The following is a 112,192-nucleotide window of genomic DNA, read 5'->3' as shown; positions in this document are numbered from 1 at the left end:
GCCCCTGCGCCTGCTGGTGGGATCGGCCCCGGGCGGCGGCACCGACGCCATGGCGCGCGCGGTGGCCGACAAGCTGGGTCCTCTGCTCAAGCAGACCGTGGTGGTGGAGAACAAGCCCGGCGCATCCAATACGCTGGCGGCCGACCTGGCGGCCAAGTCCACCGACGGCCACACCATGGTGATGGGCGTCTCGACCGCCCACGCCATCGCGCCGCACCTGCTGAAGCTGGGCTACGACAACGACCGCGACCTGACGCCGGTGGTGTTCGTGGGCGCCGTGCCCAACATCCTGGTGGTCAACAACGACGTGCCGGCCAAGTCGGTGCAGGAACTGGTCGCGCTGCTCAAGAGCAAGCCGGGTACCTACAACTTCGCCAGCAGCGGTTCCGGCAGCACCCAGCACATCGCCGCCGAACTGTTCAAGGACGCCACCGGTGTGCAGATGATCCACATCCCATACCGCGGCAGCGGCCCGGCGCTGGTGGACTTGATGGGCGGCCAGGTGCAGATCGCGTTCGAGACCGCGTCTTCCGTGATTCCCCATATCAAGAGCGGCAAGGTGCGCGCGCTGGCCGTCCTTAGCGCCAAGCGCAACGCCCAGCTGCCCGACGTGCCGACCATGGCCGAAGCCGGCGTGCCCGGCGTGGAAATGAGCGCCTGGTATGGCATCTACATGCCCAGCGCCACGCCCGCCGCCAACCAGAAACGTATCCATGACGCTGTCAACGGCATCCTGGCGCTGCCGGACACGCAGGCCCGCCTGCAGGCGATCGGCGCCGACATCAACCCGATGACCCAGGAGCAGTTCGCGCAGTTCCACAAGAGCGAGAACCAGCGCTACGCCGGCGTCATCAAGAAGAACAACATTTCCGTGGAATGACCCAGACATGAGCACGCAGCAGAAACCCGTCATCGCCCTGACCCTGGGCGATCCCGCCGGCATCGGCGCCGAACTGATCGCGCGCCTGCTGGCCAGGCCAGAAGCCACGCAGCGGGCAAACATCGTGCTGGTGGGCGACGAGTGGCTGTGGCGCGAAGGCCAGCGGGTGGCGGGCGTGCAGGTCGCCACCCAAGCCGTGGACAGCATCGAGGCGGTGCGCGGCCGGCCGGACAGCGGCGTGCCCGCCTGGCTGGCCATGGACACCATCCAACCCGGCCAGGTGCACCTCGGCCAGGCCGAGGCGGCGGGTGGCGCATCCGTACTGCGGGTGCTCAACGCCTGCATGGACGCGGCGCGCGACGGCCATGTCGACGCCATCTGCTTCGCGCCCCTGAACAAATACGCCATGAAGCTGGGTGGCCTGGGGCACGATGACGAACTGCACCACTTCGCGCAGTACCTGGGCGTGACCGGCTACTTCTGCGAATTCAACACCTTGGGAGATCTGTGGACCTCGCGCGTGTCCTCGCACATTCCGTTGAAGGACGCGGCGGCCGCGCTCAGCATCGACGGCATCAAGGCCGCGACTCGTCTGATCTACCGTTCGCTGCAGGCCAACGGCATGGCCGAGCCGCGCGTGGCGGTGGCCGCCTTCAATCCGCATGGCGGCGACGGCGGCACCTGCGGCCGCGAAGAGGTGGACATCATTGCGCCGGCCGTGCGGCAGTTGAACGAGGAGGGCCTGCCGGTGCAGGGGCCGTTCCCGGCCGACACCATCTTCCTGAAGGCGCAGGCCGGCGAGTTCCAGGCCATCGTCACCATGTACCACGACCAGGGCCAGATCGCGATCAAGCTGCTGGGCTTCTCGCGCGGCGTGACGGTGCAGGGCGGCCTGCCCATTCCCATCACCACGCCGGCGCACGGCACGGCGTATGACATCGCCGGCCAAGGCCGCGCCAACCTGGACGCCACCTGGCAGGCCTTTCTGATCGCCTGCCGCATGGGCCTGTCGCACCGCGCCTCGCGGACGCAGGCGGGCTGATCCACCGCATTCATTCCGTACCCCCAATTTCAAGCAGGAACGCTACATGAAGATCAAATCCGTCCGCGCCCGCGTCTACGAATGGACCGGCAAGACCGTGCCGCCGCAGGGCAACTTCTGCTCCAACGCCATGGACCTGCTGTATTCCAAGCAGGAAACCATGAGCACCTTCCGTTTCCACGGCTGGACCGTGGTCGAGGTGGAGACGGACGATGGCATTGTCGGCCTGGGCAATGTGGCGCTGGCGCCGCGCGTGGCCAAGGCCATCATCGACCAGTACCTGGCGCCGCTGGTGATCGGGCAGGATCCCTGGGATTACGAATACCTGTGGCAGCGCATGTACCGGTCCACCCACGCCTGGGGCCGCAAGGGCGTGACCATGGCCGCGATTTCGGCCATCGACCTGGCCATCTGGGACATCCTGGGCAAGTCGGTGAACAAGCCCGTCTTCAAGCTGCTGGGCGGCCGCACCAAGGAGAAGATCCCGGTCTATTACTCCAAGCTCTACCGCACCGACCTGAAAGCCATGCAGGAGGAAGCCCAGACCTATCTGGACCAGGGCTTCACGGCCTTCAAGATGCGTTTCGGCTATGGTCCGGCGCATCTGCAGAAGGGCGTGTCGGAGAACCTGAAGTCGGTGGAGGCGGTGCGCGAGGTGATCGGCTACGACACCGACCTGATGCTGGAGTGCTACATGGGCTGGAACCTGGAATACGCCAAGCGCATCCTGCCCAAGCTGGAGAAATTCGAGCCGCGCTGGCTGGAAGAACCGGTCATCGCCGACGACATCGACGGCTATGCGGAACTGAACCAGCTGACCTCGATTCCGATCTCCGGCGGCGAGCACGAGTTCTCGCTCTACGGCTTCAAGCAGCTGCTGGACCGCAAGGCGGTGTCGGTGGTGCAGTACGACACCAACCGCGTCGGCGGCATCACGGCGGCGCACAAGATCAACGCGCTGTGCGAGGCCTACAGCGTGCCGGTCGTGCCGCATGCCGGCCAGATGCACAACTACCACCTGACGATGAGCACGCTGGCTTCGCCGATGAGCGAGTACTTCCCCATGTTCGACGTGGAAGTCGGCAACGAGCTGTTCTATTACATCTTCGACGGCGAGCCGGTGGCCAAGGAAGGCTTCATCGACCTGGACGACGACAAGCCCGGGCTGGGCCTGACGCTGAAGACCGAATACCTCAAGCACTTCAACATCATCGAATAACCATGGCTACCTACCAGAACCCGCGCTATCGCGGCATATTCCCGGTGGTCCCCACCACCTTTACCGAGTCCGGCGAGCTGGACCTGCCCAGCCAGAAGCGGGCAGTGGATTTCATGATCGACTCGGGCGTCGATGGCCTCTGCATCCTGGCTAATTTCTCGGAGCAGTTCGTGCTGTCGGACGACGAGCGCGAGATACTGACGCGGACCATCCTGGAGCACGTCGCCGGCCGCGTGCCGGTCATCGTGACCACCACGCACTTCAGCACCCAGGTCTGCGCCGCGCGCAGCCGCCGTGCGCAGGAGCAGGGCGCCGCCATGCTGATGATCATGCCGCCCTACCATGGCGCCACGATCCGCGTGTCCGAGGAACAGGTGACGGGGTTCTTCCAGCGCGTGTCCGATGCGGTGGACATCCCCATCATGATCCAGGATGCGCCGGTCGCGGGCACGCCGCTGTCGGCCCAGGCGTTGGCGCGGATGGCGCGCGAGATCGAACACGTGGCCTACTTCAAGATCGAGACGGCGGGCGCGGCCTCCAAGCTGCGCGACCTGATCGCGTTGGGCGGCGCTGCCGTGGAAGGCCCCTGGGATGGCGAGGAAGCCATCACCCTGCTGCCAGACCTGGACGCCGGCGCCACGGGCTCCATGACCGGCGGCGGTTTCGCCGACGGCCTGCGCCCCATCATCGAGGCCCACCGCGCCGGCAGGCGGGACGAGGCCTACCGCCTGTACGAACGCTGGCTGCCCCTGATCAATTACGAGAATCGTCAGGGCGGCATCCTCAGTGCCAAGGCCTTGATGAAGGCCGGCGGGGTGATCGCCTGCGAGGCGCCGCGCCACCCGCTGCCGGCCATGCGCGAGGAGGTCCGCCAGGGCCTGCTGGAGACCGCCCGCCGCCTGGACCCGCTGGTGCTGCGCTGGGGGCGCTGAGCAGGGATTGCGCAGTCCGCCAAACACACTGTTCCGTCACACCGAACAAGCCTGTCACGCATGACGGTTAAAATCCCTGGCTATCCATCCAGTCGGGGGCGCGTGTGCAGCCGGTCATTTCAGTTCAGGATCTATCCAAACGGTACGCATCCGGATTCCAGGCGCTCAAGAGCGTGAACCTGGACATCCGGCGCGGCGAGATCTTCGCCCTGCTCGGGCCCAACGGCGCGGGCAAGACCACGCTGATCAGCATCATCTGCGGCATCGTCAATCCCACCGCCGGCCGCGTGCTGGCCGACGGCCACGACATCGTCTCGGAATTCCGGGCGGCCCGCGCCAAGATCGGCCTGGTGCCGCAAGAGATCTCGACCGACGCGTTCGAAAGCGTCTGGAACACGGTCAACTTCAGCCGCGGCCTGTTCGGCAAGCCGGCGGACCACGCCTACGTCGAGAAAGTGCTGCGCGACCTGTCCCTGTGGGACAAGAAGGACAGCCGCATCATGGCGCTGTCCGGCGGCATGAAACGCCGCGTCATGATCGCCAAGGCGCTGTCGCACGAACCCGCCATCCTGTTCCTGGATGAACCCACCGCGGGGGTGGACGTCGAACTGCGGCGCGGCATGTGGGAAATGGTGCGGCAGCTGCGCGAAAGCGGCGTCACCATCATCCTGACCACGCACTACATCGAGGAAGCCCAGGAAATGGCCGACCGCATCGGCGTGATCCGCAAGGGCGAGATCATCCTGGTCGAGGAAAAGCACGCGCTGATGGCCAAGCTGGGCAAGCGCCAGCTGGCGCTGACCCTGAAGGCGCCGCTGCCCGGCATCCCCACGGCGCTGGACGCCTTCCAGCTGGACCTGTCCGATAACGGCCACAAGCTGGTCTACACCTACGATAACCAGGGCGGCGGGGAAATCTCCCGGCTGCTGCACGAACTCGCCCGGCTGGAGATCGAATTCACCGACCTGAATTCGTCGGAAAGCTCGCTCGAGGATATCTTTGTCAGCCTGGTGCACGGTCAATCATGAACTTCTACGCCATCCGCGCTATCTACCTGTTTGAAATGGCCCGCGCCTGGCGCACGCTGATGCAAAGCGTGCTGTCGCCCGTGATCTCCACCTCGCTGTACTTCGTGGTGTTCGGCTCCGCCATCGGCTCGCACATGGTCGAGATCGACGGCGTGAGCTACGGGGCCTTCATCGTGCCCGGCATGATCATGCTGTCGCTGCTGACGCAAAGCATCGCCAACGCGTCCTTCGGCATCTACATGCCCAGGTTCTCGGGCACCATCTACGAAATCCACTCGGCGCCCATCTCCTACGTGGAGATCGTCATGGGCTATGTCGGGGCGGCCGCCAGCAAGTCCATCATCCTGGGGCTGATCATGCTGGCCACGGCGCGCCTGTTCGTGTCGTTCGAGGTCGCGCATCCGTTCTGGATGCTGGGCTTCCTGGTGCTGACGGCCGTCACCTTCAGCCTGTTCGGCTTCATCATCGGCATCTGGGCCGACGGCTTCGAGAAGCTGCAGATCATCCCGCTGATGATCATCACGCCGCTGACCTTCCTGGGCGGCACCTTCTATTCGATCAAGATGCTGCCGCCGTTCTGGCAGACCGCCACTCTGTTCAACCCGGTGGTCTACCTGGTCAGCGGCTTCCGCTGGGCCTTTTATGGCGTGTCGGACGTCAGCGTCGGCGTCAGCGTGGGCATGACGCTGGTGTTCCTGCTGGCCTGCCTGGTCGGCGTGCGCTGGATCTTCAAGACCGGCTACCGGCTGAAGACCTGACGCCCGCCAACGCGGGGCAGGCGCCTCAGGATTGCGCCGTCGGCGCGCGGCGCGCCAGGCCGCCGTAGGCGTCGAGCAGCCGCTCGCGCCAGGCATGGACTGGGTCGTCCCCGGCCAGCAGTTCCAGCACGCTGGTGCAGCGCGCCCACATGAACATGCCGAACACGGCATAGTCGGCATAGGCCGGCTGCTCGCCCGCCAGATAGGGCTGCTTGCCCAGCATCTGCCGCAAGGGCAGCAGCGCGGCACGCAAGGCGGCAACCTGATCCTCGTAGCCCGCGGGCAGGTCTTCCAGCTTGCCGAAGCGCTTTTCCCGCGTGGCGCGGAAATAGTCCCGGTCTTTTTCATGGATCAGGCCGTGGATGCTGGGCAGCAGCAGCCGCGCCAGCGTCGGCACCAGCGTGGTGTCGGCCCATGAATTCGCGAACAGGCTCAGCGCGCGGCCGCTGGCGCCGCCGAACAGCGAGGGCCGCTCGGGGAAGGTGTCTTCCAGATAGCAGGCGATCTGCCAGGAATCGCTGACCACATGCGTGCCGTTGACCAGCACCGGCACCAGCTTCTGGCCGGAAAAGTCGATCGCTTCCTTTTCCGTGAAGCGCCAGGGCACCGTGGTCGCGCTCAGGCCCTTGTGGGCCAGGGCCATGTGGGTTTTCCAGCAATGCGGGCTGAAGCGCAGCGAGGCATCGGCGCCGGCCAGGTCATAGAGGGTGAGTTCCGGGGTCAAGATACTGCGCTCCTTCTACGTGTCGGTGAGGGAATCCGGAACAGGATAACCGGTTGCGCAGGCAGCAAGGCTGACTGGCGCCCGACAACGCGCGCGCTGGCCGTTCGGCAGGGTCAGCCTGGAGCGAGTTCGGCGACGCCCGCTTCAGCGCTGTGCGCCGCGACACGCCGGAACAGGCTGACGGCTTCATCGAGGCCAAGATCGAGGTCGAAGCGTTGCCGCAGGCATGCTGCCCACGCCGACGCGTCGGCATATTGATGCTTCTGCAGGCTGCCGTCGTTGTCGCGGCGGGTGTAGGTATCGTTCACCATCAGTTCGCGGGCGCCGGGCTGGGTGCGGCTGATGAGCAGGCTGTTCAGGAACACCGACTGGGGATGGGTCGAGGTGTACCAGTTGCCGATTTCAAAATCCACGTCGGCCGCGGGTTCCAGCGTGTAGCGATATACCGTCTGCCAGCCGGCGGACGTCTGGAACTCCAGGCTCAGCTCATCTCCCGCCAGGGCGATGCGGAACACGCCGTGGGGAGTGGTTTGAGCGATACCGGGCAGGAATTCCAGAGGGGCGGTCTGCGTAGTGGATCCGAAGGCTACGTCGGCGAACCAGCTGCGGCCCTCCAGTTCCACGCGCAACAGCATATGGGTCAGCCCCGTGTGGATTTCCGCGGGCACCTGCCAACGCACCCGCGCGATCAGCGGGGTGACGTGAAAGCCCATCTGTCGCAGTACGGCAAGCAGCAGCGTGTTGTGCTCGAAGCAGTATCCGCCGCGCCGCCGCGCGATCATCTTTTCAACAAGGGCGTCCAGGTCCAGTGGAACGCGTTGGCCGGTATACGGCGCCAGGTTTTCAAACGGGATGGCTTGCGGATGCAGCAGATGGAGTTGCCGCAGCGCGTCCAGCGTGGGCTCGACGGAGCCGTGATAGCCGATGCGATCGAAGTAGTGCGCGAGGAAAGCGTCTGGAATTGCAGTCATTCAGGGTCTACCCAAGTTTGCGGCCCAACAATTGGCCGGGCCAACCGTTTACGTCGAAGGTCGAGATCCGGGCGTAGCCGCAGGATTCATAAAAGCGCACCAGGGCTTCGCTGCCGCCGCCGTAGCAGTCCACGCGCAGGCGGTCCACCCCGGCGGTCCGCGCCTGATCATCGGCAAAGGCCAGCAGGCGTCTGCCGATGCCGCGCGCCCGCGCATCCCGGGAGGCGACGAGCAGTCTCACGTAGACTTCCGGGCCGGTTGCCGCGGGCACGTAGGGCATGGCGTCGCCCAGTACCAGCGCGCCATGGATGCCGCCTCCCGGCCCCTCGGCCACCCAGGCCCCGGGCAGCGCGCAGGACTCCGTCACTCGCGCGATACGCTGCGGCAACGCCGACCAGGGCTCGCTTCCCCATTGGCCCTCGTTGCCCATGCCGACGAACCAGGCAATCACCTCGTCGAAGATCTGCAATACGGCGGGAGCATCCTCCACGCTCGCGCGGCGGATCGTCAGTTCGTCAGCGGGTTTTGCGGTCAAGGTCAAAATTCCTCCGGGTCTGGGTCGTTCAGGGGATTCCTGCTCGGCTCCATCTTAGATGGCTCGGCCTGGAGCATGCCGGGAAGGCGTCAGTCCCACACCAGCTTGAGCAAGGCGGCGGACAGATAAAGGCCGTACCCGAACACCGCATGCGTCACCAGGCTGCGCAGGCGGTTCTTCCAGGGCGTAGGCGTGCGGGATGCGGCGATGCCTGCGCCCATGGCGGGCTGCATCAGGAAGAAGGGCATGACGACGGTCGCCAGGCCCACGGCCACGGCAGGCAGCCAGGTGGGATCGCGCAGCCACGCCGCGCCCTGGACGCCGATAAGCAGCGCGGCGAAAGCGAGGCCCACGGCGTAGTGGATCGTCCACCCCAGGGGTGATTCGCCGGGTATGGTCTCGGCCCGGCCGATATTGGCGTGCGCGTATGTTCCCCGGCACAAGTGGCCCACCCAGCGGCCAACCATCGCGTAGCCCAGCGTGGGCATGCCCAGGGCCTTCTGGAGCATGGCCCACAGGTCCATCACGACGGTCGCGCCGATTCCGATCAAAACTACTTTTGCCGCTATTTCCATCGATATCATGTCCGGTCCTTGCATTGATGAAATCATCGTATGCGGGCATGATAAAAGTTGAAGTCAACTTCAAGTCAAGGAGAGCGCCATGGATATTTCGGAAGTGGTCCGGCGCACGGGCCTGCCGGCCTCCACGCTGCGGTTCTATGAAAATAAGGGCTTGATCGCGGCGGTCAGCGCCGCCGGCGAGCGTCGGCGCTTTGCGCCCGGCGTGCTGGATCAACTGGCGCTGATTGCGCTGGGGCAGGCCGGCGGCCTGTCGCTGGACGAGATCCAGGCCATGCTCACCCCCGAGGGAGCGCCGCAGGTGGACCGGCAGTTGTTGCTGGACAAGGCCGACAGCATCGACGCGACCATCAAGCGCTTGCGGGCCATGAGCCAGGGCTTGCGCCATGCCGCGGTATGTCCGGCCCCCAACCATGCGCAATGCCCGACTTTCCAGCGCCTGCTCAAGGCCGCGGCGGGCAGGGTGAAGCAGGGCAGGACGGCAACCGGAAAACAAAAAAACGCCACCCGTCCAGAGTAGGACGGATGGCGCCAGGGCTAGCTCTCGGAGAGCCTTACTTCGCGGCGGGGGCGCCCTTGCCCATGCTCATCAAGCGTTGCTTGAGCTGGGGGTCCTGCTGTATGGCCTGGCCGATGCCGTTGAATTCCTCGACGCTCAGGCCGTCGGCCTGCACCAGCTTCACCATCTTGGCGTCGGCTTCCTCAACGACCTTCTGCTTGGCCTGATCCGTCTTGGCGGCGTCGACCTTGGGGCGGTATTCGTCGACGACGCCGGAAATCTTCTGCGATGCCGAAGCGAAACGCTGCAGTTGCTGGTCGGTCGGCTGGATCGCGGGCGGGGGCGCCATGCGCGGCTGGGCCTGGGTCTGGCCTTGGGCCTGGCTGGCTTGCTGCGCAAGGGCGGGAGCACCGGACAGCGCCGTCGCCAGCACGGCGGCGGACAGGAATGCATAAGTGGAACGCTGCATGAAACCTCCTTGTTCCGGTTGAATGTCGGGCCATGATGACAACCCGGCCCGCCTCGGGGCAAGTTTCGCGATGTGTTTTCCTGTGTCGGCAGGCCACGGGATGCGCAAGCGCCCTGGGAGGGAGCCCCCCAAGGGCGCGGCGGAAACGTTTTGCGCGGTTTCGTAGTCGCTGCTGGCCGCGATGTTTCCTTAGGTTTTTGCGGGACGGGTCCTAGATGAGCAGCATGCTCAGCATCACCAGCGCCAGCAGCAGCACATAGACCCGGGCGTGCAGATGGTCCGGGATGCGCGGGATCAGCGGCGCGGCCAGGCGGATGCCGGCCAACGAGCCCAGCGCCAATGCGGCGAAGGCCAGCAGATCCACATAGCCCACGACCCACGGCGCCAGGGGCGCGGCCAGGCCGCCGGCTGCCGCCATGTAGGCCAGCGTTCCCACCACCGCCACGGGCAGCGTCAGCGGATTGGCCATCGCCGCCGCCTTGGCCATGGGCAGGCCGCGGCGCCGCAGCAGCGGCACGGTCATGACGCTGCCGCCCACCCCCAGGAAGGCAGCGACCACGCCGATGGCCAGGCCGCCGCCCACCAGCACGCCGTGGCCCAGCGGACGGGGCTGCTCGTCCCCCTGCGCCATGAAGCCCTGGCGCAAGAGGCAGTCCAGGATGGTCACGCCCAGGTAGGCGATGAAGGCATAGCGCACCAGATCGCCGCTGGCGCGGGTGGCGGCCAGCGCGCCCAACGCCGCGCCCACGGCGATGAAGCCGGCCAGGGGCCACACATAGGCGCGCAGGATGTTGCCGGCGCGCTGGTGCTTGCGCGTAGCCGCGATCGAATTCACGATCATGACGCAGGTGGACGTGGCCACCGCGATGTGCATGGCCGCCAGGCCGATGGCGTCGTGCGCCCCGTGCGCGGACGTCAGCACCGCGTACAGCACGGGCACCACGACGAAACCGCCGCCGAAACCGAACAGCACGGTGGTCACGCCGCTCAAGCAGCCGAACAGGGCCAGAATCAGATAAAGCATGCTGCGTCCTTCCAGGGAAAGCAGTCACGATACGGCTGCGGGCCGTGGCCCGCTTTCGAGGATGAGACAATAATGTTCGAGTTTCGGCCAATCGACGCGTCGCCGCGCAGGCGGCTTCCCAGGCTATGCGCAATACCCACATCGACCGCTACGATCATCTGGACCGCGTCGTCGTCGCCATCGGCAACGACTATCCGCCTGGCCGGCTGCTGCCAGCCCATGCGCATCGCCGCGCCCAACTGCTTTACGGCGCCACCGGCGTCATGCATGTTGTCACGCGCGATGGCACCTGGGTAGTGCCGCCGCAGCGCGCGGTGTGGATCCCGGCGGGCGTGACGCACCAGGTCCGCATGCTGGATGTCAGCACCCGCAGCGCCTACATCGAGCCCGGGGCGGCGCGCGCGGACCGCGGCGCGTGCGAGGTGATCGAGGTGTCGCCGTTGTTGCGGCAGCTGCTGCTGGACGCGGTGGACATGCCGGCCGAGTACGACCTGGCGGGGCGCGACGGCGCGCTGGCGGCCCTGCTGCTGCATGAGGTCGAGCGCGCGCCGGTGCTGCCGCTGCATATCCCGCTGCCGCGCGACAAGCGCCTGGCGCCCTTGTGCAGGGCCTTCATCGCCGCGCCAGACGCGCGCGCCGCGCCGCAAACCTGGGCCGAACGATTGCATATGAGCCCGCGCACATTCAGCCGCCATTTCCGCCAGCAGACGGGCATGGCGTTTTCGGAATGGCGTCAGCGCGCCTGCGTGGTGCTGGCCTTGACGCGGCTGGCCGCGGGCGATCCGGTCACCGCCATCGCGCTGGATTTCGGCTACCAGAGTCCGGCGGCGTTCTCGACGATGTTCCGGCGGGTGTTGGGCCGGCCGCCCACGGAGTACCTGCGCGAAGCGTGAGGGCAGTTGGTACTATGCCGGCTCCCGCGGCAGCCCCTTCGGGCAGCCGGGCTAGGCCACTCCATGACTACTACGCAATCGCCGCTATCCATCGGCATCGCCGGCGCGGGCAGCGCCGGACTGGCCGCCGCGCTGGCGCTGGCGCAAGCCGGCCATCAGGTGCGCGTCTTCGAAAAGCACCAAGGGTTCACCACGCTGGGCGCCGGGCTGCTGCTGCAGCCGCCTGGCGTGCGCGCGCTCAAATCGCTGGGCGTGGACGTGGCGGCGCTGAACGTGGGCGCGCCGATCGACCGCCTGCTGGGCCTGTCGCATCGCGGCTGGCGGGTCGTGGACATCGATTACGTGGGCGACGGCGCGCGGGCGGTGACGCGGGCGGCGTTGGGCGGGGTGCTGTTCGAGGCGGCGCGGCGCGCGGGCGCCGAGTTCTCGTTCGGCTGTCCGGTCGAGACGCTTGCGACCCGCGAGGGCAGGGCGCACGTGACGCACGGCACGGGCGAAGCCCGGGCCGAGTCCAGCTTCGATGTGTTCGTGGTGGCCGACGGCGCCGCCTCCGCGCTGCGCGAGCAGGTCGGGCTGGCGGCGAGTTCGCGCGTCTACGCGTGGGGCGCGTTGTGGGGCCAGTTCTGGACGCCCGATTGGGCTGGCGCCACACAGCTATTGCAGCGCTTTCGCGGCACCCGCGAAATGATGGGCCTGCTGCCCACCGAGATCGGTCCGCGGGGTGTGCGGCTGTCGCTGTTCTGGAGCATCCGCCACGATGCCTTGCCGGCCTGGCGCGCCGCGCCCATCGGCGCCTGGAAGGAGCGCATGCTGTCCCTGTGGCCCGAGGCCGCGCCGGTGGTGGACCAGATCACGCGGCACGACGATCTGGCGGTGGCTACCTACCGCCATACCTGGCCGCGCGGATTGGCCGCGGGTCCGTATTGCGCCGTGGGAGACGCGGGCCACGCGATGAGCCCGCAACTGGGCCTGGGAACGACCCTGGCAGTGCTGGATGCGTTGGCGCTGGCGCGGAACCTGGCGCAGCATGGCGCGGTCGCCGGGCCGGCGCGCTACGCCCGCAGCCGGCTGCTGCCTTCGCGCATGTACCAGACGCTCAGCCGCGCCTTGACGCCTTGCTTCCAGGCGTCGGGGCCGGGGCTATGGCGCGATCTGCTGTTCGGCGGCGGGCTGTTGGTGCCCGGCATGAAGGCGCTGATGAAGCGCGGACTGCTGGCCATGCCGCAGCCGGGCGGACCGGGCCGCGGCTGAGCGTTGCGGGGCGGCGCTCAGGCCGCGTACCAGAGCACGGCGAAGAAGTGGCAGGCCGTGCCTGCGAGCACGAACAGATGCCAGATGAAATGGCTGTAGCGCCAGCGGTTGTCGAGCACGAAGAACACCACGCCGCCGGTGTAGGCCAGCCCGCCCGCCACCAGCCACCACAGGCCGCCGCTGGGCACGCGCTCGATCAGGGGATTGACCGCGATGATGACCAGCCAGCCCATCGCCAGATACAGGCCCGTGGAGATGGCGGGACGGTTGAGCCGCTTGCTGGCTTTCAGCCCTACGCCCAGCAGCGCCATGCCCCAGACCAGGCCGAACAGGGTCCAGCCCCAGGGCCCGCGCAGGGCGCCCAAGGCGAAGGGCGTGTAGGTGCCCGCGATCAGCAGATAGATGGCGGAATGGTCCAGCACGTTGAACAGCTGCTTGGCGCGGCTCTTGGGCAGCGCGTGATAGATGGTGGACGCCAGGTACAGCAGGCACATCGTCGCGGCGAAGACCGCAGCGCCCGCGATGAAGGCGGCGTCGCCCTGGCGCACGGCGGCCAGGATCAGGATGGGAGCGGAGGCCAGGGCGCCCGCGGCGCCGACGCCGTGGCTGATGGCGTTGGCGATTTCCTCGCCCAGAGTCTGGGGTCTGTCGTTGGGGAACATGAATGCGTCTTGGTTGGTTCAGGTGTACACCTTAGGCGCTTTGGCGCGGCGGCTCAAGCCGACAAGCGGGCTTGCCGCGCGCAGCGTGCAGCCCATTTGATCTACTGCAAATCGGGTGGGGCGCCGGCACGCGAAAAGGGCAGTCTGGAAGTTACTCTGTGATACATTCAGCGCGCAAGCAAACGCAGGTTTACTGGCCGAGGCCTCGCAATGGCGCGCAGTTTTACCAATCTGTTTTTCAAGGCCGCGAAGAAGATCGGCAAATTGCAGCGCGCCGCCATGCGCATGGCCGTTCCCAAGACCGCCAAGAAGCGCGGCGCGCCCAAGCGCAAGGCGGCCAAGCCGGCGGCGGCCTCTGCCTCGCGCAGCGCCGCCGCGCCTTCGTTGGGGGCGGGCCGCTGGGAAGCCTCCCGGCAATTCTCGGACGGGCAAGGCCGCCGTCTCACCTTCGCGCGCTACACGCCCGCTGCCGCGCCGCGCGCCGGCATGCCGCTGGTGGTGATGCTGCACGGCTGCAGGCAGACCTCGCTCTCGTTCGCCCGCGGCTCGCGCATGAATCAATGGGCCGACGCGGGCGGCTTCATGGTGCTGTATCCGCAGCAGTCCATGGCTCGTCAGGTGCAGCGCTGCTGGCGCTGGTTCCAGCCGGACGACGCGCACGGCGGGGCGGAAGCCGATCTGATCGCCGCGCTGATCCGCGCGGAGTGCGCCAAGTATGCCTTGGACCCCGAACGCATCTACATCGCAGGCCTGTCGGCGGGCGCAGGCATGGCCGCGCTGGTAGCCTTGCGGCATCCGCGCCTGATCGCTGCGGTGGCCATGCATTCCGGGCCGGTGGCCGGCGACGCCCACAGCGCCACCGGCGGCATCGGCACCATGCGGCGCGGCGCGCTCAAGCCGCTGTTGCCCTTGCTGGAAAAGGTCGCGGATCCGGCCGTGTTCCGGCTCGGCATGCCCGCCATGATTCTGCAAGGACAACTGGACCCGACGGTGGCGCCGCGCAACGCCAGGCAGTTGTTCGAACAGTTCCGTGCCGTGAACGACCTGCCGCCGGAAAGCGTGCCGGTCGAGCGCGTGCTGGGCCTGGGTACCGACAAATCCTACCGTCGCGTGGACATGCTGCGCGGCAGCCGGACAGTGCTTCGGCTATGCGAAATTACGCTGGTGGAGCATGCCTGGAGCGGCGGCGACGCCTCGGTGAGGTATCACGCGCGCAGCGGGCCGGATGCCTCGGCGTTGATCTGGCGCTTCTTTCAGGGACAGCGCCGCGTGGCCCCCGGCCAGACGGAATAGGCCAGGGTCCGGGCGCCGCGGTTTCGAACGCGTAAGGGGCCGGAGCCCGGCCTCGGGCGCGGCGGTAAGATCAGCGTATTCCCCGGCGCGCCGACGCGTCCCGCGCGGGCCGCCCAGTTCTTGTCCGGAGTCCCCATCATGTCTCTTTCCATGTACCAGGCCAGCGTGCCTGCCTTCATCCGCGGCCTCAACGTCCTGGCCGCGCTGCTGCAAAAGGCCGCCGATCATGCCGCGGCCGCCGGCATGGATCCGGCCGAGCTCATCAATGCGCGCCTGGCGCCGGACATGTATCCGCTGAGCGGCCAGATTCAGCGCGCCAGCGATGCGTCCAAGTTCGCCGTGCAGCGCCTGTCGCGGGTGGAAGCGCCCAAATTCCCCGACGAGGAAACCACTTTCGAGCAATTGCAGCAGCGCATCGCCGCCACCATTGCGTACTTGCAGGAGGTGGCGGCGGATAGGCTGGATGGCGCAGAAGGCCGCAAGGTTTCGCTGGCGTTCGGCGACTTCAAGCAGGAATTCCGCGGCGACGACTATCTGCTGACGTTCGCGCTGCCGAACTTCTACTTCCACGTGACGACGGCGTACGCCATCCTGCGCCACGCGGGAGTGAAGATCGGCAAGCTGGATTTCCTGGGACCGTATCCGCAGCCGGCCGCTTAACCCTGTTTCTTTGACGGATCGCCGCAGCCGTCCATCGGACCCATCTTCGCCATGTTCTCCTGCACCTCTTGCGGCGTCAGGTCGAACTTGTGCGTGGCGATGGACCAGCGGTGGCCGCAAGGATCCACCACCTGGCCATAGCGGTCGCCCCAGAACATGTCCGCCACGGGCATGGTCACCTGGGCCCCGGCCGCCACCGCCTGTTTCATGGCGGCGTCCACGTCATTGACGTAGAGATGCAGCGTAACGGGCGTGCCCTTGAGCGCCTTCGGACCCAGGCTGCCCCATTCGGGGAAGTCGTCCATCAGCATCATGACGGAATCGCCGATGCGTATGGCGGCATGCATGATCTTGCCGTTGGGGCCGGGCAGCCGCGCCAGCTCCTCGGCGTTGAAAGCCTTTTTGTAGAAGTCGATGGCATCCGCCGCGCCTTCGCACACGATGTGCGGGGTGAGCGTGTGCATGCCTTCGGGGATGGGTTTGCTTGCAGGATTTGCCATGGGGGGTCTCCAGAATGTTCAGTTTGAAAGGGCGGGGAAGGATTCCCGATCGCCTCAGTTTCCTACCAGCGTGGTGAAGCCGCCCCAGCACATGCGTTTGAAGTCGAATACGCCTTCGCAGCAGTTTTCCCCAAGGCGGGGGTCAGCCATGACCTTGGCATTGATCTCGTCGCGATCCGCCTTGCTGGCGTAGGTGATCCACGCGAACACCACCGTCTCCCCCTCGCGCGCGCCGGCGGCGGCGCTGAACGAGCCAGCGCCTTCCTTGTCGATATCTTCCGCGACGCATTCGCGGTAATCCAGCGCGCCATACTCCAGCCAGACTGTCTGCGCCTGTTGGGCCATCTTCCGGTAGGTTTCGAGGTTGGCCTTGGGCACCGGCAGCAGGAAACCGTCTACATACTTTTCCATTAGTAACTCCTTGGATCCACGTTGTTCTGTTCCGCGCCAGGGCGCCCGCAAGCCGCCTCTGGCGCAGCCCGGATCTCATTCCGGTAAGTGTCACTGTATCGAGATCGGCAGCGATTTCCGATAGGCAATTGCGACAATCTTGAGGGTGGATTGCGACAGCCGGCGGGGGTATGCTTTGCAGGATGAAAAACGTCGCTTTCCTGCTGCCCCTGGGGGCGAACATCGCCTCGCTGGAAACCGCCAGGCACGGCTTTCTGGTCGCCAACGAATACCTGGCCGCGCATGGGCGCGAACCCCGGTTCACGGTGCGCACCCTGGCCCTGACCCGCGAAGTCCGGCTGGACCAAGGCCGCATCACGGTGCAGGCCGACATGGTCCTGGCGGATGCCCATGACATCGACATCTGCATCGCGCCGCCGTTGCTGGGATCGGTGTCCGACGCGGTGCTGTCCAACCGCGAACTGATCGAATGGCTGTCGCGCCATCATCGCGAGGGCGGCGAAGTCGCCAGCCTGTGCATGGGCGCCGCGCTGTTGGCAGCGGGCGGCGTGCTGGACGGCCAGCAGGCGGTGGTGCACTGGGTGGCGCAGAACCTCTACGCCAGCCTGTTTCCCAGCGTGCAATGGGTCAGCGACCGCATCGTCATGGCCGACAACGGCATCTACACCAGCGGCGGCGCGTTCTCCGCCGCGCATCTGGTGCTGCACCTGATCGAAAAGTACACCGATCGCGATACCGCGATCTGGTGCGCCAAATACTTCCAGCTGGACTGGAGCCGCCAAAGCCAGCTGCCGTTTACGGTGTTCATGGGGCAGAAGTCCCACGCCGACGAGGTGGTGCGCGCGGTGCAGGACTACATCGAAGGCCGCTACACGGAAAAGATCACCGTCGAGGAACTGGCCGACCGCCACGCCATGGGCCGCCGCACGCTGGAGCGGCGCTTTCGCCAGGCCACGGGCAACAGCATCGTGGAATATGTGCAGCGGGTGCGCGTGGAAGCCGCCAAGAAGCGGCTGGAAACCTCGCGCAAGAGCGTGGCCGAAGTCATGTACGAAGTTGGCTACAACGACACCAAGGCCTTCCGCGATATTTTCAACAAGTACTGCGGCATGTCGCCGGTGGGCTACCGCGAACGCTACCACTTCCAGTAGCTGCTTCAGCGCCGATACCGGTACGCCCGCGTATCGCGCGGCCTGCCGATTCGAGGCGGCCTACCTCAGCGTTGTCGCCGACACCCGGTCCGGATACCAGGCGGTGAATTTCATCGCGCCGGCCAGCGCCGCCACCGTTACGGCGATCGCGATGGCCTGCGGCAGTTGCGGCCTGTACAGCAGCAGCGCGTCGGCCGCCACCATGGTCGCGAAGGCCAGCGCCCAAGCCATTGCGACGGCATAGTTCATGCGGACGTAGCGGCGGTTCTTCCAGACATACTCCGGTTCTTTTTCCCGCGCGTACTCCAGGGTGAATGGCCGGCGCAGCGCCAGGGTCAGCAGCACCAGGACCAGCATCCCGGCGTCGACCCGCAGGCGCGCCTGCGCGATCGTCCAGGAATCGCCGTCCACCATCGGGGCATACAGGGTCAGCCCCATGAACAGCAGCAGCGTGCCGGTTTCCAGGATCTTGATGCGCCGTTCGGGGCTGAGCCAGTCGCGCAGCATCAGCCCGGCGGATACGAAGGTGCCGGCCGCCAGTCCTTCCAGTACGCCGACGGTTCTTTCTATGATGACAAACACGATGAATGGCGTGAACGCCAACAGGATATTCATCTTGGTTCCCCGACCTTGAGCGCGCGCCTCTGCGCGTTTGCAGCGTCGCCTTGAGAATCAAGACGCGAACTTGTCTACTTACGCCTGTCCGCCAGGGTGCGGTATATGACGCCGTTCGCCTATCGCCTGGATGGCGGGGCGCGGATGGACCATTTTCCCGGCGGCCTGGCGCTCCATCCGCCATCTGGCCGGCGCCGGCCAGACGGGAGGAACTAGTGCGAGGATGGCGTGCAGCCCGTGGGGCTTACGACCTACGGCTTCCTCCCCGGTACGAAGCCGCCGGCGTTGATCCGCCGGCCGGCCTCGGCTAATGTCATGCGTTGAGCGAAACCCTGTCCCCGAGGAAGCCATGACATCAGCCCTCCCGTCCACGACCCTGAGCGTGGATCCCGCCTGGATCGACGAGTACGGCCACATGAACGCGGCCCATTACGTGGGCATCTTCGACCGCGTCGGCTTCCAGCTGCTGCGCGAGGTCGGGGTAGGGCTGGACTACACCGAGGCCACGCGCTGCGGCATCTACACGATGAACGTGCACGTGGCCTATCTGCGCGAAGTGCTGGCGGGCGATCCGCTGGCACTGCGCATCCGCCTGCTGGAAGCGGATGACAAGCGCCTGCTGTGCCTGATGGAGTTGATGCAGACGCGCGACGGATACGTCGCGGCCACGATGGAGCAGTTGTCGCTGCACGTGGACCTGGAAACGCGGCGCGCCAAGCCGTTCCCGCCGGAGTTGGCGCAGCGGCTGGCGCGCACGGTCGCAGAGCACGCCGCCCAGCCGCTGCCGGCAGGCTATCGGCGGCTCTTGCCGCTGAAGCCGCCGCGCTGAGCCATTCCGGATAGCCTAGCGCGCGACCGCGATCGGCCGGTCGCCCGAGATCGTGGTGCGGTGCATCTCGCGGTCGAAGCCGTCGTAGTCGTTCATCGCCAGGTGCTGGGTGCAGCGGTTGTCCCACAGCGCCAGCGAACCCGGCGTCCAGCGGAAGCGGCAGGTGAATTCCGGCCGCGCCGCGTGGCGGTACAGGAATTGCAGCAGGGGTTCGCTTTCTTCCTGGGTCATGCCGTCAAAGCGCAGCGTGTACGTGCCGTTCACATACAGCGCCTTCTTGCCCGTGGCCGGGTGCACGCGCACCACGGGGTGGACCACCTCGCTGGCGGCGCGGTCGTCGGTGCGCACGTCCATCTTGTGGGCTGGGTCGCCGTTGTTCACCACCGCGCCGCCCGCGCCATAGGAGCGCACCGCGCTGTGCACCGCGCCCAGCCCGTCCAGGATCTGCTTCAGCTTGTCCGACAGGGCGTCGTAGGCGCGGTACATATTGGCCCACATGGTGTCGCCGCCATAGGGCGGTATGACGCGGCCGTATAGCGCCGAGCCCAGCGGCGGCTCCTCGGCGTAGCTCATGTCCGTGTGCCACAGGCCGCCGAACAGGCGCCGGGTGGTTTCCGACTTGCCTTTCATCACGGGCAGGATGGTCGGGTGTCCGTCCAGCGCCCGCACGAACGGCACTTCCAGCAGCTCGCCGAAGCGCGAACTGAAATCGATGTGCTGCTGCGGCGTCAGCTGCTGGTCGCGGAAGAACACCACCAGATGCTCGTGCAGCGCGGCGCGCACGTCGTCGAATTGATCGTCCGACAAGGGCCGCGACAGATCGATGCCGCGGATCTCGGCGCCCAGTGCGCCAGCTATCGGTTGGGTTTCCAGATGGCGATACGTGCTCATGCTTGTCTCCTTGCTTATTGAAGCTTGATCTGCGCCTTGCTGACCAACGCGCCCCACTTATCGGTTTCCGCCGCGATGTAGCGGCCGAAGTCTGCTGGTCCCTCGGCTGAAATGATGCCGCCCATGGCGTCTATCTGTTCGCGCACGTCGGGCATGGCCAGCACCGCCAGCAGTTCCTTGTTCAAGCGCTCGATGATGGGCTTGGGCGTGGCGGCCGGCGCCAGCACGCCGAACCAGCCGGCGATCTCATAGCCCGGCAGGCCGGCCTCGGCCATGGTCGGCACGTCGGGCAGCTGCGGCGAGCGCGCCGTGCTGGTGATCGCCAGCGCCCGCAGCTTGCCTGCCTTCACCAGTTGCAGCGCCGAGGGCATGTTGTCGAACATCATGGGCACGTGGCCCGCCACCGTATCGTTCAGGCCCGGCGCGCTGCCGCGGTAGGGCACGTGGGTCAGGCGCACGCCCGCGGACGAGGCGAACAGTTCGCCCGCCAGGTGCAGCGAGGTGCCCGCGCCGGGCGTGGCGTAGTCCAGCGGCGCTTTCGACTTTTTGGCGTAGGCGATCAGTTCCTGCACCGAGCGCACCGGTACCGAGGGATTGACCACCAGCAGGTTGGGCACGCTCATCAGCATCGTGACGGGCGCCAGGTCCCGCTGCGGCTTGTACGGCAGGTCCGGATAAAGCGCGGGGTTGATCGAGATGGGGCCGATATTGCCCATCACGATGGTGTAGCCGTCGGCCGGCTGTTTGACGGCGAAATCGGTGCCTATGTTGCCGCCAGCCCCGGCCTTGTTCTCGACGATGACGGGCTGGCCCAGCCGCTCACCGAGCTTGTGGCTGACCAGCCGGGCCAGCATGTCCGTCGATCCGCCCGGCGGATAGGGCACGATCCATTTGACCGGCTGCGCAGGCCACGTTGCTTGCGCCGCGGCGGATCCCGTACAGAACACGAGACCCGCCGCCAAGGCGAGTGCGATGCGTTTCATTGATATGTCTCCTTCCCTGGCTCGCCGGTCTTGCCGGGAGCGTCGTTTATGTGTATTGTTCACCTAGTGATCAATACGTTTATCAGGTGAACGATTGAAGAATAATAGATCGATCCAGCGGTGTCTATCCATCATGCGGGCCTTCCGCGGCAACGGCCGGCCCACGCTGGCCGAGCTGGCGCGCGCCGTCGAACTGCCGCACGCGACCGTGCTGCGCTTCCTGCAGACGCTGGAAGAAGAGGGCTACGCCGCGCGCGAAGACAGCCGCTGGCGCCTCACGCCGCAGGTCTTCGAACTGGGGTTCGCGGCCATGGAAAGCCTGGGCGTCACGGATGCCGTGCAGGAGATCCTGCAGAATCTGGCCGATGCCTATTCAGGAACTTCCAATCTGGGCGAGGCCAATCCCGAGGGGGTGATCATCATCGGCCGCGCCATGGCGCCGGCCGAGCGCCGCCGTCTGGTGGTGATGAATCTGCGCGTGGGCAGCGTGCTGCCGCCGGCCAGCGCGCTGGCCGGCGGTTTGCGCCTGGCGCCGGGGCAGTGGACCCGGTTCGACTATCCGGACAGCAACCAGGTGTCGGTGGCCGTGCCCGTGCCGCAAGCGGGCTCGCGCCTGCTGTCGGTGGGGATATCGGTGGCCGCGCCGGAAGTGGAAGGCGACCGGTTGGAGGCCGACATGGTGCCCGCCTTGCAGCAGGCGGCCCAGACCATCGCCGGGGTGATCCGGGTCGGCGTGGTGTAGGCGTGGCGGGACCGCGGACTCAGTCCTCGAGGACTGGCGCCCGGCTGGCACATAGGGTCGGCCGGAAAGCCTGCCCCATGTGCTTCATGCCTGCTGGCTGCGTACCCCGCGCAACAGCTTGCCCGGCAGCGCGCCCGTGGCCGCGCCGCCCTCGAAGATGGGCACGCCGTTGACCAGCGTGGCCACATAGCCGTCGGCGCGCTGGATCAGGCGGCGGCCGCCGCCCGGCAGGTCGAACACCATTTCCGGACAATGCACGCGCACGGCAGCCGGATCGATGATGTTGACGTCGGCCTTGTAGCCGGGCTGCAGCAGACCGCGGTCCAGCAGCCCGTACACGCTGGCGGTATCGCGCGTCTGCCGCTTGACCACGTGTTCCAGCTCCAGCAGCGGGCCGCGGCGGCGGTCGCGGGTCCAGTGGCTGAGCATGAAGGTGGGCATGCTCACGTCGCAGATGTAGCCGCAATGCGCACCGCCGTCGGACAGGCTGTTGACGGTGTTGGGGTGCTGCATGAGCTGGTGCAGATGATCCAGGTTCTCGTACGAATAGTTGAAGGACGGGTAGTACAGAATGGCTTGGCCGTCGTTCTCCAGCATCAGGTCGTACACGATTTCCAGCGGTGCGCGGCCGTCGCGCTGCGCCATGGCAGCCACGCTTTCCTCGGGCAGCGGCTCGTAGTCGGGATTGCTGCCCAGGCGGTAGATCTTGTGGAAGCTGCTGAACAGCGTTTCGGCGCGGCGGTCCAAGAGGCCGCGCTGTTCATTCATGATGCGGCTGCGCGTGGCCGGGTCGCGCAAATGGGCCAATTTCTCCGCCAGCGGCAGGGCATGCAGCGGCTGGTAGCTGGGATGCGCGATGAACGGGTGCAGCGTGCTCTGCCAGGAAAACAGTATGCCCAGCGGACGTCCGCTGATGCCCGCCAGCAGCGGCACGCCTTCGCGGTGCGCGCGCTCCAGGCTGGCGGCGATCTGCTTCCAGACGTCGGGCGCACCGTCGGTCTGCTGCAGGTTGAACAGCACGGGCAGGCGGTTGTGGCGCGCCAGTTGCTCCAGCCAGGGCATTTCGCCTTCCATGGCGGGATGGTTGGCGGTCATCTGGAATACGCCATGGCCGACTTCTCCCATGACCGAGCCCAGGGCGGTGATCTCTTCGCCGGTGGCGAAGGTGCCGGGCGGATACTTGCGCTCGTCGTACTTGTGCAGGAAGGTGCGCGAGGTGGAGAACCCGACCGCGCCCGCGGCCAGCGCTTCGCGCACGACTTCCCGCATGGCGATCAGGTCGGCGGGCGAGGCTTCGTCGTGGTGGATGGCGCGCTCGCCCATGACATAGGCGCGCACCGCGCTGTGCGGGATCTGCGCGCCCACGTCCAGCGCCTTGGGGCGGCGGTCCAGCGCATCCAGGTATTCGGGAAAGGTCTCCCAATCCCACTGGATGCCTTCGGACAGCACCGAGCCGGGGATGTCCTCCACGCCCTCCATAACCTTGATGAGCCACTCGCGCCGTTCCGGCTTGACGGGGGCGAAGCCCACGCCGCAATTGCCCATGATGGCGGTGGTGACGCCATGCCAGGTGGAAGGGCTGAGGTACGGGTCCCAGGTGGCCTGGCCGTCGTAGTGGGTGTGGATGTCGACCCAGCCCGGCGCTACCAGGCAGCCGTCGGCGCGGATCTCGCGGCGCGCGGCGCCGGCCCTGCCTTCGGCCTGGACCACGCGTCCGTCTTCTATGGCCAGGTCCGCCTGGTAGCGGGGCTGGCCCGAGCCATCGACGATCGTGCCGCCGCGTATGACCAGATCATGCATTGCGCTCTCCTTTCGATACGCGCGGAGTTACTGGAGGACCAGGCCGATGCGCTTGATCACGGCGCCCCAGCGCACGCTGTCCTGCTGGACGATCTGCGCGAATTCCTTGGGGCCCGCGCCGCTGACTTCATTGCCCTGCGACACGATGCTCTGAGTCACCTCGGGCGTGTCCAGCGCTTCGCGGAACACCTGGGCCACGCGCTCGGCCAATGCCGGCGGCATGTCGCCAGGGCCGAAGATGCCCTGCCAGCCGACAATGTCCAGCCCGGGTATGCCTTGCTCCTTCAGGGTGGGCAGGTCCGGCAGCACGCTCAGGCGGCGGTCGGTGGCCGGCCCCAGCAGCTTGACCTTGCCGGCGCGTGCGTTCTCCACGGCGGTGGCCGTGCCGTCGAAATAGACCTGGACCTCGCCCGCCAGCAGCGCGCGGCTGGCGTCGGCGGTGCCCTTGTAGGGCACGTGCACGATGTCGATGCCGGTCTGCTGCTTCAGGATCTCGCCGTTCAGATGCGAGGTGGACCCCGGGCTGTAGGAAGCGAAGTTCAACTTGCCCGGATTGGCCCGGGCGTAGTCGATCATCTGCGCCGTGGTCGAGAACGGCGCGTCCTTGTTGGCGACCAGCACGGTGGCCGAGCGCACCACCTGGATGACCGGAGTGAAGTCCTTCACCGGATCGTAGGGCAGCTTCTTGTAGAGGTGCGGATTCTGCGTGTGGGTGACGACGATGGTGTAGAGCAGGGTGTAGCCGTCGGGGTTGGCGCGGGCCACTTCCTGCGCGCCTATCATGGTGCCGGCGCCGGGCTTGTTGTCGACGATGACCGGCGCGCCGGTGCGCTGCGTGACCTTCATCGCCAGCATGCGCGCCAGCGCGTCCGATCCGGACCCGGCCGGAAACGGCACCACCAGGCGGATGGGTTTGCCGCCGCCGGGCCAGGGCGGCGCCTGGGTGACGGGGGCGGCAGCCGCCGAAAGACAGGCCAGGGCGCCCAGCATCGCAGCCCCGCCGCTACCCAACAACTTCAAAAACGACTTGCGGTTCATGTTGTCTCCTCCTGGGGGTAGGCAATGTCTTGCATTGCTCTGGAATGAGGTTCACCACAGGGCGGCCGGTGCTGCATTTTCTCCGTCGCGGCAAGTCGTTTGTAGTCTTGCGTTTGCGCGTAATCAAATGCATATTTAGCCCAATATTGATGAGAAAAATACATGAGCCTCACAATACGGTCGCTCCAGCACTACGCCGTGCTCGCCGAGGAAAAGCACTACTCCCGGGCGGCGCAGCGGCTGCATTTGACGCAGTCCGCGCTGACGCGCAGCATCCAGTCGCTGGAAGACTCGCTGGGGCTGGTGCTGGTGGACCGGGCGTCCACGGGCGTGACGCCGACGCAGGCTGGCCGCATGGTGCTGGAGCGCGCGCAGCGCATCCTGGGAGAAACCCGCGACCTGCGGCGCGAAGCCGAACTGATACGCGGCCACGACACGGGCCGCGTGAACCTGGGCGTGGGGGCGTTTCCGGCGGCCGGCTTCCTGTCGCCGCTGCTGGTGCGCATCGCACGCGAGCATCCCGGCCTGAGCGTGCACGTCGAGATCGAAAGCTGGCAGCGCTTGCTGGACAAGCTGCAGCAGGACAAGCTGGATCTGGCCGTGGCGGTGACGCACAGTCTGCCGCCGCCCGGCGATTTCACCGTGCGGCCCTTGCCGCCGCAGCACGGCGGCCTGTTCACCCGCGCCGGCCATCCGCTGCAGGGCCTGGGCAAGCCGCGCCTGCGCGCCGCGCTGGCGCAGTACCGACTGGCGGCCACCGACCTGCCGCTGCGGGCGCGCGAGTACCTGGCCCGGCTGTACCAGGTGGCGCGGCCGGAAGACCTGCCCATCGCCTTCGAATGCGACAGCGTCGCCACGCTGCGCGACGTGGCGCTGGGCAGCGACGTGGTGCTGTTCTGCACGCGCGAGGCCATCGCGGCCGAACTGGCGCAGGGCGTGCTGGAGCCGCTGCCGCTGGCCTATCCCGCCGCCGGCCCGCTGACCTACAGCGTCATCCATCGCGCGCGCCGCACGCTTTCCCCAACCGCGGAGCGGGTCATAGAACTGGTGCAGGACCTGCTGTCGGACGCGGCAACGCCCCGCGCCGCGGCGGGGAAGAAGCGCCAGGTCCGGCGTTAGCGTTCTGCTCCGCGGCAATGGCCGTGGCGGACAGGGCCCTGGCCGCCGCTTTCACATCTGCTCGCCGGGGAGCGCGCTGGCCTGCTTCACCCAGGCCATGAACTGCGCTTCGTCCAGCTCGTCGTCCTCGCGGATGTCGAGATAGCGCGTGTCCTGGCTTTTGGACGGCCCAGGCGGCACGGGCCGCAGCTTTGCGCCGCGGAAGAACGCCACCTTCACGTACTTGGTAAAGCAGTGAACGCTCAGGAACCAGCCTTGGCCTTCCATGCCATACAGCGGCGAGTTCCACTTGACGGCTTTCTGCACGCCGGGCGCGGCGCGCTCGATCAGTGTGTCCAGGCGGCGCCCGAGGCCGCTCTTCCAGCCCGGCATGGCCGCGATGTAGGCCTGCACCGGCGCGTCGCCGTAGCCCTTGGCGATCTGCGGATTGCCGCCAGACAGCAGGACGGGTTGCGAGCTGGCTTTCTTGACGGCTTTCGTTGCTTTGGCGAGGGGCTGTTCTGCCATGTATGGTCTCCTTCGATGGTGGGGTTGCGGTAGACCCGCAATTGGGCGAAATCCGGCCGCGTGATCTGCTTGACCTCAAGTCGACTTGAAGTGCAAGACTGGCTGCTTTCTGGCGCGGACTGGACGGGAACCCTTCCTGGCGGCGGGCCATGACGAGCATTCAGGGAGTGCAAGCCTATGTGGGACGAACGCTACGCGGTTGACGAGTACGTGTATGGGACCGAGCCGAACGCCTTCCTGGCAGAGCACGCGGGCCTGCTTTCCGGGCCGGTGCTCAGCGTGGCCGAAGGGGAGGGACGCAACGCCGTGTTCCTGGCCTCGCTGGGCCTGGACGTGCTTGGCGTGGACGGTTCCGCCGTCGGGCTGGCCAAGGCGCGCAGGCTGGCGGTCGCGAAGGGCGTGCTGATCCGCACCGAAACCGCGGACTTCGCCGAGTATGAACCGCCGCCAGAATCCTTCGGCGCCGTCGTGTCGATCTTCGCCCACATGCCTAGCGGCTTGCGCAAGAGAGTGCACCGCCTGGCCGAACTTTCGCTCAAGCCGGGCGGCATCCTCCTGCTGGAGGCATACCGGAAGGCGCAGCTGGGCCGCGGCACGGGCGGCCCTCCGGACGCGGACATGCTCATGGCGCTCGCGGACCTGGAGCAGGACTTCCCGAATTGCCAGGTGCTGCTTGCGCGCGAGATCGAGCGCGACGTGGTCGAGGGCATGTTCCACACGGGGCCGGCATGCGTGGTGCAGTTCATCGCAAGAAAGAAGTGAAGCCGGGCCAGCCGGTTCGCGGCACGCTGACGCTCACTCGGGAATCTCGGGTTCGACCAGCCGCATCAGTTGCGCCAGAGACTCCTGCCAGCCCAGGTAGCACATCTCCGGCGGGATCGCGGCCGGTATGCCCTCCTGCACGATGTTTACCTCCGTGCCGCAGGCGACCTGGCGCAGGGTGACGGTGGTCTGCATGCGGCCGGGCAGGTTTGGATCGTCGAACTGGTCGGAGTAGCGGATCTTCTGGCTTGGCACCAGCTCCAGGTACTCGCCGCCGAAGTTGTGGCTGTGGCCGGTGCCGAAGTTGCGGAACGACATCTTGTGCATGCCGCCGACCTTGGCGTCCAGTTGGTGGACCAGGCAGGTGTAGCCGTAAGGAGGAAGCCAGCGCGCGATCGCGTCGGGTTCCAGGAAGGCCCGATAGATGCGTTCGGCCGGCGCGCGCATGACGCGATGCAGGGTTACGGTTCCGGTAGTCATGGTAAGTCCGCCTTTGAAAAAAGTTGTGCGTACTGACACGACGTACGAGTTGACCGGAAATCGACACCCGCAATCCTGGGGGAAACCCTTAAAAAGCACATCTGGTCACGATCTGGATCGGCGCGATGCGGCCCTTTATTCAATGGGCTCTCGCATGACCAGCACCGCGATCGTGTGGTTCTTCCAGAACACCTGGTGTATGCGGGGCGCCAGCACGCGCAGGTCTTCGGGGCCGGTGCCGTCGAACGTCACCAGGACGGCCGGCCGCTCCCCCTCGCTCGGTACGCGCTGGATGCGGTCGAAGGACGGAAAACCGTACTTCATGAGAAAGCTCCGGATGTCTTCGTCGGAGGTGCTTTCTTCCACGTGGTTGATCAGCAGGGCAGCCAAGATCGTTCTCCTTGGGTGTTGACGGGCGGGAGAGGGCAGCGCGCCGCTCAGAATTTGGCGGGAACCATCCGCAAGGGATGCCCCGGATCGCGGTAGCCGCCGGCTTTCTGCCGCTTGGGCAGCTTCACCTTGGGCCGCGGCATGCGCTTGTACGGGATGTGGGCGAGCAGGTGGCTGATGATATTCAGGCGTACCTTTTTCTTGTCGTCCGATTGCGCGACGTACCAGGGCGACACGCTGGTGTCGGTGGCCGCGAACATGTCGTCGCGGGCGCGCGAATAATCGTACCAGCGGCTGTACGAATCGAGGTCCATCCTGGTCAGCTTCCAGATCTTGCGCTCATCCGTGATGCGGGCCTGCAGCCGGCGGGTCTGTTCTTCTTCGCTGACTTCCAGCCAGTACTTGAGCAGGATGATGCCCGAGCCGACGATGGCCCGTTCGACCAGCGGCACGCCTTTCAGGAAGATCTTGACGTCATCCTTGGTGCAGAAGCCCATGACCCGTTCGACGCCGGCCCGGTTGTACCAGCTGCGGTCGAAGATCACGACCTCGCCCGCCGCCGGCAGGTAGGGCAGGTAGCGCTGCATGTACATCTGGGTTTTTTCGCGATCCGAGGGGGCAGGCAGGGCGATCACCCGGAAGACGCGCGGACTGACGCGCTCGGTGATCGCCTTGATCGTTCCGCCTTTGCCGGCGCCGTCGCGTCCTTCGAAAATGATGCAGACCTTGGCGCCGGTCTGGCTGACCCATTCCTGGACCTTGACCAGTTCCACGTGCAGCCGGGCCAGTTCCTCGGCGTACTGCTTTCCCGAAAGCTTGGCTTGCGCCGGCGGCTTGTCCTCTGCTGCTGCCTTCTTCTGAGCGTTCATGATGGCACTCCAGAATATGCTGCGGGGAAACGGGCGGAACGTTCTTTTTTGACTGTAGCGCCAACTGGCCGCGCTTGTATACGAGCCACCGGAGGCAGTGCTTTTTACCTAGAGGCGATCCTCTGGCGGGAAGCCGAAAAGGCCAATAGAATCAATTGGCAAAGTACTGATCGTTCAACCGATGGCATCTCGCTGAGGCGAAAAGGCATCCTTCGATTTTGACCGTCCGGCGCTTGCGCAACCGGCAGTAAGGGCCGGACCGCTGCGGCGCGGACCCAGGCGGCCACGCCGCGCCCTGCCGGGACCGGGCTGCGTCGTGGACCATGGCGGTTAGGCTCTACACGGACCCGATACCCGATGTTGCCGCTGACCTGTTCGAATCGGCTGTTGCTGATCGGTACTTTGTGCCTGGGCGGCTGCATGCGTGTCGGGCCGGACTTCGAGCCCCCGCGCACCAGTTGGACCGCGGACTGGAACACGCCCGCGCTGCAGCAGGCCAGCCTCCAGCAGCTGCAGCCCGATGCCCGGCAGTGGTGGCAAGTCTTCGGCGATCCGGTCCTCGAATACCTGATTGCGCAGGCCGACGCGAACAACGCCGGCCTGCGCATCGCGGGTCTGCGGATCATGGAAGCCCGTGCGCAACTCGGCATCGCCCAGAGCGGCCGCTACCCGCAATCGCAGGTGGTCGGGGCCAACGCCCTGTATCAGCACCGGTCATCGCGCTCGGCCGAAGGAAATCCGCGTCCCAGCAGCTTCTGGCAATACAGCGCCGGCTTCGACATAGGCTGGGAATTGGATTTCTGGGGCCGGTTCAGCCGCGCCATCGAGTCGGCCGACGCCCTGTACTTCGAGGCCCAGGCCAATCGCGACGACGTGCTGGTGCTGCTGCACGCCCAGGTGGCCGAAAGCTACTACGCGCTGCGCACCGCCGAGGCGCGGCTGCGGATCGCCCGCGACAACGCCGGCATCCAGAAGCGCAGCTACGAGATCACACAAAAACTGTTCCGCAGCGGCGAGACCGATGAGCTGGATTTGCAGCAGGCCAGGACGCAGTACCTGAGCACCCTGGGCACCATCCCCGAATTCGAAAGCCAGATCTTGCGGACTCGCAACGCCCTGGCGGTCCTGGTCGGCCGCCCGCCCGGCCCGATGCCGGAACTGGATGACAAGACGGCGGTCGTGCCGCTGATCGGCCGGGCGGTGTTGCAGGACGTGCCCGCCAACCTGCTGCTGCGCCGTCCCGACATCCGCGCCGCGGAACTGCGCATCGCCGCGCAGTCGGCGCAAGTGGGCGTGGCCGCGGCGGATCTCTATCCTTCGCTGACCCTGCTGGGCAGCATTGCCTGGTCCGCCACGTCGCTGGCCGGCACGGCGGGCGGCATGGCGCTGCTGGCAGGTCCCGCCCTCAGCTGGAACGTGTTCGACCATGGCCGCCTGCAGAACAATGTGCGCGTTCAAGACGCGCGGCTGCAGCAACTGATCGTGGCCTACCAGGATGACGTCCGGCAGGCGGCGCGCGAGGCCGACGACGCGGCCAGCGGCCTGATCAAGGCCCTGGAGCGCGACGGCATCCTGCAGCAGTCGGCGCAGGCCGCGGGGCGCTCGCTCACCCTGGCCAACGCGCTCTACCGCGAGGGCTATACCGATTTCCAGCGCGTGCTGGACGCGCAGCAGGCGCTGGCGGTCCAGCAGGACGCCTACGTCGTGAACCGGGGCGGCGCGGTAAGCGACCTCATCGCCCTGTACAAGGCGATGGGCGGGGGCTGGTACAGCGCGGAGCCGGTGCTCGACCCGGCGACCCGCGAACAGATGCGGCAGCGCACCGATTGGGGCGATCTGCTGTCCGAACCGGCGCCTGCCCCGGCCGCCGCCGTGTCCGCGCAAAAGGTGCGACCCGATGAGTGACTCGCCATCCAAGCCTGCCGCCACGCCCGCGCCGGACCCCGCAAAAAAGGGCGTTCGATGGGCAGTCCTGTTCATCGTCCTGAGCCTGGCCTGGTATCTGCTGGCCGACCGCTACACCCCATACACCCAGCAGGCTCGGGTGCAGGCTTTTGTCGTGCCGGTGGCGTCGGAGGTTTCGGGGCGCGTGACCCGGGTGCACGTGCGCAACAACCAGGACGTCGACGCCGGCGCGGTGCTGTTCGACGTCGACCCCGAGCACTACCGCATCGCCGTCGACCGCGCCCGCGCCGACCTGGAATCCACGCGCAGGCAGATCGGCGCCAGCACCGCGGGCATCGATTCGGCGCAGGCCTCCTTGCGCGCCGCGCAGGCCAACGAACTGAAGGCGCGCCAGGACAGCACCCGGCTCGAACGCCTGTATCGCGAGGATCAGGGCACCGTTTCGCTGCGGCGGCTGGAAATCGCGCGGGCGAATTTGGCGCAAGCCATCAGCCAGGTCGCCGCGGCGCGCGCCGAAGTACAACGCGCGCGCGAACAGGAAGGCGGCAGCGAGGAAGACAACGCCAAGCTGCGCAGCGCCGCGGCCGCCCTGGAAAAGGCCGAGCTGGATCTGGCCAATACGCAGGTGCGGGCGCGTTCGGCGGGACTGATTACCGACCTGCGCACCGATGCCGGACAGTTCGCCGCCGCCGGCAACCCGGTGATGACGCTGATCGCCATCCATGACGTCTGGATCAGCGCGGAAATGACGGAGAACAACCTGGGCCATGTGGAGCCCGGCACGCCGGTGGCGATCATCCTGGACGCATTGCCCGGACAGATCTTCAAGGGCCGCGTACGCAGCGTCGGCTATGGCGTCAACGTGGGGCCGGGCACGCCGCCGGGCTCCCTGCCCACGGTGCAGAACAGCCGCGACTGGCTGCGGCCGGCACAGCGCTTTCCCGTCATCGTGGAATTCGATCCAGGCGATCTGCCGGCCCTGAGCGGCGTGCGCGTGGGCGGGCAAGCCGAGGTCATGGCCTTTCCCAGTTCCGGCAATCCGCTCAACCTGCTGGGCCGCGCGTACATGCGGCTGATGAGCTGGCTCTCCTATGCGTACTGATCCCGATCCCCGCGGCCGGCGGGCCTTGCGCGTGGGCGCGGGCACCGCCTTCTGCACGGCCATCAGCTACGGCCTGGACCTGCCCATTCCCATGGTCGCGCCGGTGCTGGGCGTCATGCTGCTGGCTTCGATGAACCGGCCCCTGTCATTCAAGAGCGGGCTGGGCCTGATGCTGATGGCGCTGCTCACGACCGCGATCGGCCTGTTGCTGAGTCCCTTGCTGCGCTACTACCCCTTGAGCGGGGTGCTGCTCATCGCCTTGTGCCTCTATTACGCCTTTCTCTATGGGTTGCGCGGCGGCAACAACCTGCTGTCGACTTTCCTCATCATCGGCCTGACCATGATTTCCGCCGCCGGCACGGTCGACTTCGCGCTGGCCGCGCTGGTGATCGAGGCGCTCGGCAAAGGCCTGCTGGTCGCGGTCCTGGCGTTGGGCGGCTGCCACCTGCTGTTCCCCGAGCCATCGGCCGCAGCCGCGCCGCCCGCGGCTCCGATCCTGCCGCCGGACGCGGCCAGTCGCATGGCCCTGCGCGCCTCGCTCGTGGTGATGCCGGCTTTCCTGCTGGCCTTGACCGACCCGCTGGGCTACATGCCCATCATCCTGAAGTCGGTCAGCCTGGGGCGGCAAAGCTGCGTCACGGCGGCGCAGGGCGCGGCGCGCGAACTGCTGGGTTCGACCCTGCTGGGCGGCGCATTGGCGGTCGCCTTCTGGTGCGCCCTCAGCCTGTTCGTGAACCTGTGGATGTTCTTTCTCTGGATGCTGCTGTTCGGCCTCGTGGCCGCGCGCAAGCTCTATCGGCTGAGTCCGACCCCGCATCCGCCCAGCTTCTGGCTGAACACGCTGGTGACGCTGATCATCCTGCTGGGCCAATCGGTGCAGGACAGCGCCGCGGGCAAGGACGTCTACACCGCGTTCGCGGTGCGCATGGGCCTGTTCATCGGCGTCACGCTCTACGCCTGCCTGATGCTGCGCCTGCTCGAACCCCGGGCCCGTACGCCAGGCAGTCAGCCACCTGTACAGAATCCTTCAACCGCAGTCCCTCAAGACGTTTGAACCAGGAGGCAGCCATGTCATTGCCAGACGAACCAGCCCAACCCGCGCCCGCGGCGGGATGGCGCTTCAAATGCGGGATAGGACTGTTCATCATCGCCTTCGCTCTGTGGTTTCTGATCCCGGTGGCGGGTTACATGGACGTGCCGGGTTCGCGCATCGCGGCGCTCACCGGCACCGTGTTCATCGCCAACAAGGTGCTGCTGCTGAGCTGTATTGCCGTCATGGGCAAGGAGGGTTTTCAGCGGCTGAAGTCCATCGTGTTCGGCCACGCCAAGAAACTCGCTCCCGTGCAGAAGGTCGGCCGCGTGCGCCATGCCATCGGCCTGGTCATGTTCTTCCTGCCCATCCTGACCTCGGTGCTGGAACCGTACATCGACGAGATGTGGCCGGGCTTGCGGCCCAATCTGTGGCAGGCCCAACTGGCCGGAGACCTCATGCTGATCGCCAGCTTCTTCGTGCTGGGGGGGGATTTCTGGAGCAAGCTGCGGGCCTTGTTCGTGCGCACGGTGTAGCGGCCGCGGCTTGAGCATGCGCGCCGGCATTTTCATAGGAAAATGCCGGCTTGCGTTCCAACGCGCAATCTCAGCCATCAACCAGGACCCGCCATGCCGCAACTCGATATCTATCAGGTAGACGCTTTCACCGCCGCTCCCTTCGGCGGCAACCCCGCCGCGGTGGTGCCGCTGCAGGCGTGGCTGCCGGACGCAACGCTGCAGCGCATCGCCGAAGAAAACAATCTGTCGGAAACCGCCTACTTCGTGCGCAAGGGCGATGTCTATGAGCTGCGCTGGTTCACCCCCGCGGTGGAGGTGGACTTGTGCGGCCATGCCACGCTGGCGTCGGCCTGGGTGCTGTTCGAGCAACTGGGCGCAACCGAGGATGTGCTGCGCTTCGCCACGCGCAGCGGCGAACTGCAGGTGCGCCGCGCCGGCGACCGGCTGGCGATGGATTTCCCGGCCAAGCGGCCCGAAGCGCGGGAAATTCCGCCAGGCCTGTTGCAGGCCCTGGGACTGCCGGGCGCGCAGGCGTTCTGCAAGACGGACGACTATCTGGTGGTGATAGATGATGAAGCGCTGATCGATGCCTTGAAGCCGGACTTCGCCGCGCTGGCGGCCTTCGACACGCGCGGCGTGGCGGTGACGGCGCCGTCGGCGCAATTCGATTTCGTGACGCGCTGGTTCGGGCCGCGCGTGGGCGTGAACGAGGATCCGGTGACCGGATCGGCGCATACCTCGCTGGCGCCGTACTGGGCCCAGCGCCTGGGCAAGCGCAGCCTGAGTGCGCAGCAGGGCGGGGCGCGCAAGGGCCAACTGCAATGCGAGGTGCTGGACAACGGCCGCGTGATCATCAGCGGCCAGGCGGCGCTGTATATGCGCGGCTCGATCTTTATCTGAGCGGGGCCGGGCCGCTGCCAGGGCGCGCAGCGGCGCTGAAAAAAGAGATTGACACTATTTATGCTCAACACTAGCATAAATAGTGCTCTTTTTTTGATCATTAAATGCTCAGATTGAGCATAAAAATTCTGCGAGGAGACGCGTCCATGGATACCCCCAACCGCCGGTACGTCGAATTCGATCTGCCCGCCACGCCCAACTGCCCCAGCGCCGTCGGCCAGGCCTGGGCGCGCGTGCCCGAACCCTTGCCGGCCGCCGGGCGCGCAGCCTGCGTGGCGCGCATACGCGAGCTGCTGGCGCGGGAGCGCGCCGTGCTCGTCGCCCACTATTACGTCGATGCGGAACTGCAGGAACTGGCCGAACAGACCGGCGGCTGCGTCGGCGATTCGTTGGAGATGGCGCGCTTCGGGCGCGATCACGAGGCCGGCACGTTGGTGGTGGCTGGCGTGCGCTTCATGGGCGAGACGGCCAAGATCCTGAGCCCGGACAAGCGCATCCTGATGCCGGACCTGGACGCCACGTGTTCGCTGGATCTGGGCTGTCCCGCCGCCGATTTCGCGGCCTGGTGCGATGCCCATCCGGACCGGACGGTGGTGGTCTACGCCAACACCAGCGCCGAAGTGAAGGCGCGCGCGGACTGGGTCGTCACCTCGTCCATCGCGCTGGACGTGATCGCCGACCTGCATGCGCGCGGCGAGAAAATCCTGTGGGCGCCGGACCGGCATCTGGGCGACTATGTGCAGCGCCAGACCGGCGCCGACATGCTGCTGTGGCAGGGGTCGTGCCTGGTGCACGACGAGTTCAAGGGCGTCGAACTGGAGCTGCTGCGCGCCGAACATCCGCAGGCCAAGGTGTTGGCGCATCCGGAGTCGCCCGCGGCGGTGCTGGCGCAGGCGGACGTGGTGGGCTCGACCACCCAGCTGATCGAGGCCGCGCGCAAGTTCGACGCCGGCCTGCTGATCGTGGCGACCGACCAGGGCATCCTGCACAAGATGCGGGCGCTGGCGCCCGGCAAGACCTTCCTGGCCGCGCCCACGGCGGGCGACAGCGCCAGCTGCAAGAGCTGCGCGCAATGTCCGTGGATGGCCATGAATGCCTTGACCAATCTGGCCGATACGCTGGAGCACGGCCGCAACGAAATCAGGTTGGATCCGGCGCTGGGCCTGCGCGCCAAGGCGCCGATCGACCGCATGCTGGACTTCGCGGAACGGCGCAAGCGCCGCGTGCAGGCCAGCGGCGACCTGGCGCAAGACACGCCGCTGTACGCCAGCGTCGGGCCGGCATAAGGACTACGGGAGGTCCGCTCATGGAATTCGACGTCATCATCATCGGCAGCGGGCTGGCCGGCATGGCCGCCGCGCTGGAATTGGCTCCGCGGCGGCGGGTCGCGCTGATATCCAAGGGTGAATTGCGCGACAGCGCCAGCAACCGGGCCCAGGGCGGCATCGCCGCGCCGCTGGCGGCGGACGACAGCGTGGAGGCGCACGTGCGCGACACCCTGATCGCGGGCGCCGGCCTGTGCGATCTGCCCGCCACGCAGGGCATCATTGCCCGCGCATGCGGCGCGATCGCGTGGCTGCAACAGCAGGGCGTGGCGTTCACAGCGGAGCTGGATGGACTGCACCTGACGCGCGAGGGGGGGCACGGCCTGCGCCGCATCGCGCACGCGGCGGATGCGACCGGCAGCGCCATCATCGCAGCGCTGGAAGCGCGTGCGCGGCGGCATCCGCGCATCACGCTGCTGGAAGCGCATTGCGCAGTGGACCTGATCCTGGACGATGCCGCGGGCGCCGCGGAAGCGCGCTGCGTGGGCGTGCGACTGCTGGACCTGCGCAGCGGACGGATTTTCGACGCCGCCGCCGGCCATGTGGTGCTGGCAAGCGGCGGTGCAGGGCAGGCATACCAGACGACGACCGCGCCGGCCGCCGCCACCGGCGACGGCATCGCCATGGCCTGGCGCGCGGGCTGCCGCGTCGCCAACATGGAATTCACGCAGTTCCATCCCACCGGCCTGCACCACCCGCAGGCGGGCGGCTTCCTGATTTCCGAGGCCGTGCGCGGCGAGGGCGGCGTGCTGCGCCTGCCGGATGGCGCCCGCTTCATGCCGGCGCACGACCCGCGCGCCGAACTGGCGCCGCGCGACATCGTCGCCCGCGCCATCCAGAGCGAGATCGAACGCCATGGGCTGGAATGCGTGCACCTCGATATCAGCCACCAGCCGCCGGCGTTTCTGCGGGAGCACTTTCCCACCATCCATGCGCGCTGCCTGGCGCTGGGCCTGGACATCACGAAATATCCCATTCCAGTGGCGCCCTCCGCGCATTACACCTGCGGCGGCATCGTCGCGGACATGGCGGGGCGCAGCGATCTGCCTGGCCTGTATGCGGTAGGCGAGGCGGCCTGCACCGGACTGCATGGCGCCAACCGCCTGGCCAGCAACTCGCTGCTGGAGTGCGTGGTCATGGGCAGGGCTGCCGCGCAGGACATCCTGGGGCAGGCCCCGTTGTCAAAGGCAAGCCGCTTGCAGGCCGCCGACCGAAGGACCAGTCCGGCGTCCGCGGACCTGGCGACACTGCGGCGGGACCTGCGCCAGCTGATGAGCCGGGACGTGGGCGTGCTGCGCAGCGACGCGTCGCTCACGCGCGCGGCCGCCTTCATTGGACCGCTGCGCGTGGAGATGGAAGCGCGGCTGTTGCGTGAGGGCGTGAGTCTGGAGTTGCTGGAGCTGCGCAACCTGGCCCTGGTTGCGGATCTGATCGTGCGTGCGGCCAGCGCGCGCGATGAAAGCCGGGGCGCGCATTTCAACAGGGACAGGCCGATCCGCGCCGAAACACAGGCGCTTGCGCCATACGCAATACCGTAGAATACCGTCGGCGGGACTCAGGCATCATCGGATCAAGAGTCTTGGGCGAACTGGATGCGCGGCACGCAATGCACGCGGCGGTATGGTGAAACAGGTGAAGCAAGCAGAGATGTCCTCCAAGACGGCCAAGACCAAGGAAAAGGACAAGGCCGCGCGCCCTGAACCGGCCGCCAGCCAGACGTTGCTGCGCGGCCTGGACATCATCGAATCGGTGGCCGCGGGGGTCAGTGATCTGGGAGATATCGCGCAGCACACCGGCATGACCTACAGCACGGTGCATCGCATGGTTCTGGCGCTGGCGCGGCGCAATTATCTGAAGCGCGATCCGCAGCGTGGCTACATGCTGGGCAGGAAATTGCTGGAGCTGGGCTTCCACGCCTATTCGGAAGTGGAGTTGACGCAGATTGCGCGCCCCATCCTGCAAGGCCTCGCGGACCAGACATCCGATACCGTGCACCTGGCGACCATGGATCATGGGCTGGTCATCTATCTGGACAAGATCGCCAGCCGCCGTGCGATCGAAATCAGTTCGCGCATCGGCGGCAGCAAGCCGTTGATCTCCACCGGGGTAGGCAAGGCCTTGCTGCTCGACGCCGGCGAGCAGGAGTGGGAAGCCATCTACGAGAATCAGCGCCATCTGCTGCGCCTGCCTGTATCGAAAGCCGCATGGCTGAAGCTGATGCGCAACTACGCGCAGGCCGGCTACGCCTATGACACGGGCGAGGACGAACCGTCCATCCGCTGCGTGGCGGCGCCCATCCGCGACGGCCGCCGCAAGACGGTCGCGGCCGTCAGCGTCTCCAGCACCCTGGAATACATGGATGAAAAGCGCATGGCCGCGCTGGTGCCGGTGGTATGCGAAGCGGCGCGCAGGATCAGCGCGGAACTTGGCAGCAGCCAGGGCTGAGCAGCAGGCGCCGCTTCAGGCGCCTGCCGGCAAGATCGGGTAAGGGGAACAGGTCTAGGCCAGGATCTTGCCAGGGTTCATGATGCCTAGCGGATCCAAGGCCTGCTTGAGCTGGCGGACCAGCGCCAGCTCCGCCTCGCTGCGGCTGTAATGCAGCCATGGGCGCTTGTGCAGCCCGATGCCGTGTTCGGCCGAGACCGAGCCCTCCAGGCTGCGCACGATGCCGTAGAACGCGGCTTCGATCTGCTTTTCCGTGCGATGCCCGTCAGCCGGCAAGGGGCCGACCACGATATGCACATTGCCGTCGCCCACATGCCCGAAATAGATCGCCTGCACAGAGGGAAAGTCCCGGGCCAGCGCCTCTTTCATGCGCCCGACGCATTCCTCGATGCGCGAAATGGGCGCGGATACGTCGAAGTTGATGGTGGGCGCATAGGTCTTCAGCATCTCCGAGATGGAGTCGCGCAATGCCCAGAATGCCTCGGCATCGGCGTGCGATTGCGCGATGGCTGCATCGGCGATCCAGCCTTCGGCAAGCGCATGCTCCAGCACGGCTTCGAACCTGGCTGCGTCTTCCTCGGGGGCTGCCGCCTGCAGGTCCAGCAACACGTATAGGGGGTGGACGGCGGGCAGCGGCGCGGCGATGCCGCCGGCGGTGGTGGCCGCCTGGTAGTAGTCCTGCCACATCACCTCGAATGCGCTGATCTGTCCGGACAGGCGTTGCTGCGCATGCCGCAGCAGCTTGATGGCCGACCCGAAGTCGGGCGCGGCCACCAGCGCCGTGTTGGCGCCTGATACGCCGGGATGCAGGCGCAACACGGCCTGCGTGACGATACCCAGCGTGCCTTCGGTGCCGATGAACAAGTGCTTCAGATCGGGGCCGGCGTTGTTCTTGACCATCTTGTTCATCATGGAAAGCACGGTGCCGTCGGCCAGCACGGCCTCCAGGCCCAGCACCAGGTCGCGCGCCATGCCATAGCGTATGACCCGGTTGCCGCCGGCGTTGGTGGAGATGTTGCCGCCGATCTGGCACGAGCCGCGCGCGCCCAGGTCCAGGGCGAAGAAGAATCCGGCTGCCTGGGCGGCCTCCTGGATGGTCTGCAGCGGCGTCCCGGCCAGCACGGTCATGGTGGCCGAGGCCGCATCGATTTCGACGACGCCGGACATGCGCTCCAACGAAACCAGCACGCAGCGCTCCACCGGCACGGCGCCGCCCGCCAGGCCGGTCAGGCCTCCTTGCGGCACCACCGGGCAACTCGCGGCGTGGCACAAGGCGAGCAGGCAGGCGACTTCGCCGGTGCTGCGCGGACGCGCCAATGCCAGCGGCGTTCCGCCTTGTTCGTCGCTCCAGTCATGCAGGTGCTTGCCGTCGATGTCGACGCCCGTCAGCACCTCGCCGATGCCAGGTTCGCGCCGCAGCGCGGCCAGCATTTGCTCCGGGCTCCACGGAACCGATGCCGCTTCAGGCGCCGCAATCTTCATGTGCATCACTCCTTTTGACGTGTCTTTCACGCTAATGCCGTTTTTATAATCTCTCATATGTTGAGAGATGTTCTCAGGGTTTGAAAAAAGTTTAGCATCAATCTAGAATGCGCCGACGGCACACACAACCGGCCCTGCGGCGTCCGTCCGAGCGCCCAGGGCCAGGAAACCGCCGCGCGTCAGCGCAGTTGGATCCGCTGATTTTCCGCAGAAGAAAGGTCTGTTTCCCACGGGAACAGCGCATTGTTGGAGACAAAGAAATGATGATGGGTATCACTAGAAAGCTGTTCCGGTCCGCGGCGATGGCGGTCGGGTTGGGCGTGTTGGCCGCCGGCTACGCAGGCCATGCCGCCGCCGCGGAAAAGATCGTGCTCAAGGCGGGCCATGCCGCGTCCACCAGCAACACCGGGCACCTGGCTCTGGAACATCTGGCCAAGGAACTCGCGGCCAAGACCGATGGCCGTATCACGATGGAGATCTTCCCGAACTCCCAGCTGGGTAGCGAGCGCGAACTGGTGGAAAGCATCCAGTTGGGCAATGTGGACATGACCTTCGTGTCGTCCGCCGTCCTGGGCAATTTCAACAAGGAATTCTTCGCGCTGGACATCCCCTTCCTGTTCAAGGACCGGGCCAGCGTCTATCGCGTGCTGGATGGCGAGATCGGGCAAGGGCTGCTCGGCAGCCTGGACAAGGTGGGGATCAAGGGCCTGGCGTACTGGGAGAACGGCTTTCGCCAGCTGACCAATAGCAAGAAGGTCATCAAGTCGCCCGCGGACCTGGCCGGCATGAAGATGCGCACCATGGAAAACGAAGTGCACATCGCCGCATGGAAGGCCGAAGGCGCCAATCCGGCGCCGCTGGCCTTCGGCGAACTCTTCACTGCGCTGCAGCAGGGCACCTTCGACGCGCAGGAGGGCCCGATCAACCTGTTCTACGACATGAAGTTCGACGAGGTGCAGAAGTACATCACCAAGACCAACCATGTCTATTCGCCCTGGCCCCTGCTGATCAATCCGGACGTCTACGGCCGCTTCAGCGATGCCGACAGGAAGATCCTCGAACAGGCGGTCAAGGACACCACCGCGTACCAGCGCGACCTGGCGCAGAAGGCCGACGAGAAGGCCGAGGCCGCGATGACGACGGTCACCTTCACCGCCTTGACCCCCGAGGAACTGTCGGCGTTCTCCGGCAAGATGGGGCCGATCCAGGAGATGGTGAAGAAGAAGGTGGGCGGCACCATCGTCGACAGGATCGTGGCTGAAGTGAACAAGGCGGGTAGCTGAGCGCCCGCGGCGCCTAGGCCGCCTCATCCTTGCGCGCGCCGCGCCGCTGGCGGGCGCGCGTGTTCAAGCCGGTAGCCGCAAGCGCGGTGGCGCGGCCGGGCCGCTGCCCGCCGCGAGCCGGCTGTCTTCGGAACTACGACACCATGTGGAAATTTCTAGACAAGCATCTGGAAGAGATGCTGATCGTGCTCCTGCTGTCGACCATGTCGCTGCTGATCTGCGCGCAGGTCTTCATGCGCTACGTCATGGACAGCTCGCTGGCCTGGTCGGAAGAGCTGGCGCGCTATTGCTTCATCTGGGCCACTTACCTGGGCGTGAGCTACGCCGTCAAGCGCAATGCGCATATCTGCGTTGAGGCGGCGATTTCCCGCTTTCCGGGCCGCCTGAAGGCCTGCTTCGTGGTCCTGTCGCACCTGCTGTTCATCGTGTTCGCCGCGCTGGTGGTGAAGGAAGGCTACGCGCTGACGTTGAAGATCTTCAAGTTCGGGCAGACCTCTTCGTCGCTGGGATTGCCCATGGGAGTGATCTATCTGGCGCCTACCGTGGGTTTCGGGCTGGTCATCCTGCGGCTGATCCAGAGTATTTTTCTCGAGCTGGGCGCATTGCGCCAAGGGAGCCGGGCATGATCTCGCTATTGCTGTTCGGCAGTTTCCTGGCGCTCCTGATACTCAGCGTTCCCATCGCCATTTCCCTGGGCCTGGCCTCCGCGGTCGCGTTGCTTTACAGCGGCAAGGTCAGCAGCAGCTACATCGCGCAGGGCCTGGTCACCTCCATCGATTCCTTTCCCCTCATGGCGGTGCCGTTCTTCATCCTGGCCGGCGACCTGATGGGGCAGGGCGGACTGTCGCGGCGCCTGCTCAATGTGGGTAACGTGCTGTTCGGGCGCTATACCGGCGGGCTGGCCATCATCGCCATCGTCACCTGCATGTTCTTCGCCGCGATTTCCGGTTCGGGGCCCGCCACGGTCGCGGCCATCGGCGGCATCATGCTGCCCGCCATGGCCCAGCAGGGCTACGACAAGGGCTACTCCGTCGGCTTGATCGCCGCCGCAGGCAGCATCGGCATCATCATTCCGCCCAGCATCCCGATGATCATCTATGCGGTGTCGGCCAATGTGTCGATCACCAAGATGTTCCTGGCCGGCATCATCCCCGGCCTGCTGATAGGCGTGGGTCTGATGATCGTCGCCTACGTCAGCGCGCGCAAGCATGGCTACCGCGGCGTGGACCGCCGCTACAGCGGCCGCGAAATCGCGGCGGCGGTGTGGGATGCCAAGTGGGCGCTGCTGGCGCCGGTCATCATTCTGGGCGGCATCTACGGCGGCGTGTTCACGCCCACGGAGGCGGCTGCGGTCGGCGTGCTCTACGGCTTCGTCGTCGGCGCCTTCGTGCACAAGGAGCTGACGTTCAAGGGGCTGTACCAGGTGATCGCCGGGTCCGCGCTGACCTCGGCCACCGTGATCGTGATCGTCGGCACGGCCACGATCTTCGGGCGCGTGCTGGCGATCGAGCGCATTCCGTTCCTGATCGCCGATTACATCGTGCACCTGACGGACAACCCCATCGTCATCCTGCTGCTGATCAACGCGCTGCTGCTGTTCGTTGGCATGTTCATGGAGACGATAGCGGCCATCATCATCCTCACGCCCATCCTGCTGCCGGTGGTCATGGCGGTCGGCGTGGATCCGGTGCATTTCGGCATCGTGATCATCGTCAACCTGGCGATCGGCATGGTGACGCCGCCGGTGGGCGTGAATCTGTTCGTCGGCGCCCGCATCGGCGGCATTCCGTTGGAGAAAGCCGCGGCCGGCTCCCTCGCCTTCATCGCGGCCATGATCGTCACCTTGCTGGCGATCACATACGTGCCCGCGCTCTCGCTGGCGCCGTTGAGCCTGATGGGCAACTAGCGGGTCCGCGTTCTTTTTTTCTATCAAACCAGGAGTAAAGCATGTCAGGAAAACTGCGGGCCGCGATCATCGGCTCGGGCAATATCGGCACCGACCTGCTGGCCAAGCTGAAGCGCAGCGCGGTGCTGGAACCGGTCTGGATGGTGGGCATCGATCCGGAATCAGACGGGTTGCAGCGCGCGCGGGACATGGGCCTCGAGGTCACCGCCGACGGCGTGGACGGCTTGCTTCCCCACGTGGAGGAGGCCGGCATCCGCTTCGCCTTCGACGCCACCAGCGCCTATGTGCACAAGGAAAACTCGGACAAGCTCACCGCGCTGGGCGTGAAGGTGATCGACCTCACGCCGGCCGCCATCGGCCCCTATTGCGTGCCGCCGGTAAACCTCAAGGATCTGGCGGGCCGGCAGGAGAACAACGTCAACATGGTGACCTGCGGCGGCCAGGCGACCATTCCCATGGTGTATGCGGTGTCGCGCGTGCAGCCGGTGGCGTATGGCGAGATCGTGGCCACGGTGTCCTCGCGCTCGGCGGGGCCGGGCACGCGCAAGAACATCGATGAGTTCACCCGCACCACGGCCGGCGCGGTGGAACGCATCGGCGGCGCCAAGCGGGGCAAGGCCATCATCATTCTCAATCCGGCGGAACCGCCGATGATCATGCGCGATACGGTCCATTGCCTGACCGAGAGCGAGCCGGACCAGGCGCGCATCACCGAGTCCGTGCACGCCATGATCGCCGAAGTGCAGAAGTACGTGCCGGGCTATCGCCTGGTCAACGGACCAGTGTTCGACGGCAACCGGGTGTCGGTCTACCTGGAGGTCGAGGGCCTGGGCGACTACCTGCCCAAGTATTCGGGGAATCTCGACATCATGACCGCGGCGGCCGTGCGCAGCGCCGAAATGTTCGCCGAGCAGATGCTGGCGTCCGCCGCCCAGGCAGCAAACTAGGAGATGAAGACCATGGAATTGAAAGGCAAGAAAGTCGTACTGCACGACATGACGCTGCGCGACGGCATGCATCCCAAGCGTCACCAGATCACGCTGGATCAGATGGTCTCGATTGCGCGCGGCCTGGACGATGCAGGCGTGCCGCTGCTGGAAGTCACCCACGGCGACGGCCTTGGCGGCGCATCGGTCAACTATGGCTTCCCTTTGCACTCGGACGAGGAATACCTGTCGGCCGTGGTTCCGGTCATGAAACAGGCCAAGGTGTCCGCCTTGCTATTGCCGGGCATCGGCACGGTCGAGGACCTGCGGCGCGCGCATGCGCTGGGCGTGCACACCCTGCGGGTGGCCACGCACTGCACCGAGGCCGACACGGCCGAGCAGCATATCGCCGAGGCGCGCAAGCTGGGCATGGACACGGTGGGCTTCCTGATGATGAGCCACATGAACAGTCCGGAAGGGCTGGTGCGGCAGGCCAAGCTGATGGAGGGCTACGGCGCCAATTGCATCTACATCACGGATTCGGCCGGGCATCTGTTGCCCCATACGGTCAAGTCCCGCCTGGAAGCCGTGCGCGGCGCGCTGCGGCCGGAGACGGAACTGGGGTTCCACGGCCACCATAACCTGGCTATGGGCGTGGCCAACAGCATCGCCGCCATCGAGGCCGGCGCGGTGCGCATCGATGCGGCCGCGGCCGGGCTGGGCGCGGGAGCGGGCAACACGCCGCTGGAAGTGCTGGTGTCGGTGCTGGACCTGATGGGCGCGCAGACGGGCGTCGACGTGTTCAAGATCCAGGACGTGGCGGAAGACCTGGTGGTCCCCATCATGGATTTCCCGATCCGCATCGACCGCGACGCGTTGACGCTGGGTTATGCCGGCGTGTATGGCTCGTTCCTGCTCTTTGCCAAGCGGGTGGAACAGAAGTACGGCGTTCCGGCGCGCGAGATCCTGGTCGAGATGGGGCGCCGCGGCATGATAGGCGGGCAGGAAGACATGATCGAGGATACAGCCCTGTCCCTGCTGCGGCAAAAGCGGGCGACCGCCGCCAGCGCCGCCTGAGGCGGGTTGCCGGCCGGCGTGGCGTTCACGGTACGCCGGCCGGCAGGTGCCGCGCCGCGTCGTGCGCGATCAGCTCTCCGATCCGGTCTATCACTGCCAGCAGTTGCGGCGTCGCCGGCAAGGCCGTGTTCATCCGCAGGCAATTCGAGTAGCGGCTGCTGTCTGCCGAGAACATGGCGCCCGGGCAGATGCTGAAGCCTTCTGTTTGCCCCTGGCGCATCAATTCCCGCGTGTCGGTTCCGGCTGCCAGTTGCAGCCATAGCAGGAACCCGGCATGCGGTTGCGCATAGCGGGCGCTTGCGGGCCACGTAGACCGGATGCGCGCCGTGATGGCGCGCATCGAAGCCTGTGTCCTGGCCGCGAAGCGCCGCAAGTGCCGGTCATAGTCGCCGTTGAGCATCAGGTCGGCCAGCGCGGTCTCCATGATGGGCGATCCCGCCAGGCTGGCTTCGACGCGCTTTTCCGTGGCTTCGTGTACGAAGCGTCCGGCCTCCAGCCAGCCGGTACGCCAGCCCGGAGCCAGTGTCTTCGACACGGACGAGCAATACAGCACCATGCCTGCGGTGTCGAAGGTCTTGCATGAGGGTTCGCGTTGCGCCTGCATGGTGATGTCGCCATACGGATCGTCTTCGATCAGCGGGACCGCCGCGTGCGCGAGGATTTTCACCAGCCGCTGTTTGGCCTTCACGGGCATGGTGAAGCCGGAAGGGTTGTTCGCAGTGGGACTGGCGACCACCGCTGCGATCCGGTAGCGCTTCAGTGCGCTTTCGAGCACATCCAGATCCATGCCCCGATCCGCATGCGTGGGAATCTCCAGCGCCTTCAGGCCATGCGCCTTCAGCAGCATCAGCGTGCCGAAGTAGCAGGGCGATTCGACCGCCACCGTATCGCCCGCCTTGGTTACCACGCCCAGCGCGATTTGCATGGCCTGTGTGGCGCCTGCCGTGATGATGAGCTTGTCCGGATCCAGGTTCCCATCCCAGCGCAGCGCGCGCTTCGCGATCTGGCGGCGCAGGTCCATGCGACCGGGCGGCACGCTGTACAGCACGCCCTGCGCGCCCAGGCGGCGGTGCGCGGCCGCAGCGCTGCGGGCCAGCGCGCGGCTGGGCAGCCAATCGGGACAGGGCGTGGCCGCGCCCAACATGACCAGGTCGGGCGAGCGGGCCTGGGCGAACAGATCGTGGACCTGCCCGGTCAGCGTGACGGGGCGGGGCAGGGCGGCCGGCCGTTTGGGGAGAGGACGGGCCGCCGGTGTCTGCTGCCGCGGCGCCACGTAGTAGCCGGAACGGGGGCGGGCAACGACCAGGCCCAGCGATTCCAGTTCGCGCAGGGCGCGTTCGGCGGTGGGCGCGCTAACCTCGTTGGCTTGTGCCAGCTGGCGCACCGATGGCAGCTTGTCGCCGGGCGTGAGCTGGCCGCGCGCGATGATGGCGCCTAGCCGCGAGGCGATGCGGCCGTAAGTCGTGGTGGAACTGGCCATGAAATTCTGTATAGGTAATATTTATATAAATCTGACTATACAGATTGAATGGCGATGGCACTAGCATCAGACCTTGTCTACTTGCCGGGGGTTCTGATGAAAGTTGCCATGCTTGCGTATGACGGGTTCACCGATGTGGATCTGTTCCTGCCCTGGGACCTGTTCAATCGCGTGCAGGATCCGGACTACGTGAACTACCAGGGGACTTGGTCGGTCCGCATCTGTTCAGACGTGGATGAGGTCAGGTCCAATACCGGCATCAGCTTCCGGCCGCATGGCAAGCTGGAAGAACTGCGCGAGGCCGACGCCGTGTTCATCGTCAGCGGTCCCGGTTCGCGCGCCAAACTTGCGGACTCGGACTTCATGGGACGCTTGCAACTGGACCCGGACCGCCAGGTGATCGGAGCCATCGATTCGGGCGTGCTGTTCCTGGCCAGGCTAGGCTTGCTGGAAGGCAAGACGGCCACGACCTATCCCGGCGTGTTCGCCGAACTGGAGTCGATGGGAATCAGCACCGTGCACGAACCGCTGGTGGTGCATGGCAATGTGGCTTCGGCCGGCGGATGCCTCTCCACCCAGGATCTCGCGGGCTGGATCGTCGAACGCTTGCTGGGCAAGGAGAAGTCCGAGGCGATGTTGGGGATGATCGCCAAGGTGGATTGAGGACGCGTGGCGCCGCTCTGCGGCCTTGCCGCAGGTGCTTCCGCGGCGAGACACTGAAATCCTTATTTTCTTGCTCTGAGTGTTTGCACAGGCCGTCTGCTCAATTTCGTCTTGAAATCCTGGCGGGCATCACAAATGATGTGGATATAGACCCGGTCTCCAATGACTTCGTAGATGACGCGATTCTTCACGGCGACGATTTCCAGAAAATGAGTGGCCGGCAGCTCCGGCAGCGCATGTCCCGCATTCGGGAATTGCTCAAGTTTCAGGATCGCCTTCTTGATTTTGGAATAGGCGTTCAGCCACGTCGTTTGCGTGAAATGCTTGCGGATGTACCGCCGGATTTCATGAAGGTCGTCTACCGCAGTTTGAAGAAAGACAACCTTGTGGCTCATTCTTCATCATCCTTGTCCATCGCTTCGATCTGGGCAAAGACATCTGCGGCAGGCGTGATCCGGCCTTCCTCTATCTCCTTGCGGCCATGCGCGAGCAACTGGAGCAAGGCCATGGCCTGTTCCTGTTCTTCATAGCTTTCAACATCCATGACAACCAGCTTGGCCTCGCCGTTCTGCGTGATGAGCATGGGCTCGCGAGTTTGCGAGAGAGTTGTGACGATTTCCGCCGCATGGCTTTTGAGATAGGAAATCGGTTTGACTTGAGTCGAGTATTTCATGGGGGACTGATCTCCGAGTGGATATGTCAGTAAGACCGATTATAGTCTGAATTCAGTCCCCCTCCATCAGATCAAGCCTCGCCCAGTCGCATCCTCACGCTCGCCGCCAGCATCTGCGCCGTCGCCGCTGACAAGGTCCAGCCCAGATGCCCATGCCCTGTGTTGTAGAACACGCCCGGCCGCTTGCCGGGGCCGACGCGGGGCATCATGCTGGGCGTCATCGGGCGCAATCCGCACCAGGGCACCACGCGCGAGGTGCGGATGCCGGGGAAATGCTTGCGGGTCCAGTCCACCAGCGGCTGCACGCGTTCGGCGCGGATGTCCATGTTGAAGCCGTTGAACTCCGCCGTACCGGCCACGCGGAAGCGGTCGCCGAGGCGGCTGGTGACGATCTTGGCGGCTTCGTCCAGCAGGCTGACCTGCGGCGCGGCGGCCTGGCTGGCGGCGTCGTCCAGGTGCACGCTGATGGAGTAGCCCTTGACCGGATAGATATTGAGTTTGTCGCCCAGTTGCCTGGCGAACTGCCGGCTGACGGCGCCGGCGCAGACGACGATGGCGTCGGCCTCGTGCTGTTCGCGCCGCGTGCCGCCTTCGCGCGCGACGTCGAGCACGTAGGGCGCGCCGTCCAGGCTGATATTGCGGATGTCGGCATCCTGCGCGAAGCGCACGCCGCGGCGCTCGCAGGCGCGGGCCAGACCGCTGGTGAACTTGTGGATGTCGCCGGTGGCGTCCGAGGGCGTGTAGAAGCCGCCGTAGCAGGAGGTTTGCAGCGTGGGTTCGATGTCGCGCGCTTCCTGGGGCGACACCGCGTAGCGCTCCAGCCCCCCTTCCTGCAGCAGGGCATTGGCGCGGCGCGCGGTCTCGAAGCTGGCGGCGTCGTGGTAGATGTGCAGGATGCCGCGGCGCTCCAGGTCGAAATCTATCCCTTCCTCTTCAGCCATGGCGTACAGATGCTGGCGCGCGGCGATGGCGAGCCGGGTAGTCTCGATGGTGTTCTTGCGGTAGTTGCGGATCTGCCCGATGAACTGCGCCAGCCAGGAATACTTGTGCCAGCTGAAGCGGGGATTGAGCAGCAGCGGGGCGTTGTGGCGTCCGAGCCAGCGCAGGCCCTTGATGATGGTGGCGGTGCTGTTCCAGACCTCGGCGTTGCTGGCGGACAACTGGCCGCCGTTGGCGTAGGAGGTTTCCATGGCGGGGTAGCGCTGGCGGTCGTAGACGGTGACCTGGTATCCCAGTTTGCTCAGGGCATAGGCGGACGTGACGCCGGTGATACCGGCGCCTATGATGGCGATGCGGGGCATGGTGGCTCCAGATTGGGTGGCCGCGGCCACCCGGCCGCAGCACCCCATCTGTCTCTGTACCTGAGAGCTTCACCCGCGGCGCAGGCGGCGGGTTCCCCTTCGGTGGGCGCGCTTGGCGCCTCTCTCCAGATTGTCTAGACCGCGCAGTCCTGTTTGCCTGAGAGTTTCCGGGGCGGTTGCTCCGTCGGCGCCTGCCGCGGGGGGCAGGTCTCTTCTGCGGGGTTTTGGATCGACGAGGCGAGGATAGCCAAAATCCACAGGAATGAGACCAAGGGTTAATACCAATGAATCGTCCCGTCGCGTTACGATGCATGCGCGTCGTCAGCCTACGGCGTCGCGGAAATTCAACACCACATGGGATGACGAGAATGCGCTTGAGCGGAATGTTGCGCACGGGATTGTTTGCGCTGATGGCCGGCGGCTGCGCCGTGGCGTATGCCGGCCAGTCCGAGGTGGACCGCAAGGTCGATGAAGCGGCGCAGGCCGTCATGCGTGAACACGGCATCGCCGGCCTGTCGATCGCTATTACCCAGAACGGGACGCAGCGCTTCTACAACTACGGCGTGGCGTCCAAGGAAACGGGCAAGCCTGCCGGCAGCGATACGCTTTACGAAGTCGGGTCCATCAGCAAGACCTACACGGCAACCTTGGCCGGCTACGCGCAGGCGCGCGGCCGTCTCGCCTTGAGCGACAGCCCGGCCAAATACCTGCCCGAGCTGGCCGGCAGCGACTTCGCCAAGCTCAGCCTGATCAATCTGGGGACTCACACGACCGGCGGTTTTCCCCTGCAGGTGCCCGGTACGGTGCGGGACCAGGCGCAGCTGATGGCCTATCTCAAGGCCTGGACGCCCGAGCACGCCGCCGGCACGTATCGCACCTACGCCAACCCCAGCATCGGCATGCTGGGCGTGATCGCCGCCAAGAGCCTGAACCGGCCGTTCAAGACGGCCATGGAGCGGGACCTGTTTCCCAAGCTGGGCCTGACCAGCACCTATATCGACGTGCCGCGCGCGAGACTGGCGGACTACGCGCAGGGCTACAACAAGCAGGACGCTCCTGTGCGGGTGAATCCTGGCGTGCTGGCGGACGAAGCCTACGGCGTGAAGACCAGCGCGCGTGACCTGATCCGCTTTGTCGATGCGAACATGGGCCTGAATGTGGCCGATGCCGAACTCCGCAACGCGATCGCGCAGACGCACGTCGGCTATTACCAGCTGGGCGACATGACCCAGGACCTGGCCTGGGAGCAGTTGCGCTATCCCGTGGCGCTGGACGCGTTATTGACGGCCAATGCCGGCAACTACAACAGCCAGAGCCAGGCCGTGACCGTGCTGAACCCGCCGCTGCCGCCGCAGGATGCCGTGTGGATCAACAAGACGGGTTCGACCAACGGCTTCGGCGGCTACGTGGCGTTCGTGCCGTCGAAGCAGCTGGGCATCGTGATACTGGCCAACCGGAACTATCCGAACGAGGCCCGGGTGCGGCTGGCCTACAAGATCCTGGACGAACTGGATAAGTAGGCGCGCCGGCCTATGGACTAGCGCACGGGTGGCTGCCGCGCCGCGTCGAAGCGGGGCAGCATATCCATCACCTCCAGCCGCTTGCACAGCTGCGCCAGCCGCTCCATCTTGTAGGCGTTCACGTCCATGCCGGCATAGTCATAGAAGCCCTGGCCGTCGCGCAGTCCGTTGCGCCCTTGCTCCATGTTGCGGGCGATGACGGCGGGCGAGGCGAAGCGCGGATCGATGGCATCGGACAGGTAGCGCGAGGCGTAGTAGAGGATATCGCCGCCGCCCCAGTCGATGAATTCCAGCAGGCCCAGCACCGAAAAGCGCAGGCCGAAGCCCAGGCGCACGGCGGTGTCGATGTCTTCGGCGCTGGCAACCCCTTCCTCCACCATGCGGGCGGCTTCATTCATGGCCAGGGCCTGGATTCGGGGCACGATGTAGCCGGCGGCGGGCGCGCATTGCACCGGCTTCTTGCCGGCCAGGCGCAGCACTTGCAGCAGGCCCTGTGTGGCGGCCTCGCTGGTTTGGGGGCCGCGGCTGACTTCCACCAGCGGTATCAGGTAGGCGGGATTGAGCCAGTGCGCGTTCAGGAAGCGCTGCGGACTTTCCACCAGTTCCGCCAGTTCGGTGACGAGAAAGGTGGACGTGGTGGAAGCGATGATGCTGTCCGGGGCGCAGGCGGCGCCCAGCCAAAGAAAAGCATCGCGCTTGGCGTCCAGGCGTTCGGGTACGGCTTCGAACACCACGCGAGCCTGCCGCAAGTCTGCCGCCGCGTCCTGGCGCGTGCATAGGCGGACGCGCGCCAGCGCGATGTCCGCTTGCGACGCGTCCAGCAAGCCCAGCCGCGCCAGGATGCCCAGTTCGTGGCGCAGCTCATCCCGCACTCGGGAAAAGTACGCGGATTGCTCCGCGGGCGTGCGCGGCTTGATGTCTATCAGCGTGACGTCCAGCCCCGCATGGATATATGACAGCGTGATGCCCACGCCCATGCGGCCGGCGCCGATCACGCACAGTTTCTCGTTCATGGCATGCATCCTCGTCTCAGCAGCCTTCGGTCAACAGCTCGCGCATCTCGTCGCGCGACAGGCGGTCCAGGCCCAGGCGCTCCAGCGTGCGCCCTTCGGCGTAGAGGTCGCGGCCGGTCACCGCGCTGGCCAGGCTCAGCAGGCCTTGGGCCACCGGCGTGGGCACGCCCGCCCAGCGGCCGGCGGACACCAGGAACGACAGGCCGAGCCGCGTGTCCTCGAGCATGTAGCGGTGGGTGTGCAGGTCTATGTCCTCGCGCCAGTCGCCGCTGTCGGTGAGCCTGCCGTGAGCGCCGCGGCCGTACATCCATTCGTCGCCCGTGGCAGCGTAGTGGTCGGCCAGCGGAAAGTGCGGCGCGGCATAGTCCAGGGCGACGCGGATGGCGATGCGCTCCGCGTCCAGCGCGTCGGTCACGCGCCGTATTGCAGGCTGCGTGCCTTCATTGTGGATGTCCCATTTGTCGAAGTGCTCCAGCGGACCCGCGTTCATCATGATGAGCGGCGGGTGGATGACGGGACCGGCATTCATCAGCGCGCCGGAGAGCCCGTCCTCTATCGGTTCGATGCTGGCGTAGGCGCGCTGGACCACGGCCAGCGCGTGCTCGGACAGGCGGCGTGGAAAGACGCCGGTAGGCAGGCGGGTGGCGTAGCCGCTGATCACGACCTTTTCGCCGTGCTTGCGCGCCAGGTAGGGCAGGGTGCCGGTCTCGGCAAAGGCGGTATCCGCTGGATTGCCGGCGTCTTTCATGGCGCGGGCGAAGACGTAGCTGCCGAAGGTGCCAGGCGGCAGGAACACGACTTGGCCGTCGCGCAGCAGGGGAGCCAATTCCTGCGCCAGGGCTTCGTGCGTGGTCGACGGCAGGGGAATGACCAGCAGTTCCGCATCGCCCACGGCCGCGGCCAGGTCGCGCACCAGCTGCAATTGCTGGGGGCCATCGCCCAGCGGGATCTGGCGGCTGCCGCGATAGTCGGTGACGGCCAGCGCGCCTGCGTCCCGCAATCCCTGGAATGCAGCCCAGTCCCGGCGCCACCAGCGCACCTGATGGCCTTTTTCAAACAGGTCGGCCGCTGCCGCGTAGCAGCCGTGGCCGCCGCCTATGACGCTGATTCTCATGGACAAGCTCCGTCTGGTGGAGTCTCGATCCTAGCGGCGGCTTGCAGGCGGGGCTGCGCCGAACGCGCAAGCGGCGTTCCGATCCGGCAAGCGAATCCAGCGCCGCCGGGCGGCGCCTAGTGCCTGTTGCGGCGCAGGGTATCCGATGGCAGGCAGCCGTAGCGCTTGCGGTAATGCGTGGCGAAATGTCCGAAGCTGGCGATGCCGTGCCGCAGCAGGATGTCGGTGACGCTGTCGCCTTCACTGGCTTGCTCCAACGCGGCATGCACCAAGACCAGCCGTTGATTGCGCACGTAGTCGCTGGGGCTTTGCTTCAGGAACTGCGCGAAGCCGTTTTGCAGCGTGCGCACGGATACGCCGCAGTGCGCCGCCAGGTCCGATAGCGAAAGAGGTTCGTCCGGATGGCTTTCTATGTAGTCGCGCGCCCGGCGCACGTGCAGGGGCAGCGGCTGGCGGCGATCCGCCTGCAAGGCTGTGGAATAGTTATGCGGCAGCTGGGTCAGCAGCAGCGTCAGCAGGTAGTCCGAGAAACCGGCGGCCAGAGTCTGCGTGACGCCCTCGATGGCGGGATGGCGGTACAGCCGGCATAGATAGTCCAGCGTTTCACGCACCGCCACCGGCCCGGGCGCGTCGGCTTCAATTTGAAGGTCGAACACCAGCGCCTGTTTGAGGGGGCGCTCGAGCAGCCGTTGCAGCTGGCGTTCCAGCGCCTCGCGTTCGATGCGCAGGATCAGGTTGCGGCAGTCGCGGCCGATGCGGATTACGCTGCGTTCGGACGGCGACGAGATGGTCAGGCTGCCCGCGTTCATGGAGGCGCTGCGCTTACCCAGCGTGATCAGTCCGGACCCTTGCAGCGTGATGCGGATCAGGTAGTAGCTGGCGATGTCGCCGGCGTCGATCTCGACCTCGGCGCCGTAATGCAGATCGAACAGCGCGGCGTTGCCGAAGAACACGCCATACAGCCGCGACTGCAGGGGTTTTCCCGGGGGCACGCACATGCGGTGCGACCATAGGTGCTGGCTGACCTGATCCTTGATCTCGGCGATGTTGCCCGAGTCCAGCAAGCAATGGCGGTCCAGCGGATTGGTGTCGTTGAACATGCTTTCCTGCGCAGCGGGAACAGTCATTGCGTCAGGCGTACAGAGGCTGGCCGCGCAAAGACCTACAAAAGATGGGCCTGCAAGCAAGTGAGGCGCAACCTCGCCCGTTGGGCGATGGGCAGATCTCACCACCATACAAGGGAAACAAACCATGACTGACGGCAGCCCGCGGCACGGATCAAAACCCAGCTACGCCTACGAGTGGTACGTCGTGGTGATATGCATGCTAGCGTACATATTTTCCTTCGTCGACAGGCAGATCCTGGCGCTGATGATCGAGCCCATCAAGCACGATCTGCAACTGTCCGATACGCAATTCAGCTTGCTGCACGGGCTGGCGTTTTCGCTGTTCTACGCCTTCATGGGCATCCCCATCGCGCTGCTGGCGGATCGCTATTCGCGCCCCAAGATCATCGCCATTGGCGTCGCGTTCTGGAGCCTGGCGACGGCGGCCTGTGGCCTGTCGCGCAATTTCGCGCAGATGTTCCTCGCGCGCATCGGCGTGGGCGTGGGGGAGGCGGCGCTGTCGCCCGCCACGTACTCCATGCTCAGCGACATGTTTCCGCGTGAAAAACTGGGGCGCGCCGTCGGGGTCTATTCGATCGGTTCGTTCATCGGTGGCGGCATGGCTTTTCTGATCGGCGGCTACGTCATCGATCTGCTCAAGAGCGTGGACACGGTCACCTTGCCCTGGGTAGGCGCGATGCGCCCGTGGCAGGTGACCTTCTTCATCGTGGGACTGCCCGGCCTGCTGATCGCGCTGCTGATCCTGCTGACGGTACGCGATCCGCAGCGGCTGGGCCTGCGGCGCAATGCATCGGGGCAGGTACAGAAGCCCGCCATGAAGGACACTTTTCGCTTCCTCGGCCGCCATCGCCGCACCTTTTTCTGCCACTACCTGGGCTTCTCGTTCTATGCGATGGCGCTGTTTGCGCTGCTGGGCTGGACGCCGGCGTTCTACATGCGCAAGTTCGGCATGTCGCCGGTGGATGCCGGCTACATGCTGGGCGTGGTGGTGCTGGTCGCCAATACCGCAGGCGTGTTCTGCGGCGGCTGGCTGATGGACTGGCTGGCCCGGCGGGGCTACAGCGATGCACCGCTGCGCGCCGGGGTGATCGGCGCGGCGGGCATGGCGGTGCCGGCGGTGATCTTCACCCAGGTGGATTCCCTGTGGCTGTCGGTGGGGCTGTTGCTGCCCGCCATGTTCTTTGCGTCGTTTCCCATGCCGACCTCGACGGCCGCGATGCAGATACTTCCTCCCAATCAGCTGCGCGCGCAGGTGTCGGCGCTGTTCCTGCTGATCTCGAACCTGATCGGGCTGGGGCTGGGCACCACTGCGGTGGCCATGTTGACGGACCGGTTGTTCAAGAGTCCGGCGGCGGTTGGACAATCCATGTCTGTCCTGGTCGGCGTGGCGACGGTGCTGTGCATCGCCTTGCTGGCGCTGGGCTGCAAGCACTACCGGCGCAGCCTGAACCTGGAAACGCAAGACCTCCGGCCGCTGGAGCCCGCGCGCGTGTCGTCCTGAAAGGGGCGTCCAGGGGCTGCCGGGGCCACGATGCGGCCCTTTTTTGAATCCTGTTACCTCTGCGTTGAACTACACATCCCTGGTAAAAGAATTGGTGCCGGGGATGCGCTATAACGAACGCTTTACGCATCACTGTTCCGTGCCTGGCGCAGTGGGCGGGCCGCCATGCTGGCTGGCCGCGCCCCACGCCGTTCCATGCCGGACCCCAATTCATGCCCCCTGTTTACCGCCGTCCATTGCTGGTCCCCTTGCTTGTCCTGACGGGCGTCCTGGCAGGGTGCTCATCCCCCAAGCCAGAGTTCGAAAAAGAAGATTTCACCCAGAACAACACCTACTCGCGCACCGTCGCCGCGAGTAACGTCGCGGCCTGCGATGCCGGCCGCCGCGCCTTGCTGAGCCAGGGCTACAACATCGACAAGTTCGAGGGTTCGCGGGTCACGGGACACAAGAATTTCCAGGACGAAAGCGGACAGCACACGCAGATCGCCTTCAACATCGAATGCGCCTCCGACGGCGGCGCGAACGAGCGCGCCACGGTGTTCGCCAACGCGGTGCAGGACCGCTACTCGATCAAGCGCACCAACAGCTCGGCCAGCGTGGGCGTAAGCGTGTTGGGCCAGGTGTCCATGCCGTTCGGATCGAGCGACGACTCGCTGGTGAAGACGGGCAGCCAGACGGTTGCGCGGCCCAAGTTCTATGAAGGGTTTTTCCAGCTATTGCAGCGTTTCCTGCCGGATGCGCAGGCTGCCGCCGCGCCGCCCGCGCCCGCGGCCGGCCGGGCAAAGCCGCAGCCCAAGATCGCGCCGGCCGAGCCGGCGGAATCGCCCGACAAACCGGCTGACACGCTGAATCCGGCGGCGGCCAATGGCGCCAGCGAATCTCCGAAAACGCCAGCGGCGGGCGGCGCCAGTTCGCCGGCCGCGCCCGCGTCCGCTACGCCTGCGAGCGCTGCGCCTGCGTCGACGACGGCTCCGTCCGCCGCGCCTGCGCCCGCATCTGCCGCGCCTGCGTCCAACGCGCCCGCAGCAACACCAACGCCCACGGCTCCGGCCGACCCGGAGGCGGCCAAGTAGGGCCGCGCCGCCGCGCCGGCTTGCCGTAGCGCAAACAGATGCGCCGCGCCGATACACGGCGCGGTCCGCAATCCGGCGATAATGCCGGGCATCATGACCTATCAACTCCTGAAAATGCTCCACGTCGCGGCCGTGGTCGCCTGGCTGGGCGGATCGCTGTTCGTGTCGCTCTTCCTGCTGTCCTCGCAGCCGCAGGACAGTGAAGAAGCGCCGAAAGAACGCAAGATGCTGGGCGCCTTGCGCCGCTGGACGCTGTACGTGACCACGCCGGCCATGGTGTTGACCTGGCTGGTCGGTCTGCACCTGGCCATGACCTTCGGCTGGTTTGCCATGACCTGGATCTGGGTCAAGGTGGCCTTCGCGCTGGCGCTGTCGGCGCTGCTCGGCATCCAGAGCGCGGCGTTGCGTCGCATGGCCAACGGCAGCGCCAAGCGCCCGCCGCTGGTGGACCTGTATGCGCCGTTCACTGTCATCGCTTCCGCGGTCATCGTGACGCTGGTGGTCGTCAAGCCCTTCTGATCCGCGCGGCCGGACATGTGCCGGGACCATATGCCCAGCCGCCATAACCAAACGCCCCTGTAATAAGGACTCAACGAACTATTCGTTCGCGCGGTCCGTCCCCCTCCCTAGAATCGTTTCTCTCATAACCGCATAGCCTGAGAGGCGATTCCAATATGACTTCCCGTTTCTTCAAGCGCCTGCTGGGCGCGGTGCTGGCTTCGGCGGCAATGTTCCATGGCCCGGCGTTTTCGGCCGATCCCAAGCCCCTCAAGGTGGGCGTGCGCGGCGGCGTCGACGAGCAGATCTGGGAGGTGGTGGCGCAGGTCGCCAAGAAGAATGGCCTGGCGGTGGAGCCCGTCATCATCACCGGCACCGCCAGCCCCAACGAGGCGCTCAACAACGGCGACCTCAATGCCAACGCCTTCCAGCACATACCTTTCCTGAACGACCAGATCAAGCAGCGCGGCTACAAGCTCGTGTCCGTGGCCAACACGCTGATCTCGCCCATCGCGTTCTACTCCAAGAAGTACAAGTCGCTGAAGGACCTGCCCGAGGGCGCCCGCGTCGGCATCCCCAATGATCCCAGCAACCAGACGCGCGCGCTGGTCATCCTGCGCGACCAGGGCTTGATCACGCTGAAGGACGGATTCGATCCTGCCACCGGCACGGCCACGCTGGCGGACGTGACCGCCAACCCCAAGAGGCTCAACTTCGTGGAAAGCGCCTCCGTGGTGCTGGCGCGCTCGCTGCCGGACGTGGACACCGCGGCCATCGTCAACAGCTTCGCCTATCAGGCCGGGCTGATCGCTACGCGCGATGGCATCGCGGTGGAAAAGAAGGAAAACAATCCCTACGTGAACATCATCGCGGTGCGCGAACAGGACAAGAACGCGCCCTGGGTGCCTGAACTGGTCAAGGCCTACCACTCCGAAGAGGTGCGCCAGTTCATTCTGAGCAAGTACGAAGGTTCGGTCATTCCGGTTTTCTGAGGCTGGAAGCGGGCAATGATGCAACACGAATTTTCCGTGAGCGGGCTGGCCGACGCCGCGCCGCAAACGCCGGCCGTCGACGCGCACATCGTCTTCGAAGGTTTGCAAAAGCGCTACGAGGGCGCGCAGGGGCCGGTGGCCGCTTTGTCCGACGTGTCGTTCTCCATCGCCCGCGGCGAGGTGTTCGGCATCATCGGACGCAGCGGCGCGGGCAAGTCCACGCTGCTGCGTTCCATCAACATGCTGGAGCGGCCCAGCGCCGGCCGCGTGCTGGTGGACGGCGTCGATGTGGGCAGCCTGGATGAGCATGCGCTGGTGGGCCTGCGCCGCCGCATCGGCATGATCTTCCAGCACTTCAACCTGCTGTCGGCCAAGACGGTGGCCGAGAACGTGGCCTTGCCCTTGCGCGTGGCAGGCGTGAAGCCCGCGGCCGCGCGGGCGCGGGTGGAGGAACTGCTGGAACTGGTGGGGCTGCGCGACAAGGCCGACGCCTATCCGGCAAAGCTGTCCGGCGGCCAGAAGCAGCGCGTCGGCATCGCACGCGCGCTGGTGCACCAGCCGGAGATCCTGCTATGCGACGAAGCCACGTCGGCGCTGGACCCCGAGACCACGCAGTCGATCCTGGCCTTGCTGCTGGACATCAACCGCAAGCTGGGCCTGACGGTGGTGCTGATCACGCACGACATGGCAGTGATCCGCGAGGTCTGCCACAAGGTGCTGGTGCTGGACGGCGGCCGCAAGGTCGAGGAAGGCGAGGTCTGGCGCGTGTTCGGCAACCCCCAGGCCGCTGCCACACGGGCCTTGCTGCGGCCTTTGCAGCACGACCTGCCGGCCGACCTGGCGGGCAGGCTGGTGCCCGACCTGCAAGGCCGCGCGGGCGTGGCGGTGCTGCGGCTGCGCTTCACGGGGCAGGGGCGCCCGCAGGGCGTGTCCTTGCAGGCGCTGGCGGCGCTCGGCCCCGGCGCGACGCTGCTGCATGGCGGCCTGGACCGCCTGCGCGGCCACGCCCAAGGCAGTCTGCTGGTTTCCGTGCCAGCGGGCGCATTACAGGAAGAGGCCACGCGCGCCGCGCTGGTGGCCGATCAGATCAAGGTGCTGGGTTATGTCGCTGCCGATGCTTGATAAATACCTGCAGGCCTTTCTGCAGACCCTGGCCATGGTGGGCGTATCCGCTGTCATCGCCATCGTTCTGGGCCTGGCGCTGGCCGTGGTGCTGACCGTCACTGCGCCGGGCAACCTGTATCCCAGGCCGCGCTTCAACAAGGTCCTGTCGGTGACGGTGAATACCTTCCGCGCCATCCCCTTCATCATCCTGCTGGTGGCGATGCTGCCGTTCACGCGTTTCCTGGTGGGCACCACGCTGGGCACCTGGGCCGCCATTGTGCCGCTGTCGGCCAATCTGGTGCCGTTCTTCGCGCGCATTGCCCAGGTCAGCCTGAACGACGTGGACCACGGCCTGGTGGAGGCAGCGCGGGCCATGGGCTGCCGCCGCTGGCACATCGTGCGCCACGTGCTGTTGCCGGAAGCCCTGCCGGGCATCATCGGCGGCATGACGGTCAGCGTCATTGCCATGATCAACGCCTCGGCCATGGCCGGCGCGGTCGGCGCCGGCGGCCTGGGCGACCTGGCGATCCGCTACGGCTACGAACGTTACGAGACCCGCGTCATGTTCGAGGTGATCGTGATCCTGATCGCGCTGGTTTCCATTGTGCAATTCACCGGCGAATGGCTGTCGCGCCGCGCCGACCACAAACGCTGACTCTGTGCCGCAGCCCGACGCTCCGGCCATATTTGAAAACACAGGAACACTGACATGACCGAGTCCACGCAACACGGCTTCGCCACGCGCGCCATCCACCTGGGCTACGACCCGCTGGACGAGCAGGGCGCGCTGGCGCCGCCTCTTTACCTGACATCCACCTACACCCAGGACAGCATCGAGGCCTTCGACCAGATCCGCCTGGGCGAGAAGCAGGGCTACGTCTACGGGCGTACGCGCAATCCGACGCAGGCGCTGCTGGAGGAGCGGCTGGCGTCGCTGGAGGGCGCCGAAGCGGGCGTTGTGACCGCTTCCGGCATGGCGGCGATTTCGGCCACCCTGTTCTCGCTCCTGCAAAGCGGCGACGAGATCGTGGTGGACCAGATCGTGTACGGCACCGCCTTCACCCTGTTCACGCAGGGCCTGGCGCGGTTTGGCGTGCGCGCGGTGTTCGCCGACTTCACCCGTCCCGAGACTGTGGCCGCGGCCATCGGCCCCAAGACGCGCGCCGTCTACTTTGAAACGCCCGCCAATCCGAATCTTCGCCTGGTGGATATCGCGGCGGTGTCCGCCATCGCCCGCGGCAAGGGTGTGCTGACCATCGTCGACAACACCTTCGCCACGCCGGTGCTGCAGCGGCCGCTGGAGCATGGCGCGGACATCGTGCTGCATTCGGCCACCAAGTACCTGGGCGGCCACGGCGACCTGCTGGCCGGCGCGGTGCTGGGCCGCAAGGAGCACATTGACGCGATCCGGCTGCAGGGGTTGCGCTACTTCACCGGCGCCACCTTGTCGCCTTTCACGGCTTTCCTGGTGCTGCGCGGGATCAAGACGCTGGAATTGCGCGTGGCGCGCCATAGCGAATCCGCCTTGCGGGTGGCCAAGCTGCTGCGCGAGCATGCGGCGGTGGCCGACGTGTTCTATCCCGGCTTGGCCGATACCGCGGGGGCCGAGATCGCGCGCCGCCAGCAATCGGCGGGCGGCGGCCTGGTCGCGTTCGAGTTGAAGGGCGGATTGACCGCTGGCCGCGCGCTGCTCAATAGTCTGAAGCTGGCGCGCATCGCAGTCAGCCTGGGCGATCCTGAAACCCTGATCCAGCATCCCGCGTCGATGACGCACGCCAGTTACACGGCCGAGGACCGCGAACGCTATGGATTGTCCGAGGGCTTGCTGCGCCTGTCAGTGGGCCTGGAGACGCCTGAAGACATCCTGTCCGATCTCAGGCAGGGCCTGGACCGGCTGTAGCGGCCGCGGGGGGCGTGGTTGTGCCGCGCCGCCAGGCTACCCATTCTCCCGCGCACTCGAAGTTGCGCGGTCCGCGCGCGGCGGCTGCCAGCCCCGCGCGCAGCGCGCCCATGTCCAGTCCGGGCATGTTGTGCAGCAGGGCGGGAGGCAGGCGTTCGACGTCCAGCGTTGCCTCGTCGAGCTCCATGGCCATCAGCCCGCCGCCGTCGCTGGGCACGCGCAGGAACCACAGGCCCTCCATGTAGTCGCCCGACCAGGGATCGGGGTAGATGGCCTGCGTGTAGCGGAATCCGAATTCCTGGATGTCGCTCCAGGGCCAGAACTCCTGCTGGCCCAGGGCGCGCGCCAGCTCACTGCTGCGCGTGAAGCCGGCTTCGTCGAAGCATACGCTCTCGCTCAGGGGATTTTCGGGCGGTGTCGGACCGGCAAGCAGCCGTTTGATGAATGACCACATGGCGCGGGGGCGGATAAGGGGAGGCCAGTGTAGCGGCCTTCGTTGCCGCAAAAATGTTACAACGTTTGATCGAGGTCAAGTCCGCAGGGCAGGGCTCGGGGTAGCGTTTGCGCTTTTCCCGACCAAGGCCGCAGGCGCAAGCCCGGCAGCCGCGGACAGGACGATCAGCGTAGCGAGGACAGGATCGATGACAGACAAGACCACCCCAGCCACCGGACAAGCCATCGCCGAGGCGCCGCGCAAGCGCGCCGCCAGGCGCACCGCCGGCACGTCCACCAAACCGGTCGCCAAGACGGTGGTCAAGACAGTGGTCACGCCTGTGACCACCAGCCGTAAACCGCGTGCGGCCAAGGCCCCCGCGATTGTTGATCCCATATCCGCGGCAGCCGCCGCCGAGCCGGCTCTCAATGTGCGCAAGCGTGTCGTCGCCCGCCAGGATGCCGCGCGCCAGGAGACCGTGGCGGTCCTGGCCGATATTGCCCGCCGCTACAACGTCAGCGCGCCGGCCCATTCCCGCGAGGCGCTGCGCTCGGTCATCGAGGAGCTGTCGCCGGACGATGCGCAGGCCGTGCACCGCGCGCTGGTGGAAGCCAATTCGGCGGCGCCGCGCGTGCGCCGCAACCCCGACGATGAGCTGGCCGCGGACTGGCGCGAAGGCGTCTATCCCTATCGCCACCGCATGCTGCGCCGTAACTACGAAAAGCAGAAATACAGCCTCCAGGTCGAACTGCTGAAGCTGCAGGCCTGGGTCAAGGCCACCGGCCAGCGCGTCGTGATCCTGTTCGAAGGCCGCGACGCCGCGGGCAAGGGCGGCACCATCAAGCGCATGATGGAACACCTGAATCCGCGCGGCGCGCGCGTGGTCGCCCTGGAGAAGCCGTCCGACACGGAAAAGGGCCAGTGGTACTTCCAGCGCTACGTGCAGCACCTGCCCACCGCAGGCGAGATCGTCATGTTCGACCGCTCCTGGTACAACCGCGCCGGCGTGGAGCGCGTGATGGGTTTCTGCACCCAGAACGAATACCTGGACTTCCTGCGCCAGGTGCCGGATTTTGAGCGCCATCTGGTCAGCAGCGGCATCCACCTGATCAAGTTCTGGTTCTCGGTCAGCCAGGAAGAACAGCGCCGCCGCTTCCTGCAGCGCAAGGTGCATCCGCTCAAGCAATGGAAGCTCAGCCCCGTGGACCTGGCCTCGCTGGACAAGTGGGACGACTACACCCGCGCCAAGGAAGCCATGTTCGCGCACACCGACACGGCCGACGCGCCCTGGGTGGTGGTCAAGTCCGATTGCAAGAAGCGCGCGCGGATCAATGCGATGCGCTATGTGCTCAGCCGCCTGCCGTACGAAGGCAAGAGCGGCGATCCCATGATGGCGCTGGATTCGCTGATCGTGGGCCGCGCGCTGTAGCCGTTCAGGCCCCCAGCGCCTTCAGGTTCAGCGTGTAGCTGCGGCCGATCCAGACGGCGCAGTCGCGGTGGTCGCGGATCGAGTCGCCGGTGTTGGGGTGCATGAAGACGTCCAGCGCCCCGTGATGCAGGGTCAGCCAGGTGGCGATCTCCGCGAAATGATCCGGCGTGAAGGCGATCTGGTAACTCCATTGGGGATGCGGGCCGACGGGGCGCTCATGGAAGCGCCCCATTTCCATCTTGCCGGCAAAGCGCGCGGTGATCCGTTCGCGCAGCGCGTGCGCTGCGTCGCGGCTGGCGGCGTCGAAATACACATGGGCGTGCCAACTGGCGACATCGCTGGTTTGCAGATCGGTCATTGCTAGTACTCCGTCGATGTCAGCCGCCCGCGCGCTTGGCGCGGATGCCTTGTTTTTGCAGGGTTTCCATGACGCGCTCGCAGTGGTCACCCTGGATTTCGATCACGCCGTCCTTCACCGTTCCGCCCGAGCCGCAGGCGTTGCGCAGCTGCTTTCCCAGCGCGTTCAACGCCGCGCCATCCAGCGCCAGGCCCTTGACCACGGTGACGCTCTTGCCGCCGCGGCCCTTGGTTTCGCGCGATACGCGCGCCACGCCATCGCCGGCGGGAACCGCCTGGGCGGCCTGCTTGCACAGGCACTGCGGCAGCGGCTTGCGGCATTCGGGACACATGCGGCCGCCGTCGGTGGAATAGACCAGGCCGCCTGTAGAACTGCTTTTCATGATGGGCTTGCGAAAAAGAAAGTTGATCGTCGTCAGCGCGGCCGGATTACTTGCCGCGCATCTGGTCTATCAGCCGCCGGTCGCGCTTGGTCGGGCGGCCGGCCTCTATGCCCAGCGCGGGCTCGGGCGCCAGGCGGCGCATTTCCGCTGCGCGCTCCCGCGCCGCCACGCTTTCGGGCGTTTCCTCGTAGAGCTGGCGTGCGACAGGCGCTGGGCCGCGCACGCCGCTGACGCCCATCACCCGCACGTGCAGCGCCGGGTCTTCCTTGCGCACCGTGACCAGGTCGCCGGGGGCGACCTCGCGCGCGGGCTTGGCGGGCTGGTCGTTCACCAATACTCGGCCCTTGCCGATTTCCTGCACGGCCAGGCTGCGCGTCTTATAGAAGCGCGCGGCCCATAGCCATTTGTCTAGCCGGATCTTGTCCATCGTCCCGTACCTGCCGGATTGCTGCTCAGGTGTCCATGATAGCCGCCGCGGGAAGCCTGCCGGCCTGCGAGGCAGGCGCTTGCTGTCAGATCGCTTTCGCTCACCCTGCCAGAACGCTTAAGCCAGGCTTAAAACGGCCTGTGCGCCGGAACTCGATGCGCGCGTCTCGTCTAACCAGAAACGCGTATCGGAGGGCAATCGACTCATGGATCTGAACTGGCAGCAACAACTGGCGGAAAGCGGGCTCTGGCTGGCGCATGCGTTTGGCATATCCGCCGTCGTGCTGGTGCTGGTGGTGGGCATGCTCGCGCGCTACACGGACTGGGGACGCAAGTTCTGGCGGCTGGCGTGGCCGTATCTGAACCCTCGGCGCAGCTGGCGTCCCCTGTTGATGCTGGCGCTGCTGTTGTTCCTGGCGATGTTCGCCGTGCGCATGACTGTGCTGTTTTCGTTCTGGTACAACGGCTTCTACAGCGCGCTGCAGGCATTGGATCAAAGCGCGTTCTGGCGTTTCCTGGGCATATTCTCGGTGCTGGCCTGTGTGCACGTGGTGCGCACGCTGGCCGACAGCTATGCCGGACAGGCCTTCGACATCCGTTGGCGCGTGTGGCTCAACGATCGCCTGACCCGCGACTGGCTGGGCGCGGGCGCCTATTACCGTGGTCATTTCGTCGACGCTCCGGTCGACAACCCCGACCAGCGCATCGAGCAGGACATCGCCATGTTCGTGACGGGCTCGCGCACACTGGCGATCGGCGCGCTGAGCGCGGTGGTCTCGCTGGTGGCGTTCACTTCCATTCTGTGGGGCCTGTCCGGCGCCTTGACTGTGGCCGGCGTGGAGATCCCGCGCGCCATGGTGTTCATGGTGTACCTGTATGTGATCGTGGCGACCTTGTTCGCGTTCAAGATCGGGCGGCCGCTGATCAAGCTGAATTTCCTGTCCGAACGGCTAACGGCGAACTTCCGCTACGCGCTGGTCCGCCTGCGCGAGAACGCCGAGAACGTGGCGTTCTATCAAGGCGAGAACGTGGAGCGCGCGACCTTGTGGACGCGTTTCTCGGCCTATATCGCCAACCTGTGGGCGCGTGTGTACCGGGGGCTGAAGTTCGACGGCTTCAACCTGTCGGTGAGCCAGGTCGCGGTGGTGTTCCCCTTCATCCTGCAGGCGCCGCGTTTCTTCAGCGGCGCGATCAAGCTGGGCGATGTCATCCAGACTTCGCAGGCCTTCGGACAAGTGCAGGATTCCCTGTCCTTCTTCCGGACTTCCTACGACACCTTTGCGCAGTACCGCGCCACGCTGGACCGGCTGAACGGCTTTCTGGACGCCAACGAGGCCGCGCGCGCGTTGCCCTCAGTGCAGACCGAGCCCTTGCCCGACGGCCTGGAGATCGAGGACGTGCAGGTGGCGCGGCCCGACGGCACGGTCCTGCTGCGCGATCTGAACCTGAGTTTGCGGCCGGGCCAGGCCCTGCTGATCAAGGGGCCGTCGGGTAGCGGCAAGACCACCTTGCTGCGTGCGCTGGCCGGTCTCTGGCCGTACGCGCAGGGTTTGGTGCGGCGGCCGCAGGGCGCCTCCGCCTTGTTCTTGTCGCAGCGTCCCTATCTGCCCTTGGGCGACCTGCGTGGCGCGGTCGCATATCCGGGGCTGGCGCAACCCGAGGACGATGCGCGCCTGGCCGATGCGTTGCGGCAGGTCAATCTGGGGCATCTGGCCGGCCGGCTGGATGAGGTGGCCGATTGGTCCCGCATCCTGTCCATAGGCGAACAGCAGCGCGTGGCGTTCGCGCGCGTGCTGTACAACCGACCCGCCATCGTCTTCCTGGACGAGGCCACGTCGGCCACCGATGAAGGGCTGGAACATGCGTTGTATAGCCTGCTGCGCGAGGAGCTGCCATCCTGCATGCTGGTCAGCGTGGGGCATCGCAGCACGCTCGACGCCTTCCACACGGACAGGCTGGATCTGGATGGCGCGGGGAACTGGCGGGTCGGGCCGATGGCCGCGGCGGGCGGCTCCACGCAGCGTCGCCAGCCCGCGGATGGCCGGTCCGGCGGGCTGCAGCGGGCGGCGGCCTAGTCGGCGCCCAGCCGCCCGGCAGCGATCAGGTGCCCACGCGCAGCGGACCGGTCAGCTTGCGCAGCGCGGCGATCACGCTTTGCGCAGTGATGCGGCCGGTCTTGGGGTTGGCCGACGGAATGTTCTGGATTTCCATCGAGAACGAGGCCGAGTCGGACACGACTTCGACGCGGTGGAGATTGCGTTCCAGCGAGGGATCGGCCCAGATTTCCAGGGTGGTCTTGTCCGGGCCGATGCCGGCCAGCGACACGCTGACCGCCACGTTCAGGTTGGCCGGAAAGCCCACCGCCGCTTCTCGCGGCGAGCCGCGGAAGATCAGGCGCGGCTCGGTGATGTCCGCGATGTCGATGTTGTTGTCGGTCAGGTAGGGCGCGCCCAGCAGGCCGCGCACCGGCTTGCGGGTGATCATGGTGACGGAATGGATGACGCCTTCGGCCGCGGCGGTAATGGCGTCCAGGCCCAGGATGGCGCCCGAGGGCACCAGGATCTGGCCGTGGTGCTGGCGGGCGAGTTCGATCAGGTCGTCATGGCGCAGCAAGGCGCCGGAACTGAGCACCACCATCTTCTTGCCGGCGCGCAGCACGGGCTCGGCGATGTCGCGGAACACCGCGGCGGGCGCGCATTCCACCACCACGTCACAGTGCTCGTGCAGCGCGCCGATGGTGGTGTAGGCGGGCGCGGCCTGAGTCCAGGCAAAGGCCGGCGGGGCCTTGGGATCGCGCACCGCCACGGCGGCGAGCGTCAGGCCGGGCAGGCCGGCGTCCAGGGATTGCGCCACGGCCTGGCCGATGGCGCCGAAGCCGGCGATGCCGACGCGGTAGCTGTTCATAAGGGTCCAGAGTAGGGCCGCGGCGCGCCGCGGGTGGTTCGGAAGGGGCTGGGCGACTATGCGATGACGCGGCGCCGGGCTGTCGGCCACTGTAGCCACCGTGCCGGCAGGCGTCAATGCGGAATGGCGACCATGCCCGGCTACACTTTGCGCCTGGATCGACAGGAGTACAGGCATGCATATCCTCCCCGAAGCGCCGGGCGACCGCGACGCGATCTTCGCGCTGACGCAAGCCGCGTTCAAAGACCATCCCCACAGCCAGCAGACCGAGGGCTACATCACCAACGCGCTGCGCGAGGCGGGGGCATTGACGCTGTCGCTGGTGGCTCGGGTGGATGGACGCGTCGCAGGCCACGTCGCCTTCTCTCCGGTGACGGTCAGCGATGGCTCGGCGGACTGGTATGGCCTGGGACCGGTGGCGGTGCTGCCCGAACTGCAAGGCCAGGGCATCGGCGCGGCCTTGGTCCGGGACGGCCTGGAGCGCTTGAAAGCGCTGGGCGCCGCCGGCTGCGTGGTCATGGGGGATCCGGCGTACTACGGGCGATTCGGCTTTGCGCAGATGCCTGGCTTGACCTATCCCGGCGTACCGCCGGAGTACTTCATGGCCCAGGTGTACACGCGCCCGGCGCAAGGCCAGGTCGCGTATCACCCGGGTTTCGAAGCAACGGCCTAGCCGGCGCGGGCGGCGGCGGGCTTGCTTCAAGCGCGCGAGGCGCGCGGATCAGCTGCCTTTCTGCGCCTGCGTCATGTAGTCCACGGTCAGGTTCGACAGCGCGCGCACGCCGTTGATGAGGCCGGACTCATCGACGTAGAAGCGCGGCGAATGGTTGGGCGCGGCCTTCTCGACGTCGGTGCCCTTGGGCGTCACGCCCAGGTAGAAGAACATGCCCGGCACCTTCTCCTGGTAGAAGGAGAAGTCCTCCGATGCGGTGGATTTGGGCTGCAGGCCGTAGTTGCCTTCACCCGCCACGCGCCGCAGCGTGGGACCCATCTGCTCGGTCAGCGCGGGATTGTTGACGGTGGCGTTGTACAGCTCCACCACGCGCACGTCCGCCTTGGCGCCCGCGCTCTGCGCGATCATGTCGGCAGTGCGCGCGATGCGCTGGTGGATGTCCTTCTTCATGCCTTCGTCATAGGTGCGGATGGTGCCTGTCATGGCGACGTTGTCCGGCACGATGTTCATGCGGTTGCCGCCGTGGATCGCGCCCACGGTGATGACGGCCGGCTCCAGCATGCTGTTGATCTGGCGGCTGGGGATGGTCTGCAGGCCCAGGATGATCTGCGAGCTGACCACGATGGGATCGATGCCCGACCAGGGCCGTGCGCCATGGGTTTGCTTGCCGGTGACGTCGATCCAGAACTGGTCGGCGGCGGCCATGGCGGGGCCGCTGCGCCACGACAGTTTGCCCACTGGATACGAACTGGACACATGCAGGCCGAAGATGGCGTCCACTTTGGGATTTTCCAGCACGCCTTCCTGCACCATCATCTTCGCGCCCCAGATCTTCTTGCCGTCCGGCTCGAAGTCGGCGGGGCTTTCCTCGGCGGGCTGGAAGATGAACTTCACGCTGCCGGGGAGCTGGTCCTTCATGCCGGCCAGCACTTCGGCCGTGGCCATCAGGATGGCGGTGTGGGTGTCGTGGCCGCAGGCATGCATCACGTCCACTTCCTTGCCCAGATAGGTACCCTTGGCCTTGGAGGCGAAGGGCAGGTCCACCTGTTCCTTGACGGGCAGCGCGTCCATGTCGGCGCGCAGCGCCACCACCGGGCCGGGCTTGCCGCCCTTGAGCACGGCGACCACGCCGGTGCCGGCCACGCCCGTCTTCACTTCCATGCCCAGCGCGCGCAGGTGGTCGGCGACCAGCTTGGCGGTGCGGTTTTCCTGGTTGCCCAGTTCGGGGTGTTCATGGATGTCGCGGCGCCAGGCGATGAGCTTGTCCTCGATGGCCTTGGCGCGCTGATCGATCTGCGCGGCGAGCGCGGGATTGGGCGCCGGAACCAGCGGTCCTTGGGTGCCGGGCGCGCTTTGCGCGGCGGCCGGGCCGGACATCAGCAGGTGCGCGGCGAGCGCCAGCGGGGCCAGGCGGAACAGGGGTTTGCGGTAAGGCATGTTTTGCTCTCCTCGTGGTTGTTAACCTGTTATTGGACGAGGATCTTACCGAAGCGCAAGAAGGCGGGCGCGTTTGTTACCAACGCTTAAAAACAGGCCGTTTTGATTCCGGCGAATGGAATTCCGCGCGCCGGAATCCGGGGTTCATGCGGTGCGTAGAACGTTCTTCGCGCCGCGCGCGAGGAACAGCAGCAACAGCGCCGCCAGCAGCGATGCCGTGCCTGCGAAAAGCATGGCGGCATGGAAGCCGCCGGCCAGTGCGTCGGCGGCCAATTCCGCCGCGTTGCCAGGTTGGCCGGGCAGCTCATGCAAGGTGATGGCGGCACGCGCCAGGGCTTGCGCGTCGGGCGCGCCCAGCCGCGACAGCGAGCCCGTCAGCGCTTCGATGGCGCGCCCGCTCATCAGCGCGCCCAACAGCGCGATGCCTATCGTCATGCCGGTCTGGCGCAGCGCGTTCATGGTGGCCGAGGCCATGCCGGAGCGTTCGCGCGGCACCGTGGCCATCACGGCCATGCTGGTCGAGGGAACCGCCAGGCCGGTGCCCAGGCCCAGCAGCACCAGCAGGGCGCCGGACACCGCATACGGCGTGTGGGCCTCGAAGCTGGTCATGCCCAGCATGGCCAGGCCGATGAACGCAAAGCCGGCGATCATCAGGCGCGGCAGGCCGAAGCGCAGATTGAGGCGGCCGAATACCAGCGACACCAGCCCGGCCGCGGCAAACTGCGGCGCCAGTTGCCAGCCGGTGGCCAGCGGCGACAGCCCCCGTACGTGTTGCAGGTAGAGCGAGAAGAAGAACAGGCTGCTGTAGGCGGAAAAGCCCAGCACGAAAGACGCGAAGTTGGTGATGGCGAAGCCGGCGTCGCGGAACAGCCCCAGCGGCAGGATGGGCCGCGCGGCGCGGTGCTCGACCCACAGGAAGGCGAGCAGCCCGGCGGCCGCGATGGCGAGCGCAACGGTGGCTTGCGGCGCGGCCCAGCCGTGTTCGCCGGCGGCGATCAGGCCATAGGTCAGCGCGCCCAGCCACAGCACGCTGAGCGCTTGGCCCGCGGGGTCGAAGGCGGCGTGTTCGGGATGGGCGCTTTCCGTGATGCTCCAGGCGCCCAGCGCGATGGCCAGCGCTCCCACCGGCAGGTTGATGAGAAAGATGCTCTGCCAGTTGAAGTGGGCCACCAGCACGCCGCCCAGCATGGGGCCCACGATGAGCGAAATCGCATTGCAGGAAGCCCAGATGCCGATGGCCTGGGCGCGTTCCTTGGGATCGGGGAAGGCCTGGGTCAAGAGCGATAGCGCGCCCGGCACCAGCAGGGCGCCGGCCACGCCCTGCACGGCGCGGCCGATCAGCAGCGCCGTCAGGTTGTCCGCCAGGCCGCACAGGGCGGATCCGGCGGTAAACAGCAGCACGCCCGCCAGCCAGGAGCGCTTGCGGCCGTAGCGGTCGCCCAGCGGCCCCGCGGACAGCATGAAGGCCGACAGGAACAGGGCGTAGGCGTCCACCACCCATTGCAGCCCGGCCATGTCGATGCGCAGGGCCGCCTGCATGGTGGGCAGGGCCACGTTGACGATGCTGATGTCCAGGATGGTGATGAAGCTGCCCAGGTTGACGGCTAGGACCAGGGCGCGGCGGCGTGCGGGATGCATGGCGGGACGCAGAGTAGGGGAAGCGTTATTCTATTCATCGACCGACCGTCGGTCAATTGAAAGAAGAACGATTCTCAAATTTTGGCCCTGTCCCCGCGCCTCCTCTACACTGGCGCCTTGCTACTGAACCGACCCTGAACGATATGCCTGCTCCCGCCGACCCGTCTGCCTTGCCAGGCCCGGACGCCGCTCCCAAACCCCGCACCAAACCGGCCGCCGTGCGGCTGGACGAACTGATGGCGGCCGCGGCAGCGCTTTTCATCCAGAAGGGCGTCGAGGCTGCCACCATCAACGAGATCGTGGAGCGCGCGGGCGTGGCCAAGGGCACGTTCTATCACTACTTCACTTCCAAGAACGACATGCTGGCGGCGCTGCGGGCCAAGTTCTCGCAGGGGTTCCTGGACCATATCGACCGCGAGGTGCAAGCCTGTGCGCCGGACGACGGCGTGGCGCGGCTGCGCGCTTGGACCCGGGCGGGTGTCGAGGCCTACTTCGACGGCTATGAGCTGCATGACGTGGTGTTCCACGACGCCCAGCATCCCGACCGCGGCGTGGCCGAGAAAAGCGCCGTGCTGGAACAGCTGGAAGCCATTCTGGAGGCGGGCGCGCGCGCCGGCTGCTGGCAGCTGGAAGATGCGGCGCTGACCGCCATCGTGCTCTACCACGGCATGCATGGCGCGGTGGACGCCAGTATTGCGCAGGGCCGGCGCGACGCGCAGGCGCTATCCGGCCCCTTGTCGGCGATGTTCCTGCGCACGCTGGGCGCGGGCTGAGGCCCGCCCCTCCGTGATCGCCGCTATTGCAGCTTGATGCCCAATTCCTTGATCAGCGGCCCCATGTCGGCGCGGTCGGCCTCGATGGTCGCGGCCAGTTCCTCGGGCGTGCTGCCGATCGGGATCATGCCCAGGGTTTCCATCTGCGCGCGCATCGCGGGTTCCTTCAGAATGTCCGCCACCGATTTCTGGATCAGCGCGACCCGGTCGTCCGGAATGCCGGCGGGCGCCATCAACCCGATCCACGGTTGCGGCGCATAGCCCTTCAGCCCTGATTCCTCCAGCGTGGGCGTGTCGGGCAGGCCGCCGAAGCGTTGCGGGCTGGTGATCGCCAGGGCGCGCAGCCGGCCGCTGTCGATCAGGCCCTTGGAACTCGAAGGCGCGTCCAGGCCGACGTCGAGCTGGCCGCCGATCAGGTCGTTCTGCGTCTTGCCCGACGAGGACGAGGGCACGTACAGGGCCTTGATGCCGGCGCGCCGCGCCGTCTGTTCCCAGACCAGGTGGAACGCCGTGCCGATGGAGAACGAACCGACGCTCAGGTTGCGCGCCTTGCTTTCGCGCACGAAGTCTTCCCAGGTCTTGAGCGGACTGTCCTTGGGCACGATGAAAATGAAGGGTGTGCGCGCGACCAGCGAGATCGGCTTGAGGTCCTTCTGCGTGTCGAACGGCAGGCTGTCCACGGCGAAAGGCACGATGGTGACGGACGAGGCGACCACCATGCCCAGCGTGTAGCCGTCCGGCGCGGACTTGACCAGCGCGCCGGTGCTGATGATGCCGGAGGCGCCGGGCTTGTTCTCCACTACCACCGGCTGGCCCCAGGCGGCGCCGAGCTTGCTGGCCAGCACGCGCAGCATGACGTCGACAGGACCGCCAGGCGGATTGGAGACGATGATCTTGACGGGTTTGTCGGGATAGGCGGCGGTGGCCGCCAGCGGCGTCAGCAGCGCCAGCGCCAGCACGGTTTGCTTGAACATGGAATTCCCCTTGTTTTGATGTGTTTGAGGCGCGGGCCGAGTGCGCCCGCGCCGATGCGCGTGCGGTCCGCGCTCAGGCCAGGATCTGCATATGCGGCGCCGCCGGCCAGCCGGGGCCGTCGCCGCGGATGAAGGCGATCCATGCCTGCTGCGTGGCCTGGGCCAGTTGCCGCGCCTGCGCAGGCGGCAGTCCGGCCAGCATGGGCGCGCCGGCGTATGCCGGCAGCGTGTCGAAGACGAAGGGCAGCTCGATGCAATGGCAGGCGCCGAAGTTCGCCGTGGGCGCCACGTCAAAGCGCGCCAGCCAGGCCTGGCGGCCCTGGGCAGCGGCGTCGCGCGCCCACTGGCGCGATGGCGCGCCGAATACCTCGTCGCCCAGTTGCTGGTCGGACGCATCCCTGCCATTGCCGGGAAAGGCGGCCATTTCGTCGCGGGTATAGCAGACCAGCACGTCGGCGCGGGACGCGGCCTGCTCGAGCGCGGGCGCGATGTCTTGCGGCAGCACCTGGCCGTCCAGCACCGGGGCGAACTGGCTGCGGCTGCTGCCCTCGGCGCGCAGGACTTCGGCCACGGCGGGCGCCTGCTGCGCCGCCAGCAATGCCGTCACGGGCAGTTCGCGCGCGGCCTCCAGGGAGTCGGCGCCCGCGGCCCGCAGGAAGGCTTGCCCCAGCGCGTCGGCTTGCTTCGCGCTGCGAAAGCCCCGGCCCAGCGCCGCGCTTTGCAGTATGGCGCGGGAGAAGCGCGGCTTGCGCGCCAGCATGGCGCAGATCGAGGACGCGCCCGCCGATTGGCCCATGACCGTAAGCCGTTCGGGATCGCCGCCCAGGTCCTGGATGTTGTCCAGCACCCAGGCTATGGCGGCTTCCTGATCCAGCAGGCCCGCGTTGGCAGTCTGGCCAGGCACATACAGCCAGCCCAGCGCGGCCAGCCTGTAGTTGACCGCGACCACCACCAGGTCGCCGCGCAGCGCCAGATTCGCGCCGTCGTACCAGTCCAGCGCGCCGCCGCCGCTTTGCCAGGCGCCGCCGTGCAGCCACACGACCACCGGCCGCCGTTTGCCGTCGGCGGCCGGCGTCCACACGGTCAGGTGCAGGCAGTCTTCGGATTGTTCGGCGTTGAAGTCTCCCATGGCGCCGCGCAGGCGCGAGGGCAATTGCGGCGCGACCGGTCCCGGTCGGGTGGCGTCGAGTTTGCCGTTCCATGCGGCGGGTTGCGGCGGCGCGAAGCGCAGGCGGCCGATTGGCGCCTGCGCATAGGGAATGGCGCTGTAGCGGCAAACGCCGCCTTGCTGCACGCCGGTCAGCGTGCCTGCCTGCAGCGCCGCCTCTACCAACTGACTCATATCCTGCCCCCTGTGTATTGGTCCATGGCCCGGCCGCGGCAGGCGCCGCGGCGGTCGGACTATGGTAGGGAGGAATGAGCCGCGCCAGGCATGCAGGTTTCGAACATTGCCATGCGCAATCCGCATGGCTGGGCTGGGGGCGCGCTTGCTACTTGAGGATGCGCGCGTCCAGGCTGTTGTCCGCCAGGGCCTGGGCCTGGGCGCGTGACATGCCCAGATGGTCGTACAGCGCGTGGAAGTTCTCGTTGACGTAGCCGCCGAAATACGCGGGATCGTCGGAGTTGACGGTGACCTTTACGCCCGCGTCCAGCAGCGACAGGATGTTGTGCTCGCGCATGTGTTCGAACACGCGCAGCCGGGTGTTGGACAGCGGACAGACGGTCAGCGGAATTTGCTCGTCGATCAGGCGCGCGATCAGCGCCGGGTCTTCGGCGGCGCGCACGCCGTGGTCGATGCGCAGCACTTTCAGCAGGTCCAGCGCTTCCCAGATGTATTCGGGCGGCCCTTCCTCGCCCGCGTGGGCGACGCCGGGCAATCCTTCGGCGCGGGCGCGCTCGAACACGCGCTGGAACAGGCGCGGCGGAAAGCCCATTTCACTGCTGTCCAGGCCGACCGCGATGAAGGCGTCGCGGTGGGGCAGGGCGGCTTCCAGCGTGCGCATGGCCTGCTCTTCGGGCAGGTGGCGCAGAAAGCTCAGGATCAGCCCGCTGCTCACGCCCAGTTGCTTGCGGCCGTCTTCCAGCGCCTGGCTGATGCCGCCCAACACCACTTCGAAGGGCACGCCGCGGTCGGTGTGGGTCTGCGGATCGAAGAACGGTTCGGTGTGCACCACGTTCTGCTCGCGGCACTTGAGCAGATAGGCCCAGGTCAGGTCGTAGAAATCCTGCTCGGTGCGCAGCACGTCCGCGCCGCGGTAATAGAGGTCCAGGAATTCCTGGAGATTGCCGTAGTCGTAGGCCGCGCGCAGGGACTCGATGTCCGGCCACGGCAGCGCCACGCCGTTGCGCTGCGCCAGCCGGAACAGCAGCTCGGGTTCGAGCGAACCTTCCAGGTGCAGGTGCAGTTCCGCCTTGGGCAGTGCGTTGAGCCAGTCGTACATGGGTGCTCCGATCAAAAAAAGTGTTGCCTGTCCAGGATAACGCGCAATGCGCTTGCAGGCTCAGGCCGTGAGCGCGATGGCGTCGGCCTGGATGGCGAGCTGGAGTTGGGCGGCGAAGGCGCGCGCCTGCCGCGTGCTGGGGCGGTCGCGGCGCCAGATGGCTGCCAGCGGCGACTTGCGCAGGACAGGCCTGTCCGGCAGGACCACCAGTTCGCCGCGCGCCTGCCGGATGGCGGCCACGCTGCCGGGCAGCATCCACAGGTACAGGCCGTCCAGCAGCATTTCGCGGCCGAATTCCAGCGACAGGGCGCCGATCATATCCGGAATTTCCAGGCCGGCCTGGCGCAGCGACATTTCCAGTTCGCCGCGGATGCGGCTGCCGGGCAGGGCGGTGATCCAGGGGTAGGCCACGTAATCGGCCAGCGTGGCGCCGGGCAGCAGGGTCAAGGGGTGATGCGTGGCGCAGGCTAGCACCACCGAATCTTCCAGCAGCGTGGTGGAGCGGTAGATATGCGGATTGACGGTGGACGAGAAGCGGCTGATCAGTACGTCCAGCGCGCCCGCGTCCAGGTCTTCGATCAGCCGTTCATGCGTGCCGATCTCGATAGTGAGCGTGATGCGCGGATAGGCCTGGCGGTAGGCGCGCGCGGCCTCGGCCACCGGCCAGCCCGCGAACATCGAAAAACAGCCTACCGTCAGGCTGCCCTCGTCGCCGCGCGAGACCGCGGCGAGGTCGATCTCGGCCTTGCGGAAATCGGTGAGCAGCAGGCGGGCGTGGCGGCACATGGTTTCGCCCAGCGGCGTGCAGGTGGTGCCTTTGGCGGTGCGCTCGAACAGCCGCGCGCCGACCAGCTCCTCGATTTCGGCGATGGCGCGCGACAGGCCGGACTGCGTGCTGTGCAACTGGGCGGCTGCCTTGGACAGGTTGCCCAATTCGGCGACGGTCAGCACGATTTCCAGGTGCCGGATGCGGAGCTTGCCTCGGAACGGTGTCATGGCGCGGGTCGGGAGGGAGATGCCGATTATTCTCCCGCGCTGCGCGCTTGGCAACGCCGGCCGGGATTCGGCCGGCCGGGATTCGGCCGGCCAGGATTCGGATATAGTTCGCGCCAGGCCGATCATCGCAGGCGCGGCGCGGGTCGCGCGGCCGGCAGAAGAATAGGGACAGCCATGAATGCAGCGGTATGCGGAGCGCGGGGGATGGGCAGGCTCGCCCTGTTGGCGCTGGCCGCGCTGATGCTGAGCGGCTGCGGCGCTTCCAAGGTCGACGGCGTGGCCGTGACCTGGCCGCCCTTCCGGGACGGCACGCTTGCGTCCTTGCCTGCCGATGCGGCGCAATGCCCCGATCTGGCCGCCACTTACCGGGCGCAAGGCGAGTTCGTCTCGGGCGATCGCGAGGCCGGCGCGTTGCTGGACCTGCGCAATTTCCTGAGGTACCCGTTGGACCTGCCGGGCATGGACGACAATCCGTTGCCGGAATGGCGCTCCGGACCCGAGGCCACGGTGGCCTTCACGGCCGCCGCGGACGGATGGCAGGTGCTGGCGCTGGACGGACAGGGCGCGCGCTCGTCCGGCCATCTGGCGCAGCTGAATGGCGCGCAGGATCCCGCCGCCTTGCCTGGCGCGGCCCGGCCTAGCGCGGCCCGGCCTAGCGCGGCCCGGCCTAGCGCGGCCCGGCCTAGCGCGGCCCGGCCTAGCGCGGCCCGGCCTAGCGCGGCCCGGCCGTCCCGGCCTGACGGCATCCGGCGTGTCAGCGGCTGCAGCCAGGGCCGGCTGTGGCTCAGCGTGCGGCATGACTGGCGCCAGTACGAGTCCATGGGCGTGCGGCGCCACGTGGCGCTGTTGCGGCCCGAGAGGGGCGGCCTGCTGCTGACGGTACAGCGGGAGTCCGACAGCATCGGCCTCTTGCCCTGGTATTCGAACGAAGGCAGCGTGTACCAGTACTGGTTCGCGCCCGTGGGGCGCTGAACGCGCGACCTTCCTGTTTCCCGCGGCCTGGGCCGCAGTTGATCTGATTGCCTCATGAGTTCCGCAAATCCTTCCGCCGCCGCCGACCCGCGCGCCCGCTTCATTTCCGGGCCGATGGGCCCGCATGTGCTGGAAATGGTCCTGACTGGCTGGGCCAGCATGCTGGCCGTGTTCGCGGTGGAGTTCCTGTCGCTGCTATACCTGGGCACGCTCAAGGACGAGGCGGTGCTGGGCGCGGTGGGCTTCGGATCGATGACGCAGTTCACCATCATCTCGATCTGCATCGGCGTGGCCGTGGGCGGCACGGCCCTGGTGTCGCGCGCGCTGGGGGCGGGGGATGCGCCGCGCGCCCGGGCGTTGGGCGGCGCTTCGCTGGTCCTGATGACCGCGGCCGCGCTCGTGTCCGGCGCGTTGTTCCTGGCCGTGATCGGCCCCTACACGGCGGCCATCGACCTGGCAGAGGACGTGCGCGCGCATCTGCTGTCCTACGTGCTCATCACGACCCCGTTCGCGGTCGTGATGGGCGTGGGCATGATGCTGTCCAACCTGCTGCGCGCCGCAGGCCATGGCCGCCAGTCCATGTGGGTGCTGTTGGCGGGGACGGCGACGGTCGCGGCGCTGGACCCGCTGGTCATCTTCGTGCTGGACGGCGGCATGGTGGGAGTGGCCTGGGCCGGCGGCATGGGCCGCCTGGTCACGGTGGCGCTCGGCGCCTGGCTGGTCTTCCGCAAGCACCGGCTGGTTGCCTGGCCCACAGGCGCCGCGTTGCGCGCGCACCTGGGCGCGATAGGGCGGATCGCCTTGCCGGCCGCGCTGACCACGCTGGCCACGCCCGCGGCGGTCATCTTCACCCTGTCCACCTATGCGGGCTTCGGCTCCAGCGTGATGGCGGGCGCGACGGTGGTGGACCGGGTGCTGCAACTGGCTTATGCGCTGTTCTTCGTGTTGCCGGGTGCCATCGGGCCTATTCTTGGACAGAACCTGGGCGCCGGGCAATGGGACCGCGTACAGGAGACGGCGCGCCTGACTACGCGCTGGTCCTTGATGTACGGATTTGGCGTGGCCGTTGTGCTGGCCCTGTTGGCGCCCTGGATGCCCGACCTGTTCCAGGTGACCGGGCCGGGGCGCGACCTGATCGTCTTCTTCTGCCGCTACGGCAGTTTTGCCTGGGCGCTCAACAGCCTGTATTTCGTTGCCATCGCGGTGTTCAACAACCTGGGCTATGCCACGTACTCCACCGTCATCGGCTGGCTGCGCGCCACCGTGGGCACCTTGCCCTTCGTCTGGCTGGGCGCGCATTACGGCGGCCCGGAAGGCGTGCTGGCGGGGCAGACGGCGGGCTTCGCCTTGTTCAGCCTGATCGCGATGCTGCTGTGCCGGCGCGTGCTGCGCGCGCCGCCCGCGAACAGCGCGGTGGGCGTGAGGCAAGCCGCCTAGGGACGGCGCGAAGCTGCTTTCAGGCTGGCTTGGCTTGTGCGCGCGGCCCTGCAAGCGGATTGGTCTTGCGATGCGTTCGATTTTGACGGCCGGTCGCGGTACGATCCCGGCTGACTTCGATTTTTCAGGATAGCCATGCGTCAGCGTTCCGTACGCCTTCGAATCGACTCCTTCTCCCGCGTGCTGCTGGCCGCGGCTTTTACCGCCGCTGCTGCCGGCGCCGCGCAGGCGCAGGGGCCCGCTTCCGCCACCGGTTCGCGCGCCCAGCCCGCAGTGCCGGTTCAGACCCTGCCTGCCCTGACGCCCAAGCGCAGCTTCGACGATGCGCCAGCGCCTGCCAGCAATGCGCCGGCGGCTTCGGTTGACGACCGGGCCGGCCAGGCGTTGCCTCCCAGGTCGGCCGCGCCTGCGCCGGCAACCTTGCCTGCGCCCGCAACCTTGCCCGCGCCCACGGCGGCCCCGGCAGCGGCCGCTCCGGCGGCGACCGCTGCTCCCGCCGCCACCGCTGCGCCGGCTGCTACCGCCGCTCCGGCAGCGCCGGCCGCCACCGCCGCGCCCGCTCCCACGGTCATCATTCCGACCGAACTCGACACCAAGGCTTGCATCGCCAAGCTGCGCAAGGGCGCCACGGTCAACGGCCTGACCGTGGCGGACTGGGACAAGTACACCGCCAACGCCAAGCTGCTGCCCACCACGGTCGCATCCGCCAAGGGCCAGCCCGAAGGGCGCGAAGCCTGGTGGGATTACATCGCCAAGACCGTGGACGAAGAGCGCGTGCGCGACGGCCTCGCGGTGCTTGCCAAATACGGTCCGCAGTTGTCGGCCATCAGCCAGCAGTATCAGGTCGACCCGGCGACGCTGGTCGCCATCTTCGGCATCGAAACCAACTACGGCCGCCAGGTCGGCAAGACCAATGTGCTGGACGCCTGGCTGACGCGCGCCTGCACCGAGAACAAGCAGTTGTGGGAAAAGAACGCCTACGCCTCGGTGCGCCTGCTGCGTGATGGCGTGGTGCCGGCGGATAATTTCATCGGCTCCTGGAGCGGCGCCTTCGGCATGACGCAGTTCATCCCGACCTCGTTCTATGAACTGGCCGCCGACGGCGACGGCAACGGCAAGATCGACCTGTACAACTCGTTGCCCGATGCGCTGGCCTCCACCGCCAACCACCTGCGCAAGCGCCGCGCCAAATGGACCCACAATCTGCCAGCCGTGATTGAAGTGCGCGTGCCGGCCGAGCTGGCCGCCGCCATCCCGGCCTCGCCCGACGCGGAATACGTGGGCTCGCAGGACCGCCGCACGATTGCCCAGTGGGCCCAGGCCGGCCTGAAGCAGGGCAACGGCTCGGCGCTGAAGCTGCCCTCGGGCAACGAAGAGCAGGCCTATCTGTTCGCGCCCACCGGCTCCGCCGGCCCGGTGTTCCTGGCCACCGTGAACTTCGACGCCATCCTGCATTACAACCAGTCGCGCCGCTATGGCCTGGCGGTGTCGATGCTGCTCAACCGCCTGCAAGGCGGTCCGGACCTGGTCGCGGCCTGGCCCACGGACGATCCGGGGCTGTCGCGCGCGCAGATCAAGGAACTGCAGGAGATGCTCTATGGCCTGGGCCATGACGTAGGCGTGGCCGATGGCATCCCGGGCAGCAAGACCCGCGATGCCGTGCGCGAAGAACAGGTCAAGCGCAAGCTGCCCGAGGACGGGCGCGTGGGCAAGCGCATCTACGATGCGATCAAGGCCACCTGGCCGCCCGCGGCGATCCAGGCCCGCCCGGCGGCCCAACAATGACAGGAGCTTCCGGCACGCAGGGCTATGGCGAAAACGCCGCAGCCCTGGCAGACCAGTACGAGAGCATTGCGTTCGCGGACGTGCACCGCGACGTGGCGCACCTGATCCCCTCGGCGCCGTCGCGCATCGCCGACATAGGCGCTGGGTCAGGGCGCGACGCCGCCGCGCTGGCGCGGATGGGCCATGCGGTGGTTGCGGCCGAACCCACGCCCGAACTCCGCCAGGAGGGTCAGCGCCGTCACGCGCTGCCCAACCTGGAGTGGGTCGACGACGCTCTGCCCGAACTGGCCCTCTTGCGGCGCCAGGGCCGGGTATTCGACGTGATCATGCTGACGGCCGTGTGGATGCATCTGGACGCCGATGAACGCAGGTTGGGCATGCAGGCGCTGGCCGCGCTGCTGGCGCCGCAAGGCCAGATCCTGATGTCGCTGCGGCACGGTCCGGTGCCGCAAGGACGCCGCATGTTCGACGTGTCCGCGCAGGAAACGATCGCGCTGGCAGCCGGCCACGGCCTGTCTTCGCACCATCTCAGTTCACGCGAAGACATGCTGGACCGCGCCGACGTGCGCTGGAGTTTCCTCGGCCTGCGCCGCGACTGAAGCCGAATCCCGGTTCGGCCTCGGTCCGCGGGATTCGTCCATTGGACGATGGGCCGGCGGGCCGGCCGCCGGTATCATGTCCGGCATCCTGTTCCTTCCGCCCGCCATGCCTGCCGCGCTACTCCCCGATACCTTCCAGACCGCCAGGCTGCATGCCCTGCGCATGGATGACACGCATATTTCCTTCATTGCCGCCATGCATGCGGACGAGCGCCTCATGGCGACCATGGGCGGCACCCGGACGGAGTCGGCCAGCCGCCGCTATCTATTGCAGAACGTCGAGCATTGGGCCGAGCAAGGCTTCGGGATGTATGTGCTGACTGACCGCGCCAGCGGCCTGCTGGCGGGGCGGGCAGGCCTGAAGCGTACCCAGTCGCGGGGCCGCGACGAGGTCGAGGTGGCCTATGCTTTCCTGCCTGCGAGCTGGGGCAAGGGATACGCCACGGAAATCGCCCAGGCGCTGCTGTCGCTGGGGTTCAAGCGGCTGTCGGTGGACGCGCTGGCCGCCGTGGCGTTGGAAGAGAACGCCGCGTCCTGCCGGGTGCTGGAAAAATGCGGCATGCGCCAGATCGGCGGCGCGGGCGGCGCCGGCAAGCGCCACTATGAAATCCGCCGCGCCGAATGGCCGCTGCCGGCCGCGGACGCTGCACCCGGCATCGGCGCTAAGATTCGGGTATGAGCACCAAGCAGATCCCCGTCGACGACCCGCAGCCCGTTCCACCCGAAGCGCCCGCGCCCGAAGAGTGTTGCAACAGCGGCTGCATACCCTGCGTCTATGACACCTATAACGAAGCCATGGACGACTACCGGGAAGCGCTGAAAGCCTGGCGGGCCAGGCATCCGGAGCAATCCAAGGGCTAGGCGCCTGTCAGGGGGGACGGGCGCCAACAGGGCCTCAGCCCGCCAGCTTCAGGTGGATGATGGGGCGGGGGCGGCCCGAGTCGTCCTGCGCCGAACGGCCCACGTCCTCGAAACCGTAGTGCTTGTAAAAGCCATGGGCCTGGGGGTTCTGCTCGTTCACGTCCACCAGCAGGGTGCCGTGCAGCGAACGCGCGAAATTCAGCAGGCGCCGGCCTGCTCCCTTGCCGCGCTTGTTGGCGTCCACGAACAGCATTTCGACCTTGTTGCCGTTCAGGCCCATGAAGCCGGCGACTTCGCCGGCATCGTCCTCACAGACCCAGACCCGTACCGAAGGCAGGTGGGTGTTGAGCACCTGCGGGTACATGGCCTGGATTTCCTTTTCCGTCAGGAACGTGTGGGTGGCGCGTACCGAACGGAGCCAGATGTCCACCAGGGCCAGGTCATCGCCGTGGTTGCGTTCTCGGATATTCATTTTTCTAATGGTTTTACAGGTCGGGTGCCGGCGTGGTCCTTGGCCTGCGCCGGGCTTTTTTGCCGCTAGAGCCCTGCGCGGTAGAGCTCGGTCGCCGCCAGGACGGTTTCCATTTGCACAGTATGCGCGAAAACGAATCGGTCGCCGTAGACGGTTTCATCCGGAAACTCCGAAATCAGCGCCATGGGCAGGTCTTCGCGGTCGCTTTCGCTGATCTGCACCGGGATGCCGTTCAGCACATCGAATCCGGTTTCGAGCGCGTGCGCCTGGAATAGTTCAAGCTGCCGGGCATTGAACTCGACCAGGCCGGGGACGTTGCGGGCCAGCCTGGCGGTCACGCCTTCGATCAGGCGGCGGGCGCGATCGCCCCAGCCCGGATGATGGCGCAGCACCAGGAAGAAGCCCTTGGGGATGGTCCACAGCTCGAAGTGGCGCGGCAGATAGCCGGACAGCGGCCGGGTCCATTCATGGGCGGGATAGCCGTGCAGGTTGATGTGCAACTGCGCGCCGCTGATGGCGTGCGCCTGGTGGCGGCCTTCGCGCTCGAAGAACGGCGCGCGTTCGCGATAGGCGATGTCATCGCCCAGCGCGCTGTAGCGCGAGGCATGCAGCATATGGCGCGGGTGGTGCTCGCGCAGGCGGTTGAACAGCGCGTAGCCGTCCGGATTTTCAGAGGCGATCAGGGCGAAATGGGCATCGCCGCGCTCGGCCAGCGTTTGCGCCGCGCGCAGGGCGCCGACCACGCCGGAGGTTTCATTGGCGTGCTGCGCGCCCGAGATGAAGACGGCGGGACCGGGGCCGCGCAGATAAGTGCCCAGCACCGGGCGGCCCTGGCGCGAGACGGCCTGGAAGGCGTCGCCGCCGAACGCGGCCATGCAGCCGGCGATCTGCCCGGCGGACAGCGGTTCGCGGAGCTGGGCCAGCGGCGCATCGAGCGCGGCGGGAGCGACGGGCGTCAAAGCCCCGAAATGTTCCAGCGAGATCTGCACGCGCGCCGCGCCGTCGTGGCGGCGGATGTCGGGAATGATCTGCCCGGGTTGCAGCCCGCGGTCGCCGGACGGGCGGCCGGAATGCTTCTGGAAGTGTTCCAGCAGCGAGAAATAGATGTCTTCGTGCAGCGCCTCGAAGGTGCTGACGATTTCCTCGTCCACCGGCAGGGCGAAGTCGATGCCCGGCAGGTCCACGCGGATTTCCAGGCGTTCGAAATAGGGCTCGTGCGCACCCCAGGCATGGTTGCGCACCGTGTCCACGATGGCGCGGAATGCCTGCTGGTACTCGGTGGCCTGGGCGGCATCGGTCTGCAGCGCGCCTTCGGCGTCGCGCACCCGCAGCCAACCGGTGGGCGAGAGCTCCGGCGTGCCGTCCTGGGCGTAGCCGATCTGGTTGGGCGCATAGACGCGCGTATCGATCTTGCGGCCGTCAACGTAGCTCAGGCTGACGTCGTAATGCAGGTCGTCCGCGCCGGGCTGCATGGCGACGTCCACGCCGTCCAGCAGCGCGATCAGCGGATAGGCTTCCAGCGTGAAGCGCTTGGCCTGGGCTTGTTCGTGCAGCGGATAGCGCACCACGACGGACGCCAGCCCTGCGCGCTCGACCTCTTCCAGGAAGTAGTGCAGCAGCGGCTTGTAGGCGCTGCGAAAGCGCGCCGTGACGCCGGCCTGCGCCAGGCGCTCCTGCGCCGCGCGGCGCGCCTCCACGCCTTCGAACAGCCAGCCTTCCACGACCGCGCCGCGCCAGGCCGGCGCCATGTAGGCGTGGGTCCAGGCGTCCAGCGTGCGGTCGAATGTTTTTTCCAGCAAAGACATACTCGATATTCCTTTCAGGCGGACCGGGGCGGCTTCAGACCTTGCCGGTCGGGTCCAGGCGGTCGCGCAGCCAGTCGCCCAGCAGGTTCAGGCCCAGTACCGTCAGCATGATGGCCAGGCCCGGGAAGACGCTGACCCACCAGGCCGTCTGCATGTAGGTGCGGCCGTCGGCAAGCATACCGCCCCAGCTCGGGATCATGGGATCCACGCCCAGGCCCAGGAAGGTCAGGCTGCTTTCCAGCAGGATGTTGTTGGCGACGTTCAGGGTCATCAGGATGACCAGCGGGCCCAGCAGGTTAGGCACGATGTGATGGCGGATCATGGCCAGGTCGCGCACGCCGAAGGCGCGGGCGGCCAGCACGAATTCGCGCTCGCGCAGGGCCAGGACCTGGGCGCGCACCAGGCGCGCGTATTGCACCCACTGCGACACGATCATGAAGAAGATGACGTTGAACAGGCCGCCGCCCAGGATGGCGATGAAGGTGATGGCCACCAGGATGAACGGCAGCGCCAGCTGCACGTCGGCAAAGCGCATCACGATCATGTCCCAGAAGCCGCGGTAGTAGCCGGCGATCAGGCCCATGACGATGCCCAGCAGCGCGCCGCCGACGACCGAGACGAAGCCCACCGTCAGCGAGATCTTGCCGCCGACGATGACGCGCGCCAGCACGTCGCGGCCCAGCGGATCGGTGCCGAAGGGATGGGCCGCCGAAGCGAAGGGCGCGGTCAGGCGGGCGGCCAGGTCCATGGCTTCGCCGCCATCGGGGAACAGCCAGCCGGAAGTCAGTACCAGCAGGATCATGGTGCCGGTCAGCACGGCGCCCAGCACGAATTCCAGCGAGCGGTAGCGGCTGCGGGGCTTGGCCGCCTTGGGGGCGGCGGCGGTGGGGGTAGTAGTCTGCATAAGGCTCAGCGCGTGCGGATGCGGGGGTCGACGATGCCGTAGGCGATGTCGACGATCAGGTTGACCAGGACGATGACGGTGGCCAGCACGGTGACCGTGCCTTGCAACACCGGGTAGTCGCGGCCGGAGATGGCATCGAACGCCAGCGTGCCCAGGCCGGGCCAGTTGAAGACCATTTCAATCACGACGATGCCGCCGATCAAGCCGCCGAACTGCAAGCCCAAGTAGGTGATGAGCGGAATCGCGCAGTTGCGCAGCGCGTGCTTGTACAGCACCACGCGTTCCTTCAGACCTTTGCTGCGCGCCACCATGATGTATTGCGCCGACAGCGTTTCCAGCATGGTGGTGCGCACCAGGCGGATATTGGTGGCGCTGAGGATGATGGCCATCGTCAGCGACGGCAGCACCAGGCTGGCGGGACCGCTCCAGCCGGACGGCGGCAATAGCGGGAAGGTGATCGACAGCAGCAGCACCAGCATCAGCGCCAGCCAGAAGTTCGGGAAGGACAACCCCACCAGCGACAGGATGCGGATCGCCTGGTCGGTGGCCTTGCCGCGCTTGATCGCGGCCTGGATGCCCAGCGGCAACGAGATCAGGATCGAGGCCAGCAGCGAGGTGAACGCCAGCATCAGCGTGGCGGGCAGGGCGTCGCCAATCAGCTTGGCGACCGAGGTGCCGCCCATGAAGCTGCGGCCGAAATCGCCATGCAGCAGTCCCTGCATATAAGACAGGTATTGCTCGTGGAAGGGGCGGTTCAAGCCCAGCGCCTGGCGGATATTGGCCAGGTCCTGCTCGGTGACGCTGCCCGAGCCCTGGCTGAGCATCAGCGCAGGGTCGCCGGTCAGGCGCACGGCATAGGAGACGAGCAGTGTCACGGCCACGATCACGAAGACGGCCTGCAACACGCGTTTGATGAGAAATCCGGTCATAAATCACCGCCCCGGCTTGCGCCGGGACGGGTCGGTGGGGTTAATGCGTCAAGGCAGCGCCAAAAGTACTCGTCGGCAGCTACTTTTTCAGTTGTTCATGGCGCCATCGCACCACTTTCAACCGGTCTTGCCCCAGCGGGATGCCACGGATCCGGGCTCTGCCGGTCCGTAGGCATGCCCCCCAGGGGGGGAAGCGCGCAGCGCTTCGGGGGGGCTACTCTACAGCGGCGTTCAGGAAGCGGAAGCGGATGTCGCCCGGAACTTCCAGATCCTTCACGCGCTTGTTCACCCCGACGATCGTATTCAAGCTGTACAGCGGCAGTTCCAGCGCCTGGTCGGCCACGTAGCCGGCGATCTCCTGCAGCATGGCTTCGCGCTTCTTCACGTCGTAGACCGTGCGCTGCGCTTCCAGCATGCCGTTGAGCTTGGCGTCGTTGTCGTACGGGTTCCACTTCTGGCCCGTGTGGTACATCAGGTAGGCCGTGTTGTCGTAGTCGTAGGTCCAGCCGCCCCACTGGTTCTGCCACATCTCGCCGGTCTTGCCGCCGGGGATGATGTCGTTGAGCAGCACGCCGGTTTCATACGGCTTGATCGTGGCGCGCACACCCACGCCTTGCAGGTAGCCCGACACGGCCTGGGCCACTTCGCGGAAGTTCGAATCGCTGCCGCGCACGTCGATCTGCACGGTGGCGCCCGGCTTCACGCCGGCGGCGGCCAGCAGCTTCTTGGCTTCGGCGGGGTTGAAGGGCAGGGGCTTTTGCTCGGGGTTGTAGCCGAACGACTGCGGGCCCTGGAAGCTGGCGATGGTCTTGGCCTGGCCCAGCAGCAGCTGCTTGACGATGGCGTCGCGGTCCACGGCCATGATCAGCGCGCGGCGCACGTCGCGGTTCTGCGTGATGCCGTTCTTGGTGTTGTAGCGCAGGGCAAAGGCAACCGGGCCGCCCGTGGAGATGACGTCGGCGTTGCCGGACTTCTTCACGGTTTCGATCAGGCCCAGCGGGATCAGGGTGGCGATGTCGATGCGGCCGGCCTGCAGTTCGGCCACCTGGGTGCCGGGCTCGCCGATGAAGCGGTAGACCACCTTGTCCAGCTTGGGCTTGCCGCCCCAGTAGTCGTCGTTGCGCGCCAGCGTCACGTTGACCTTGGGCTGGTAGCTTTCGAACTTGAACGGGCCGGTGCCGACTGGGTTGATGTTGAAGTTGTCCTCGCCCTTTTCCTTGATGTACTTGGGCGGCACGATCATGGCGCCGTAGCCGGCCAGCTTGGTGAGCAGGACGGGATCGGGCTGCTTCAGGATGAAGTCCACGGTGTACTCGTCCACCACCTTGATCTCGCCGATCGAGTCGTAGTTGGCTTTTTGCGGGCCCTTGGCGCCTTCCGCGCCCAACAGGCGCTCGAAGGTGAACTTCACGGCCTCGGCGTTGAAGGGTTCGCCGTTGTGGAACTTGACGCCTTCGCGCAGCTTGAAGCGCAGGCGCTTGTTGTCGTCCAGGTATTCCCAGCTGGTGGCCAGGCCCGGCTGCAGCTTCAGGTCGGCGCCGCGCATGGTCAGGCCGTCATACAGGTTGCTGCCCACCGAACCCCAGAAGGTCACGAAGGTATCGATCGGATCCCAGCTGCCCGGGTCCTGGTTGATGGCGACATTGAGCGTGCCGGCGGCATGCGCGGTCGAGAAGACGGCGGGCAGCGCGCCGCCCAGCGCCAAAGCCAGGGCGGTGGCGGTGTAGGTTTTGCGTAGGGAGAGCATGTTCAACTCCAGGGACGGGAAGTCGGGTCGGCCGACGTGGAAAGAGGATGCGGCTCAAGCCGCGCGGGCCACCTGGTGGCCGGGCGCGAATTCAACCAGGGGAATGATGGCGGGCTCGTCGCCGACGCGCCGTACCGGGCTGGGGATCTCGCCTTCGATCAGCGAGGTGTCGATGTGGCGGCCGGGCTCGGCCACGGGTACGGCGGCCAGCAGCTTGCGCGTGTACGCGTGCTGCGGCGATTCGAAAATCTGGCGGCGGGTGCCCAGTTCGACGATCTGGCCCAGATACAGGACCGCAACGCGGTGGCTGACCTTTTCCACCACCGCCATGTCGTGCGTGATGAACAGATAGGACAGGCCGCGGTCCTTCTGCAGGTCCATCAGCAGGTTCAGGATCTGCGCCTGGATCGACACGTCCAGCGCCGACACGGATTCGTCGGCGATGATCAGCTTTGGGTTGCTGGCCAGCGCGCGCGCGATGCATACGCGCTGGCGCTGGCCGCCCGAGAATTCATGCGGATAGCGCTTGGCGTGTTCCGGTTTCAGGCCGACCTGTTCCAGCAGTTCGCCGATGCGGCGGGCGATGGCGTCCTCGCCGCTCAGCAGGCCGTGCGTGCGGATCGGCTCGGCGATGCTGAAGGCCACCGTCTTGCGCGGATCCAGCGAAGCGTAGGGATCCTGGAAGATGTACTGGATCTCCTGGCGCAGGCGCTGGCGGCCGGCGCTGTCCATCGAGAAAATGTCCTGGCCGTTGTAGCGCACGGCGCCCGAGGTCGGCGCCACCAGTTGCTGCAGGGTCTTGCCGATGGTGGACTTGCCGCTGCCGGATTCGCCCACCAGCGCCAGCGTTTCACCGGGGTAGACGTCGAAGCTCACTTCTTCCACAGCGTGCACGCGATGCGTGACGCGGCCGAAGAAATTGTGGCCCACGTCGAAGCGGGTGGTCAGCTTTTCCACGCGCAGCACCGGTTCGTCGTAGCGCGCCGTGTCCTGTTCGCGGGTTTCGCCGACTTCGCGCAGCGTGTCGCCTTCCAGCACAGTCTGTGGCGTGCGCAGCGGCAGGTCGCGGCCCGTCAGGCTGCCCAGGCGCGGCACCGCCGCCAGCAGCGCGCGGGTGTAGGGATGCTTGGGTGCGTTGAATATTTCGTCCACCGTGCCTTGCTCGACCTTCTTGCCGCGCAGCATCACCACCACGTCGTCGGCCATTTCCGCCACCACGCCCATGTCGTGCGTGATGAAGATCACGGCGGTGCCCAGATCGCGCTGCAGTTCGCGGATGGTGTTCAGGATCTGCGCCTGGATGGTGACGTCCAGCGCCGTGGTCGGCTCGTCGGCGATCAGCAGGCGCGGCTGGCACGACAGCGCCATCGCGATCATCACGCGCTGACGCATGCCGCCCGATAGCTGGTGCGGATAGCGGTCCAGCATCTGCTCGGCGTCGGGCAGGCGCACCTTTTCCAGCAGCTTGCATGCGGACTGGCGCGCGGCCGAGCGCGACAGCTGCTGGTGCAGCATGATGGCCTCGACGATCTGGTCGCCGATGGTGAAGACCGGGTTCAGCGAGGTCATCGGCTCCTGGAAGATCATCGCGATGTCGTTGCCGCGGATGGCGCGCATGTCTTCGTCGGAGGCCGCGGTCAGGTCGATTTCGCGGTCGGCGCTGTCGCGGAACAGGATCTGGCCCGTGGCGATGCGGCCGCTGGTGTAGTCGGTCAGGCGCATGATGGCCATGGACGTGACCGACTTGCCCGAGCCGGATTCGCCGACGATGGCCAGCGTCCGGCCGGGGCGCACCTCGAAATCCAGGTTGTCGACGGCGCGGAACACGCCGTTTTCGGTATTGAAGTCGACCGACACGCCGCGCACGGACAACAGCGGGGCGGAAGTGGATGCAGAAATGCTAGACAACGTGGATTCTCACAGCGAGGTGGCGGCGCGGGCAGCCTGGTCGTACAGGCCCGAAAGGGCGCGCAGGGTGTTGGCCAGCTGATGGCTGGCTTCGTCCGCGGCGGGGGAGTCGATGAAGGGTTTGACGAGGCACTGCTCGCGCACTTCGGCGTAGCGCTGGATCGCAGCTGCGCCAGCGTCGGTCGCCGTGTAGATCACTTCCTTACCGGTCTTGGCGCCTTGCACCACGCCCAGGCGCTCCAGCTTCTTGAGCGAATAGTTCACCAGGTGGGTGTCTTCGACATTGAGCGTGAAGCAGATGTCCGCCAGTTTCTTGCCCCGGCCGCGATGGAATACGTGGTTCAGCACCAGGATGTCCAGCGAGGTCAGTTCGGGCAGTCCCGCACAGGCCATGCAGCGCACCATCCAGCGGTTGAACGCATGCGAGGCGATGATCAGGCCGAATTCGACTTCGGAAAGCTCGGGAGCTGAAGAGGCCAGGTGGGAGGAGGAAACAATGGCGTCCCGGACGGATACAGGCATGGGCTGGCAGGGGAAGGGGACGGATCGGCGATAAAACGTTGGCGAATTATTGACGATTTGTGGATGTGGCCGTATCCGGGATAACCCGTGTGCAACCGGTATGAACAAGGTGGGCCGCAGGCTTTCGGACGCCCCTTATTTATCCGCTCCAGATGCTCGAATAAAAAGGCTGGCACCAAAAAAGCAGCTGCTGGCGGCGCGGCCGAGCTGTTAGCGTTTTGTTTCATATCAAATCACGCTTGGTCCAATCGTGATAGTTCCGCACCCCGGAACTATGGCATTCATGCCCCAATTAATCAGTCTTTATCTCCTAATTTCATTTAAGTGCTTTGATAGTAGCCTGTATACAATCAGATATTTATTGTCATTAATTGTGCGTTAAGGCAAACTTGGCAAACATTTGGTTTCATACATAGACAACAAGGAGCGCCGCGCACGTCCGCAGGCGCCGTACCGGCATGAATCACTACTGGCGCCTGCGCATGGCCGCGGGCACATTGGCGGCTGGCTTTTTTGCCGCCGGTTCCGGCGCTCAGCCGCTGCCCGAGGCAGCCCTGCGCGCCACCGAGATCGAACGTCGTCAAGAGCAGGAACTGGGGGCGCAGCGCGCCCGCGCGGCCGAACGGCCAGACGTGTTGTCGCCCGCCGGGCCGGCTGCCGGCGGCTTGGTCCTGCCGGTCGAAACGCCTTGCTTCGCCCTGAAGGAAGTCGTCTGGGACGGAGCGCAGCCTGCCGAATCGCTGGCGCGCGCAGCCGATGCCGTGATTGGCCATTGCGTGGGCGGCCTGGGACTGCGGGCCTTGCAGGAACATCTGATCGGCCTGTTGATCGATCGCGGACTCGTCACCGCGCGGGTGGTCGTGCCGGAACAATCGCTGGCTGCGGGCACGCTGACGCTGCGCTACCTGCCGGGCCGCATCTCCGCCGTCAAGGGCGAGGGCGCCATAGGCTGGTGGCGCACGGCCTTGCCCACCGGGCCGGGCGGCGAAGTGAACCAGCGCGACCTGGACCAGGCGCTGGAGAACATCCGCAGGTTGGGCAGCCAGGCCGACGCGGCCATTGACGTCGCTCCCGGACCGGAGCTGGGTGATTCCGACATCCTTATCCGTCCCGGCACCGGCAAGCGCTGGCATGGATACATCGGCGGCGACAACGCCGGTATGGACGCTATCGGCAAGTACCAGGTCAACGCCGGCCTGACCCTGGACTCGCCCTTGTTTCTGTACGACCAGTTGTCGGTGTCATGGAACAGCAATGCGCGCTGGCGCGACGCGGAGTCGAACACGCGCGCGGCTTCCCTGAACTACAGCGTTCCCTTCGGCTACTGGACCTTCTTTGCCGGGGCCAGCAAATCGACCTACCGGCAGACCGTGGCCGGCTTCGATGAACCCATCATCTACGGCGGCACCACCAAGCAGGTGCAGGCGGGCGTCTCGGTGGTGCCGTATCGCGGCGCCACTTACAAGGGCACCTCATCGCTGACCCTGCTGCGCAAGCGCACCACCAGCACGCTCAACGATGTGGACATCGAAGTGCAGCGGCGCGACGTCACCGGCTACGAGTTCAACCTGGGGCATCGCCACTATTTGGGCCGCGCCGCGTTGGACATCGGCGGGGGCGTGCGCGGCACGCTCGCCGGGCTGTCCGACCGGCCCGGCTATGTCTATGGCGATCCGGACTGGAACGGGCGCAGCACCATCGTTTCGGCCAACGCCGGCCTGCATCTGCCGTTCGAGCTGGCGGAGCAGCCCTGGGCCTACCAATTGAACTGGCAGATCCAGCACGCCAAGACGCCCATCGTGCCGTCCGACTACTTCACCATCGGCAACCGCTATGCGGTGCGGGGTTTCGACGGCCAGATGACGCTGGCCGCCGAGGACGGCTGGACCTTGCGCAACGACTTGTCGCTGAGCCTGGACAAGCTGCTGCGCGTGCCTGGCCACCAGTTGTACACGGGTCTGGACGTGGGCCGGGTGGGCGGTCCGTCGGCGGCGTCGCTGTCTGGCCGCACGCTGGTCGGCGCCGTGGCCGGGCTGCGCGGACGGATCGCCATGCCCTATGTCAATGCCAGCTATGACCTGTCCGCCGGCTGGCCGCTGAAAAAGCCTGAATCCCTGAAAACCGCCTCGACCGTGTTCGCGGCGGTGCTGATGTTCGAGTTCTGACCTGGCGGCCGCGTGCCGCCTGACCGCCGTCCATTCTTAGTCCACCCGGATACGCATGATGTCCAAGCTTCGCTCCCTGATCGTCTGGTCCGTCGTCTTTACCCAGGTCTGGTCGCCAGTGCTGGCGCAGACCTTGCCGATCTCGGTGGACAAGAGCGTGGCAGGCGCGAAGCCTTCCGTTGGCGTCAGCAACGGCGTGCCCGTCATCAACATCGCGCCGCCTTCGGCCGGCGGCGTGTCCAACAACCGCTACACGCAATTCAACGTCGGTCCGTCCGGCGCGGTGCTCAACAACAGCGGCGGCGCCAGCCAGACCCAGTTGGCGGGGCAGGTGGGCGGCAATCCCATGCTGGGCAACCAGCGCGCCAGCACCATTCTCAACCAGGTCACCGCGCCCAATCCGTCGCAACTGCTGGGCACCCTGGAAGTGGCCGGCAACCGGGCCAATGTGATCGTCGCCAACCCGGCAGGCATCACCTGCAACGGCTGCGGTTTTCTGAATGCGGACCGCGCCACCCTGACCACGGGCAAACCGCAGGTCGGGCCTGACGGCAGCATCGGTTTCGATATCGCTTCCGGCAAGATCCGCATCGATGGCGCCGGCCTGAACGGCGCCAATCTCAGCCAGGTGGATCTCCTGGCGCGCACGCTGGAGATCAATGCCGACGTCTGGGCCGACAAGCTCAACGTGACCGCGGGCGCGGCGCGCGTCGATTACGCCTCCGGGGCCGTTTCGGCGCAGGCAGGGGAAGGCGCGGCGCCCGAAGTGGCGCTGGATACCGCGGCGCTGGGCGGCATGTATGCCAACAGCGTGCGCCTGATCGGCACCGAGGCTGGGGTGGGCGTGAACATCGGCGGCAACCTGGTGGCCCTGACCGGCGATCTGCAAGTCACGGCGGCGGGCGACGTCCGCATCGCGCCGCGCGGCACGGCGCAGGCAGCCGGCAATCTGCGCGTGGACAGCGGCCGCGATCTGGCCGTGCAAGGCGCGGCGCAGGCCGGCGCAACAGCCGCGCTCGCGGCTGCGCGCGACGTGTCCGTGCAGGGCGCCGTGGGCGCGGGCGGCTCCTTGAATGTGGAGGCCGGCGGCGATGTCGCGGTGGGCGCGCAGGGCAGCCTGCGCACGCAGGGCGCCTTACGCGTGGCCGCGGGCAAGGACCTTTCTCTGTCGGGAGGTCTGCTGACTTCGGACCAGGACCTGCGCGCGCAATCGGGGCGCAACCTGAAGGTGGCGGGACAGGCTGTCGTGCCGCAACCAGGGCAAGGCGGCGGCACGGGCGCGGGGACCGGCACCGGCACGGGAGCCGGCAATGGCACGGGGTCGGGTTCGGGAACTGGCACGGGTTCCGGCTCGGACTCCGGCACCGGCGCGGAACCCGGCAAGACGCCTGAACCGGCTGCGCCGGGGGAACAAAGCGGCGGCGTCTCCACGGCGGGCGGCGTGGTGTCCGCGAAGGAAGGCGTCACGTTGCAGGCGGGGCGCGACATGCTGCTGTCGCGTCAGGTGTACGCATCTGGCGCGCTGCAGGCGCAGGCCGGCGCGGACGCGGTATCGGAGGCCGGCGCGCAACTGCAATCCGGACGCGGCATGGCGATACGCGCGGGCCAGGGCGTCACGTTGGCTGGCGCGGCCTTGACCGATGGCGCGATGCTGATCGAGTCCACGCGCGACCTGCGCCTGGACGGCAGCGCGCTGGCCTACGGCGGCGCGCTGGATCTGAAGAGCGGCGGCGATCTGCGCATGGGCGCGGCCAGCAAGGCGCAGGGCAAGCGTGTCGGGCTGGACGCGGCGCGCGATCTGCGGGCCGATGGCGAACTGGTGTCTGAGAACGCGGCCGGATTGAAGGCCGGACGCGAGGCCGCGGTGGGCGCGCGAGTGCTGGCGCGCGGCGACCTGGACCTGAGCGCGCAAGGCGCGACGGCCGTCACGGGGCAACTGGAAGCCCTGGGGCGCGCGCGGCTGCAGTCCGGGGCAGGCATTGCGCTCACGGGCAGTCTCAGCGGCAATCAGGGTGTGGACCTGCGCGCGGCGGGTCCGCTCGCCATCAGCGGCGCGGTGGGCGCGGCGGCAGGCGAGCTGAACCTGGCGTCTGGCGAAGACCTCTCCGTCAGCGGCAGCGCGCAGGCCGGTGGGCCGGTGGTGCTGCGCACGCTGGGCGCGCTGAACGTGGCGGGCACGGTGTCCTCGCTGGCGGGGCTGACGGCCCAGGCGGCGGGCGATGCCACGGTCAACGGCAAGCTGCTGGCCGGCGGTCCGCTGCTGCTGGCAGCGATAGGCCAGGTGGCGGCGGGTGCGGATTCGCGCCTGCAGTCGGACGGCGCCATGCAGCTGCGCGCGGGCCAGAGCCTGTCCGTGGCAGGCATGGCGGAAACCAATGCCGGCCTGACGCTGGGCGCGGGCCGCGATTTGCGCGTGGATGGCGCGGCATTGGCCTATGGCGGCCAACTGTCGATGAACGCCGGCAACGATCTGCGTTTGACCCACGCCAGCCGCGCACAGGGCGAGGGCGTGTCGGCGCGCGCGGGCGGCGATCTGCAAGCGGACGGCGCAATCGCTGCGCGCGGCGACGTCGAGCTGATGGCGGGGCGCGATGCGCAGCTTGGCGGCAAGACGGTCGCCACCCGCGACGTGACGCTGGATGGCGGAGGCAATCTGACGATCGCGCAGGGCGCGTTGCTGGAGGCGGAACGCGCGGCGCAGATCAAGGCGGGACAAGACGCGGCGCTGGCCGGCGCGGTGCGCACCAATCAGGGCATAGGCATAGAAGCCGGGGGCAAGCTGCGCCTGGACGGCGAAACGTCTTCTGTCGCTGGCGCAATCGATCTGCTCGCGGGCGGAGACCTGTCGGTGGGCGCGCAGGGCAAGGCATACGCGGGCGGCGCGCTGAGCGGCGCAAGCGGCGGCGCCTTGCGGGTGGCCGGCGAACTGGCGGGCCAAGGCGGCCTGAGGCTGGCATCGGCAGACGGCGCGACAGTGGACGGCCGGCTGTTGTCCGGCGATGTCTTGTCGCTGCGGGCAGGCACGGACCTGAGCACGGGATCCGCCGCGCAACTGCAATCGTCCAAGGGCATGACCTTGAGCGCGGGCCAGGATGCCATGCTCGCGGGCATTGCCTTGAGCGACGGCGGCATATCGATAGACGCCACGCGCGGGCTGCGCCTGGACGGCAGCGCGCTGGCTTACGGCGGTAGCTTGTCGATGAGCGCCGGTCGTGATCTGTGGCTGGGCGATATCAGCAAGACCCAGGGCAAGGGCATTAGCGCCCTCGCAGGACGGGATCTCGGCGTGGGCGGCGAGATGGTGGCGCTGGGCTCCGTGGCGCTGACCGCGGGCCGCGATGCAGCTATCGGCGCGAAGCTCAGCGCCGACGGCGGCCTGATGCTGCGCGCTCAAGACACGGCCAAGGTCACGGGCCAGCTGGAAGCGACGGGCAGCGCAAGCCTGCAAGCCGGCGGCGACGTGGCGCTGTCGGGCAGCGTGCTCAGCAACCAGGGCGCGGAACTGCGGGTGGGAGGCGCGCTGGATGTCAGCGGCACGGCCGGCGCGGCACAGGGCGCATTGAGCCTGGCCTCGGGTGGCGACATGACCGTGGGCGGCAACGCGCAATCCGGCGGTCCCTTGTCCATGGTCGCCAAGGGCGCGCTGAACGTGGCAGGCACGGTGTCCTCGCTGGCCGGGCTGACGGCCCAGGCCGCGGGCGATGCCACGGTCAACGGCAAGCTGCTGGCCGGCGGCCCGCTGCTGTTGGAAACGATCGGCCAGCTGGTTGCGGGCGCGGATGCGCGCCTGCAATCGGAAGACGCCATACAGTTGCGCGCTGGCCAGGACGTGATTCTGGCGGGTCAGGCGGAAGCCAACAAGAGCTTGACGCTGAATGCCGCGCGCGACCTGCGCGTGGACGGCGCGGCATTGGCCTACGGCGGCCAACTGGCTATGGACGCGGGCAAGGATCTGCGCCTGGACCACGCCAGCCGCACGCAGGGCGAGGGCCTGACCGCGCGCGCCGGCGGCGATCTGCTGGCGGACGGCGCCATGGCGTCGCGCGGCGATATCGCATTGATTGCGGGCGGCGATGCCAGCCTGGGCGGCAAGACCGTGGCCGCCGGCGACCTGAAGCTCGATAGCGGGCGCAATCTGACCCTCGCCCAAAGCGCTCAACTGGACGCGGAAGGCAAGGCGCAACTCAAGGCGGGGCAGGATGCGACGCTGGCGGGCGCATTGCGCAGCAACCAGGGCAACCGCATCGAAGCGGCGGGCGCCTTGCGCCTGGACGGCGCGACCTCGGCAGCATCGGGCGGAATCGACCTGCTGGCCGGAGGCGACCTGACAATAGGCGCCAGCGGCAAGGCGTTGGCAGGCGGCACGCTGCGCGGCGAGAGCGGCGGCGAATTGTCGGTGGCTGGCGAGCTGGTCAGCCAGGGCGCATTGACCCTGGTGTCGGCAGGCGGCGCAACGGTGGACGGCAAGTTGCTGTCCGGCGATGCCTTGTCGTTGCAGGCAGGCAAGGACCTGCGCGCGGGATCGGCGGCGCAATTGCAATCGTCCAAAAACATGACGTTGAGCGCAGGCCAGGACGCCCGCCTCGCGGGCGCGGCCTTGAGCGACGGTGGCATCGCGATCGACGCGGCGCGCGATCTGCGCGTGGACGGCAGCGCGCTCGCCTATGGCGGCGAGCTCTTCATGAATGCCGGCAGCGACCTGCTGCTGGGCAATGCCAGCAAGACCCAAGGCAAGGGCGTCACGGCGCAAGCGACGCGCGACCTCATCGCCGGCGGTGAAATGGTGGCGGCGGGATCGGCCACCCTGACGGCAGGCCGCGACGCGGTGTTCGGCGCCAAGCTGGGCGCCGACGGCGACCTGACGCTGCGCGCGCAAGAGACGGCGAAAGTCACGGGTCAGTTGCAAGCGACGGGCGCTGCCAGCCTGCAGACCGGCGGCAATGTGGCGCTGTCGGGCAGCCTGCTCAGCAACCAGGGCACGGAACTGCGTGCGGGAGGCGCGCTGGATGTCAGCGGCACGGCCGGCGCGGCACAGGGCGCGCTGACACTGGCCGCGGACGGTGACATGACGGTGGGCGGCAATGCGCAAGCAGGCGGCCCCTTGTCCATGATCACGAAGGGCGCGTTGAACGTTGCTGGCACGGCGTCCTCGCTGGCCGGGTTGACGGCGCAAGCGGGAACCGACGCCACCATTACGGGCAAGCTGCTGGCCGGCGGCCCGCTGCTGCTGGAGGCGATAGGACAACTGCTGGCCGGCGCGGATGCGCGCCTGCAATCGGAAGGCGCCATGGCCTTGCGCGCGGGGCAGGACCTGGTCCTGGCCGGAGAGGCGGAAACCAACAAGGGCCTGACGCTGGAGGCCGGGCGCGATGTGCGGGTGGACGGCGCGGCGCTGGCCTACGGCGGCCAATTGGTCATGAACGCGGGCAACGATCTGCGCCTGGCCGACGCCAGCCGCACGCAGGGCGCAGGCGTGTCGGGGAGCGCCAAGGGCGATGTGCAAGCGGGCGGCGCGATGGCCGCGCGTGGCGACATCGTGTTGAACGCGGGACGCGACGCGCGCATCGACAGCAAGGCCGCGGCCACCGGCAACATCTCGCTGATTGCCGCGCGCGACCTTGCCATGGGCAAGACGGCGCAATGGGACGCCGAAGGTTCGTCGCGGGCCCAGGCCGGTAACGACATGACGCTGGCCGGCGCCTGGCGCGGCAACGGCGATATGAGCATGGATGCCACCGGCAAGCTGTCCGTGGACGGCACGCTTGCCGCCAGCGCCGGCGGCCTGAGCTTGAACGCCGGCGGCGATCTGTCGATGAGCGGGCTGGCGCGGGTCGCGGCCAAGGGCGCGGTCAATGTCACGACGTTAGGCGATCTCCGCATGGCGGGCGCGCTCAGTTCCCTGGACGCCTTGACCCTTCAGGCTGCGCGCAACGCGGCCGTGGCGGGACAGGTCTACGCCGCGCGCGGCCTGGACCTGAAGGCGGGCCAGGCGCTGACGGCGGCTAGCGGTTCGCATCTGCAATCCGACGGATCGATGACGCTCCAGGCCGGGCAGGATCTGAACCTCGCTGGCACGGCGCTGGCCGAGGGCGGCATGTCGCTGGACGCCGCGCGGGACCTGCGCGTGGAGGGCAACGCGCTCGCCTATGGCGGCGCGCTGCGGCTCAAGAGCGGCAACGACCTGTTGCTTGGGGCGGGCAGCCAGCTGCAGGGCAAGGGCGTGCAGGCCGACGCCGGCCGCGATCTGGCGCTGGGCGGCGTTCTGGTGTCCACCGCGGGCGCGGAACTACAGGCTGTGCGCGATGCGCGCGCGGACGGCAAGCTGGGCGCCGACGGCGCGCTGGATTTCAGCGCCGGGGGCAATCTGCGCATCGGGGCGGCGGCGCAGCTGGACGCCTCGGAGCAGGCGCGGATCGCGGCCGCGGGCAATCTGGAGATGGCCGGGGTCGTGCGCGGCGACAAGGGCGCCAGCCTGAACGCCGGGGGCCGCCTGGATCTGTCCGGCACGGCAGCATCCGCCAACGGCACCCTGGACCTGATCGCAGGCGAAGACCTGGCCCTGTCGGCCGGCAGCCGCGCCTTGTCCGGCGGCGCGCTGCAAGCGCGCGCGGGCGGTTCGCTGACGGCGGCCGGCACGATTTCCTCGCTGGCCGATCTGATCCTGGACGCGGTTGCCGATATCCGCCTCGAAGGCCAGAACCTCGCGGCCGGCAAGCTGGCGCTTCAGGCCGGCGGCGCGCTGGCCACCAGCGCGGACGCACGTCTGCAGGCCGATGGCTCGGTCGATGTGCAGGCCGATAGCGCCACGCTGGCAGGCACGCTGGTGGCGGGCCAATCCGCGGCGCTGCGGATCGACAAGGATCTGACGGTGGACGGCACGGTCCTGGCCGATGCGGGCGCGCTTACCGTGAATAGCGGCGGCGCCATGACGTTGGGCGGCGCAAGCGCGCTGCAGGCGGGCGGACTGTTGGCGGCGCAGGCCGGCGGCAAGCTGCTGGCCAACGGCACGATTTCGGGCGAGCAGGACATCACGCTGAAGGCCGGCACGGACGCCGAACTGAACGGCAAGACCGTCGCCAACGGCACCCTGCGCGCGGACGCGGCAGGGGATCTCACCATCGGCCAGGCGGGCTTGGCCCAGGGCAGCAGCAAGCTGCTGCTGGGCGCGGGCCAGGACCTGCGCATCGCCGGCACGGCCGGCACCGCCACGGGCGCAGGCGCCGCGGGCGGCACGTTGCAGGCGCAGGCTGGGCGCGACCTGTTCATCACGGGCACGGCGACCGCCGGCTCGCCCATCGTCCTGGGCGCGCAGCGCGATATCCGCATCGACGGCATCGCCACGGCGCTGGAAGGCGGCCTGACGGCCGACGCGGGCGCGAACCTGCTGGTCGGTGCAGGCGGCAGGATGCAGGCCTCCGACGGGCTCAACGCGCGCGCAGGCGCCAACCTGGGGTCCGACGGCGTCATTGCCTCGGGCGGCGGCCTGACGCTCGCCGCAAGTGGAGACGTCCTGCTGGGCGGCCTTGCCGCTGCCTTGGGCGAACGCGCGGCGGGCAATGCCTCGATCACGGCCGGACGCGATCTCATCGTCAAGCAGAACGGCCAGTTGCAAGCCGCAGGCACGCTGACTGCCCGCGCCGACCGCGACCTGTATGCAACGGGCGCCTTGAGTTCGGTGGGCGACATGCTGCTGGCCGCCGCGCGCGACGCGCGGGTGGACGGCACTGCCGCCACCGACGCCAACCTGACGCTGACGGGCCGCAACGTAGCGGTGGGCGCGGCGGGCCTGGCGCAGGCCGGCCGTACTCTGACTGCGACCGCCCAAGAGGCGTTGCAGGCGGCCGGACGCATGCTGGCCGGCGGTTCGCAAACGCTGACCGCGGGCGACAAGATCACGGTCGACGGCACCGTCGCCGCCTTGCAAGGCGACCTGTCGTTGACTGCGCAGCGCGGCGACATCGCGCTGGGCGCGGCTTCGCGCCTGCAGGCCGGGGGCGGTCTGACCGCGCTGGCGGGCGGCGCGCTCACGGCGTTCGGCTCGGCTGCCGCGGAACAAGGCATGACGCTGCGGGCGGGCACGGACGCAACGCTGGGCGGCGTCGCCGCCACGCAGGCGGGCGCGCTGATCGCCAGCGCCGGCGGCAAACTGACCATCACGGCGGACGGCCGCTTGCAGTCCGGCGCGGGATTGGATCTGAGCGCCGGCGGCGCGCTGCTCAACGCGGGCGTCGCGTCGGCAGGCACGCAGGCCAAGCTGTGGGCCGGATCCACACTGGACAACACTGGATCGGTGCTGGCCGGCGGCGACCTCATCGCCACCGCCTTGGGACAACTTTCCAACGCCGGCCGTTTCGTGGCGGGCGTGGGCGCCGACGGCGCGCTCAGCCGGCCGGGCAGCATCACGCTGACGGGAGGCTCCATTGTCTACGGCGGCACCAGCCTGGCCGGCAAGGACCTGAGCTTGTCCGGGGGCAGCTTGAATCTGGCGGGCGGCAAGCTGTCCGCCATCGGCAAGGTCACGCTGGCCACGCCAGGCGACGTCGACAGCCGCAACGCGGTGGTGCAAGGCGGCGCCCTGGCTATCACCGCCGCCAATCTTCATAACCAGGGCGGCAAGCTGACTTCGACCGGCGATGCGGCCATCAAGCTGGGCGGCACGCTGAACAACACAGGCGGCGTGATCGCCGCGGCCGGCGATGCGCGCATCGAAGCCGCAAGCGTCGTCAACCGCGACGGCACGCTGGCCGCCCGCGACCTCACCATTACCGCTACCGGCGCGGTGGACAACCGCGGTGGCCTGATCCAGGCCGACAACCTGCTGACCCTGAACGCCGCCAGCCTGGACAACAGCGGCACGTTGACCGCGGCCGGCGCCCCGCCCAAGGGCGTCCTGGGTAAGGTCGTCTCCATCGTGGCGGACCGCGTCAACAACCAGGACGGCTCCATCGAGGCGATCGAGAACCTGACCCTGGGCGCCAAGGAACTGGACAACACGGGCGGCACCATCGCTTCCCAGGGCAGCGCGCGCATCGTCGCGGACACGCTCAAGAACACGCAGGGCACGCTGCAGGCCGGCAAGAGCCTGACCGTCATCGCGCAGGTATTGCAGGGGCTGGGCGTGTTGCAATCCGCGGGTGACCTGTCGTTCGCGTATGCCGGCTCCCTCAACCAGGAAGGCGACATCTCCAGCGGCCGCGACCTCAATCTATCGTTGGGCGGCGCGCTGGACAACCGCGCCAAGATCAGCGCCGGCCGCGACCTGAGCATCACGGCGGACTCGCTGAACAACCAGGCCACCGGCCAATTGTTGGCCGGCGGCCAGAACCGCATCACGGTGACGCAGGGCCTGACCAACGCCGGCCTCATCGACGGCGGTTCGACCCGCATCACCGCGGGCCGCGTCGACAACACCGGCCGCATCTACGGCGATGCCGTATCGATCCAGGCCGGCGCGCTGGTCAACGGCGCGGGCGCGGGCGGCGGAGCCGTCGTCGCATCGCGCGGCAACATGGACCTGGGCGTGGGCTCGCTGGTCAACCGCGACCACGCGCTGGTCTACGCGGGCGCCGACCTGCGCATCGGCGGCGCGCTGGACGCCGCCGGCCGCGCCATCGGGCAGGCCGGTTCGCTCCTGAACGCGTCCGCCACTATTGAAGCGGCAGGCAATGCCGACATCTCGGCCGCGTCCATCCGCAACCAGAATGACCGCTACACCAACGAAACGGTGCAGGTGTCCAGCACGTCCAAGGTGTACTTCACCCCGGCGGGCACCACCGACATGTACGACGCCGAGACCAATTGGCTGTGCGACGAAGTGACGCCTATGTGCAGCAAGGATCCGGCCTGGCTGAACGACGATCCGGAACGCATGTTCCTGCTGCCGTCCACCCAGTATCCGGCGTCGCGCTATGGACCGCCGTTCGACTACACGCCGAGCAAGAAGGGCAGGGGCGGCGAGACTTCGCCCATTACGCCGACCTATACCCCTCCCGACGTCGGGTGCAGCGGCGGCGATGCGGCCGACCTTTGCTGGGACCGGCCGGAGAAATTCCTTTACGGTTCCGGAGAGCGCATCTGGTCTGTCTTCGGTGTCACGCCTCCGGCCGACCCCATGCCGGTCTGGGTTCCGCCGCTGTATGACAACTGCGCGATTATTGATGGCTGCGCAGCCGAGAAAGCGCGCCGCAAGGCTTACGAAGAAGCCTACGCCGCCTACAAGGCGCCGCACATGGAGTTGGAAGCGCGCATCCGGGCATTCAACGCCGACTTCAACAACCGCCTGGTCGGCACGTTCACCTATTACCAGGTGCAGGAGACCGTTACCGAGACCCGCACCCTGTCCTCCGACCCCGGCAAGATCCTGTCGGGCGGGTCCATGACGCTCACCGGCGCCGTCACCAACGACAAGAGCCAGATCGCCGCGGGCGGTGCGCTCACGGTGGCCGGTCCTGCCATCAACAACATCGGCGCGGGCGGTGAACGTACCGTCACGCGCACGGGGACCATGACGGTCACCCAGGCGCGTTCGCGCGACCGCAAGGAGTATTCCGAGGCTTACAACGCCACCCTCGCGGGCCAGCCCATCGAATTGCCGGTCGGCACTTCCGGCGGCAACGTCGCCGTCCAGCTCAACGGCTCCCGACCCGGCGCCAGCAATGGCGGCGCCGCGCCTGGACCAGTGCTGGTCGCCAGCGTCGGCCTGCCCGGCGGCACGGTGGTGCGCACTGTCTCCAATCCTGCCGGCATTCCGGACAGCCAGCTCTACACCGTCAACGGCAGGCCGGATGCGCCTTACGTCGTCGCCACCGATCCGCGTTTCGTCGGCCAGCGTCCGACCGTCTCCAGCGACTACCTGCTGGACCTGCTGAGCCAGCCCGGCGCGCTGCCCGGCACCACCATCGGCAACGGTGCCGGTTCGGGCGGCGGCCTGGCGGGCCAACGCAACGACCAGCCCGGCACGGCCGGCACGGTCAATGCCGGCGTCGGCACCGGTTCGATCTCGACCCCGGGCCAAGGCGGTGCGTCCGTTGGCGCCAGCAGCGGCCTTGAAGGCCAGCGTATGAACGGCCAAGGCGGCTCCGGACCCATCAATGCCGGCGTCGGCGCGGGTTCGGTCTCGAACGCGGGCCAGGCCGGCGCCACCGTCGGCGCCAATAGCGGCCTGGACGGCCAGCGCCTGGACGCGCAAGGCGCATCCGGCCCCGCCGGCGCCACGCTCGGCGCGGGCGGCTCGCTCTCTGCCAGCGGCGCCACCGCCGCGGCCGACGGCCAGAACCTGTCCGGCGCGCGCCTGGGCAGCTGGGATTCGCTGGTGCCCGCGGGCGCCAAATTCCAGACACCCTCGGGCCAACCCAAGCGCCTGGGCGACGGTTTCTATGAACAGAAGCTTGTGTCCGACCAGATCCTGGCCACCACCGGCCAGCGCTTCCTCAACAAGTACAGCGACAACGACAGCCAGTACAAGGCCCTGCTCGCCGCCGGTGCGCAGTTCGCCCGCGACAACGGCATCCAGCTCGGCGTCGCGCTGACCGACGCGCAGCAGCGCCAACTCACCACCGACCTGGTCTGGCTGGTCGAGCAGACCGTCACGCTGCCCGACGGCACCACCGAGACCGTGCTGGTTCCGCAGGTCTACCTGCTGGTGCGCGAAGGCGACCTGAAGGGCGACGGCACCCTCATGGCCGGCCGCGACGTCAAGCTGCAGGCCGAAGGCGACATCGTCAACAGCGGCACCATCGGCGCGCGCGAAGCCACCGTCATGACCGCCGGCAACATCGTCAACCAGGGCGGCGGCCTGATCCAGGGCTCCACCGTCGACCTCGCCGCGCGCGAGGACCTGACCAATCTGGTGTCGCTGATCAAGGGCGACAACGTCGCCCTGAAGGCGGGACGAGACATCGCCCTGACGTCCACCGCCGCCTCCGAGAACTTCGGCAGCACCTGGGGCACGCACGTCAGCGGCGTGGCCCGCGTCGACGCAGGCAACCTCAACATGCAGGCTGGCCGCGACATCACGCTGACCGCGGCGCAAGTCTCGGTCAAGGATGACGCGCGTCTGCAGGCCGGGCGTGACATCGCCTTGGAAACGCTTACGGAGAGCCACGGCGAATCGCTGGTCTTGAAGAAGAACAACCGCCACGACCTGAGCACCAGCTCCGAAGTCGGCTCGACCATCGCGGCGGGCGGCAATCTCACGTTGGTCGCGGGCCAGGACGTCAATGCGCGTGCGGCCGAAGTCACTGCTGGCAAGCAGCTGGCGGTGGGCGCGGGACGCGACATCAACCTGGTCGCCGGGGTGGAAACCGGCTCGGCTTATGACGAGGTTCGCTACAAGACCAAGAGCTTCCTGTCGTCCAAGACCACGCACACCATCTCCTCCAGCGACTGGGAACAGGCCAAGGGGTCGACCTTTACCGGCGACACGGCGGTGTTGATGGCTGGGCGGGATTTGAATGTGGTGGGGTCGAATGTCATCGGGGACAACGACGTCACGCTGATGGCGAATCGGGACATCAACATTGCTGCAGCGACCGAGTCGTACAAGGACTACCAGTACGAGAAGGTGACCAAGTCTGGCTTTGGCGGTGGCGGCGGCTTCAGCGTCGGTTATAGCAAGCAGCAACGAACCGACTGGATGAAGGGCGAAAGCGGAGGCTACTCCAGCAGCACTGTCGGCAGCGTGGGCGGCAATCTGACCATCGACGCCGGGCGCGACGTGGGAATCTTCGCCAGCAACGTACTGGCGCAGGACGGAGATATCTCGATCAGCGGCCGCAATGTGGCGATCATCGCTGGCGTCGGTGAAGCCCGTCAGCACGAGTACCACGAGTTCAAGCAATCCGGAATCACGATAGGCGTGGCGGGCGGCGTGCTCGGTGCCGCCCAACAGATACACGGCACGCTCAAACAGGCAGACGATGCCAAGAGCGGCCGCCTGGCCGCGGTCAAAGTGGGCCAGGCCGCCTATCAGGCGGTGCAGGCCAATCGCATGCTGGAGGCTGCAGAAGGAACCAATGCCACGGCAGCGGATAAGGAGAACGCCAGCGCGCAGATCCAGATTAGCGTAGGCGCCAGCAAATCGGTCAGCGAAACGAAGCGCACGCAGGAGTCGGTATTCGGCTCTTCCGTCATGGGAGGCGGCAATGTCTCCATCGTGGCCTTGGGTGAGCGAGGCGTTCCGGGCTCGGGCAATTTGTCCATCATCGGAAGCGATGTCACTGGCAAGAACGTGCTGCTTGGAGCCACGAACGATCTTTCGCTGCTGAGCCAGGCACAGAGTTCCACGGAGACCTCAACCAACAAGAACAGCGGGTGGAAGGTGGGCGTGGGCATTGGCGTATCCGACAGCGGTAGCGGTGGCGGCATCAACATCTTCGCCAGCGGTTACATGGGCAGTGGCAACGCCAAGGGCAACGGCACGACGTACCGCGAAACCCAGATCAGCGCCCGGGACAACCTGACGCTGACTTCGGGCCGCGACACGTTGCTGGAAGGCGCGCAAGCGCGCGCCGACAGCATCCGCGCAGACATCGGCAGGAATCTGACCATAGCCAGCCAGCAGGACACGGACCGCTACAACGCCAAGCAGAAACAGGCCAACGCGGGCGGCAGCTTCAGCTTCGGTTCCATGACGGGCAGCGCCTACATCGGCGCCAGCACGGGCAAGACCAAGTCGAACTACGACAGCGTGATTGAGCAGTCCGGACTGTATGCGGGTTCGGGCGGCTTCGACGTCTCCGTGGGCAAACATACCCAGCTCGACGGCGCGGTGATCGCCAGCGATGCCGATGCCGCGAAGAACAGGCTGTCGACGGAAACGTTGGGCTTTACCGACCTGAAGAACAAGGCCGAGTACAAGTCCACCACCGTGGGCGTGAATCTGGGCATGTCAGGAGCCTTCGACGTTGCCAACAAGGGCGGCGCAAACAAGGGGGGACCGTCGGGCTTCAGCTTCGGCCAAACCAGCGGCAGCGATTCCGGCACTACCTACGCTGCGATTGCTCCGGGCACGATTGAGGTGCGTTCGGACAAGGACAGCGGCCGGGATAGCACGGCGGGGCTTAGTCGGGATACTGCTGGCGCGAACGGCAGCATTGGGCAGATCTTCGACAAGGACAAGGTCCGCGAGCAGTTGGAGTTCCAGCAAGCCTTCGGCCAGTTGGGGATGCAGCTTGCGGGGGATGCGCTGAAGACCCTAAAGGAGAAGGATCCGGATCTTTGGGGGGAAGGTAAGCCGGGCGCGATCGGGTTGCATGCGGCAGTGGCGGGGATTGCTGCGGCGTTGGGCGGGGGAAATGTAGCTGGGGCTATTGCGGGCACGGTTGCGGGAGATCTTGCAACCAGCTTGGTTAAGGAGCAAGTGGAACAAGCCGTTGCGGGCTTGTCAGGTGAAGCGCGAGAGCAAGTTACCAGGGTGATTCTCAACGTCATCGGTAGTGCGGCTGGCGGGGCTGCTGGTGGGCTCAGTGGAGCAGGGGGGGCCTCCGTTGCGGACATGTACAACCGGCAATTGCATCCCGAAGAAAGGGCGGTCGCAAAAAAAATTGCCGATGCCATACGCGCGAAAGGTGGAGATGTTTCGCTTGAATATATTGAAGATCAAATGCGCCAGATGAGTTTCGTGATCGGAGGCACGACTTATCCTGGGGTACCTGATGTTCAGATTGGTGGTGTGACGCAAACTGACTCGGGAGCCGTATGGTCAAATGAGGCTGGCTCGGTTGTCTATGTTCAGAAAGCGGGAAAGGTGGATCCGGCTATTCAGGCATTCATAGCTGATTTCGTAAATAAAAGTGAAATTCCATATATGGCCCAGTATTTGCCTGCTCCGATTTTTCGTGATACTAGTCCACGAACAGGCTATATTCCAATTGATGATACTGTGGCTAGGTACTGCGCAACAGCCGAATGTGTAGCTGGTTTGGCTCCGAACATGACTCAGCTGGGTCATGTTCAACAGGCGATTCGAGCTGCAGATAACGCCGCTTGGGTGTCGAGTATGGCCGGGAGAATCGCTGCTGCAGCAACTGCCGCGGGAAATGCCCCAGTTGCTGGTGCCGCCACCGCGATAGGTGCTGCAAGTAGTCTGTTCGAGCAAATGGTGAGGCCAAATTGGAAAAAATCTGTAAGTGATTCGACCGTTGATATGGTAGGCGCTTTTGCGTCAGATAGATATCCAGTGCTTGCGCCCGCTATTAATGAGCTTGCGGAGTTGGTAAAAAGCAATGGTTATTTGAATAGTGTTGGTAGGAGATGACATGAGTTTCTATGGCGTGATAATCGCGGAAGGAAATTTCAAGCGCTGGTTCCGAGGATTGTTAATTTGGGTTGGGGTTGTCTTGGCCCTGCTTGGGTTGCGGTTTGATATTTATTTTTTGGCCCTGATCGGAGTGGTGGTTGGGGGCGTGGGTATGTATGCGGCGAAGGCCGCTATGGTTAATGTCAAGCCCTTCAGGGAAAAAGGGAAGTACTGAATTTTAAGGTTATTGCGTTCAGGGGCTCGAAAAGAAGAGCGTCGGGTATTTTTTTGGTCGAGTAGAAAATCACGGAAAACGGGAGAAGTTCTCGTGCTGGCTAAAATTGATCGCAATGACGGCTTCCATAAATAAGGTAGTCAGACTACATAAATAAGGTGTCTAAATAAGATATCAGGCTAGATTTTCTGGTTATCTAAATCTAGTCTGACATAGAGGCATCAATCAGCTGATGACGAGTGAATGTGTAAATGGCCAGGGATGATGGCTGATTCCAGTCGGAAGCTCTTTTAGGTAGATTTCTTAGAAATCAGAGAATTAGAAGACTATGCTTTTCTGTAGATTTATATTGACACTCGCCTCGCTATTCGCTTCCGCAGGCTGCTCCTTCATCATGGGCTCGCCGCCGGCAGCCTTGGCAACGAACCCGGAACCTCGCGAGATGATCAGTCCGGTGCTGATATACATCACCGATTGCGATTTCAAAAAGAAGATCGCGAGTGTCGGTTTCATAGGTGCCAGAACAGCCTATCCTGCGACCTACGCTGCCGAATCAGTATGCAACGCGTTGAATGCCGAACTGCCAGCTGCCATGGATGCGGCGGGTGTCAAGGCAATATTAAAGTTGCGCAAATTCGACCTCAAGACGGCCAGGCCGGAAACGATGAAAGAGGATGCACTGACCGCAGGCGTCAAGTATGTAGTCGCGGTGAGCCAGCCGAACGCATTTGAGGGTTCTCAGCAGTATCCTGCCAGCGTATCGGTGGGTATTCGTCTGTATGACGCGGAGTCGGGCGAGTACCGGGGCATGGCAGAAGATACGTATGGGATCTCGCTGCGCGACTTTTCAAACCGTGGGCCGAACGCCGAGGGACAGCGGATCGCAGCGGATGTCGCGAACAAGCTGGCGCGCTCCATGGTGCAGCGGTGCATCGAGAAGTATCCCTACCAATGTCATAAGACTGGCCTGCTGCGTTTCGCGGAACCTCGTGATGCATTCGGGAAATAATCTATCAATTAGCAGGGCGTCGGGCTGGGTTTCTTCAGCTGAAACTGTAGTCTTCGCTTGATGCAAGCATCAGAATTTATCTTGTGCCGAGGTTCGTGAAGTGTCAAATTTTGTGTTTCGAATATTGGTCTCTGTATTAGTGATATCAGGCGGGCTCTCAGGTTGCTCAGCAACAAATCCTAATATTCTCAATAGCTACGACGCGACCCAAAACTCACGCGTCCGTGTTTTTGTCTACACCGCCGATCGAATTCGTCTGGATTTTGATCGTACCTGCTACACCAGTCCTGGCCTGTTGGGACATGGGGAAGGGTTGGAGACCATGCAGCGGAGCCATTATCAGGGCAGTCGCAGCGTTGGCATGGCTCCCACTTCAAAGCGTGGCGATGCTGTCTTCGATGAATTCATCATAAAGGCCGGCATTCCCTTGACCATATATGGTCAGGTCGGTGGTAAGTATCATTCGCCGGGCGTCTCCATTTATATGCGCGAAACGCGTGACGCAGGCTATTTCACGCCGATAGCTGGCGCGAACTACGAGATATATGTTCGGGATCGCAAAGTAATCGTCGAAGACCTAGGCGTGGACGGCGTAGACAGCGCCAGCCGACTCATTGAACTCACTCCCACGAAGGCTTGTGCGGCCAACGGAAGTTAAGAACCGCATGCGTCTGCCGTTAGTTTGGTAGCGGAGATTTGGTCATGTCTTCGCTGTAGATGGCTGAAGCATGGGCTGACGTGCCTACCCTGCCATTTCCATATGCCGGTCTTGATCTGACCTTTTGGGTCATCTGGATTTGGCTATCGACTGCCAGACTGGCGACGGTCCACGCCTAACTAGAGAGTCGGGGCATTCACGGAGTGCGTTGTGCGGCAAAAACTACCAATACTGCGGGTCGCCCGCCAAACCTTCGATTACCTGGGCGACCACGGCGGACCGTTGATCGGCGCGTCGCCCCTGTTGATCCTGATCCTGCTGGCAGGCATTGCACTCGGCATGCACCTGGATTACATGGCGTATGTCGAGCACAGCAAACTGCTGGAATTGACAGGCTGGGTGGTGAGCACGGCCGCGCCGGTATTGGCGGCGGTGGCTTGGCACCGATGCATTCTGCTGGGCGAGACGCCGCCCGCGCGCGTCGTGGCGGGCAAGCCGGAGCGCATGTATTTCATCGTGCTGATCGTGGGTGCCGCCTTGATGTTCGTGGCGACACTGTTGTGCTACATCGTGATGTTGTTCGCGCAGGGGCCGGACGGCTCACATTGGCTCGGCGTTGTGTTGGTACTGCTGCTGGTGCTGGCGCCGTGTTTTTTCATGGGCTACATCTTCCTGGCATTGCCGCACGCCGCCCTGACCGGCAAGATGGAAATATCGCGGATCGCGCCGCTGGTGCGAGGCAACCGGTTGCGCCTGCTGGCCGTGGCCGCGCTGCCGGTGCCGCTGTTGCTGCTGTTGGAGGCGGCCCGGATCTTTGTGCTGCAGATGCCGAGAGAGCCGAGCATCGGATACTACCTGTACAGCGCCATCGCGACATTCGCCGCCACTCTGATTTCCGTGACCTCGATGTCGGTCAGCTATCGGACGCTGGCGCTTAAGCCCATGGAAGAGGGTGTTCAACTCGCACCGAGTGCCACGGTGACTTGATCCGGGCATGGGGGAGCGCCTGGACAACGACATTGATTTCCTACTCGGCTGGCTCGACGGCCGGCCCTCGCTTCGTTCGGTCCTCTGACAAGCTCAATTTTTCGTCAATTACGCGATCGTTCTCGCTTCTTGCTTCAACGTCTTTCAATAACTTGCTTTGTTGTTAATTTACAAAAAGACATCTATTGTTATTTATTGTCGTTTAAGGCAAAATTATTGGACAATTAGTTTCAATGTGAAACTTAAAAGCCAAATGGCAAGAGTCCTCTGGGGCGGCATCCGGATGAACGCGAGTCGGGAGTTCGCGTATAGCCACGGGGATGCTTCAACGCCAGGACTTAGGCTGTCTTTTGCGAGTTGAAACATGAAGAAGTTGCTTTCCGTTGTTCTTATTTTCCTGAGCGGATGCGCAGTCAAGCAGCCGACGCCCAAATACCAATTGGATAAACAGGCCAATCAGGCCCTCATCCAGTCCGGCAAACCGGTGGAAATCTTCTATCACGACGATCAATTCGTGGTCATGGATCTTGGCGGATCCCAAGCGGCTAACGTGCTCGGCATTCTTGGCCCGGTAGGTCTCTTGATGGGCATGACGGCGGACGCGGCGCACAAACTGGACTTCAAGGCGCGTGCGGAACGTCGCTCCGAGGAATTCTCCAAACTGGTTGCCGAGAACTTTCCCGATGAGAGCATCAACCAGATGTTCGCGCGCAATGTCGCCGACTTGATTGCCAAGGAGGGCCGGGGAGTGAAGGTCACAAAGGTGACGCGCCCTTCGGGCGGCGACAATCTGGCAGCGAGCGTGTCCAAGGATATGGAGCCCACCGCGGGTTACATGCAGCTTATCTTGCGACTCAGCGCCGGATATGGAGCCAGGTCCGCTACAGATACCTATAAGCCAGTGACGATCATCGAGTATGCGTTGAAGGACGAGGACGGAACGGCGCTGATGTCGCGCTTTTTCGACCGCTTCTACGGCGAGTCGGACAAGACTTTCCTTACCTACCCGGGCTTGCTTGAAGACTACAAGGGCGCGCGCGGCGAACTGAGCGCGAGGCTGAATTATTGGAGCGAGCCGCTTTACACCGAGATCTTCCATTTCCCGGATCAACCCACGGCGAAGTAGGTAACGCCCGATGACTCAACGTCCTTGGCCGGCGAGCTTGATTCAGTTGCCGCCAAGCTAAACTCTCGCCCCGGAAAAATGTTGAGGTTCAAGCCCCCGGCTGAAGTACTGGACGCAATGCTGCACTGACCGTCTGAATCCACATCATCGCTTTTGCGGGGGATTGCCGGGGGAGTTTTTGGGGCGAAAAAAATTCAAAAAACAAACCCAAGACATTAAGAATCGCCCTGGCCAGCCATTAGCTATCAATAGAAGAAGCGTAGCTTCAGGCTCCCTCCTGAGCGGCTACGACGCAGGATTCCTATCCCAGGGCAGCGCAACGGGGCGACGCACTGGGACAGCGCCGGCAAATTGATTCATCAGACTGCTGCCTATCGAGCAGCCCGGCCAGGACTCTTTCCCTTGGGACGCGGCCATCTCCATGGTTTTGTACGGACACGGCGTGACCTGCTTCATCGGTTTGGATAAGCACAACTGGCACTACGACCGGCTGCTGGATCCGGACTTCTATTCAATAGATCTGAATCCGCGCAATGCGGCCTATGGCCAGCCCAACAGGCACGTGGTGGGTTCGGCAACCGAACTGTCTTCCTACTATCGGCCGAACAGCTTCGATGTGGTGATCGCCAATGGGCTTATCGGGTTTGGCCTGGATACCGAGGAAGCGTTCAACCAATTGATGTTTGAATGCCATCGCGTATTGGCCAGCGATGGAATGCTAGTGCTCGGCTACAACGACAAGCCCGACCGCCTGAACTTCAATATTGAGCAGGCCCCGGGTTATCAAGTCTTCAAGACCTTCGAGCCTGGCATAGCGGGTATGACAGGGGCGCGCCACGTCGTGGCGGACGGGTTTCAGCATTGCTATGTATTCCTGCGGCCACGGCGCATGGGGCATGTCGCCGGAGAGATGGATATTGCTGCTGCGGCTTGAGCTGGCGCGCGGTCAGGACTGCAGGGAATAGAGAGCTGCGTGCATGTGGTTGCATGCATGCAGCCTGATCACGCCTAGCGGTAGCGCAAGCTACGTTGCCGGATCGGGACGATCGCGCGGTGATGCCTGCCTCCAATCTTATTTATTTCTCACGACGGTTCCGCCCCAAAAACCGGCGTTGAGGCCTGTCGTCGCTACAAAAAAAGTAAATACCAATTCAGAAAAACTCTGGATAGAAAACCTCCGCCAAAACATAGAATTTGAAACTTCGGCTGACGCTCAGCGGCAAGGCCACTAGCGTGCTCGACGCTATTAAGTTCTTTCTGAGGTTTTTGGGGCTCATGAAGTTCGTCAAGAAAATAACCTACGCCCTGAAGCGCGCTATTTTCCGGGTTTCTCCGGCTCTCTTAAGAAGGTTGGGCGCCAATTTCCAGCTACGGGTGCCTAGCCGGATGTTCATGGAGCAAGAGGTCTTTGACTACGTCAATGAACATTTCCGGCGCGGCGCGGCGGCTCCCGTGGCCAGGTGCCTTTTCATCGGTCTGGATAAGCACAACTGGCATTACGACCAGCTGTTGAGTCTTGACTTCTATGTATTGACCCAGTGAAAACCTGCTCACGTCATAATCGAGGAAGTTGACGATGAGTATGAAGATGGAAGACGACATC

The 112,192-nt window shown here is 66.3% G+C and carries 101 protein-coding genes and 2 riboswitches (1 of these 103 cut by a window edge); of the genes, 57 read left to right on the top strand and 44 right to left on the bottom strand.

The window, feature by feature from the left end; translation table 11 throughout:
* From AC3WOB_RS22465 to AC3WOB_RS22440, 6 genes are all read left to right on the top strand, one after another.
* A protein-coding gene (locus AC3WOB_RS22465) for a Bug family tripartite tricarboxylate transporter substrate binding protein (protein ID WP_492276235.1) crosses the window boundary here: on the top strand, positions 1-880 show its 3' portion. Its footprint begins 95 nt before the window's first position; the window shows 880 of its 975 coding nt (coding positions 96-975); the start codon falls outside the window, past its left edge; the stop codon is at positions 878-880.
* A 7-nt stretch (positions 881-887) separates the two neighbouring features.
* Complete coding sequence (locus AC3WOB_RS22460; protein WP_492276234.1) at positions 888-1,922, top strand: 4-hydroxythreonine-4-phosphate dehydrogenase PdxA; 1,035 nt, start codon at positions 888-890, stop codon at positions 1,920-1,922.
* A 46-nt stretch (positions 1,923-1,968) separates the two neighbouring features.
* Positions 1,969-3,141, top strand: a complete 1,173-nt coding sequence (locus AC3WOB_RS22455) for an L-rhamnonate dehydratase (RefSeq protein WP_207469265.1) — start codon at positions 1,969-1,971, stop codon at positions 3,139-3,141.
* 2 nt (positions 3,142-3,143) lie between these two features.
* Complete coding sequence (locus AC3WOB_RS22450) at positions 3,144-4,073, top strand: dihydrodipicolinate synthase family protein (RefSeq protein ID WP_492276233.1); 930 nt, start codon at positions 3,144-3,146, stop codon at positions 4,071-4,073.
* A gap of 104 nt (positions 4,074-4,177) precedes the next feature.
* Entirely contained in the window at positions 4,178-5,101 is a 924-nt protein-coding gene (locus AC3WOB_RS22445; protein ID WP_013394977.1) for an ABC transporter ATP-binding protein, read from the top strand.
* Positions 5,098-5,859: an ABC transporter permease gene (locus tag AC3WOB_RS22440; RefSeq protein WP_207469266.1), complete on the top strand. Its 762-nt coding sequence runs from the start codon at positions 5,098-5,100 to the stop codon at positions 5,857-5,859. The genes AC3WOB_RS22445 and AC3WOB_RS22440 overlap by 4 nt, the downstream gene beginning before the upstream one ends.
* Before the next feature lie 25 nt (positions 5,860-5,884).
* On the opposite strand, the gene AC3WOB_RS22435 is transcribed toward AC3WOB_RS22440, so the two are convergent.
* From AC3WOB_RS22435 to AC3WOB_RS22420, 4 genes are all read right to left on the bottom strand, one after another.
* Entirely contained in the window at positions 5,885-6,583 is a 699-nt protein-coding gene (locus AC3WOB_RS22435) for a glutathione S-transferase family protein (RefSeq protein WP_492276232.1), read from the bottom strand.
* A 113-nt stretch (positions 6,584-6,696) separates the two neighbouring features.
* Positions 6,697-7,545 (bottom strand): arylamine N-acetyltransferase family protein, encoded by an 849-nt coding sequence (locus AC3WOB_RS22430; protein ID WP_492276323.1) that lies wholly within the window; start codon positions 7,543-7,545, stop codon positions 6,697-6,699.
* A gap of 16 nt (positions 7,546-7,561) precedes the next feature.
* Entirely contained in the window at positions 7,562-8,089 is a 528-nt protein-coding gene (locus tag AC3WOB_RS22425) for a GNAT family N-acetyltransferase (RefSeq protein ID WP_013394973.1), read from the bottom strand.
* 89 nt (positions 8,090-8,178) lie between these two features.
* Positions 8,179-8,673, bottom strand: a complete 495-nt coding sequence (locus AC3WOB_RS22420) for a DUF2938 domain-containing protein (protein ID WP_492276231.1) — start codon at positions 8,671-8,673, stop codon at positions 8,179-8,181.
* A gap of 79 nt (positions 8,674-8,752) precedes the next feature.
* Between AC3WOB_RS22420 and AC3WOB_RS22415 the strand changes: the two genes are divergently transcribed.
* Positions 8,753-9,190, top strand: a complete 438-nt coding sequence (locus AC3WOB_RS22415) for a helix-turn-helix domain-containing protein (RefSeq protein ID WP_013394971.1) — start codon at positions 8,753-8,755, stop codon at positions 9,188-9,190.
* Between the two features lie 34 nt (positions 9,191-9,224).
* On the opposite strand, the gene AC3WOB_RS22410 is transcribed toward AC3WOB_RS22415, so the two are convergent.
* On the bottom strand, positions 9,225-9,638 hold the full coding sequence (locus AC3WOB_RS22410) for a DUF4168 domain-containing protein (RefSeq protein ID WP_013394970.1): 414 nt from the start codon (positions 9,636-9,638) through the stop codon (positions 9,225-9,227).
* Positions 9,639-9,849: 211 nt separating this feature from the next.
* On the bottom strand, positions 9,850-10,662 hold the full coding sequence (locus AC3WOB_RS22405) for a sulfite exporter TauE/SafE family protein (protein ID WP_013394969.1): 813 nt from the start codon (positions 10,660-10,662) through the stop codon (positions 9,850-9,852).
* Between the two features lie 125 nt (positions 10,663-10,787).
* Between AC3WOB_RS22405 and AC3WOB_RS22400 the strand changes: the two genes are divergently transcribed.
* Positions 10,788-11,555, top strand: coding sequence for an AraC family transcriptional regulator (locus AC3WOB_RS22400; RefSeq protein WP_492276230.1), 768 nt, complete (start codon positions 10,788-10,790; stop codon positions 11,553-11,555).
* Between the two features lie 63 nt (positions 11,556-11,618).
* Complete coding sequence (locus tag AC3WOB_RS22395; protein ID WP_492276229.1) at positions 11,619-12,806, top strand: FAD-dependent oxidoreductase; 1,188 nt, start codon at positions 11,619-11,621, stop codon at positions 12,804-12,806.
* A gap of 17 nt (positions 12,807-12,823) precedes the next feature.
* On the opposite strand, the gene trhA is transcribed toward AC3WOB_RS22395, so the two are convergent.
* Positions 12,824-13,468 carry a PAQR family membrane homeostasis protein TrhA gene (gene trhA, locus AC3WOB_RS22390; RefSeq protein WP_013394966.1) on the bottom strand — a complete coding sequence of 215 codons (645 nt, stop codon included), beginning with the start codon at positions 13,466-13,468 and terminating at the stop codon, positions 12,824-12,826.
* A gap of 210 nt (positions 13,469-13,678) precedes the next feature.
* Between trhA and AC3WOB_RS22385 the strand changes: the two genes are divergently transcribed.
* Both AC3WOB_RS22385 and AC3WOB_RS22380 read left to right on the top strand, forming a co-directional pair.
* Positions 13,679-14,761, top strand: coding sequence for an extracellular catalytic domain type 1 short-chain-length polyhydroxyalkanoate depolymerase (locus tag AC3WOB_RS22385; RefSeq protein ID WP_492276228.1), 1,083 nt, complete (start codon positions 13,679-13,681; stop codon positions 14,759-14,761).
* A 138-nt stretch (positions 14,762-14,899) separates the two neighbouring features.
* Complete coding sequence (locus tag AC3WOB_RS22380; RefSeq protein ID WP_492276227.1) at positions 14,900-15,421, top strand: DUF1993 domain-containing protein; 522 nt, start codon at positions 14,900-14,902, stop codon at positions 15,419-15,421.
* Here the strand turns inward: AC3WOB_RS22380 and AC3WOB_RS22375 are convergent.
* The gene (locus tag AC3WOB_RS22375; RefSeq protein WP_013394963.1) at positions 15,418-15,921 is read right to left on the bottom strand and encodes a VOC family protein; all 504 of its coding nucleotides are present in this window, start codon (positions 15,919-15,921) and stop codon (positions 15,418-15,420) included. The two genes, AC3WOB_RS22380 and AC3WOB_RS22375, sit on opposite strands and share 4 nt — an antisense overlap.
* Positions 15,922-15,975: 54 nt before the next feature.
* A complete protein-coding gene (locus AC3WOB_RS22370) occupies positions 15,976-16,332 on the bottom strand; it encodes a DUF1428 domain-containing protein (protein ID WP_013394962.1) in 357 nt (118 codons plus the stop codon).
* 170 nt (positions 16,333-16,502) lie between these two features.
* On the opposite strand from AC3WOB_RS22370, the gene AC3WOB_RS22365 reads away from it, so the two are divergent.
* A complete protein-coding gene (locus AC3WOB_RS22365) occupies positions 16,503-17,483 on the top strand; it encodes a GlxA family transcriptional regulator (RefSeq protein WP_041654061.1) in 981 nt (326 codons plus the stop codon).
* Between the two features lie 60 nt (positions 17,484-17,543).
* Here the strand turns inward: AC3WOB_RS22365 and AC3WOB_RS22360 are convergent, their stop codons facing one another.
* The gene (locus AC3WOB_RS22360; RefSeq protein WP_492276226.1) at positions 17,544-18,098 is read right to left on the bottom strand and encodes a hypothetical protein; all 555 of its coding nucleotides are present in this window, start codon (positions 18,096-18,098) and stop codon (positions 17,544-17,546) included.
* A 349-nt stretch (positions 18,099-18,447) separates the two neighbouring features.
* Here AC3WOB_RS22360 and AC3WOB_RS22355 point away from each other — a divergent pair, with 349 nt between their 5' ends.
* Positions 18,448-18,927: a thioesterase family protein gene (locus tag AC3WOB_RS22355; protein WP_041654058.1), complete on the top strand. Its 480-nt coding sequence runs from the start codon at positions 18,448-18,450 to the stop codon at positions 18,925-18,927.
* Between the two features lie 15 nt (positions 18,928-18,942).
* Here the strand turns inward: AC3WOB_RS22355 and AC3WOB_RS22350 are convergent, their stop codons facing one another.
* Together AC3WOB_RS22350 and AC3WOB_RS22345 are read right to left on the bottom strand one after the other, a co-directional pair.
* On the bottom strand, positions 18,943-19,818 hold the full coding sequence (locus AC3WOB_RS22350; RefSeq protein WP_013394958.1) for a TauD/TfdA dioxygenase family protein: 876 nt from the start codon (positions 19,816-19,818) through the stop codon (positions 18,943-18,945).
* Positions 19,819-19,832: 14 nt separating this feature from the next.
* Complete coding sequence (locus tag AC3WOB_RS22345) at positions 19,833-20,801, bottom strand: Bug family tripartite tricarboxylate transporter substrate binding protein (RefSeq protein ID WP_013394957.1); 969 nt, start codon at positions 20,799-20,801, stop codon at positions 19,833-19,835.
* Positions 20,802-20,895: 94 nt separating this feature from the next.
* On the opposite strand from AC3WOB_RS22345, the gene AC3WOB_RS22340 reads away from it, so the two are divergent.
* Positions 20,896-21,543 (top strand): IclR family transcriptional regulator, encoded by a 648-nt coding sequence (locus tag AC3WOB_RS22340; RefSeq protein ID WP_041654055.1) that lies wholly within the window; start codon positions 20,896-20,898, stop codon positions 21,541-21,543.
* An 84-nt stretch (positions 21,544-21,627) separates the two neighbouring features.
* On the opposite strand, the gene AC3WOB_RS22335 is transcribed toward AC3WOB_RS22340, so the two are convergent.
* On the bottom strand, positions 21,628-23,343 hold the full coding sequence (locus tag AC3WOB_RS22335) for an N-acyl-D-amino-acid deacylase family protein (RefSeq protein WP_492276225.1): 1,716 nt from the start codon (positions 23,341-23,343) through the stop codon (positions 21,628-21,630).
* A 27-nt stretch (positions 23,344-23,370) separates the two neighbouring features.
* A complete protein-coding gene (locus AC3WOB_RS22330) occupies positions 23,371-24,381 on the bottom strand; it encodes a Bug family tripartite tricarboxylate transporter substrate binding protein (RefSeq protein ID WP_207469293.1) in 1,011 nt (336 codons plus the stop codon).
* A gap of 162 nt (positions 24,382-24,543) precedes the next feature.
* On the opposite strand from AC3WOB_RS22330, the gene AC3WOB_RS22325 reads away from it, so the two are divergent.
* Positions 24,544-25,500 carry a LysR family transcriptional regulator gene (locus AC3WOB_RS22325; protein WP_492276224.1) on the top strand — a complete coding sequence of 319 codons (957 nt, stop codon included), beginning with the start codon at positions 24,544-24,546 and terminating at the stop codon, positions 25,498-25,500.
* A gap of 51 nt (positions 25,501-25,551) precedes the next feature.
* Here the strand turns inward: AC3WOB_RS22325 and AC3WOB_RS22320 are convergent, their stop codons facing one another.
* On the bottom strand, positions 25,552-26,007 hold the full coding sequence (locus tag AC3WOB_RS22320) for a DUF1801 domain-containing protein (protein ID WP_492276223.1): 456 nt from the start codon (positions 26,005-26,007) through the stop codon (positions 25,552-25,554).
* 177 nt (positions 26,008-26,184) lie between these two features.
* On the opposite strand from AC3WOB_RS22320, the gene AC3WOB_RS22315 reads away from it, so the two are divergent.
* Positions 26,185-26,769 (top strand): SAM-dependent methyltransferase, encoded by a 585-nt coding sequence (locus tag AC3WOB_RS22315; protein ID WP_492276222.1) that lies wholly within the window; start codon positions 26,185-26,187, stop codon positions 26,767-26,769.
* A gap of 33 nt (positions 26,770-26,802) precedes the next feature.
* Here AC3WOB_RS22315 and AC3WOB_RS22310 read toward each other — a convergent pair whose 3' ends face one another.
* The 3 genes from AC3WOB_RS22310 to ppk2 (AC3WOB_RS22300) form a co-directional block, all read right to left on the bottom strand.
* Positions 26,803-27,249: an SRPBCC family protein gene (locus AC3WOB_RS22310; protein WP_492276221.1), complete on the bottom strand. Its 447-nt coding sequence runs from the start codon at positions 27,247-27,249 to the stop codon at positions 26,803-26,805.
* Between the two features lie 135 nt (positions 27,250-27,384).
* Entirely contained in the window at positions 27,385-27,639 is a 255-nt protein-coding gene (locus AC3WOB_RS22305; RefSeq protein WP_013394949.1) for a hypothetical protein, read from the bottom strand.
* 47 nt (positions 27,640-27,686) lie between these two features.
* Positions 27,687-28,508 carry a polyphosphate kinase 2 gene (gene ppk2, locus AC3WOB_RS22300; protein WP_013394948.1) on the bottom strand — a complete coding sequence of 274 codons (822 nt, stop codon included), beginning with the start codon at positions 28,506-28,508 and terminating at the stop codon, positions 27,687-27,689.
* 357 nt (positions 28,509-28,865) lie between these two features.
* Between ppk2 (AC3WOB_RS22300) and AC3WOB_RS22295 the strand changes: the two genes are divergently transcribed.
* The 8 genes from AC3WOB_RS22295 (at position 28,866) to AC3WOB_RS22260 (ending at position 37,733) form a co-directional block, all read left to right on the top strand.
* Positions 28,866-30,413: an efflux transporter outer membrane subunit gene (locus AC3WOB_RS22295; protein ID WP_492276220.1), complete on the top strand. Its 1,548-nt coding sequence runs from the start codon at positions 28,866-28,868 to the stop codon at positions 30,411-30,413.
* Positions 30,406-31,515, top strand: a complete 1,110-nt coding sequence (locus tag AC3WOB_RS22290) for an HlyD family secretion protein (RefSeq protein ID WP_492276219.1) — start codon at positions 30,406-30,408, stop codon at positions 31,513-31,515. The genes AC3WOB_RS22295 and AC3WOB_RS22290 overlap by 8 nt, the downstream gene beginning before the upstream one ends.
* A complete protein-coding gene (locus tag AC3WOB_RS22285; RefSeq protein ID WP_492276218.1) occupies positions 31,505-32,569 on the top strand; it encodes a DUF2955 domain-containing protein in 1,065 nt (354 codons plus the stop codon). Before AC3WOB_RS22290 ends, AC3WOB_RS22285 begins: the two co-directional genes overlap by 11 nt.
* Before the next feature lie 14 nt (positions 32,570-32,583).
* Positions 32,584-33,081 (top strand): transporter suffix domain-containing protein, encoded by a 498-nt coding sequence (locus AC3WOB_RS22280; RefSeq protein WP_013394944.1) that lies wholly within the window; start codon positions 32,584-32,586, stop codon positions 33,079-33,081.
* A 93-nt stretch (positions 33,082-33,174) separates the two neighbouring features.
* Positions 33,175-33,963: a PhzF family phenazine biosynthesis protein gene (locus AC3WOB_RS22275; RefSeq protein ID WP_492276217.1), complete on the top strand. Its 789-nt coding sequence runs from the start codon at positions 33,175-33,177 to the stop codon at positions 33,961-33,963.
* 146 nt (positions 33,964-34,109) lie between these two features.
* Positions 34,110-35,249, top strand: a complete 1,140-nt coding sequence (gene nadA, locus AC3WOB_RS22270) for a quinolinate synthase NadA (RefSeq protein WP_492276216.1) — start codon at positions 34,110-34,112, stop codon at positions 35,247-35,249.
* A 20-nt stretch (positions 35,250-35,269) separates the two neighbouring features.
* Complete coding sequence (gene nadB / locus AC3WOB_RS22265; RefSeq protein WP_492276215.1) at positions 35,270-36,826, top strand: L-aspartate oxidase; 1,557 nt, start codon at positions 35,270-35,272, stop codon at positions 36,824-36,826.
* A gap of 109 nt (positions 36,827-36,935) precedes the next feature.
* Complete coding sequence (locus tag AC3WOB_RS22260) at positions 36,936-37,733, top strand: IclR family transcriptional regulator (protein WP_041655857.1); 798 nt, start codon at positions 36,936-36,938, stop codon at positions 37,731-37,733.
* A 54-nt stretch (positions 37,734-37,787) separates the two neighbouring features.
* Here the strand turns inward: AC3WOB_RS22260 and AC3WOB_RS22255 are convergent, their stop codons facing one another.
* Entirely contained in the window at positions 37,788-39,215 is a 1,428-nt protein-coding gene (locus AC3WOB_RS22255) for an FAD-binding oxidoreductase (RefSeq protein ID WP_492276214.1), read from the bottom strand.
* Positions 39,216-39,475: 260 nt separating this feature from the next.
* On the opposite strand from AC3WOB_RS22255, the gene AC3WOB_RS22250 reads away from it, so the two are divergent.
* The 5 genes from AC3WOB_RS22250 to dmpG all read left to right on the top strand — a co-directional run bounded on the left by AC3WOB_RS22250 (position 39,476) and on the right by dmpG (position 44,407).
* Entirely contained in the window at positions 39,476-40,498 is a 1,023-nt protein-coding gene (locus AC3WOB_RS22250; RefSeq protein WP_013394938.1) for a TRAP transporter substrate-binding protein, read from the top strand.
* A 143-nt stretch (positions 40,499-40,641) separates the two neighbouring features.
* Positions 40,642-41,124: a TRAP transporter small permease gene (locus AC3WOB_RS22245; protein WP_013394937.1), complete on the top strand. Its 483-nt coding sequence runs from the start codon at positions 40,642-40,644 to the stop codon at positions 41,122-41,124.
* On the top strand, positions 41,121-42,404 hold the full coding sequence (locus AC3WOB_RS22240; protein ID WP_013394936.1) for a TRAP transporter large permease: 1,284 nt from the start codon (positions 41,121-41,123) through the stop codon (positions 42,402-42,404). The genes AC3WOB_RS22245 and AC3WOB_RS22240 overlap by 4 nt, the downstream gene beginning before the upstream one ends.
* A gap of 41 nt (positions 42,405-42,445) precedes the next feature.
* Positions 42,446-43,351 (top strand): acetaldehyde dehydrogenase (acetylating), encoded by a 906-nt coding sequence (locus AC3WOB_RS22235; protein ID WP_013394935.1) that lies wholly within the window; start codon positions 42,446-42,448, stop codon positions 43,349-43,351.
* 12 nt (positions 43,352-43,363) lie between these two features.
* On the top strand, positions 43,364-44,407 hold the full coding sequence (gene dmpG / locus AC3WOB_RS22230) for a 4-hydroxy-2-oxovalerate aldolase (protein ID WP_492276213.1): 1,044 nt from the start codon (positions 43,364-43,366) through the stop codon (positions 44,405-44,407).
* A gap of 25 nt (positions 44,408-44,432) precedes the next feature.
* Here dmpG and AC3WOB_RS22225 read toward each other — a convergent pair whose 3' ends face one another.
* Positions 44,433-45,887: an aminotransferase-like domain-containing protein gene (locus AC3WOB_RS22225; protein WP_492276212.1), complete on the bottom strand. Its 1,455-nt coding sequence runs from the start codon at positions 45,885-45,887 to the stop codon at positions 44,433-44,435.
* Between the two features lie 108 nt (positions 45,888-45,995).
* Between AC3WOB_RS22225 and AC3WOB_RS22220 the strand changes: the two genes are divergently transcribed.
* Complete coding sequence (locus AC3WOB_RS22220) at positions 45,996-46,550, top strand: DJ-1/PfpI family protein (RefSeq protein ID WP_207469327.1); 555 nt, start codon at positions 45,996-45,998, stop codon at positions 46,548-46,550.
* Between the two features lie 62 nt (positions 46,551-46,612).
* Here AC3WOB_RS22220 and AC3WOB_RS22215 read toward each other — a convergent pair whose 3' ends face one another.
* The 3 genes from AC3WOB_RS22215 to AC3WOB_RS22205 all read right to left on the bottom strand — a co-directional run bounded on the left by AC3WOB_RS22215 (position 46,613) and on the right by AC3WOB_RS22205 (position 48,524).
* On the bottom strand, positions 46,613-46,945 hold the full coding sequence (locus AC3WOB_RS22215) for a type II toxin-antitoxin system RelE/ParE family toxin (RefSeq protein ID WP_492276211.1): 333 nt from the start codon (positions 46,943-46,945) through the stop codon (positions 46,613-46,615).
* Positions 46,942-47,223 (bottom strand): type II toxin-antitoxin system Phd/YefM family antitoxin, encoded by a 282-nt coding sequence (locus AC3WOB_RS22210; RefSeq protein ID WP_013394932.1) that lies wholly within the window; start codon positions 47,221-47,223, stop codon positions 46,942-46,944. The genes AC3WOB_RS22215 and AC3WOB_RS22210 overlap by 4 nt, the downstream gene beginning before the upstream one ends.
* Before the next feature lie 71 nt (positions 47,224-47,294).
* Positions 47,295-48,524: a D-amino acid dehydrogenase gene (locus AC3WOB_RS22205; RefSeq protein ID WP_492276210.1), complete on the bottom strand. Its 1,230-nt coding sequence runs from the start codon at positions 48,522-48,524 to the stop codon at positions 47,295-47,297.
* Positions 48,525-48,568: 44 nt separating this feature from the next.
* Positions 48,569-48,657, bottom strand: a riboswitch (glycine riboswitch).
* Between the two features lies 1 nt (position 48,658).
* Positions 48,659-48,751, bottom strand: a riboswitch (glycine riboswitch).
* A gap of 183 nt (positions 48,752-48,934) precedes the next feature.
* Here AC3WOB_RS22205 and ampC point away from each other — a divergent pair.
* Positions 48,935-50,044: a class C beta-lactamase gene (gene ampC / locus AC3WOB_RS22200; RefSeq protein WP_492276322.1), complete on the top strand. Its 1,110-nt coding sequence runs from the start codon at positions 48,935-48,937 to the stop codon at positions 50,042-50,044.
* Positions 50,045-50,061: 17 nt separating this feature from the next.
* On the opposite strand, the gene AC3WOB_RS22195 is transcribed toward ampC, so the two are convergent.
* From AC3WOB_RS22195 to AC3WOB_RS22185, 3 genes are all read right to left on the bottom strand, one after another.
* Entirely contained in the window at positions 50,062-51,057 is a 996-nt protein-coding gene (locus AC3WOB_RS22195; protein WP_492276209.1) for a 3-hydroxybutyryl-CoA dehydrogenase, read from the bottom strand.
* A 16-nt stretch (positions 51,058-51,073) separates the two neighbouring features.
* Positions 51,074-52,171: an NAD/NADP-dependent octopine/nopaline dehydrogenase family protein gene (locus AC3WOB_RS22190; RefSeq protein WP_013394928.1), complete on the bottom strand. Its 1,098-nt coding sequence runs from the start codon at positions 52,169-52,171 to the stop codon at positions 51,074-51,076.
* Positions 52,172-52,287: 116 nt separating this feature from the next.
* The gene (locus AC3WOB_RS22185) at positions 52,288-53,298 is read right to left on the bottom strand and encodes an AraC-like ligand-binding domain-containing protein (RefSeq protein WP_492276208.1); all 1,011 of its coding nucleotides are present in this window, start codon (positions 53,296-53,298) and stop codon (positions 52,288-52,290) included.
* Positions 53,299-53,422: 124 nt separating this feature from the next.
* Between AC3WOB_RS22185 and AC3WOB_RS22180 the strand changes: the two genes are divergently transcribed.
* The 7 genes from AC3WOB_RS22180 (at position 53,423) to AC3WOB_RS22150 (ending at position 60,366) form a co-directional block, all read left to right on the top strand.
* Positions 53,423-54,799, top strand: coding sequence for a spinster family MFS transporter (locus AC3WOB_RS22180; RefSeq protein ID WP_492276207.1), 1,377 nt, complete (start codon positions 53,423-53,425; stop codon positions 54,797-54,799).
* A 212-nt stretch (positions 54,800-55,011) separates the two neighbouring features.
* A complete protein-coding gene (locus AC3WOB_RS22175) occupies positions 55,012-55,872 on the top strand; it encodes a DUF2242 domain-containing protein (RefSeq protein ID WP_492276206.1) in 861 nt (286 codons plus the stop codon).
* 93 nt (positions 55,873-55,965) lie between these two features.
* Positions 55,966-56,391 carry a CopD family protein gene (locus AC3WOB_RS22170; RefSeq protein ID WP_237709922.1) on the top strand — a complete coding sequence of 142 codons (426 nt, stop codon included), beginning with the start codon at positions 55,966-55,968 and terminating at the stop codon, positions 56,389-56,391.
* Between the two features lie 155 nt (positions 56,392-56,546).
* On the top strand, positions 56,547-57,362 hold the full coding sequence (locus tag AC3WOB_RS22165) for a MetQ/NlpA family ABC transporter substrate-binding protein (protein ID WP_492276205.1): 816 nt from the start codon (positions 56,547-56,549) through the stop codon (positions 57,360-57,362).
* A 15-nt stretch (positions 57,363-57,377) separates the two neighbouring features.
* Positions 57,378-58,484 carry a methionine ABC transporter ATP-binding protein gene (locus tag AC3WOB_RS22160; RefSeq protein ID WP_492276204.1) on the top strand — a complete coding sequence of 369 codons (1,107 nt, stop codon included), beginning with the start codon at positions 57,378-57,380 and terminating at the stop codon, positions 58,482-58,484.
* Entirely contained in the window at positions 58,465-59,121 is a 657-nt protein-coding gene (locus AC3WOB_RS22155; protein ID WP_492276203.1) for a methionine ABC transporter permease, read from the top strand. Before AC3WOB_RS22160 ends, AC3WOB_RS22155 begins: the two co-directional genes overlap by 20 nt.
* Positions 59,122-59,175: 54 nt before the next feature.
* Positions 59,176-60,366 carry a trans-sulfuration enzyme family protein gene (locus tag AC3WOB_RS22150; RefSeq protein WP_492276202.1) on the top strand — a complete coding sequence of 397 codons (1,191 nt, stop codon included), beginning with the start codon at positions 59,176-59,178 and terminating at the stop codon, positions 60,364-60,366.
* Here the strand turns inward: AC3WOB_RS22150 and AC3WOB_RS22145 are convergent.
* Positions 60,341-60,820: a hypothetical protein gene (locus tag AC3WOB_RS22145; protein WP_492276201.1), complete on the bottom strand. Its 480-nt coding sequence runs from the start codon at positions 60,818-60,820 to the stop codon at positions 60,341-60,343. The genes AC3WOB_RS22150 and AC3WOB_RS22145 overlap by 26 nt on opposite strands.
* 187 nt (positions 60,821-61,007) lie before the next feature.
* Between AC3WOB_RS22145 and ppk2 (AC3WOB_RS22140) the strand changes: the two genes are divergently transcribed.
* A complete protein-coding gene (gene ppk2, locus AC3WOB_RS22140; protein ID WP_492276200.1) occupies positions 61,008-62,228 on the top strand; it encodes a polyphosphate kinase 2 in 1,221 nt (406 codons plus the stop codon).
* A 4-nt stretch (positions 62,229-62,232) separates the two neighbouring features.
* Here the strand turns inward: ppk2 (AC3WOB_RS22140) and AC3WOB_RS22135 are convergent, their stop codons facing one another.
* Genes AC3WOB_RS22135 through AC3WOB_RS22125 form a run of 3 tightly spaced genes read right to left on the bottom strand, consistent with a single transcriptional unit; the run spans position 62,233 to position 63,395 of the window.
* A complete protein-coding gene (locus tag AC3WOB_RS22135; protein ID WP_492276199.1) occupies positions 62,233-62,586 on the bottom strand; it encodes a DOPA 4,5-dioxygenase family protein in 354 nt (117 codons plus the stop codon).
* Between the two features lie 19 nt (positions 62,587-62,605).
* A complete protein-coding gene (locus AC3WOB_RS22130; RefSeq protein WP_492276198.1) occupies positions 62,606-62,968 on the bottom strand; it encodes a translation initiation factor Sui1 in 363 nt (120 codons plus the stop codon).
* Positions 62,969-63,014: 46 nt separating this feature from the next.
* Positions 63,015-63,395 (bottom strand): RNA-binding S4 domain-containing protein, encoded by a 381-nt coding sequence (locus tag AC3WOB_RS22125; protein ID WP_013394915.1) that lies wholly within the window; start codon positions 63,393-63,395, stop codon positions 63,015-63,017.
* A gap of 205 nt (positions 63,396-63,600) precedes the next feature.
* On the opposite strand from AC3WOB_RS22125, the gene AC3WOB_RS22120 reads away from it, so the two are divergent.
* The gene (locus tag AC3WOB_RS22120; protein WP_492276197.1) at positions 63,601-65,469 is read left to right on the top strand and encodes an ABC transporter ATP-binding protein/permease; all 1,869 of its coding nucleotides are present in this window, start codon (positions 63,601-63,603) and stop codon (positions 65,467-65,469) included.
* A 25-nt stretch (positions 65,470-65,494) separates the two neighbouring features.
* Here AC3WOB_RS22120 and AC3WOB_RS22115 read toward each other — a convergent pair whose 3' ends face one another.
* Positions 65,495-66,298, bottom strand: coding sequence for an aspartate dehydrogenase (locus AC3WOB_RS22115; protein WP_013394913.1), 804 nt, complete (start codon positions 66,296-66,298; stop codon positions 65,495-65,497).
* Between the two features lie 175 nt (positions 66,299-66,473).
* On the opposite strand from AC3WOB_RS22115, the gene AC3WOB_RS22110 reads away from it, so the two are divergent.
* Positions 66,474-66,971, top strand: a complete 498-nt coding sequence (locus AC3WOB_RS22110) for a GNAT family N-acetyltransferase (protein WP_492276196.1) — start codon at positions 66,474-66,476, stop codon at positions 66,969-66,971.
* Between the two features lie 48 nt (positions 66,972-67,019).
* On the opposite strand, the gene AC3WOB_RS22105 is transcribed toward AC3WOB_RS22110, so the two are convergent.
* Together AC3WOB_RS22105 and AC3WOB_RS22100 are read right to left on the bottom strand one after the other, a co-directional pair.
* Complete coding sequence (locus tag AC3WOB_RS22105) at positions 67,020-68,408, bottom strand: amidohydrolase (protein WP_013394911.1); 1,389 nt, start codon at positions 68,406-68,408, stop codon at positions 67,020-67,022.
* Positions 68,409-68,552: 144 nt separating this feature from the next.
* Complete coding sequence (locus tag AC3WOB_RS22100; RefSeq protein ID WP_492276195.1) at positions 68,553-70,046, bottom strand: MFS transporter; 1,494 nt, start codon at positions 70,044-70,046, stop codon at positions 68,553-68,555.
* A 143-nt stretch (positions 70,047-70,189) separates the two neighbouring features.
* Between AC3WOB_RS22100 and AC3WOB_RS22095 the strand changes: the two genes are divergently transcribed.
* On the top strand, positions 70,190-70,819 hold the full coding sequence (locus tag AC3WOB_RS22095; RefSeq protein WP_492276194.1) for a TetR/AcrR family transcriptional regulator: 630 nt from the start codon (positions 70,190-70,192) through the stop codon (positions 70,817-70,819).
* Between the two features lie 23 nt (positions 70,820-70,842).
* On the opposite strand, the gene AC3WOB_RS22090 is transcribed toward AC3WOB_RS22095, so the two are convergent.
* From AC3WOB_RS22090 to AC3WOB_RS22075, 4 genes are all read right to left on the bottom strand, one after another.
* Positions 70,843-71,793 (bottom strand): Bug family tripartite tricarboxylate transporter substrate binding protein, encoded by a 951-nt coding sequence (locus tag AC3WOB_RS22090; RefSeq protein ID WP_492276193.1) that lies wholly within the window; start codon positions 71,791-71,793, stop codon positions 70,843-70,845.
* 73 nt (positions 71,794-71,866) lie between these two features.
* Positions 71,867-73,135, bottom strand: coding sequence for a carboxylesterase family protein (locus AC3WOB_RS22085; RefSeq protein ID WP_492276192.1), 1,269 nt, complete (start codon positions 73,133-73,135; stop codon positions 71,867-71,869).
* A 148-nt stretch (positions 73,136-73,283) separates the two neighbouring features.
* Complete coding sequence (locus AC3WOB_RS22080; protein WP_492276191.1) at positions 73,284-74,234, bottom strand: adenosine deaminase; 951 nt, start codon at positions 74,232-74,234, stop codon at positions 73,284-73,286.
* 60 nt (positions 74,235-74,294) lie between these two features.
* A complete protein-coding gene (locus AC3WOB_RS22075; RefSeq protein ID WP_492276190.1) occupies positions 74,295-75,230 on the bottom strand; it encodes a LysR family transcriptional regulator in 936 nt (311 codons plus the stop codon).
* A 204-nt stretch (positions 75,231-75,434) separates the two neighbouring features.
* On the opposite strand from AC3WOB_RS22075, the gene AC3WOB_RS22070 reads away from it, so the two are divergent.
* The 6 genes from AC3WOB_RS22070 to AC3WOB_RS22045 all read left to right on the top strand — a co-directional run bounded on the left by AC3WOB_RS22070 (position 75,435) and on the right by AC3WOB_RS22045 (position 80,884).
* Positions 75,435-76,202, top strand: coding sequence for a hypothetical protein (locus AC3WOB_RS22070; RefSeq protein WP_492276189.1), 768 nt, complete (start codon positions 75,435-75,437; stop codon positions 76,200-76,202).
* 54 nt (positions 76,203-76,256) lie between these two features.
* Positions 76,257-77,639: an MATE family efflux transporter gene (locus AC3WOB_RS22065; protein WP_492276188.1), complete on the top strand. Its 1,383-nt coding sequence runs from the start codon at positions 76,257-76,259 to the stop codon at positions 77,637-77,639.
* A 135-nt stretch (positions 77,640-77,774) separates the two neighbouring features.
* Complete coding sequence (locus tag AC3WOB_RS22060; protein WP_492276187.1) at positions 77,775-79,424, top strand: lytic murein transglycosylase; 1,650 nt, start codon at positions 77,775-77,777, stop codon at positions 79,422-79,424.
* Positions 79,421-80,023 carry a class I SAM-dependent methyltransferase gene (locus AC3WOB_RS22055; protein WP_492276186.1) on the top strand — a complete coding sequence of 201 codons (603 nt, stop codon included), beginning with the start codon at positions 79,421-79,423 and terminating at the stop codon, positions 80,021-80,023. The genes AC3WOB_RS22060 and AC3WOB_RS22055 overlap by 4 nt, the downstream gene beginning before the upstream one ends.
* A gap of 76 nt (positions 80,024-80,099) precedes the next feature.
* Positions 80,100-80,702 (top strand): GNAT family N-acetyltransferase, encoded by a 603-nt coding sequence (locus AC3WOB_RS22050; RefSeq protein ID WP_492276185.1) that lies wholly within the window; start codon positions 80,100-80,102, stop codon positions 80,700-80,702.
* Positions 80,699-80,884, top strand: a complete 186-nt coding sequence (locus tag AC3WOB_RS22045; RefSeq protein WP_013394899.1) for an oxidoreductase-like domain-containing protein — start codon at positions 80,699-80,701, stop codon at positions 80,882-80,884. The genes AC3WOB_RS22050 and AC3WOB_RS22045 overlap by 4 nt, the downstream gene beginning before the upstream one ends.
* Positions 80,885-80,918: 34 nt before the next feature.
* On the opposite strand, the gene AC3WOB_RS22040 is transcribed toward AC3WOB_RS22045, so the two are convergent.
* The 7 genes from AC3WOB_RS22040 to AC3WOB_RS22010 form a co-directional block, all read right to left on the bottom strand.
* Positions 80,919-81,356: an acetyltransferase gene (locus tag AC3WOB_RS22040; RefSeq protein WP_492276184.1), complete on the bottom strand. Its 438-nt coding sequence runs from the start codon at positions 81,354-81,356 to the stop codon at positions 80,919-80,921.
* 65 nt (positions 81,357-81,421) lie between these two features.
* Positions 81,422-83,161, bottom strand: a complete 1,740-nt coding sequence (locus tag AC3WOB_RS22035; RefSeq protein WP_492276183.1) for a M14 family metallopeptidase — start codon at positions 83,159-83,161, stop codon at positions 81,422-81,424.
* A gap of 34 nt (positions 83,162-83,195) precedes the next feature.
* On the bottom strand, positions 83,196-84,065 hold the full coding sequence (locus tag AC3WOB_RS22030; protein ID WP_207469370.1) for an ABC transporter permease: 870 nt from the start codon (positions 84,063-84,065) through the stop codon (positions 83,196-83,198).
* 5 nt (positions 84,066-84,070) lie between these two features.
* Positions 84,071-84,994: an ABC transporter permease gene (locus tag AC3WOB_RS22025; protein WP_013394895.1), complete on the bottom strand. Its 924-nt coding sequence runs from the start codon at positions 84,992-84,994 to the stop codon at positions 84,071-84,073.
* A 214-nt stretch (positions 84,995-85,208) separates the two neighbouring features.
* The gene (locus AC3WOB_RS22020; RefSeq protein WP_492276182.1) at positions 85,209-86,741 is read right to left on the bottom strand and encodes an ABC transporter substrate-binding protein; all 1,533 of its coding nucleotides are present in this window, start codon (positions 86,739-86,741) and stop codon (positions 85,209-85,211) included.
* Positions 86,742-86,795: 54 nt separating this feature from the next.
* Positions 86,796-88,649 (bottom strand): ABC transporter ATP-binding protein, encoded by a 1,854-nt coding sequence (locus tag AC3WOB_RS22015; RefSeq protein ID WP_013394893.1) that lies wholly within the window; start codon positions 88,647-88,649, stop codon positions 86,796-86,798.
* Positions 88,650-88,658: 9 nt separating this feature from the next.
* Positions 88,659-89,171, bottom strand: a complete 513-nt coding sequence (locus AC3WOB_RS22010) for a winged helix DNA-binding protein (RefSeq protein WP_207469372.1) — start codon at positions 89,169-89,171, stop codon at positions 88,659-88,661.
* Positions 89,172-89,629: 458 nt separating this feature from the next.
* Here AC3WOB_RS22010 and AC3WOB_RS22005 point away from each other — a divergent pair, with 458 nt between their 5' ends.
* The 9 genes from AC3WOB_RS22005 (at position 89,630) to AC3WOB_RS21965 (ending at position 112,131) form a co-directional block, all read left to right on the top strand.
* Complete coding sequence (locus AC3WOB_RS22005) at positions 89,630-91,336, top strand: ShlB/FhaC/HecB family hemolysin secretion/activation protein (protein ID WP_013394891.1); 1,707 nt, start codon at positions 89,630-89,632, stop codon at positions 91,334-91,336.
* A 55-nt stretch (positions 91,337-91,391) separates the two neighbouring features.
* Positions 91,392-106,592 (top strand): hemagglutinin repeat-containing protein, encoded by a 15,201-nt coding sequence (locus AC3WOB_RS22000; protein ID WP_492276181.1) that lies wholly within the window; start codon positions 91,392-91,394, stop codon positions 106,590-106,592.
* A 1-nt stretch (position 106,593) separates the two neighbouring features.
* Positions 106,594-106,809, top strand: coding sequence for a hypothetical protein (locus AC3WOB_RS21995; RefSeq protein WP_013394889.1), 216 nt, complete (start codon positions 106,594-106,596; stop codon positions 106,807-106,809).
* A gap of 442 nt (positions 106,810-107,251) precedes the next feature.
* On the top strand, positions 107,252-107,818 hold the full coding sequence (locus tag AC3WOB_RS21990; protein ID WP_013394888.1) for a hypothetical protein: 567 nt from the start codon (positions 107,252-107,254) through the stop codon (positions 107,816-107,818).
* 100 nt (positions 107,819-107,918) lie between these two features.
* Complete coding sequence (locus AC3WOB_RS21985) at positions 107,919-108,476, top strand: hypothetical protein (RefSeq protein WP_148260622.1); 558 nt, start codon at positions 107,919-107,921, stop codon at positions 108,474-108,476.
* A gap of 210 nt (positions 108,477-108,686) precedes the next feature.
* Positions 108,687-109,463, top strand: coding sequence for a hypothetical protein (locus tag AC3WOB_RS21980; protein WP_013394886.1), 777 nt, complete (start codon positions 108,687-108,689; stop codon positions 109,461-109,463).
* 364 nt (positions 109,464-109,827) lie between these two features.
* Positions 109,828-110,589, top strand: coding sequence for a hypothetical protein (locus AC3WOB_RS21975; protein ID WP_013394885.1), 762 nt, complete (start codon positions 109,828-109,830; stop codon positions 110,587-110,589).
* A 442-nt stretch (positions 110,590-111,031) separates the two neighbouring features.
* Positions 111,032-111,523 (top strand): methyltransferase domain-containing protein, encoded by a 492-nt coding sequence (locus AC3WOB_RS21970; RefSeq protein ID WP_063827958.1) that lies wholly within the window; start codon positions 111,032-111,034, stop codon positions 111,521-111,523.
* Between the two features lie 341 nt (positions 111,524-111,864).
* Positions 111,865-112,131 (top strand): hypothetical protein, encoded by a 267-nt coding sequence (locus AC3WOB_RS21965; RefSeq protein WP_492276180.1) that lies wholly within the window; start codon positions 111,865-111,867, stop codon positions 112,129-112,131.
* Positions 112,132-112,192: the final 61 nt, after the last annotated feature.

The sequence above is a fragment of the Achromobacter sp. FW305-C-30-7 genome, assembly GCF_058783105.1.
The sequence above is the reverse complement of the archived record's forward strand: the minus strand, read 5'-3'. Positions and strand labels throughout refer to the sequence as shown.

Coding starts and splice junctions, on each gene's coding strand:
- AC3WOB_RS22460 (WP_492276234.1), top strand. CDS start 888: ATGAGCACGCAGCAGAAACCCGTCATCGCCCTGACCCTGGGCGATCCC.
- AC3WOB_RS22455 (WP_207469265.1), top strand. CDS start 1,969: ATGAAGATCAAATCCGTCCGCGCCCGCGTCTACGAATGGACCGGCAAG.
- AC3WOB_RS22450 (WP_492276233.1), top strand. CDS start 3,144: ATGGCTACCTACCAGAACCCGCGCTATCGCGGCATATTCCCGGTGGTC.
- AC3WOB_RS22440 (WP_207469266.1), top strand. CDS start 5,098: ATGAACTTCTACGCCATCCGCGCTATCTACCTGTTTGAAATGGCCCGC.
- AC3WOB_RS22420 (WP_492276231.1), bottom strand. CDS start 8,673: ATGATATCGATGGAAATAGCGGCAAAAGTAGTTTTGATCGGAATCGGC.
- AC3WOB_RS22415 (WP_013394971.1), top strand. CDS start 8,753: ATGGATATTTCGGAAGTGGTCCGGCGCACGGGCCTGCCGGCCTCCACG.
- AC3WOB_RS22410 (WP_013394970.1), bottom strand. CDS start 9,638: ATGCAGCGTTCCACTTATGCATTCCTGTCCGCCGCCGTGCTGGCGACG.
- AC3WOB_RS22405 (WP_013394969.1), bottom strand. CDS start 10,662: ATGCTTTATCTGATTCTGGCCCTGTTCGGCTGCTTGAGCGGCGTGACC.
- AC3WOB_RS22400 (WP_492276230.1), top strand. CDS start 10,788: ATGCGCAATACCCACATCGACCGCTACGATCATCTGGACCGCGTCGTC.
- AC3WOB_RS22395 (WP_492276229.1), top strand. CDS start 11,619: ATGACTACTACGCAATCGCCGCTATCCATCGGCATCGCCGGCGCGGGC.
- trhA (WP_013394966.1), bottom strand. CDS start 13,468: ATGTTCCCCAACGACAGACCCCAGACTCTGGGCGAGGAAATCGCCAAC.
- AC3WOB_RS22385 (WP_492276228.1), top strand. CDS start 13,679: ATGGCGCGCAGTTTTACCAATCTGTTTTTCAAGGCCGCGAAGAAGATC.
- AC3WOB_RS22380 (WP_492276227.1), top strand. CDS start 14,900: ATGTCTCTTTCCATGTACCAGGCCAGCGTGCCTGCCTTCATCCGCGGC.
- AC3WOB_RS22375 (WP_013394963.1), bottom strand. CDS start 15,921: ATGGCAAATCCTGCAAGCAAACCCATCCCCGAAGGCATGCACACGCTC.
- AC3WOB_RS22370 (WP_013394962.1), bottom strand. CDS start 16,332: ATGGAAAAGTATGTAGACGGTTTCCTGCTGCCGGTGCCCAAGGCCAAC.
- AC3WOB_RS22365 (WP_041654061.1), top strand. CDS start 16,503: ATGCTTTGCAGGATGAAAAACGTCGCTTTCCTGCTGCCCCTGGGGGCG.
- AC3WOB_RS22360 (WP_492276226.1), bottom strand. CDS start 18,098: ATGAATATCCTGTTGGCGTTCACGCCATTCATCGTGTTTGTCATCATA.
- AC3WOB_RS22355 (WP_041654058.1), top strand. CDS start 18,448: ATGACATCAGCCCTCCCGTCCACGACCCTGAGCGTGGATCCCGCCTGG.
- AC3WOB_RS22350 (WP_013394958.1), bottom strand. CDS start 19,818: ATGAGCACGTATCGCCATCTGGAAACCCAACCGATAGCTGGCGCACTG.
- AC3WOB_RS22345 (WP_013394957.1), bottom strand. CDS start 20,801: ATGAAACGCATCGCACTCGCCTTGGCGGCGGGTCTCGTGTTCTGTACG.
- AC3WOB_RS22335 (WP_492276225.1), bottom strand. CDS start 23,343: ATGCATGATCTGGTCATACGCGGCGGCACGATCGTCGATGGCTCGGGC.
- AC3WOB_RS22330 (WP_207469293.1), bottom strand. CDS start 24,381: ATGAACCGCAAGTCGTTTTTGAAGTTGTTGGGTAGCGGCGGGGCTGCG.
- AC3WOB_RS22325 (WP_492276224.1), top strand. CDS start 24,544: ATGAGCCTCACAATACGGTCGCTCCAGCACTACGCCGTGCTCGCCGAG.
- AC3WOB_RS22320 (WP_492276223.1), bottom strand. CDS start 26,007: ATGGCAGAACAGCCCCTCGCCAAAGCAACGAAAGCCGTCAAGAAAGCC.
- AC3WOB_RS22315 (WP_492276222.1), top strand. CDS start 26,185: ATGTGGGACGAACGCTACGCGGTTGACGAGTACGTGTATGGGACCGAG.
- AC3WOB_RS22310 (WP_492276221.1), bottom strand. CDS start 27,249: ATGACTACCGGAACCGTAACCCTGCATCGCGTCATGCGCGCGCCGGCC.
- ppk2 (WP_013394948.1), bottom strand. CDS start 28,508: ATGAACGCTCAGAAGAAGGCAGCAGCAGAGGACAAGCCGCCGGCGCAA.
- AC3WOB_RS22295 (WP_492276220.1), top strand. CDS start 28,866: ATGTTGCCGCTGACCTGTTCGAATCGGCTGTTGCTGATCGGTACTTTG.
- AC3WOB_RS22290 (WP_492276219.1), top strand. CDS start 30,406: ATGAGTGACTCGCCATCCAAGCCTGCCGCCACGCCCGCGCCGGACCCC.
- AC3WOB_RS22285 (WP_492276218.1), top strand. CDS start 31,505: ATGCGTACTGATCCCGATCCCCGCGGCCGGCGGGCCTTGCGCGTGGGC.
- AC3WOB_RS22280 (WP_013394944.1), top strand. CDS start 32,584: ATGTCATTGCCAGACGAACCAGCCCAACCCGCGCCCGCGGCGGGATGG.
- AC3WOB_RS22275 (WP_492276217.1), top strand. CDS start 33,175: ATGCCGCAACTCGATATCTATCAGGTAGACGCTTTCACCGCCGCTCCC.
- nadA (WP_492276216.1), top strand. CDS start 34,110: ATGGATACCCCCAACCGCCGGTACGTCGAATTCGATCTGCCCGCCACG.
- nadB (WP_492276215.1), top strand. CDS start 35,270: ATGGAATTCGACGTCATCATCATCGGCAGCGGGCTGGCCGGCATGGCC.
- AC3WOB_RS22260 (WP_041655857.1), top strand. CDS start 36,936: ATGTCCTCCAAGACGGCCAAGACCAAGGAAAAGGACAAGGCCGCGCGC.
- AC3WOB_RS22255 (WP_492276214.1), bottom strand. CDS start 39,215: ATGAAGATTGCGGCGCCTGAAGCGGCATCGGTTCCGTGGAGCCCGGAG.
- AC3WOB_RS22250 (WP_013394938.1), top strand. CDS start 39,476: ATGATGATGGGTATCACTAGAAAGCTGTTCCGGTCCGCGGCGATGGCG.
- AC3WOB_RS22245 (WP_013394937.1), top strand. CDS start 40,642: ATGTGGAAATTTCTAGACAAGCATCTGGAAGAGATGCTGATCGTGCTC.
- AC3WOB_RS22240 (WP_013394936.1), top strand. CDS start 41,121: ATGATCTCGCTATTGCTGTTCGGCAGTTTCCTGGCGCTCCTGATACTC.
- AC3WOB_RS22235 (WP_013394935.1), top strand. CDS start 42,446: ATGTCAGGAAAACTGCGGGCCGCGATCATCGGCTCGGGCAATATCGGC.
- dmpG (WP_492276213.1), top strand. CDS start 43,364: ATGGAATTGAAAGGCAAGAAAGTCGTACTGCACGACATGACGCTGCGC.
- AC3WOB_RS22225 (WP_492276212.1), bottom strand. CDS start 45,887: ATGGCCAGTTCCACCACGACTTACGGCCGCATCGCCTCGCGGCTAGGC.
- AC3WOB_RS22220 (WP_207469327.1), top strand. CDS start 45,996: ATGCTTGCGTATGACGGGTTCACCGATGTGGATCTGTTCCTGCCCTGG.
- AC3WOB_RS22215 (WP_492276211.1), bottom strand. CDS start 46,945: ATGAGCCACAAGGTTGTCTTTCTTCAAACTGCGGTAGACGACCTTCAT.
- AC3WOB_RS22210 (WP_013394932.1), bottom strand. CDS start 47,223: ATGAAATACTCGACTCAAGTCAAACCGATTTCCTATCTCAAAAGCCAT.
- AC3WOB_RS22205 (WP_492276210.1), bottom strand. CDS start 48,524: ATGCCCCGCATCGCCATCATAGGCGCCGGTATCACCGGCGTCACGTCC.
- ampC (WP_492276322.1), top strand. CDS start 48,935: ATGGCCGGCGGCTGCGCCGTGGCGTATGCCGGCCAGTCCGAGGTGGAC.
- AC3WOB_RS22195 (WP_492276209.1), bottom strand. CDS start 51,057: ATGAACGAGAAACTGTGCGTGATCGGCGCCGGCCGCATGGGCGTGGGC.
- AC3WOB_RS22190 (WP_013394928.1), bottom strand. CDS start 52,171: ATGAGAATCAGCGTCATAGGCGGCGGCCACGGCTGCTACGCGGCAGCG.
- AC3WOB_RS22185 (WP_492276208.1), bottom strand. CDS start 53,298: ATGACTGTTCCCGCTGCGCAGGAAAGCATGTTCAACGACACCAATCCG.
- AC3WOB_RS22180 (WP_492276207.1), top strand. CDS start 53,423: ATGACTGACGGCAGCCCGCGGCACGGATCAAAACCCAGCTACGCCTAC.
- AC3WOB_RS22175 (WP_492276206.1), top strand. CDS start 55,012: ATGCCCCCTGTTTACCGCCGTCCATTGCTGGTCCCCTTGCTTGTCCTG.
- AC3WOB_RS22170 (WP_237709922.1), top strand. CDS start 55,966: ATGACCTATCAACTCCTGAAAATGCTCCACGTCGCGGCCGTGGTCGCC.
- AC3WOB_RS22165 (WP_492276205.1), top strand. CDS start 56,547: ATGACTTCCCGTTTCTTCAAGCGCCTGCTGGGCGCGGTGCTGGCTTCG.
- AC3WOB_RS22160 (WP_492276204.1), top strand. CDS start 57,378: ATGATGCAACACGAATTTTCCGTGAGCGGGCTGGCCGACGCCGCGCCG.
- AC3WOB_RS22155 (WP_492276203.1), top strand. CDS start 58,465: ATGTCGCTGCCGATGCTTGATAAATACCTGCAGGCCTTTCTGCAGACC.
- AC3WOB_RS22150 (WP_492276202.1), top strand. CDS start 59,176: ATGACCGAGTCCACGCAACACGGCTTCGCCACGCGCGCCATCCACCTG.
- AC3WOB_RS22145 (WP_492276201.1), bottom strand. CDS start 60,820: ATGTGGTCATTCATCAAACGGCTGCTTGCCGGTCCGACACCGCCCGAA.
- ppk2 (WP_492276200.1), top strand. CDS start 61,008: ATGACAGACAAGACCACCCCAGCCACCGGACAAGCCATCGCCGAGGCG.
- AC3WOB_RS22135 (WP_492276199.1), bottom strand. CDS start 62,586: ATGACCGATCTGCAAACCAGCGATGTCGCCAGTTGGCACGCCCATGTG.
- AC3WOB_RS22130 (WP_492276198.1), bottom strand. CDS start 62,968: ATGAAAAGCAGTTCTACAGGCGGCCTGGTCTATTCCACCGACGGCGGC.
- AC3WOB_RS22125 (WP_013394915.1), bottom strand. CDS start 63,395: ATGGACAAGATCCGGCTAGACAAATGGCTATGGGCCGCGCGCTTCTAT.
- AC3WOB_RS22120 (WP_492276197.1), top strand. CDS start 63,601: ATGGATCTGAACTGGCAGCAACAACTGGCGGAAAGCGGGCTCTGGCTG.
- AC3WOB_RS22115 (WP_013394913.1), bottom strand. CDS start 66,298: ATGAACAGCTACCGCGTCGGCATCGCCGGCTTCGGCGCCATCGGCCAG.
- AC3WOB_RS22110 (WP_492276196.1), top strand. CDS start 66,474: ATGCATATCCTCCCCGAAGCGCCGGGCGACCGCGACGCGATCTTCGCG.
- AC3WOB_RS22105 (WP_013394911.1), bottom strand. CDS start 68,408: ATGCCTTACCGCAAACCCCTGTTCCGCCTGGCCCCGCTGGCGCTCGCC.
- AC3WOB_RS22100 (WP_492276195.1), bottom strand. CDS start 70,046: ATGCATCCCGCACGCCGCCGCGCCCTGGTCCTAGCCGTCAACCTGGGC.
- AC3WOB_RS22095 (WP_492276194.1), top strand. CDS start 70,190: ATGCCTGCTCCCGCCGACCCGTCTGCCTTGCCAGGCCCGGACGCCGCT.
- AC3WOB_RS22090 (WP_492276193.1), bottom strand. CDS start 71,793: ATGTTCAAGCAAACCGTGCTGGCGCTGGCGCTGCTGACGCCGCTGGCG.
- AC3WOB_RS22085 (WP_492276192.1), bottom strand. CDS start 73,135: ATGAGTCAGTTGGTAGAGGCGGCGCTGCAGGCAGGCACGCTGACCGGC.
- AC3WOB_RS22080 (WP_492276191.1), bottom strand. CDS start 74,234: ATGTACGACTGGCTCAACGCACTGCCCAAGGCGGAACTGCACCTGCAC.
- AC3WOB_RS22075 (WP_492276190.1), bottom strand. CDS start 75,230: ATGACACCGTTCCGAGGCAAGCTCCGCATCCGGCACCTGGAAATCGTG.
- AC3WOB_RS22070 (WP_492276189.1), top strand. CDS start 75,435: ATGGGCAGGCTCGCCCTGTTGGCGCTGGCCGCGCTGATGCTGAGCGGC.
- AC3WOB_RS22065 (WP_492276188.1), top strand. CDS start 76,257: ATGAGTTCCGCAAATCCTTCCGCCGCCGCCGACCCGCGCGCCCGCTTC.
- AC3WOB_RS22060 (WP_492276187.1), top strand. CDS start 77,775: ATGCGTCAGCGTTCCGTACGCCTTCGAATCGACTCCTTCTCCCGCGTG.
- AC3WOB_RS22055 (WP_492276186.1), top strand. CDS start 79,421: ATGACAGGAGCTTCCGGCACGCAGGGCTATGGCGAAAACGCCGCAGCC.
- AC3WOB_RS22050 (WP_492276185.1), top strand. CDS start 80,100: ATGTCCGGCATCCTGTTCCTTCCGCCCGCCATGCCTGCCGCGCTACTC.
- AC3WOB_RS22045 (WP_013394899.1), top strand. CDS start 80,699: ATGAGCACCAAGCAGATCCCCGTCGACGACCCGCAGCCCGTTCCACCC.
- AC3WOB_RS22040 (WP_492276184.1), bottom strand. CDS start 81,356: ATGAATATCCGAGAACGCAACCACGGCGATGACCTGGCCCTGGTGGAC.
- AC3WOB_RS22035 (WP_492276183.1), bottom strand. CDS start 83,161: ATGTCTTTGCTGGAAAAAACATTCGACCGCACGCTGGACGCCTGGACC.
- AC3WOB_RS22030 (WP_207469370.1), bottom strand. CDS start 84,065: ATGCAGACTACTACCCCCACCGCCGCCGCCCCCAAGGCGGCCAAGCCC.
- AC3WOB_RS22025 (WP_013394895.1), bottom strand. CDS start 84,994: ATGACCGGATTTCTCATCAAACGCGTGTTGCAGGCCGTCTTCGTGATC.
- AC3WOB_RS22020 (WP_492276182.1), bottom strand. CDS start 86,741: ATGCTCTCCCTACGCAAAACCTACACCGCCACCGCCCTGGCTTTGGCG.
- AC3WOB_RS22010 (WP_207469372.1), bottom strand. CDS start 89,171: ATGCCTGTATCCGTCCGGGACGCCATTGTTTCCTCCTCCCACCTGGCC.
- AC3WOB_RS22005 (WP_013394891.1), top strand. CDS start 89,630: ATGAATCACTACTGGCGCCTGCGCATGGCCGCGGGCACATTGGCGGCT.
- AC3WOB_RS22000 (WP_492276181.1), top strand. CDS start 91,392: ATGATGTCCAAGCTTCGCTCCCTGATCGTCTGGTCCGTCGTCTTTACC.
- AC3WOB_RS21995 (WP_013394889.1), top strand. CDS start 106,594: ATGAGTTTCTATGGCGTGATAATCGCGGAAGGAAATTTCAAGCGCTGG.
- AC3WOB_RS21990 (WP_013394888.1), top strand. CDS start 107,252: ATGATCAGTCCGGTGCTGATATACATCACCGATTGCGATTTCAAAAAG.
- AC3WOB_RS21975 (WP_013394885.1), top strand. CDS start 109,828: ATGAAGAAGTTGCTTTCCGTTGTTCTTATTTTCCTGAGCGGATGCGCA.
- AC3WOB_RS21965 (WP_492276180.1), top strand. CDS start 111,865: ATGAAGTTCGTCAAGAAAATAACCTACGCCCTGAAGCGCGCTATTTTC.